Origin of the sequence: Ligilactobacillus sp. RTP31139st1_D10_RTP31139_211217, assembly GCF_040226755.1 — a bacterium.
Taxonomy (GTDB): domain Bacteria; phylum Bacillota; class Bacilli; order Lactobacillales; family Lactobacillaceae; genus Ligilactobacillus; species Ligilactobacillus animalis.
Genome location: NZ_JBCOAR010000004.1, coordinates 17,427 through 132,769 on the forward strand (window position 1 = coordinate 17,427; position 115,343 = coordinate 132,769).

The window sequence follows — 115,343 nt, forward strand, 5'->3', positions numbered from 1 at the left end:
ATCGTGTATGAAGTGACACGTGATGCTGAAGGAAAAGAACTAAGCCGCGTAGAAAAAAGCAATACCATAACGAAAGCCCCAGTGACTGAAGCGGTTGTACGTGGGACTAAACCCAAAACAACGGTGACAGAAGAAGTCGTGTTGGAAGAGATCCCATATACGAGTGAGCTTCAAAATGATCCCGAACTTTTTATTGGAACCACCGTCGTCAAAACGGCAGGTCAAGCAGGCGAGCGCACGATCATATATGAAGTGACACGCGATGCCGAAGGAAAAGAACTCGCCCGTGTAGAAAAGAGTAGTAAAATCACCAAAGCCCCAGTAAATGAGGTCGTTGCTCAAGGAACTAAGTTATATGCTAAACCGTTAGTCGAGCTCACTAGCGCAGACGAAGCTGTTGATAATAAAACAGCTACCGTTAGCTACACTGTAACTGATCCTGATAAGAAATTGCGGGCTATAAAAGTAAGTTTGTACAAGGATAACGAAAAAGTAACTGAAAAATTAGTTGATCTGGCTACTTTAACGACGACTTTTGCTGATCTGGCTTACAATACGAATTATCGACTCGAAACAGAATACACTTATGATATTGGCCAAGGTGATCAGACAGAGAATTTAAAACCGATCACGGTGGAATTGACCCCTAAAAAAGTTGAGCTAAAAAATTTCAATAATATCGGCTTATATCAATTAGGCGCAAATGGTGGTCTAGAGTTAGTCTCTAGTTTAGCTGAATTACCAACTGATCCTAATAAATATGTTGCTAAGATCGTTTCGGCTCAACAAAAAGATTGGTATTTGCCGATCGCTTCATTTGAGGAGGTCGAGCTCGGGGGCAAAACTAAGTATCAAGCTACGATCGCAACGCCAGAATTGGTGACATATCAAGCTGATAAACGTGATTTTTCTGCGGGACATACTTTTTTGATCGATAAGACAGAAGTTTCAAATGAATATACCAATTTTGCCGAGTTGCTCAAGGCAATAAAAGCTGATCCAACGGGTGACTTCATACTTGCAGCTGATCTGGATGCGCTTGGTCTTGCCGATACAGATGCTAGTTATATCACTGAAACATTTAGCGGGACTTTGCGCAGTAAGGCTGATAATGCCTATACGATCTACAATTTGAATAAACCGCTGTTTAATGTGGTCAAGGGTGCCACGATAGATAATATCACATTTTAAAATGTTGAGATCACTGATAATGTTGCTGATACTGGTAGTTTAGCTCGTGTCTTAGATGGAGCTTTGATCAGTGGTGTCAATATAAAAGGTGATATTCGTTCGACGCAAACGACAGGTGGGCTAGCAGCGCGGATCAAAAATAACACGCAGATCTCACGGTCATCATTTACTGGTACGATCACCCTGACAGGCAATGCTTATGATCAAGGTGGAGGCTTAGTCGGCTATGCTGAAAATTCTAAGATCGCACGTAGCTTTGCCGATGTCTATCTGACAGCTAAGGTCCATGATACCAATGATAATGTTGGGGGCTTAGTCGGACGTTTGGCAAGTGGCTCGGTCGAAAAGAGTTATGCTACTGGGACGATAAAAAATGATGGCTTGGCAAAACGTGCTGGTGGTTTGGTCGGTAGTGCTTGGACAAACGGGCGGGTCGTTGAAGCGATAAGTGCAGTCAAGTTGGAAAATGGTTATATTTTCCACGGTGATGTTGATTTCAAAAGGCCACCGCATCAAAAGGCTTACTATGTTTCTGAGGTCGCAAGCGGTCTAGCTAATGATTATCCGACTGCGATCACTGAAGCAGTTGCCAAAGAAATGATTCAAAAATGGCAAGTCACGGCTCCAATATGGAAAGGTGCTGCCGGAACTCAAACGATCGATTATTCACAATTACCAAATTATCAAGCCGAGCGTGAATTAGCTTATAGAAATATGGAAAAGTTACTTCCATTCTATGATCGGTATACTATTTTGAAATACGGAAATAAAGTCTTGCCAAGCGATAAACTTTATACGACAGCATTGACGGCAGTTGTACCAATGAAAGCGGGCAAAGTCGTGGGCGATTCGGTCGGAGAGCCGGGGCAGTTGACGAGCTTGTTGCTCCATTTTGCTGATGAAACGGTGACCCAAGTAGCGCTTGAGTCCTTAGGTGAGTATAAACAAACCAATATCAGTGAGTATCAGTTCGCTAATGGACTGCTCTATACGCCATATCAATTGGGGGGAGCATGGGAGGAATTACTCACAGAAGTCGTTGCTGCTTACCGCTCATTGAACTACTATTCTTCAGAAACAACAGCAAGTTTAGCGTTACAGCCATCAGAAGATAGTTTGAAAAAGGCTAAAAATACGGCACTTGAAAATTATCGAAAAGTACATCCAGATGAAGTGTTGACGGCTGAAAAAACAGCTGCGATCGAAGCCGAGGCGGTAGAACAAGTACGGATCGGACAGCTAAATGAGTTGTATCTCCAAGGGGCATTTGCCAAAGTCAAAAAAGATATCAAAGCACAATTGAGTTCTTTGACGACCTCAATGGCTGTCGTTGATCCAACTTCTGCAGTGATCCGGGCCGATCTCAAGCAGAAGTTAGAAGCTAAAAAATTAGAATTGACACTAGCCTTGGCTTATCTAGAGCGACTATATCATATCAATTACGGTGAGCTAGATCTGCATGCGATCGCAGCTTACTACCCAGATTTTTACGGTAAGAAAGTAGATATTTTGTCATGGCTGAGTGACTTTTCTAAGCTAGGGGGAACCAAATTAGCGGTCAAAAATAACTATGCGACATATACAGCACTCTTTAGCCCACTGACAGGTGATCAAGATGTCGTTGCATATTTAGACCGTAATCGTCGTTTGTTTGCTCCACAGTTAGATGACAATACGTGGTTCAAAACAGCGACTAAAGCGTATGTCTATGAGGCAGCTTCAAAGGAAGTACCGGATGCTGAAGTTCGGGTCTATGAACGGATGAAAGGCAAAAATCGCGCTGAATATCGTAACTATTTACTTCCAGTGCTCAATTTAAGTGAGCGAAATATGTTTATCTTTACGACGATGTCAACGATCTCTTTTGGGATCTATGAACGTTATATCGATGAAGCATTGAAGAAAGAACCAGATAAATATCGCGCAATGCAAGATCAAGTCGACCAGAAAGTCGCTAAGTATGCCCAGATCATGGCAAATTACTATGATACTTGGTATCGGATCGTATCCGAAAATGTAAAAGGCCAATTATTGACGCGCGACATTCCGATGTGGGATGGTTATTGGATCATTGATACTAAACAGCCTGGAAATTATCAGAATCGCTGGGTCAATAAATTGGATAAATCGGTCACAGGGGTCTATGAATTCTTTGCCCCGATCGGTAAGCTGTACGGAGCAAATGGTACTGGAGCCTATGCAACTGGGAGTTTAGTGCATTTTGTTGTAGATGGACAGCTCAGTGACTATGGAGTCGCAGTCGCAACGCATGAGATGACCCATAATTTTGATGGTGCGATCTACTTTAATGGTCATGGACGGCGTGGAGATATCGGAGCAGAAACATTTGCTCAGGGATTATTAGAAGGTCCTTGGTCTCCAACGCAAGCTAACTATGCCTTGAATCTAGCGGTTGATTGGACAGATCGAACGGGACAGACACAGAACAAGAGTTTTACTGACATCCAAACTAGCGCTGATCTAGAGCGATATATGCATGGAGTCTTTGATGTGACATATCTTTTAGATCATGCTGAGGCTCAAGCGATAATTGGGCTAAACAGCGAGCTTAAGCGACAGTATCTAAGAACGATAACTTATAATGCTAAAACTGCACAAGATATTGTGAGTGATACTGCGTTAAGTGAAGAACTAGCCCAAAAATTGACGAGCTGGGAAAGTTTGATCGACAATAATATTGTCGTGGCTCGGAACTATAGTGGTGGTAAGTATGGTAAAAACATTTATGCTACAGTCTCAATGTATGCGCCGATCTATGCGGGCTTGCAAAATGATGCTGGAAGCGTAGGGGGATTGCTATTTAGAAAGACAGCTTTTGAACTTTTAGCGGCTAAAGGTTGGGAAAATGGCTTTATCCCTTATGTCTCTAATCAATATCAAAAACAGGCTAAAGCGGATAACAGAGAGCTTTCGGATGCTTATATCTTTGAAAAGATCTGGGGTGATCAATATGCAAACTATGCTGAATTTAAAAAGGCAATGTTTAATGAACGGATCGCCAAAAAAGATAGCTTAAGACCGATCACGATCACGTATAACCAAAAACAAGTGACGATCACGTCATATGCTGAGCTCCAAACTTTGATGGACCAAGCTACATTAGCAGATGCGAAGTTGCTCCAAGCCAAGAAAAAAGCAGTCAACGTGGATGCGCTCAAGGCTGCAGTCATGGCGCAATATAATACATTGACTGCGAGTTTTAAAGAATCGATCTTTAACTGATAATTAAATAAAGGGCAAGTAATGCAGTCAATAATGAGGGCTCTACCATGATATATGGTGGGGCTCTTGTTATTTGTAGCGGAATTTCGATACTTGTATTTTTTTATGATAATGCTTAAACTAAAAGGGTCTAACGGATAACAGAATAGAGATCTGAGGAAATATATATGAACGGATTTAGCAAATACTATCAAAAAGATCGCCAGACACGGCTGGATATCTTAGTACAACAAAAAAAATTGACGCAAGCTGAAGTGGATTCTTTGATAGCGCCAAAACTTGATCTTACACTGGGTGATACGATGATCGAAAACTTTATCACGCAGTATCAGATCCCGGAAGGCTTGGCGTTAAATTATGTCATTGATGGAAAAGAATATCTGATCCCAATGGTGACGGAAGAGCCCTCGGTGATCGCCGCTGCCAGCCATGGAGCAGCGATCGTCAAGCGGGGTGGAGGGTTCAAAAGTGAGCTAAAAGAACGCTTAATGATCGGGCAGATCGTTATCGAACAGGTCAAAGATGCCACTAAATTAGCTCAACAACTTGAACAAATGCAAGCTAAATTACTTCAATTGGCTAATGAAGCTCATCCGTCGATCGTTCGCCGCGGTGGTGGTGCCCGTGAGATCAGAATACGGATCTTAGCTCCAGATCTGGTCTCTCTTGATCTGATCGTTGATGTTAAAGAAGCGATGGGCGCTAACATGTTGAATACGATGTTAGAGGCTTGTGCGAGTTATTTGCAAACTGAGCTTGATGCAGAGATCTTATTGAGTATTTTATCCAATTATGCAACACGCTGTTTAGTAAAAGTCACGTGTGAGATCCCAGTATCTGCGCTGACTAAAGGCGAGCTAGCGGGAGAAAAGATCGCGCAAAAGATCGCTACTGCTAGCCGCTTAGCCCAACTTGATCCTTATCGAGCAACGACGCATAATAAAGGGATCATGAATGGGATCGATGCAGTCGTGATCGCCAGTGGTAATGACTGGCGGGCAATCGAAGCTGGTGCGCATGCCTACGCTGCCCGCAATGGTAGTTACCAGGGCTTGAGTACTTGGCAAGTCAAGGGCGATATGTTGATCGGTGAATTAGAATTGCCTTTACCACTAGGATCAGTTGGTGGTTCGGTCTCGATCGTGCCGCTAGTCAAACTTAACCATCAACTTTTAGAATTACAAGATGCTAAGGAATTAGAAAAGATCGTGGCGGCTGTTGGCTTAGGCCAAAATTTAGCAGCACTATATGCCTTAGTGACTGATGGGATCCAAAAGGGCCATATGAAATTACAATTGAAAAGCTTAGCCGTCGCAGTGGGAGCTAGCCCAAGTGAAGTTTCAGCTGTCGTAGCGGAGTTATTAGCTAAAAAAGCGCGTGATTCAGCTACAGCTAAGCAGATCTTAGAAGAGATAAGAGGAAATAAACGTGAACAAAAATGATTTGACAACTAAAACCCAAGAATTGATCGCTCAAGTTGAGGAAAAATTTCCTGCTGGAGTCGAGATCGAATTTAAAGAACCTAAAAAAGTGGGCTATTTACGCCATGACCAAGCCCAGCACTATTTACATGGTGGAAAATTAAAGGTCGATGTTTATGATCAAACAGATCCGGATTATACGATCGCGCATGAGCTATTACACTTTTTATTGATGCTAGATAAGACACCACAAGTAGCGTTTAATTTGACGACCGGCGATACGAATAAAGATCATAAATTTATGCTAGCAGGGATCGACCTATATGATACGGTCTTACACACTAAAGTCTATGCTAAACAACGGGAATTGGGTTTTGTAGATGAAAGCGTCGAAGAGTTATATCTAAAAGGTGTTTTAGCGATCTTAAAGCCTGAGCCAAAAGGAAAACGCGATGAATGGATGGTCTTACGGACGGTAACATTATTAGATGCTTTAGTCTTTTTTGCTGATGATCTAGCACAAGTGTTACCAGAATTAGAAAAAAATTATCCAATCTCCTTAGCTGCAGCGCAAAAACTCTATGCGGTCATGACAGAAAAATCACTCCAGACAGCTTTTGAAGTGCGGCGGGGTGTGGTACGTTTATGGAAATCATTTGATAAGCAACTCAGCGAATGGAATTTATTGTCCATGCACTTAAATGATTTTATCACGATAACGCCTGTTTTGAGTGAACGGCAATTACGCTTGGAAACAAGTGCCTTATTTGAATTTTATCATACACCTTGGCAAGAGAATTTAACGTTTAAATCAGCTTATGCGGGGCGTTTCAAGGTCGATGGTCAAAATTCATTTATCTTACCCGATCTAGGTGAAAAACCTGCTGAAAAGTTTAAAGAACTCTATGCTATGCCAGTCAATCAGCTTTTAGCCACGCTAGGTGTAGACTACTTATTACGTTAATAAAAGGAGGTATTTCAATGTATCAAAAAGATTTTAAATATCCCGATACGAAGGCACATGAATTTGTGATCGCACGCTTAGCCAAACGCGGTGTCAGCTTGGATGAATTGGCTAAGTTGGTCTATGAGACCCAAAAGGATTTTGAATTGGGTCTGACCTTAGAAGAATGCAAAAACGATGTCAATGATGTGATGCACAAGCGGGAATTATTGAATAATGCGATGGTTATGTTAGAACTCGATCGGTTGACCGAAGAAGGAAAGGTGGCTTCACCCTTAGCCGAGATCATCGAAAATGATTCGGGAGTCTTTGGTGTCGATGAAACTTTAGCCTTACAGATCGCCAATATCTATGGTACGATCGGAGCTACCAACTTTGGATATTTTGACCGCGTAAAATCTGGGATCATCAAGAAATTCGATACGAGTCCAGAACACGTCAATACCTTTATCGATGATCTTTTAGCTGCGATCGTAGCCGCTACTTGTGGCAAAATTGCACATAAATACGCCTAGTTCCTGTTTTTTTGCTTGAAACAGCTAATAATAGGTACGTGGTTATGTTATACTATTTTTATTGAAAATTTGACGATGATAAACTTGCACTAATAGCAGTTTTAAGCGAAAGGAAATGACTAGTTAATGGCTGATAAACAGACATATTACATTACAACGCCGATCTATTACCCATCAGGAAAGCTACACATCGGTAACTCATACACAACGATCGCTTGCGATGTTTTGGCACGCTACAAGCGTCTGCAAGATTTTGATGTCTTCTTTTTGACAGGGACAGATGAACACGGGCTAAAGATCGAACAAAAAGCACAAGACTTGAACATGACGCCCAAACAATATGTTGATATGATGGCGGACTCGATCCAAAAATTATGGCAAGAACTTGAGATCACAAATGATAAATTTATCCGGACAACGGATGAATATCACGAAGAAGCGATCCAAAAGATCTTCCAAAAACTTTTGGATAAAGGTGATATCTATCTTGGCTCTTACAAAGGTTGGTACTCTGTTTCTGATGAAGAATATTTTACTGAATCACAATTAGCCGAAGTTTATCGTGATGAACAAGGCAATATGATCGGTGGGAAGGCTCCATCTGGTCATGAAGTTCAATTAGTCGAAGAAGAATCCTATTTCTTCAAGATGAGCAAATATGCTGATCGCTTAGTCGAATACTACAATGAACACCCAGATTTCATCATTCCCCAAAGTCGTAAAAATGAAATGTTGAACAACTTCATCAAGCCAGGCTTAGAAGATCTAGCGATCACACGGACTAGTTTTGATTGGGGCGTTAAAGTGCCAAATGATCCAAAACACGTGGTCTATGTTTGGATCGATGCTTTGTGCAACTATATCACAGCTTTAGGCTACGGTAGCAAGGATCAAGAACTTTTCAACAAGTATTGGCCAGCTGATGTTCATATGGTAGGTAAAGAGATCGTTCGTTTCCATACGATCTACTGGCCGATCATTTTGATGGCTTTAGATCTTCCATTGCCAAAACACATCATCGGTCATGGTTGGTTAGTCATGCGTGACGGCAAGATGTCTAAGTCTAAGGGCAATGTGGTCTATCCTGAAATGTTGACTGAACGTTATGGCTTAGATGCATTGCGCTACTACTTGATGCGTGCTGTTCCATTTGGCAATGACGGGATCTTCACGCCAGAAGATTTTGTGCAAAAGATCAACTATGACTTGGCTAATGACTTAGGTAACTTATTGAACCGGACTGTTGCGATGATCAATAAGTATCGTGGAGGTCTGATCCCAACGCTGACTTCAAATGTGACGGCATTTGATCTAGATTTAGAAAAATCAGCTAAAGAAGCGATCGCGGAATACGAAGCTAACATGGATCAAGCGCATTTTGCCTTGGCTTTAGAAGCACTATGGAAGTTTGTTTCACGTTCTAACAAGTATATCGATGAGACTGAACCATGGGTCTTGGCTAAAGATGAAGCTAAAGCTAATGAATTGGACAGTGTCTTAGCCCACTTGGCTGCAAGTTTGCGCTTGATCGCGATCTTGTTGCAACCAGTGATGACACATGCACCAAAAGAGATCTTTACTCAATTAGGTCTGCCATTAGAAGATATGGCTATCAAAGGGGTGGACTATTTTGCCCTCCCAGAAAAGACAACTGTTGTTAAGAAGGGAACACCGATCTTCCCACGTTTGGATATCGAAGCTGAAGTTGAATACATCAAGTCTAAGATGACTAAAAATGAAAAACAAAAAGGGCGCAAAGCAATGCAAGAAGCAGCCGAAGCGCAAGCTGAATTTGACCCTGAAAAGACAGAACTTAAGTCAACGAAAAAAGAGATCAAGTTCGATAAATTTGATAAAGTCGAACAACGGGTGGCTTTGATCAAAGATGTTTCTCGGGTCAAGGGTGCCGATAAGCTCCTCAAATTCCGATTGGATGCGGGCGATGAAGGTGAACGTCAGATCCTCTCGGGTATTGCTCAATGGTATCCTGAACCAGAAAAATTGATCGGTAAAAAAGTGATCGCGGTAACGAACTTACAACCGCGTAAGATGCGAGGCGAGATCAGCCAAGGGATGCTCTTATCAGCTGAATTTGGTGATACAGTACAATTAATAACTGTTCCCGATGAGATCCCAGCCGGATCATTAGTTGGCTGATCAAGTGATAGAAGGCACATGGGCTGACCGTGTGCCTTTTAGCGTAAGAAAGGAAAAAAATGGAGATTTTTGATTCACATACTCATATCAATGCTACAGAATTTAAAAATGACATTCCTGATGTGATCGAGCGGGCCAAAGCTTTAAATGTGACCGAAATGTTAGTCATCAGTTACGATGACCCGAGTACGGAGCGAATGCTTGACTTAGTTGAGAAATATCCAGGGATCTATGGAGCTTTTGGCTGTCATCCCGAAAGTGCTTTAGACTACGATACAAATTTTGAAAATAAATTAAGCGAAGTCTTGGCTCATCCGAAAGTAAAAGCTCTGGGGGAGATCGGGCTCGATTATCACTGTGATGTACCTAAAAAAGTCCAATGGAAAGTTTTTGAACGTCAAATAGAGCTTGCGCATGAACTGCAACTTCCGATAAGTATCCATGATCGGGATGCGATTGCGGATTGCTATGCGATCTTAAAAAAGGCAGACATCGCAAAAATCGGTGGGATCATGCACAGTTTTAATGGGGATGCTGACTGGGCTGAGAAATTTTTGGATCTAGGGATGGAATTGTCGTTTAGTGGGGTCGTGACTTTTGGCAATGCTAAGGAAGTTAAACAGGCTGCTTTGGTGACACCATTGGAACATATGTTAGTTGAAACAGATGCCCCATATTTAACCCCAATGCCATTTCGGGGCAAGATCAATGAACCAGCGATGACCCGCTATACTTTAGAATTTTTAGCTAAAGAAAGACAGATCGCACCTGAAAAACTAGCGCAGATCACAACTGCTAATGCAAAGAAAGTGTTGAAGATAAAATGACAGATAAGATGAAGATCAAAGAAGTTATCGTTGTTGAAGGTAAAGATGATACCAAGCGGATCAACTTAGCCGTCAATGCAGATACCCTTGAGACTAGGGGATCAGCGATCAGTGATGAAACACTCGCACAGATCGAAGAATTACATGACAAGCGCGGAGTCATCGTCTTTACAGACCCCGATTTTTCAGGGGAAAAGATCCGTAAGATAATCCAAGAAGCTGTTCCGGGGGTCAAGCATGCTTTTCTGACAAAAAAAGCTGCTGCCCCAGATCACAAAGGCAGTCTTGGCGTTGAACATGCTGATCCAGAGGCAATCCGGGAAGCTTTACGTAATCTATATACCGAAGAGCCCGATGCGACTCCGATGATCAGTCGGGAAGATCTAGCAGTAGCGGGCTTGATATCAGGACCCAAGGCCAAGATCAGACGCCGGATCTTGGGCGAATATTTGCGGATCGGCTATGTCAATGGAAAACAGCTCTATAAGCGGTTGAATCTCTTCCAGATCACACCGGAAGAATTTGCTGCGGCACTGAGATATTTAGACCAAGTAGAGGAAGGAAAAATCGATGAATAATCAATTACCAGAGATCGCTTCACCGACTAGGACGCGGGCAATCATGGAAAGTTATGGGCTAACGTTTAAAAAAAGTTTAGGCCAAAACTTTTTGACTGATATCAATATTTTAAATAAGATCGTAGCAGCTGCTGAAGTAACGCCAGAAGATGACGTGATCGAGATCGGACCCGGGATCGGCGCTTTGACCGAACAGTTGGCTAAGAATGCCCATCAAGTCATGGCACTAGAGATCGATGACCGTTTGATCCCGGTGTTAGCCGATACTTTGGCACCTTATGATAACGTGACAGTCGTTCATCAAGATGTGCTCAAAGCTGACCTAGTGGAATTGATCGCTAAAAATTTCGATGGCAAGCACAAGATCAAGTTAGTGGCTAATTTACCATATTACATTACAACACCGATCATTTTACATTTGTTGGAAGCACCGGTTGATTTTGACCGGATCGTTGTGATGATGCAAAAAGAGGTCGCTGATCGTTTAGCAGCTGTTCCTGGGACTAAAGATTACGGTTCTTTGAGTGTAGCGGTGCAATACGAGATGGATGCTAAAGTGGCGTTTATCGTGCCTAAAACAGTTTTTATTCCCCAACCTAAAGTTGATTCTGCGATCATTGTCTTAGAGAAAAAAGCCGTTCAAACTTATCGACCAGTTGATGAAAAGTTCTTTAAGCAAATGGTCAAAGGGATCTTTTTACATCGACGCAAGAGCCTTTGGAACAACTTGCAAGGAATGTATGGTAAGACCCCTGAGATCAAAGAAAAAATGCAGGCAGCTTTGGCTAAAGTTGCGATCGAGCCAGGGATCCGCGCTGAAAAGTTAACGATCGCACAAATGGTCGCCTTAGCTGATGCTTTAGTCGCTGAAAAAATCGTCAAAAAATAACTTTTAAATATTGAAGTGTTTGTTCGGGTGTGGTATAATTGCGTTTTTTGTAAAATTATGTTACAATATTTTACACAGAGAGGTGAAGCGCATTGCCAACTACATTAGTAAAAATCAAGAGCAAGCTCGACAATTGCATTGGCGCTGGTTTAACGGTAACGTCCCACGTTGGACGCAAAAAAGTTACTAAACGTCATGGGATTCTGCGGGAAACTTTCCCCGCTGTATTTATCGTAGAATTAAGTCACGAAGAAAATGCCGTTGAACGCGTATCATATAGTTACACCGACGTTTTGACCAATAATATTATTCTAGATTTTGATTAAGTGATAAGTCGATTATCGCCGATCCTTATTAGGATTTTAGGTACCGAGATTTAATTTTTTGAAACAGCAAATAAGCTAGGAGCACCCACTTGCATGGGTACCTCCTAGCTTATTTTTTTACTTCTTTTAAGCGTAACGCCAAGACTAACGCTACGGCCTCGATGAATAAAAAGCAGATAAAGACGCGGGAATAGCTTGATTTTTGGGTAATACTTTGACCGGCACTGCTTAACAATAGGGTCGCGAGCATGACACCTAGACTACCAAGGAGCTGGCGGATCGTAGTTGTTAGCGCAGTTGCATGTGCGATCAAGTTTTTAGGCACTGAATTAGCCCCCAGTGTTGTCGCCGGCATCATGACAAAGGCATTGCCTCCTTCGATCACCATGGAAAAGGCGATCAAGAGTGGGAGTCCAAGGTGATCTTGCCATAAGAGCAGTCCAGCCCAGCCACCGAGCAACATGCTGACCCCAACTAAAAGAACCGGTTTGAAGCCCCATTTGTCGGCCAGTTTACCGGTCACAGGATTCAACACACTCAGTAAAACAACAGGTAAGACCAAGGAAAGCCCCGAAGCTAACGGACTTAAGCCGAGGATCTTTTGATAATAGAGCGGAAAAACGATCGTGACAACGATCAAGGACACGTAAGAAAGCCCGGTCAATAATAAGCCAATGTCAAAATCAAGGTACTTAACGATCCGCAATTCTAAAAGTGGCGTGGTCAGCTTTAGTTGACGGCGACAAAAGGCGATCAATAAACAAAGACCTAAGACCAAAAGTAAGATATTTAGCAACGGCTGGCGTGGATCTTTAAGGGCGGTAAGAGCGTATAATAAGGTACCTAGGCCAAAACCTTCATAGAATAGAGAGCAAACATCTAACTGGGATGGCTTGCGTTCCATGACATCACTGATCGTCACACAAGCGACCAAAAAGATCACGAGCATTAAAAAGCAAAATAACCAAAAGAGGTCTTGCCAACGCAAAAAGTTTAAGACGATCCCAGAGATGATCGGTCCAACTGCTAAGGCTGAACCCATGACTAATCCGGCGGCTCCCATGGTTTGTCCCCGCTTGTCTTTAGGCGTGATCGTCATCAAGACCGTTTGAAATGATGGAAATAAGATACCGACAGCAGTCGCCTCTAACAAGCGGCCTAAAAGTGCGAGCCAGAAAGTTGGGGCAAAAATTATCATTAAAGTGCCGACCCCAAAGAGGGCTAAGACACTAAGATAGAGATGTTTAAAAGAAATATTATTGAGCAGCCATGGACTGACAGGCATCATGACACACATCATGAGCATAAAGCCAGTCGTCAACCACTGGATCGTTGCCGCATCGACCGCAAAGAAATGCATCAAGGCAGGATAAGCGGTTGAAAGGGCTGATTGGCTGATCGACATGGTAAAAGTACCTGCCAATAGAGTAAAAATAAATAATTTTCGCTTAGTTTCGGTGAGTTCCATTTGATCATCTACTTTCTAAATATGTAAAAAAAGTCCGAAATCAGAATTCGGACTTTATTAGAAGACTAAAGCTCACTTTTCGCGGTGTTCCTTAGCTTCTTTCTCTTTTTCTTCATTTTCCCGACGTCTAGCATCGTTCAAACGGTTTTCTTCAAGCCGGTGTTCGAGCTTGGAATCATTACGGCGTGTCATATCTAAAACTTCCCTTCCATAGTCTACAGAAGTATTATAGTTCTAATGTCTATAAGTTACAAATAAAACGATCCGGCGGAAAAGGCTGATAATATCTTGATTTAATTTAAAAAATTAAAACATTATTTTAAACTAGGAGCTTGTGATAAAAGTAACATTGTCCACAAGCTAGAAAAAAATTATCCGCAAAATATTGCGCAAAATCAAGATTTTTTCGGTGGTAGGAAACAAATTAAAGAGTGCACAAAATTAACTTTTAGTGAACGATACGTTATAATTATCGATGTAAGCGCTGTACGAAGATTGAAAATAAGATTTGATTCCTTATGTTTGAAGAAAGGAAGTTTTAAAATGGCACAAAAAATTGATTTTGAAGCATTCAAGACGATCTCTCCAAGTGAGATCAAACCGCTTCGTGTATTAGATGAACATGGTAAAGTGATCGATCCAGACTTTTTCCCAGATCTAAGTGATGAACAGATCGTGGAATTATTCAAGCAAATGTTGTGGTCGCGTGTGTTAGATGAACGTTCCACTAAGCTAAATCGTCAAGGGCGCTTAGGTTTCTTTGCGCCAACAGCAGGGGAAGAAGCTTCTCAGATCGCATCTGAATTTGCGATGGAAAAGACAGACTTCTTATTACCAGCTTATCGTGATGTTCCACAATTAGTCTTACATGGGCTACCTTTAGAAAAGGCTTTCTTGTGGTCGCGGGGGCATGTCTTAGGAAATGAATATCCCGAAGATCTAGCTGCTTTACCACCACAGATCATCATCGGAGCCCAATATGTTCAAGCCGCTGGTGTAGCTCTAGGTCTCAAGAAAAAGGGCGCTAAGAATGTAGCATATACGTATACTGGTGATGGCGGTACTTCCCAAGGTGATTTCTACGAAGGGATCAACTTTGCAGGTGCATATCAAGCGCCGGCGATCTTTGTTGTGCAAAATAACGGCTATGCGATCTCAGTCCCAAGAGCGGTCCAAACTGCGGCTCCGACCTTAGCTCAAAAAGGTCTAGCTGCTGGGATCCCAGGTATTCAAGTTGATGGGATGGATGCTTTGGCAGTCTATTTAGTCATGAGCGAAGCACGTAAATACAGTGTCGAAGGTAATGGCCCAGTCTTGATCGAGACTTTGACGTATCGTTTTGGTCCACATACGCTTTCTGGTGATGATCCGCATCGTTATCGGACCGCTGATGAAGAAGCTGAATGGGAAAAGAAAGATCCATTGGTAAGATTACGCACTTATTTAGATGAAAAAGGTCTTTGGTCAGAAGCTCAAGAAGAAGCTTACATTGAAGAAGTAAATGAGCAGATCAATGAAGCGATGAAAAAGACTGAACAAGCGCCAAAACAAAAGGTGAGTGAATATCTTCAAAATGTCTTTGTAGAAACACCACCGACTTTAGAGGAACAAATTGCAAAATTTGCGGCTAAGGAGGAAGCATAATGGCTAAAACAACGATGATCAAAGCAATTACACAAGCTTTGGAAGATGAATTAAAACGCGATAAAAATGTTTTGGTATTTGGTGAAGATGTTGGTCGAAATGGTGGTGTTTTCCGTGCGACTGATGGCTTACAAGAAAAAGTCGGTGAAGATCAAGTCTTTGATACGCCCTTAGCTGAATCAGGGATCGGTGGTCTCGCAGTTGGCTTAGCTTTGACCGGTTTTCGTCCTGTTCCTGAGATCCAATTCTTTGGCTTTGTCTTTGAAGTCATGGATGAGATCGCAGCTCAGATCGCGCGGACACGTTTCCGTTTAGGTGGCACCCGTAAAATGCCCGTGACGATCAGAGCGCCATTTGGTGGTGGGGTCCATACGCCAGAATTGCACTCCGATAGTTTGGAAGGACTGATGGCACAAACACCGGGGTTAAAAGTTGTTATCCCAAGTGATCCATATGATGCCAAAGGTCTATTGACGGCAGCAATCCGCTCTGATGATCCGGTCGTATTCTTAGAGCATATGAAATTATACCGCTCTTTCAAACAAGAAGTTCCAGATGACGCATACACCGTAGCCTTGGATAAAGCAGCGGTCAAGCGTGAAGGTAAAGATGTAACGATCATCTCTTACGGCTATATGGTCCATGAAAGTTTACGGGCTGCTGACGAATTGGCTAAAGAAGGGATCGAAGCAGAAGTCGTTGATCTGCGTACAGTTTCACCATTGGATGAAGAAACGATCTTAGAGTCAGTCAAACGTACTGGCCGAGTTGTTTTGGTCCAAGAAGCACAACGCCAAGCTGGGATCAATTCTCAAGTAGCCGCTTTGATCGCCGAAAAGGGGATTTTATCGTTAGAAGCACCGATCGCACGGGTCGATGCCCCAGACACACCATATCCATTTAGCGATGCTGAAACGATCTGGTTACCAAACAAGCAAGATATCATTGAAAAAGTAAAAGAAACGGTCAATTTCTAGGAAAGGTGAAGATTTATGAGTAAATATCAATTTAAACTCCCAGATATTGGGGAAGGGATCGCTGAAGGTGTGATCGGTGAATGGCACGTTAAAGTCGGCGATACGATCAAAGAAGATGATGATCTAGTTCAAATCGAAAATGATAAATCCGTCGAAGAAATTCCTAGTCCTGTAGCCGGAAAAGTAACTGCGATCGTGGTCCCGGAAGGTGAAACAGCTGAAGTGGGCGATGTTTTAGTCGAGCTAGAAGTGGCTGAAGGTTTGGGCAATGTTGATGCAAGTGCGACAGAAACACCAGCTAAAGTCGAAGAACCAGCTCAACCCGTGGCTCAACCGGTTGCTGAGCCAACAAGCGTAGCAACACCGGTCGCAGCATCTGTTCAAGATCATTCCTTACCAGTTTTAGCGATGCCATCCGTGCGCAAGTTTGCCCGTGAAAATGGAGTTGATCTGACTAAGATCAAGGGAACTGGCCGTCACGGACAAGTAACTAAAGCTGATATCGAACAAGCTTTGAGTTTACCACAAGATGCACCGGTCGCAGCACCTGAGGCTAAAACAGAAGAATCAGTCGTTGCATTGCCAGCTAGTGCAAGTGCTCAATGGCCTGAAACAGTTGAAAAGATGTCACCGATCAGAAAAGCAACGGCTAATGCAATGGTGCGTTCAGTTTCACAGATCCCACATGTACATGTCTTTGATGAAGTTGTCGTGGATAAACTTTGGGATCACCGTAAGAAGTATAAGGAATTGGCGGCAACGCGTGGTGTCAAATTGACCTTTATGGCTTATATGGTCAAGGCTTTAGCCGTGATCATGAAGGAATTCCCGATCTTCAACAGCTCGGTCGATATGCAAAATCAAACGATCGCTTATAAAGACTACATCAACGTAGGTATCGCCACAGACACCGAACATGGTCTATTCGTACCAAATGTTAAACATGCAGATGCGTTGAGCTTATTTGGGATCGCTGAACAGATCTCGGAAAACACAGCCAAAGCTAAAGAAAATAAATTATCACGTGATGATATGAATTACACGGGCATGTCGATCACCAATATTGGTTCGGTCGGCGGTGGTTTCTTTACGCCGATCATCAATTGGCCTGAAGTTGCGATCTTAGGTATGGGTAAGATCACTAAAGAAGCTGTCGTAGTGGATGATGAAGTTCAGATCGCACGTGTTTTGAAGTTGTCCTTGGCCTTTGATCATCGTGTGATCGATGGTGCAACAGCTCAAAAAGCAGTCAACAGACTCAAAGAATTATTGGCAGACCCAGAATTGTTATTAATGGAAGGATGAGCTAGATGGTAGTTGGAGATTTTTCAATTGAATTAGATACAGTCGTGATCGGTGCGGGCCCTGGTGGATATGTAGCAGCGATCCACGCAGCCGAATTAGGTCAAAAGGTGACTGTGATCGAACGTGAATTTATCGGTGGTGTCTGCTTGAATGTAGGTTGTATCCCCTCAAAGGCCTTGATCGAAGCGGCGCATCACTACCAATACGCAATGCACTCCCAAGATATGGGGCTCCAAGTAACAGCAGCTAAACTTGATTTCAATAAAACAATCGAGTGGAAAAATAGCGTTGTTTCTAAGCTCACTGGTGGGGTCGCATCACTATTTAAAAAGCATCAGATCGATGTTGTTTGGGGCGATGCCTTCTTGAAAGATGATCACAATTTACGTGTGATCGATAAGGAAGGTCATGCTCAAACATATAGTTTCAATAATTTGATCGTAGCTACCGGGAGTCATCCGATCGAGATCCCTAACTTTAAGTTCAAGGGTCGTGTCTTAGACTCAACGGGTGCGCTCAATTTACGTGAAGTTCCAAAAGAATTAGTTGTCGTTGGTGGCGGTTATATCGGGTGTGAGTTAGCTTCGGCATATGCCAACTTAGGTTCCCATGTGACGATCCTTGAAGGTGGTCCGATGATCTTAGCTAACTATGAAAAAGATCTAGTCAAAGTGGTCGAACATCACTTTAGCAAACAAGGGGTAGATGTCTACACCAATGCTTTGGCTAAGAATGCTGAACAAACAGATGATAACGTCAAAGTCACCTTTGAGATAGACGGTAAAGCTCAAGAGATCACAGCTGATTACGTGATCGTTTCGGTCGGGCGCCGTCCAAATACCGCTGATATGGGCTTAGAACAAGCCGGCGTCAAGATCGATGACCGCGGTTTGATCCCAGTTGATGCTCAAAGCCGTACAAATATCCCACATATCTATGCGATCGGTGATATCGTGGCTGGTTTTGCCTTGGCTCACAAAGCTAGTTATGAAGGTAAAGTAGCTGCTGAAGCGATCTCTGGTATGAAGACAACGGTCGATTATCGTGCGATGCCAGCCGTTTGTTATACGGATACTTCGATCGCAACGACAGGATTGACGCTAGCCGAAGCTAAAGAAAAGGGCTTTAAGGCTAAAAAGGCTCAATTCCCATTTGCTGCTAATGGGCGTGCGATCTCAATGGGGAAGACGGATGGTTTTATTCGTCTAGTTTTCGAAGAAGAAACGGATATCTTGTTAGGGGCTCAGATCGTTGGGGCCCATGCGAGTGATCTGATCAACGAATTGACTTTGGCGATCGAAATGGGAGCAACGACTGAAGATATCGGCTTAACTGTCCACCCACACCCATCATTAGGTGAAGCTGTGATGGATGCTGCTGATGTGGCACTTGGTTTTCCAACTAATATTTAATTTTTAGGCAAATGAGGGATGAAGAATGCAGTATCTAGTAATGCAAACTGATGATATCAGAACTAACTTAGCAACGGAACAGTATTTGATGAACAGTGGTAAATTGGAAGCACCGTTTATGCTGTTTTATATCGAAAAGCCATGTATCATCGTAGGTCGAAACCAAAATACAATGGAAGAGATCAATCAGAAATATTGTGAAGATAACAAGATCACGATCACTCGTCGCCTTTCCGGTGGTGGTGCGATGTATCAAGACCTAGGCAATATGTGCTTTAGCTTTGTCGTACCAGCTAAAGATCAAAAATTCGGTGATTTTAAGACATTGGTCCAACCGATCGTCAAAGCGCTACATGAGATGGGGGCTACCAAAGCTGAAGTGACCGGGCGCAATGATATCGTGATCGAAGGCAAGAAATTTTCTGGTAATGCAATGTATACGAAGGGCGACAAAACTTTCTCACATGGGACTTTGATGTTTGATGTGGATACGAGTGCGGTTGAAAATGCGTTGCGTGTACCTAAAGATAAGATCGAATCAAAAGGTGTTAAGTCAGTTCGTTCGCACGTAACAAATATCAAGCCATATTTGGACAAACAGTATCAAGCACTAGATACCTTCGCCTTCCGAGATGAATTGATCAAAAAGATCTGGCAAGTAGATTCATTAGAGCAAGCCCAAAAATTTGAATATCATTTAGATGAGACGGATAAAGCTGAAATTGCTAAGATCGAACAAGAGCTGTATAAAAATTGGGATTGGGTCTATGGACGTTCCCCAGAGTTTACAGTTCAAAGACGCCATCGTTTCACTGGTGGAACGATCGATGCGCGTTTCTTGATCGATAGTGGTGTGATCACTTCAGTTAAGATCTATGGCGATTTCTTTGGTAAAAAGGATGTCAGTGACGTAGAAGCGCTCTTAGCGGGTGTAAAATACGCTCCAGCAGAAATTCGGCAAGCTATGGCCAAGATAGACCTTACCCGATATTTTGCTGGTATTCCAACTGAAGAAATAATCGAATTGCTAGCAGTGCAAAAATAAGATTTAAATAGAGCTCCTTCTATGGTGTCGATCATAGAAGGGGCTTTATTTTTTATTTGATCCTATCTTGATAGCGATGAAGATAAAAATAGTAGAAAAGAGCGTAGTATAAATACCGTTTGTAAAGACTGTTGGAAATAGTAAACACAGCGTGCCAAAGATGATGATAATGCATGCTTGAAGGATCAGTACTGAAATATATGGGTGCTTAACTGTAAAGTCCTTAATATTTTTCAATTTTTTTCTCCAATTATTTGTTTATATCTTGATTATAATTAGCAGTATTATTTTTGTGAACCGGTCTGATCATCGAATTTATTAAATAAAAAAGTTAAGTCAAAACGGATGCATAAATCAACCAAAAGGACTATAATTTATGCACTAGGAGAAAGAAGGAGAGTACAGTCTTGAAAAAATGGTGGGCAATTCTAGGAAGTGTTTTAGTCGGGTTGATCTGCCTGCAATTATGGCTCTTACGTGGAACACCGGGTGAAGCATTACGCACGGAGCAATTGCGTTCTGATATTTCATATAGTAACGTTCCAACGCTTTTAATTCCTGGTTGGGGTGGCAATGGTTGGACCTACAGCAAATTGATCAAATACTACCAAAAAGAAAATATCGCACAAAAGACGATGACGATCCATGTGACGCCAACGGGTAAGGTCAAGGTCCAAGGTAGTGTGGTTAACAAGAAAAATGCTTTGATCCAATTGATCTTTGATTGGAATTATACAAAAGATTACCAAGCGCAGACAAAGTGGTTGCAGCAGGTACTTACGGTCTTGCACCGCGATTATCACGTCGATAAACTCAATGTGATCGCACATTCATGGGGGGGTAGTGCTTTGATACATGCTTTGGCAGATTCAAGTTCGTTACAAAAAGAGATCGCTTTTCCTAAGGTGATCTTACTGGGAACACCGATCGATGAAAGCGTAGATGAGAATACGAGCTATGCCAAAGCTCAAGCCAAAGTTTCGACCGATAAAAATTACCAGCGTTTATTGAAGAAATTTAAAGAATTTGATCCGCTAGCTAGTATCGATTTTTATAATTTGATGGGGTCAGTTGATGGTGAAAAAACTGACGGTTCAGTACCCAATGTACAGTCAATATTTTTGAAAAATATCATTCATCCTAATTGGTCTAAATATTATCAAGCCGTTTATACCAATACGGATCATACGGATCTGCATCAAAGTGCTAAAGTTTTAGATACGATGGATAAGATCTTGTGGAACAACCGCCCGCTTGCGTGGCATCATTAAAAAAACTAAGACCAGATAGAGTTCTTAAGCAGTTAAGGACTTTATCTGGTCTTAGTTTTTTAAAAACAAGTTTGCTGGTCTAAATTATAAGGACTAACGATGTAAACTTCTTTACAGAAACCACGTAAACTATTGTAGATGTGTTGGGCTCGTGAAGCCTTTTGACAGATCCCAAAAACTGTTGGACCACTACCACTCATTTGAGCTGCATCACAGCCAAATTGGAGCATTTTTTCCTTGATCTTCAAGATCTCAGGGTGGCGTCCAGCAGTGATCGGTTCTAAAGTATTTCCCATCTTAGTGACCATCGCTGCATAATCTTGTGCCTTGATCGCACAAACGACAGCATCGACATCTTGGTGTTTGATCTTATCATAGTTGATCTTGCGTAAGATACTAGGTGTTGAGACACTGTCACGGGGTTTAGCGATAATGATCTTTAATGGGGGTAAAGGACCGATCGGGGTCACGATCTCGCCCTTACCAGTCACAAGGGCTGGTTCGCTGTAGATGCAAAACGGAACATCTGAATCGATCTCTAGCCCAATTTTAGCAAGTTCTTCACGTGAGAGCCCAAGTTGCCATAACTTGTTTAAGCCACGTAGGACAGCGGCAGCATCCGAAGATCCCCCACCCATACCTGCAGCCACGGGGATGTTTTTATCGATCGTGATCGCTACGCCTTCTTTGATCTGGTATTTATCGCGCAACATCTTAGCGGCTTGATAGGCTAAGTTTCGTTGATCGCTTGGTAAAAAACCAGAGTCGGTCGAGACGGTTATCTTATGCGAGTTAGGAAGGGTCTGGATGTGTACGTAATCGGCTAAATCAACTGCGATCATTACCATTTTCCATTCTGGCTCACCGTTTTGATGACGAAATGGGGTATCTAAGCTGAAGTTCAATTTAGCCGGAGCTTTCTCCGATATCTCCATTTGATTCACCTGTCTATCATTGAAATTATTAGTTTAATTATACTGAACTACGCGCTATTTTAAAAGAGTCAAACACTCTAAACAAATTTTTGCAATAAATGCGCTATTTCATTTGCTGTTTGCGTTAAATGCTTTGATCCCGATCTTAAGGCTCGTTCCAAGTTGATGACACCAGGAGTACACGAAAAAACAGCATCAAAACCTAATTGATACAATTCAGCAACTGCCTCGACCTTACCAGCTAAGCCGATCACGGTGCAGTCAGGTGAAACAGATCTAACTGCGCGCAAAACTCCAAGGGGTGTCTTTCCCAATTTTGTTTGGCTATCTAAACTGCCTTCGCCGGTCAACAAAATGTCAGCTGCAGTCGCTTTTTGCTCAAGGTCAGTCAAAGCGATCGCGAGCTCGACCCCTGAAGTCAAGGTAGCGTTAGTGAAAGCAAGCAATGCCCCACCGATCCCACCAGCTGCGCCTGCACCCGGAGTAGTGGCGATATCTTGGCCACAAGTAGCTTTGATAACTTGTGAAAAATTAGTCAAAGCTTGTTCAAGTTGGAGCACAGCGTTAGGGGAAGCACCTTTTTGCGGGCCAAAGACCACGCTAGCCCCGTTAGGTCCAATGAAGGGTGAAGCCACATCACTAGCAAGGGTGATCTTAGTTGTTTGTAAGCGCGGATCTAAGGCGCTGATATCTATTTTCTCGAGTGCTTGTAGATGGATACCGCCTAAAGGTAATTCATAGTGAGAACGATCATAGAATTTGGCGCCTAAGGCTTGAAGTAAGCCCGCACCACCATCATTAGTCGCACTGCCACCAAGACCTAAGATGATATGTTCCACTCCGAGATCTAAAGCGTGTTTGAGTAATTCACCTGTTCCATAGCTAGTAGCCGTCAGCGGATCCTTGATGCCGTTACAAAGTTGTAAGCCGCTAGCTGCTGCCGTTTCAAGGAGTGCAATTTTGCCCGCCTCGATCACGGCTAACTTCGCTGTAACTGATTGCTTTCTTGGCCCCATTACTTGATAGGTATAAATTTTTCCAGGGACGGTATTTAAGATCGTATCGACAAAGCCTTCGCCCCCGTCTGCTAGTGGGATCAATTCATATGTAGCGGTGGGAAAGATCGGTTTAAAGCCGGCATAGATAGCTTGGGCTGCTTCACTAGCAGTCATGCTTTCTTTGAAAGAATCAGGTGCAATGATGATTTTCACGAATAAAAGACCTCATTTCTAGTGCTATTATCTTTGAGTTTAGCGTAAGGGCAAACAAAAAGAAAGGATAAAAATTTCACAAGTTCAATTTCTATCCTCTAGTTAGATCTATTCGAATTTTTGCATAAACTGCTCAGCAAGTTCGATCTGCTGTTCAACTTGGGCAAATCCAGTTCCACCATATGAGTTGCGCCGTTTGATGGCTGTTTTGGGATCAAGGGCAGAATACACGTCGGCTTGGATCTTAGGTGAAAATTTCTGGAAAGTTGCTAAGTCGGTATCTTGAAGCGTTTGGTGCTGTTTGATCCCGTGTAAGACTAACTTGCCGGCGATCGCATGTGCTTGACGGAAAGGCACGCCATTTTTAGCTAAGTAGTCGGCTAGTTCCGTAGCGTTTGAAAAATCAGTCGTGAGCACTTGTTCCATCCGTGCTTTGTTGACACTTAATGTTTCGACCATTTGAGTGCAGATCTTAAGACAGGGGATGATCGTTTTGACAGCATCAAAGACACCTTCTTTATCTTCTTGCATATCTTTGTTATAGGCCAAAGGAAGTCCCTTTAAAACTGTCAGTAGACCGATCAGATCGCCAAAGATCCGGCCAGATTTGCCCCGGATCAACTCAGCCATATCAGGATTTTTCTTTTGGGGCATGATCGAGCTTCCCGTAGCGAATTTATCGGATAGTTCCAGATAGCCAAATTCATAGCTGCACCACAAGATAAGTTCCTCACAAAAGCGGGAAAGGTGGACCATCAAGATCGAGCTGTTACTCAAAAATTCTAAGGCAAAATCACGATCGGATACAGCATCTAGTGAATTAGCATAGATCTCACTAAAGCCCAATTGGTCGGCGCTAAATTTCCGATCGATCGGAAATGTCGTTCCTGCTAAAGCTGCTGCTCCCAAAGGACAGATGTCGGTGTGCTTTTGATTGAAGTCAAAGCGCTCCCAGTCACGTTTGAACATTTGCCAGTAGGCCATCAAATAGTGAGCATACGTGATCGGTTGTGCATGTTGTAAGTGCGTAAAACCAGGCATCAGTGTCGTTTGATGCTTTTTTGCTTGATGCAATAACGCTTTTTGTAGCTCAGCGATCGCGTCCAATACTTGCGGGAGGCGGTTCTTTAGATAAAGATGTAGATCGGTCGCAACTTGATCATTTCGGCTCCGGGCAGTATGCAGTTTCCCCGCAACTGGACCGATCTCTTGGGCTAATAGCGCCTCTAAATTCATATGGATATCTTCGTTGGCGACTGAAAATTCAAGTTCACCAGCAGCTAGTTTGTGCGCTAACGTTTCTAGCCCAGCAATTATCTGATCTGCTTCGCTGGCACTCAAGATCTTAGTGTGTTTGAGCATTTTGACATGAGCCAGTGAACCTTGGATATCTTCGTGGGCTAGTAACTGATCAAAACTGATCGAAGCCCCAAATTCATCAACGAATTGGTCGGGAGACGCTTCGAAACGTCCGCCCCATAACTTATCACTCATGGCTATCTCCTCCATTTTTTTGTTGAACTTGGGCATAGACTTGAGTTGGAAGACCGAATAGTTTGATGAAACCACTGGCAGCTTCTTGATCGAATTGATCAGCCGCGGTGTAGGTCGCTAGTTTTTCATCATATAAGGAATTAGGCGATCTCCGACCTTCACAAATGACGTTACCCTTGAATAATTTGACCCGAACAACACCAGTAACATTAGTCTGAGTCTGCTTTAAGAAAGCTTGGAGGGCGGGCATCAACGGTGAGAACCACAACCCGTTGTAGATCAACTCACTGAGTTTTTGTTCGATCACAGACTTAAAATGAGCAACTTCTTTTTCAAGCGTGATATCTTCGAGGTCCTTATGGGCTGCCATCAAGACGGTAGCTGCTGGACACTCATAGATCTCACGGGATTTGATCCCGACTAACCGATTCTCGACGTGATCGATCCGTCCGATCCCGTGTTGGCCAGCCAATTTATCAAGTTTTAGGATCAGATCAGCTAAGTTAAGTTTTTCTCCATCTAATTTGACGGGGACACCTTGTTCAAATTCAAGCTCGATCACACTGGGAACGTCAGGTGTTTGCTCTAAAGGTAAAGTCCGAGCATAGGCATCAGCTGGAGCACTTTGCCAAGGATCTTCTAAAATACCACATTCATTTGCCCGGCCCCATAGGTTTTCGTCGACCGAATAAGGGCTCTTTTTGTTGATCGGCACGGGGATGTTATTTTGAAGAGCATAGTCGATCTCTTCTTCTCTAGACCAATGGTTATCTCTGATCGGGTCTTCGATCAACATTTCCGGAGCTAGAGCATGGATCCCAACTTCAAACCGGACTTGGTCATTGCCTTTACCGGTACAACCATGCGCGATCGCACAAGCACCGTAGTCTTTAGCGATCTTGACTAGATGTTTAACGATCAAAGGACGTGAGAGCGCTGAAACGAGCGGATATTTTTGTTCATAATATGTGTGAGCTTGCAGCGCTGTTAAACAATATTGACTAGCGAATTCTTCTTTAGCATCGATGACCAAGGATTCAACTGCACCTACCGCTAGTCCTTTTGCTTGGATAGCAGTCAGGTCTTTTCCTTCGCCGACATCAATGCAACAAGCGATCACATCGTAGCCTTTGTTTTTGAGCCAAGCGATCTCAACTGAAGTATCTAAACCACCAGAATATGCGAGCACAACCTTTTTATTTGTCATTTTAAAAACTCCTTTATGCATTTGTTGAGGTTATCATACAATTTTTATGCAAATAATTCAACTAAAAACTAATATTTATTCATATAAAATTTGGTTTATATAATTTTTATACATAAAAAGTTATATATTTATCCTGAAGTAAATTTTTAAAAAAGTGTTGACGCTAGCCGGTGACAGTGATAATCTATAATAGTTTGTTTCAGAACCGAACGTTAATCAGAAGAAGAGAAAATCTCCGATAAAACAATTTTTGATCGGGATTTATTGCCTAAAAAACGAACTTTAAAATTATTTAAAGCTTAAAAACTAGGAAAAATCCGTTTGATAACGTATAATGTAACTAAAATTTCAAAAACATTGGAGGAATAAATTTGAAAACCAGAAGAAGTGATCGATTGATCGATATGACGAGATATCTCCTAGAATCACCGCATACATTGATCTCGCTGACCTTTTTTGCTGAACGCTATGAATCAGCGAAGTCTTCGATCAGCGAAGATCTTGCCATTATTAAGCGGACTTTCAAATTACGTGGGATCGGTATTTTAGAGACGATCCCAGGTGCTGCAGGTGGTGCGCGCTTTATTCCTTCAATGGAAGAATATGAAGCACGTGAATTTATTGAAGAAATGACAACTGAACTTTCAGAACAAGATCGCCTTTTGCCGGGAGGATATGTATACTTGTCTGATCTTTTAGGTCGACCTGATGTATTGCGTAAAGTTGGGCGCGTGATCGCACGCCAATATATCGATAAGCAGATCGATGCGGTGATGACAGTGGCAACTAAAGGGGTCCCGATCGCTCAAAGTGTTTCCAGCTACTTGAATGTACCATTTGTGATCGTACGTCGTGATTCTAAGATCACTGAAGGCTCGACGGTTTCGGTCAACTATGTATCTGGTTCAAGCGAACGGATCGAAAAGATGGAATTGTCCAAGCGTAGTCTTAAGCGCGGTTCGAATGTTTTGGTCGTCGATGATTTCATGAAAGGTGGCGGCACAGTCAACGGGATGAAGTCAATGATCGAAGAATTCGAATCAAACTTAGTCGGGATCACAGTTTTTGCTGAAGGTTCATTTGATGGAAAACGCATGGTCGATGACTACACTTCGCTGCTAAAAGTTGATCAAGTCAATACTTTAGATAAGACGATCTCTGTTAGCCCAGGAAACTATTTAGAAAAAGTATTTGGTAACAAATAAAGCCGTTGCGCGCTAAACATCAAGTCAGGTGTTTAGCGCTTTTTTGGTTGGGTTTGGACGCTTGAAACTAGGGGGGGAGTGGTTTATCATTAAATAGTATTTACTAATTATTCTGAGAAAGGAATGCCTCTTTAGTGAGGCAAAATTCTGAAATGACAGCAAAATATGCAATTGTCTTGGCAGCGGGTCAAGGCACACGAATGAAATCAAAATTATACAAAGTGTTACATCCGGTTTGTGGTAAGGCGATGGTGGACCACGTCTTGACTGAACTCGAAAAAGATCAGATCGATGAGATCGTGACGATCGTCGGCCATGGGGCTGCTAAAGTTGAAGAAACTTTAGGAAAACGCACAAAATATGCTCTACAAGCTGAACAATTGGGAACAGGGCATGCTGTTTTACAAGCCGAAGAACTTTTAGGTGACAAACAAGGAATGACCTTAGTTACATGTGGCGACACCCCATTATTTACAGCGGAAACATTTGCTAAGTTATTTGAACAACACGAACAAAGTGGCGCGGTCGCAACTGTTTTGACAGCTAAAACTGATGAACCATTTGGCTATGGGCGTGTGATCAGAAATCATCGCGATGAAGTTGAAAAGATCGTTGAACAAAAAGATGCAACACCAGAAGAAGCTTTGGTAAATGAGATCAATACAGGTGTTTATTGCTTTGATAACCAAGCCTTATTCGAGACTTTGCATGAAGTGAAAAATGATAATGCTCAAGGCGAATACTACCTACCTGATGTGATCGAGATCTTAAAAGCTCAAGGTTGCCCAGTTGGAGCTTACTGCATGGATGAATTCGAAGAATCAATGGGTGTCAATGACCGGATCGCATTAGCTAAGGCAACCAAAGTCATGCAGCGCCGGATCAACGAGTTGCATATGAAAAATGGGGTCACCTTGATCGACCCAGCGACGACTTATATTGAAGCTGACGTTAAGATCGGAGCTGACACCGTGATCGAATCGGGGGTCAGTTTGAAAGGCAAGACCGTTATCGGGGAAGATTGTGTGATCGGGGCACATTCTGAATTGCGCGATACGATTTTAGAAGATGGGATCGAAGTGAAAGCTTCTTTCCTTGAAGGTGCGATCATGCGTAACGGTTCTAATATCGGGCCATACAGCCATTTGAGACCACAAGCTGATATTGGCGAAGGCGTGCATATCGGTAACTTTGTTGAAGTTAAGAAGGCTACTTTAGGCAAAAATACTAAAGTTGGTCATCTAACTTACGTAGGGGATGCGACCCTTGGCAAGGAGATCAATGTGGGCTGTGGTACGGTATTTGTCAACTACGATGGTCAAAACAAACATCACACCAATGTGGGCGAGTATTCCTTTATCGGAAGTGGTTCGAACATTATTGCACCAGTCGAGATCGCAGACCATGCCTATGTGGCAGCGGGTTCAACGATCACAGACGATGTAGCTTCACGTGATATGGCGATCGCACGTGGACGTCAAGTAAACAAGCCAGGATATTATGATCGTTACCCAGTTGCAAAAGCAGCGGCAGAGAGCAAAAATAAGGCTTAGTTTATTTCAAATACAAAAACCTTTCTAAAAAGCTTGATTTTAGTAGAATAAATGAATAGTATTATAATTAGATAAATTTGTTTTGGAGGATGCTATGTCTGAAAACTATAATAGTTCAAAGATCAAAATTTTTGCTTTGAACTCAAACAAGCCTTTGGCTGAAAAAATTGCTGCTGCTGTTGGCGTACCTTTGGGAAAGACCTCTGTTGACCGTTTTAGTGATGGTGAAATTCGCATCAACATCGAAGAATCAATTCGTGGTGATGAAATTTTTATCATCCAATCGACTTCAGCACCGGTCAATGACAATTTGATGGAACTTTTGATTATGATCGATGCCTTGCGTCGTGCAAGTGCGGCTACGATCAATGTTGTTATTCCGTATTACGGCTATGCTCGTCAAGATCGTAAAGCTCGTTCACGTGAACCGATCACAGCCAAGTTAGTTGCAGATATGGTTGAAAAAGCTGGGGCAGACCGCGCGATCATGTTAGACTTGCACGCTGCTCAAATTCAAGGCTTCTTCGATATTCCAGTTGACCACTTGATGGGTGCTCCATTGTTGGCTGACTACTTCTTGACTCAAGGTTTGGATAAAGATGCTGTTGTTGTTTCACCTGACCATGGTGGGGTGACACGTGCACGTAAGTTAGCTGAATTCTTGAAAGCACCGATCGCAATTATCGATAAACGTCGTCCGCGTGCCAATGTTGCTGAGATCATGAACATCATTGGTTCAGTTGATGGCAAACGTTGTATCTTGATCGATGATATGATCGATACAGCTGGTACGATCACTTTAGCTGCTCAAGCATTGATGGATGCAGGTGCGATCGAAGTTTATGCTTCCGCAACTCACCCAGTCTTGTCAGGTCCAGCGATCGAACGGATCGAAAAATCACCGATCAAGCAATTGGTAGTGACAGACTCTATCCAACTTCCAGAAGAAAAACAGATCGATAAGTTAGTTCAAGTTTCAGTTGGGCCACTTATCGGGGATGCGATCAAGCGGATCCACGAAAACAAACCGGTTAGTCCATTATTTACGACTCGTTTCCGGAGAAAATAGCTCAAACTAATTAGGAGAAAGCAACCTAGCTCGGCTAGATGCTTTCTCCTATTTTTTGTATCAAGAAAACAGTTTTTATTTTAGTCGCTTCACGACAGAAAACTCTTTAGCTTTAGCGTGTTCTTCGGCGATTGCAGTTGCTTCGTCAAAGATAAAATACGGCTTGCCATCTTTTTCTTGGGCGATCAAGACTGGTTTAGCAGCCTTGTGGTGATAGATCTGTGCAGCAACATAGGCATTTTCAAAGTCAAAATCACTAGCGATCGAGTCACCAGGATTAAAGAAGATATTTTCACTCATAAAATTCACGCCTTTCATATGGTTTCAACTACAAATCAATTGTAGCACTAATTTATCTCAGTGCGTAGAAAAACGGTAGCTATACGAGTTGACATAGTTTAAATACTGACCTACTCTGATAGTAACAGGGGGTAGGAAATGCAAGCAACACAGACGCTAAGTAAGACGCAATTATTAGTCTACTTTATTTTTTCGATCTTTTTAAATAGCTTAGGCAATGCTTTGACTGTTGCGATCAATTTAGGGAGTGCCCTATGGACCGCAGCGGCTGTCAATCTTTCTAAAGTCATGCCGATCACGTTGAGTGCGATGTTGATCTTATCAGGGATCATTGTGATCGTGACTAACATCATCATTTTGAGGCGGTTTGATCTCAAACGAGTTTTGGGCAATTTGCTCTTTATGGTGCCATTTTCGTGGTTAGTAGGCGTTTTTGAAGTCCAATTACTGAAATTACACATCACGCAACTCCCACTGTGGATGCAAGTGATACTGGATTGTTTGGGCGTTGTCTTGATCGCAGTCGCAATTTCAATCTATCAGCGAGTCAATTGGATGCTTCATCCAGTCGATGACTTGATGCAGATCGTGCGGTTCAAATATCTACATGGTAATGCGACGGTAGCTCAATTGATCGTTTTTACACCACCGATCGTGGCGATCGTGATCTCGCTAGTAGTGACGCATCAGCTATATGCGATAAATATTGGCACACTTTTTGCTTTGGCTTTTCAAGGCACGATAGTCGGGATAGCCGACAAAGTTGTTTTTCCAAATCTTAAACACCAAAATTTAGCAACGGAGCTTTGAGTTTTTGGTGCAGTAATATGTTACAATAGAAATTATAACTTAAAGAATGCGAGGAAATATCATTGATCACAGTAAGCGATGTAAGTTTGAACTTCTCAGGACGTTTGCTCTATGATGACGTCAATTTAAAATTTACACCAGGTAACTGTTATGGCGTTATCGGGGCCAATGGTGCTGGTAAGTCGACTTTCCTAAAACTATTAGAAGGTAAATTGACACCAACGACAGGGACGATCACGACTGGACCAAATGAACGGATCTCTAGTTTGAACCAAAATCACTTTGGTTTTGAAGAATTTGAAGTGCTTGAGACCGTGATCCAAGGCCATAAGAAACTCTATGATATCATGAAAGAAAAAGATGCTTTGTATGCCAAAGCTGATTTTACTGAAGAAGATGGGTTAAAGGCAGCCGATCTAGAAGCGCAGTTTGCCGAAATGGACGGTTGGAATGCGGAAGCAGATGCCTCTCAATTGTTACAATCAGTTGGGATCCCAGAAAGCATGCACACCCAAAAGATGAGTGAATTATCGGAAAGTGAAAAGGTCAAGGTATTGTTAGCTCAAGCACTTTTCGGTGAACCAGACATCTTATTACTCGACGAACCAACGAACGGTCTAGATGTGCAAACGATCAGCTGGTTGGAGGATTTCTTGGCCGATTATCCTAAGATCGTGATCGTTGTTTCACACGACCGCCACTTCTTGAACCAAGTCTGCACGGAAATGTGTGATGTTGATTTTGGTAAGATCAAGCTTTATGTGGGTAACTACGATTTTTGGTTGGAATCAAGCCAATTAGCTGCTAAATTGCAAGCCAATGCGAATGCCAAAAAAGAAGAAAAGATCAAAGAGTTACAAGAATTTATCGCTCGTTTCTCGGCTAATGCTTCTAAGTCTAAACAAGCTACTTCACGTAAGAAACAGTTAGAAAAGATCACGTTAGATGACATCAAGCCATCTTCACGGAAGTATCCGTTCGTTAAATTTGAGATGCAACGTGAATTGGGCAATGACTTGGTTCGGGTCGAAAATGTTTCCAAGACGATCGATGGAGTCAAGATCTTAGACAACGTCAGCTTTATGATCCGCCCGGGTGAAAAAGCAGCGATCATTTCGAGAAACGATTTGGCAACGACAACTTTGATGCAGATCTTAGCTGGTAAGTTGGAACCAGACACTGGTTCTGTAACTTGGGGGCAAACTGCGATCCCAAGTTATATGCCACGTGACTTGGATGCTAACTTCAACAATGATGAATTGTCGATCTTAGATTGGTTGCGCCAATATGCGGATAAGGAACAAAACGACAATACTTTCTTGCGCGGCTTTTTAGGTAAGATGCTCTTCTCAGGTGATGACATCGATAAGCAGATCAAGGTCTTATCTGGGGGCGAAAAAGTACGTTGTATGTTATCCAAGATGATGCTCGAAAAGGGGAATGTCTTATTATTAGATGACCCAACTAACCACTTGGATCTGGAATCGATCACTTCCTTAAACGATGCGTTGATCGACTTTAAGGGTTCGTTGATCTTCACTTCTCATGACCATCAATTTATCCAAACGATCGCTGACCATATCATCGAAGTATCAGGTAAGGGTGTAGTTGATCGCTTCGATACGACCTACGATGAGTTCTTGAGTCACGAAACAGTGCAAAAGCAAGTCGAAGAATTATATTAAAAAAACAGTTCAAATAACGCGGGACCGCTCAAGTACACAGCTTGGTCGGTCTCGCGTTATTTAGCTGGCTATTTCAATTTCTTTTTTAGATATTCGAGCCAATGAGGTAAAGCCTCACTTAGATCAGCATAGGTCGTTGAAAAATCGCCGGTATACCAGGGATCGGCAACGACATGATCTTCTTTGTCTGGAGTTAGTGAGTAGACTAATTTGACCTTATCAGCGGCTTTTTTATCAGGTGCCATTCGTTTAGCATCCCGCAGGTTATTTTTATCCATGACTAAGATAAGATCAGCACTGTTAAAATCAGTTTCATCTAGTTGGCGGGCGATCATACCAGTGGCTGGTAGCCCGTGTTTGGCCAGTTCTTTGACCGTGCGACTATCAGGAGGCGATCCGAGCTCGTATGTGCTTGTAGCGGCCGAATCAACTTGGATCTAAGAACTCAGTCCAGCTGAAGCGATCATCTCTTTAAACATTGCTTCAGCCATCGGGGAGCGACAGATATTTCCAAGACAAACAAAAATAATCTTCATATTATTACACCTTCCTAACTTTGATAACTTCACCAGAATTCAAGACTTGTCCGTTCTTTAAGACTAAGGCACCGTGGTCATTGATGTCGATCACTTGTGCTTCTAAGGTACCGGTCGGGCGTTGGATAGTGACATGTTTGCCGATCAATTCACAGTGAGCTCGGTATTCATCCATAAAAGAACCAGTCGTATAATTTTGGTAGATTTTGAAGAATTCATTTAGATAAATTGCGATGAAACGATTACGTGAGAGCCGATTTTTTTTGACATAGGGGGCTAAAGTTCCAACGCGCGCTTGAAGCTCAGGGGGAAAAGTTGAGATCTCGGTCAAAAAGTTGATCCCAGTTCCAACGACCACTTGGCTCAAACTTTGGGTCTCTAGATCAGCGACCCCTTCGGTCAGGATACCGCAGATCTTCTTATCATCGACTAAGACATCGTTGACCCATTTGATCGTGGGCTTTAGCGCCAGTGTTTTCTCTAAGGTGCGCGTGACCGCGATGGCAGTGGCCGTCGTAAGTAGTCCAGGGTCAAAATCAGTGCTCTTGTTGGCTAAGAGGATACTGAGATAGATCCCTGTGTTTTTAGGTGAGATGAAATCTCGTTGATAGCGTCCATAGCCAGCTGTTTGGTGGTCGGCGATCACAACTAGTGGCGTTTGTAACGTAGTGTTTAATCCAAGTTCTTTGGCTTTGAGATTAGTCGAAGGAAGAGAGTCAAATACTTGGAGTTCTAGGTCTAAGTCCGAAGAAAGAGCTTGTAAGATCGCCGTTTGATTCAAAGTATCACTATCGGTGTAGCGGTAGCCCACATGTGGTTTGCTGTCGATCTGATAGCCGGCTTCTTTTAGTTGTTTGATCGCTTTCCAGATCGCGGCTCGGGTGAGCTGTAAACGGTCAGCTAATTCTTGCCCAGAAAGATAAGTTTCACTTCTTGTCAATAACTCTAAAACACGTTCAGACGTTTTCATTGGGGCACATCCTTTTCAAAGTTTAGATATATTTTAACATGTTAGAGGCTAAGTTGTGATATGGTTAAATAAACTGATTTTTGGAGGGACTAAAATGAAAGTCAACACCAAAACATGGCTCAAGCTAGCCTTGATCTTGGTCAGTGGCCTATGTTTATATTTGTTTTTGCGCAATGATGCTTTTTTATATCAACAACCGATCGGAAAAGTGGTCGCTGTTAAGCAAGCTGCACCGGAAAAAACGACCGATGTGTATAATAACAGCGATGAGACGACCCAGCAGACCTTGACGTTAGAGATATTGAATGGTAAATACCGCGGGCAAAGTTTTAAAGTCAACAATACTTATTCAAGATCAGGTGGACTTGATCAAAAATATCATCTAGGGCAACAAATATTTGTCAATATCCATGAACATCGTGGACAAAAAGACATCGTGATCTCACACTATAAACGTGATGTCTATTTGATAATGCTGAGTTGGGCAGTCGTAGTCTTACTGTATTTAACGATACAGTTTCAAGGGATACGTTCGTTGTTGAGCGTGATCTTAAATTTCGTCTTGTTTTTATTGATAGTCCAAGTAGATGTCTTCTTGAATCTGACGAACTTCTTTTGGCTTTTTGCAATAGCGGCCTTGCTTTTTACCGCATTATCTCTGGCGTTAGTGATCGGGCTAAACAAGCAATTTAGCGTGACTTTTTTGGCGATCTTTCTCGGGACGACTAGTGCACTAATCATTGGCTGTTTAGTTCTGTATTTTACTAAGAGTAAAGGCGTGCACTATGAAGCTTTAGATTTTGCGACCCAATCACCTAAGCAACTTTTCTTAGCGGCGACAGTGATCGGTTTGTTAGGAGCAGTTATGGATGCGGCGACTGATATCGTTTCAACACTTTTTGAGATGAAACGCAGCCAACCCGAATTGACGAAACAACAATTATTTAAATCGGGTCAAGTGATCGGACGTTCGGTCATGGGACCACTAGTCAATGTTTTGTTGCTGATCTTTTTTGCAGAAACGTTTGCGATGTCGGTCTTATATTTCAAGACGGGTAACAGTATCGCTTATACGTTTGAGTGGACCATGGCTTTAGGGATCGTCCAAGCGTTGATCAGTGGGATCGGGATTGCTTTGACTGTTCCGTTAGCTAGTTTTTTAAGTGCCCAGTTTTTAGGGGGGAAGTAAAATGTCGGCAATTAGTATTTTAACGCTTATTTTAGCAGGTTTGATGTTACTTGTTGGTGGTAAAGCTGGTCTAACTGCATTTTTTAGTGCCGTATTCAACTTTGTCATTTTGTTTATAACAGTCATCTTGATCACGGGTGGTTTGCCTCCAGTCTGGGTCGCCTTTTTTGCGGGAGTTTGTATCCTAGCGATCACGATCTATATGGGAAATAAGGATGAAAAAACGGCCAATATTGCTTTTAAGGCGACGTTGATCGTGTTGATCGTGATGCTGATCTTGATCATTCCGCTGGATCATTTCGCTCAGATCAAGGGTTTTGCTAACGAGCAATCCGAAGAGATCGAGGCGTTTGATCTTTTGGTCGGAGTCAATTTCGAGCAGTTGATCATTGCCACAACAGTCTTGAGTACTTTAGGGGCAATTGCAGAAGCTGCGATCGCGGTCGCAAGTGGGTTAAATGAATTGATCGAACAAAGACCGACGATTACTTTACCCGAGGTCTTCAAAAGTGGTAAAACGATCGGCTTTCAGATCATGGGGATGACGTTTAATACGTTATTTTTTGGAATGTTTGGCAGTGATCTAGCGCTATTTATTTTGTTGTACAAATTAGAGGCAGGCTTTAGTTATTACTTAAATTCCAAGATCTTTGTCAAAGAATGCTTAGCGGTACTTTATTCAGCAATCGCTGTGATCTTGGTGATCTGGATCACAACGTATTTGGTCGGGAAAAAGCTCAATGAAAAACGAGCCCAGATCGATAAATGAGTGCGCAAAATGGTATAATGTAACTGTAAGATCATTATGCTGTTTGTTTAAAGCGGAAAGGAAAAGCTATTTTTTAATAGTCGGCTGATAGTTATGAAAAAACAAAGAATATTAACGTTGGGCTGTTTGCTTTTTAGTGTGCTATTTATCTTGAGTGCCTGTTCGAATCGTCAAACAGAGACTAAGACTAGCGAAAGCACTAGTCAAACAGTTCAAGCCAAAGTCAATGAACGCTATCAAAATGCACTTTCATATTTGGAATCAGGTGAAAATAAGCAAGCTTATGATGAGTTGAATAAGATCAAAAATATCAAGCAGGCCCCAGCACGTGTGCGGGAATTAAAAGCTGATCTTGCTTCGCTCTTGGCAGCTAAAAAGGCTGTGACCGCAGCTAAGTTGACCGAAGCGGAGAAATACTTAGCTCAATTAGAGAAAGTTGAATCACCGACAGCTTTAGTCAAACAAGTCAATGAACTTGAAAAAGAATATCAAGCCGTAAAGTTGGCTAAACATTATGCCGATGAAGTTGAACAATACTATCAAGCTGGTGCTTATCAAGCAGCGGGCGGTAGTTTACAAGCGTTAGATTCGCTTTCTAGTAAGTATCAAGCTGTGGCGATGTTACAAGAAAAAGAAGGTGGCTATAAAGCCAAGATCGCTTCGGCACAAGCGACGACTAGCTCTGAACAAAGTAGTACCGCTACTAGTACAAGTGAGGTAACTACTTCAAATAACGCAACGTCTAAGGCTGGATACACTAACGCCCGGAGCTCGAAGTTACTGAGTTCAGAGTATAAAAAAGAAACTGGTAGCGAGATCGCCAGTGCTCCAAGTGAGGCTGTCTCCTCAATGTCAGCTAAGATGAGCAACCAAGATGTCTTGAGTGCTTTTCGTAAGGCGACTGCGATCCCACAAGAAGCCGGTGACCAATATTATGTTCAAGATCTCGGTAATGGTCACTACCAGATCGAGATCAGACATACCAGTCCAAGCGATCCGCAAGTTTCCAATTTGAAAGGTATGTATCAATTTGACCTGACCAGTGGAGTGGCACAAAAGTTAAATGAAGTCAGTGGACAGTACGAAAAACTTAATTAATAAATAATGGGTGAGAAAAGAGAATGCAATTTGTCAAAGAAAACATTTGGCTCAAAGGTGATCTAGTGATCGCAGGGATCGTGTTGCTTTTAACGATCATTGGGCGTTTGACTAGCAACCATATTTTAGTTTCAGATATTTTATTTATGAGTGGATTAGCGTTATTGTGTTTAATGATGTTTGACATTTTACTACACGCTAACTTGTTGGCTGGTTGGTTCCAACGCCAACGCAAGGGTGAAAGTGATGAAGAATTTGCCAAACGCAAGATCGACATCAAGCGGGTAGCTTCAGAGAAGAAAAATGCACCGATCTATTTTAAAAAGTTTAGCTTCAATTGCTTGCTTTTAGGGAGTTTTATGATAATTTTAGCTGTCATTGTGACACTATAACCAATGAAGGCCCCATCATGATGTTTTGCATCACGATGGGGCCTTCGTTATCCACTGGCCACTGCATTAGATGAGCCGGTCATTTTTAATGTGCTCTGAAAATTCTTGATAGTAAGGTTGGAAGACTTCTTGTTGGTCTTCAGGAGTACCTAACATTTGTTTTGGAAAGAAGAAACGTTCGTCACCCAGTTCTTTATCAGTCACAGCCTTGACTAGAGGTGAGACCTCGGATAGTTCTTCTAGGTCGCCATTTGGCTGGATCAAATTGATCTTAGCTTTAGAATCATAAAGCGCATAGGGTAAGTTGAAACTATCATTAGTTGCAGTGTAGTAATTAGCGTCATAGCCTGAATTGGTCACGAGTGAGGCTAATTTTGGTAATAGATCAGCTTGTTCTTCTGTGACGCGCACTGATTTTAAAGGCTGACGATCTAAGAAACGTTGGGCTAAGTCACTTAGGATCGGATCTTTGGCAGTCCGCCAGTTTTCAAAGCAAGTATTTAAGATCCCATCGTCAAGGCGCAAGTAATCGGCTAGTGTAAAATCTTTTTCGAAGAAAGGCTGTAAAAGCTCGGCGGCAAAATCTTTTGGTAATTTACCAGCTAAATAGAGGTCTTTAGCTCGCTTGAGCAAATGGCCCAGAATAACTTCCATTGAGCGGGAAACGGGATGGAAATAGACTTGTTGATACATTTGAAGGCGACTGATGATGTAATCTTCGACTGCATGCATCCCGCTGTATTCAAAGACGATCCCATTTTTACTTGGGCGCATGACGCGTAAGATCCGCGTCAGATCAAATGTTCCATAGTTAGCCCCAGTGAAATACGAATCGCGTAAAAGATAATCCATCCGGTCAGCGTCGATCTGACTAGAGATCATTTGCACGACTTGGAGATTGGGGTAAGTCTTAGCGATCACGCTGGCAACTTTTTCGGGAAAGTCAGGTGCGACTTGTTTTAAGACCGCATTGATCTGGGTATTTTCTGATGTGATGATCGTGCGGGTCATTTCTTCATGGTCGGTTTCAAAAATATGTTCAAAAGTATGTGAGTAAGCGCCATGTCCTACATCGTGTAGAAGTGCAGCGCATAATGCTACTAAGCGCTCGTTATCATCCCAACCACCATCACCCGATATTTTAGTGGCGTAGTTTCGTGCAAATAGATCACAGATCCGACGGGTGATCTCGTAAACACCGACCGAGTGTGTAAAGCGGGAATGCTCGGCACTATGGAAGGTGTAATTGGTCGTTCCCAGTTGTTTGATCCGACGCAAACGTTGGAACTCGCGGGTGTTGATCAGGTCGAGAATGACTTGGTGTTTGATATAGATATAGTCATGGATCGGGTCGCGCAAGACTTTTTCTAACGGCAACATTTTTGAGGTATAGCGAGTTGTGATTTTAAAGCCCCCTTCGTAATAATTATTGTTATAATAAGTATATACGTTGAGTGATCAATTGTACATGTTTAGAAATGGGGTAGAGCGTTTTGACAATGCAGGTACCAGTGGAAATAAAATTAAAAACGGTCCAAACTCAGGCGGGTGAGATCGAAAAATTTGAATTGCTCGAACAGGGTGAGTTGACGCGTAAGGGAGAAACGGTATATTTGCGGTATACCGAGGCTAAAGCTGGCGCCCAAACGATTTTAAAGATCAAGCCAGCTGAATTATTGCTGACTAGACGCCAAAAGGAGTTAGCTTTGCAATTAAATTTAGCTGAGGGTCAGCAAACCAATGCTAAGTATAAGACAGCTTATGGGATCATTCCGTTGGCGGTCAAGTGTACGACTTACAGATATGAACAGCTTGCTGAAACTAGCGGTGAGTTAAAGGTGGAATATCTCTTATATTCGGGTGAAGAATTATTGGGAGAATACAAATTAGAATTGCAATTCAAGGCTTAATATTGTAAGATGAAGAGTAAACTGTGGAAAGGACGTGTACCAGTTTGGAGCTAGAAAAATTCAAAGATGCTAACCGCAATGAATTATCAATGGTCGAAGTTGCACACGCAATTTTAAGTCAAAAAGGTGATGTGATGGCCTTTGCTGACTTAACAAATGCAATTCAAGAATATCTTGGTAAGAGCGACCAAGAGATCCGTGACCGTTTAGCGCAATTTTATACAGATTTAAATGTTGATGGCAGCTTCATCTCTTTAGGGGATAATCTTTGGGGCTTACGCTCATGGTATCCATTTGAATCGATCGACGAAGCACTCGTTCACTCTGAAGACGAAGAAGAAACTCGTCCACGCAAGAAGCGTAAGAAAGTCAATGCTTTCTTGGCTGATGCGACTGACGATGATGACGTGATCGATTACAATGATGATGATCCAGAAGATGTCGATCTAGATGATGATTATGACGATGATGACGATGATGATGAAGATCGCGAATTAAAAGCTTATAGCAAAGATCTAAGCGATATCGACGATCCAGAAGATGAAGAAGATGATCTTCCAGATGGGATCGAAGGTCAGTTGACTGAATTATCAGATGCTGATTTAGAAGATTAATAATTTTGTGCTTGACGTCAAGCAGTGTTTTATGTAAAATTCAATATGGGCGCTTCACTTATAGGTGAAGTCAGACGTACGGCAAGGCAAGCTCCCTATTCTAAGAGATGAATAGGGAGCTTGTTATTTTTGTTAGTTCTACCCTGATAAATTAAATTAAAGGAGCATTTAATAATGACCAAGTATATTTTTGTTACGGGCGGCGTTGTTTCATCTCTAGGCAAAGGTATTGTTGCCGCTTCACTAGGCCGTTTATTGAAAAACCGCGGATTAAAAGTTACGATCCAAAAATTCGATCCATACATCAACGTTGACCCAGGGACGATGAGCCCCTATCAACACGGTGAAGTTTTCGTGACCGATGATGGCACAGAGACTGATTTGGATCTCGGTCACTATGAACGCTTCATTGATATCAATTTGAACAAATACTCAAACGTTACAACTGGTAAGATCTACTCAGAAGTTTTGAAAAAAGAACGTCGTGGTGATTACTTAGGCGCAACGGTCCAAGTTATCCCACATATCACAAATATGATCAAAGAAAAGATCATGCGTGCTGGTACGATCACCGATGCAGATGTTGTTATCACAGAAGTTGGGGGAACAGTAGGGGATATCGAATCACTTCCGTTCCTTGAAGCGTTGCGTCAAATGAAGTCTGAAGTTGGGAGTGAAAATGTAGTTTACATCCACACGACTTTAGTACCATACTTGAATGCAGCTGGTGAAATGAAGACCAAGCCAACACAACACAGTGTAAAGGAATTACGTGGCTTAGGTATCCAACCAAATATCTTGGTCGTTCGGACAGAAAAACCAATTTCTCAAAGTATGCGTGACAAGATCGCTAACTTCTGTGACGTAGAACCAGAAGCTGTGATCGAATCAATGGACGTAGATACACTTTATCAGATCCCATTGAACCTCCAAGCACAACACATGGATGATATCGTATGTAAGAAGTTGCATCTTGAAACACCAGAAGCTGACATGACTGATTGGAGTAAGTTAGCTGATAAGGTACGTAACTTAAATGGTGAAGTTAAGATCGCTTTAGTTGGTAAGTATGTTCAATTACCAGATGCATATATCTCAGTCAACGAAGCCTTGCGTCATGCAGGTTATGCGATCGATTCTAAGATCAATATCGATTACTTTGATTCAGAAAAATTGACTGCTGAAAATGTAGCCGAACAATTAGGTAGCTATGATGGGATCATCGTGCCAGGTGGCTTTGGTGACCGTGGCCTTGAAGGTATGATCCAATCGATCCGCTATGCTCGTGAAAATGACGTGCCATTCTTAGGTATCTGCTTAGGAATGCAAATGGCATGTATTGAATTTGCCCGCGATGTGTGTGGTCTTGAAGATAGCAACACAGCAGAAGTTGATCCTAATGCTAAGAATAAGATCATCGATCTAATGGCTGATCAAGCTGAAATTCAAGATATGGGTGGTACACAACGGCTAGGTCTTTACCCATGTAAATTAAAACCGGGTACAAAGACAGCCGAAGCTTATGGTAACCAAGACGTGATCCAACAACGTCACCGTCATCGTTATGAATTTAACAACCAATACCGTGAGATCATGGCTGAAAAAGGCTTAGTCTTTGCCGGTACTTCACCAAACAACCATTTAGTCGAAGTTGTGGAAATTCCAGAAAACAAATTCTTTGTGGCTGCGCAATACCACCCAGAATTCTTATCCCGTCCACAACGTCCAGAAGGTTTATTTGCTGCTTTCGTAGCTGCAGCTGCTGGAAAATAGACCATTTAAAAGCACTTCAATTTGAGGTGCTTTTTTTAATAGCTATAATTATTGAGTTGTAGTTAACAGCGATAAGTAGTAGGATCAGCGTAAAATGACTAAGTGAGAAGGTTAGTGATGGCTAAAAAATGGTCAATATTTTTACTTATTGCAACAATGATCAGTGTGCTAAGTGGGTGTGGGAACAGCTCCGCACCTAAAAGAGAGCAGCATACTTCGAGATCTGAAAAAGTATTTAAGAGTAAGCCGGAAGATACTTCAAAAGAAAAAAGGATAATAAAACTATACGCTCAAAGAGGGATAAAAGTCGATATAAGTCCATTTAAAGCGGGCTATCAAGTGATACCGAGGGATGGTTCGCTATTGGGAAATTTACGAAATAATGATAAAGATGGCTATATCCAAAACCAACTCGTTCCAATTTCAAAAATTATCAGCCAAGAAAGTAACGCTAAGATCTACCTTAAAGCAAATGATCCGAATAATGTGCTGTTAGCGGTATGTAATAACGGGGAAATTGAATATACGCTGCTCAGGTGAGCTGATTTTTAGCATTGTGATTTGAAATATATTTCGAATTGCAATGCTGTTTTAGTGTAATTTAAAAATTAGCTAAGATATTTCACTGATAAAGCACTAATTTACATTGAAACCTTAGCTTTTATCCTGTAAAATTCAATATGGCGCATTGTTTACTGTTTAATGATCTGCGCAGACTATTTGATGATGATTCGAAAAGATATATATTTATTTAATTGATTTAGTGAGGAATTTAACAAAATGAAAAAAATGATTGTCAAGGGTTCGCAAAAATTGTCAGGAGAAGTGACGATCGGCGGGGCCAAAAATAGTACTGTAGCTCTTATTCCAGCTTCCATTTTAGCTGATACACCTGTTGAATTTGATTCTGTTCCTGATATTTTAGATGTGCACAACTTAATGTTGATTTTAGAATCAATGAACGTAAAATCATTTTATAACCGAGGAAAACTTACCGTTGATCCAACAACGATCGAATCCACTCCACTTCCCGGTGGAGCTATTCGCAGTTTGCGAGCTTCTTATTATTTTATGGGTGCTTTGCTTGGTAAATTCGGTAAAGCTGTCGTAGGTTTCCCCGGTGGTGATAATATCGGGCCACGTCCGATCGACCAACATATCAAGGGCTTTAAAGCTTTGGGCGCTAAAGTCGTTGAAAAAGATGATACGGTTTATATCACGACTGGTCCAGAAGGCTTACAAGGTGCCCGGATCTTCTTTGATCTAGTTTCGGTCGGTGCGACGATCAATGTTTTATTAGCTGCGGTCAAAGCTAAAGGGACAACGATCATGGAAAATGTTGCACGTGAGCCAGAGATCGTTGATCTAGCAACATTTTTAAATAACATGGGGGCTAAGATCCGTGGGGCTGGAACGGATGTGATCCGCATACAGGGTGTTGACAGCTTAAAAGCGCAAAACATTCACACGATCATTCCCGATCGGATCGAAGCGGGAACATATTTGTCATTTGCAGCTGCAAACGGTGAAGGGGTCTTGGTGAAAAATGTGATCACGGAACATTTGGATCCTTTTATCGCTAAGATGCAAGAAATGGGCGTGACCCTTGAGATCGATGAAGATAAGATCTATGTTCCTGGGGGCGACCTTCTAGCCCCAGTTAGCGTCAAAACCGCACCTTTCCCAGGCTTAGCCACTGATCTACAGCAACCCTTGACTCCACTTTTAATGAAAGCTAAGGGCAGTTCAACGATTATTGATACCCTTTATCCACAAAGAACTAAGCATATTCCTGAAATGCAAAAAATGGGTGCTAAGATCTCCAGTCAAGATGGTGTGATCACGATCGGTCACGCTAAGAAGTTGATCGGTACAACGGTAGAAGCTGGTGAGATCAGAGCCGGCGTATCATTGTTAGGTTTGGCTTTAATGGCAGATGGTACAACAACGATCACCAAGGCGGACAACATTTTACGTGGGTATGATCGGATCGTTGAAAAATTCCGCGGGTTAAATGTTGATCTGAAAGTTATCACTGAGAGTGAAACACTAGATTTTTAAAATAATTACGATAGAGGCGATCGCATGTCAGAAATGCAAACTTTAGAAGACTTACAAAAAAAGACGTTAAAAGAATTATATGAGTACGCACGTAAGTATAAGATCAAATACTACAGCCAGATGAACAAAAAAGAACTTTCCTTGGCTGTTATCCGTGCTCAAGCAGAAGAATCAAGTTTTGTCATGAAGGGCGTCTTAGAGATCTTTTATGATGAAGGTGGCTACGGCTTTTTACGTCCATTGAATTATAATCAATCCAAAGAAGATATTTATGTCTCGGCTTCTCAGATCAAGCGCTTTGGCTTGCGTAACGGCGATGAGGTCGTAGGTAAAGTCCGACCTCCAAGACAAAATGTCGCTAACGACCGCTATGGAATGCTTTATATCGATTCTGTTAACGGAAAAAGTCCAGAAGAAGCCAAAGGTAGACCGCATTTTCCAGCGTTAACGGCAAAATATCCTGATCAACGTTTGATCTTAGAACATGATCCTAAAAAATTATCGACACGAATGATCGACCTATTTGCCCCGATCGGTTTTGGCCAACGGGGGCTGATCGTGGCACCACCTAAAGCGGGTAAGACTACCTTTTTAAAGGATATTGCGGCAGGGATCTCGAAAAATTATCCCGAAGCAAAGCTATTAGTCCTTCTGATCGATGAACGACCTGAAGAAGTGACCGATCTGGAAGAATATTTAGCGAAGATCAATCCAAATGGTGAGGTCGTCTACTCAACGTTTGATCAACGTCCAGAAAACCATGTGCATATTTCTGAGCTGGTCTTAGAAAGAGCGATGCGGTTAGTTGAAGACAAACAAGATGTCATCATCTTATTGGATTCGTTGACACGTTTAGCTCGAGCATATAATCTAGTCGTCCCAGCAAGCGGAAAGACCTTATCTGGTGGTCTTGATCCAACGGCACTGTATCGCCCTAAGAAGTTCTTTGGGGCTGCGCGGAATGTCAAAGAAGGTGGGAGCTTGACGATCTTGGCGACCGCTTTAGTTGATACTGGTAGTCGAATGGATGATATTATTTTTGAAGAGTTCAAGGGGACCGGTAACCAAGAACTGCAATTGAGCCGAACCTTAGCCGAACGTCGCATCTTCCCAGCGGTCGACTTGAAAAAATCAGGAACGCGTAAAGAAGAATTACTCCTTTCAGACGATGAATTGGAAGCAGTTTGGAAACTGCGCCGTGCGATGGGGGATGACACGCTAAAGGACACCGAACAGATCTTAAAGATCTTGCGCCAAACCAAAAATAATCAAGATTTTTGTATGCAGATCGATCAACTAGAACTTTCAAATAGTTCGACACAAAATCGCAAAAGATAATTGCAACGAAGTAAAATTCATGGTATCATGTTGTTTGTTGTATAACACGAAAATAACTCTGACCCAGCAAATGGATCAGGGCAAAGGAGCGAAATTAGAATGAAACAAGGAATCCATCCAGATTATCACAAAGTTGTTTTCATGGACTCAGCTACAGGTTACAAGTTCTTGTCTGGTTCAACAAAGACAACTGAAGAAACAATTGAATGGGAAGACGGTAACACATACCCATTGATTCGTGTGGAAATCTCCAGCGACTCACACCCATTCTACACAGGTAAGCAAAAATTCACACAAGCCGATGGTCGTGTGGATCGCTTCAACAAGAAATACGGTTTTACAAACTAATATATTTCATGAAAGCTACGGTCTTGACCGTGGCTTTTTTATTTTAAAGCAGTAACTGCGCTAAGTGTTGCTGATGCAATTGCATTTGAGAAAACGTATCTAAGAATAATGCCTTACAATGCTCGGGGATCCCCAGCTCATACATCAATTTATCTGGACCAACTTCTAGATCGGTCGTCGCGTAGTAGTGACATAAAAGCAAGATGATCGCAAATCGATCGGCCTCTGCTTCAAAGTGTGAGATAAAACGACTATGGTTCATATATTGGAGCAATAGTGGTCTGATCCCTTTATGGAGCAAAATATGCCCTAGTTCATGTGCGACGACAAAACGTTGCGTAGTAGTGGCAAGGTGTTGGTTGAGATAGATCAATGAGACATCACAGTAAGTGGTTTTAAAGCCTAGAATATCGCCAAGATCAAAGTATAAGATCTCAATATCTAAGGTAGCACAGAGGATATAAGGATCAAAAGTCCGATCGTATCGTTTGAGAGTAATGACTTTTTCAAATAAGCGCTCCATTTTTAAACCTCCTGAACGTATGTTTGGTTTTAGTTTAGCACTTGCCTCAGAAAAGTAAAATAAAAAGTCCTCTAAATTAGAGAACTTTTCTAGTTATTATCATAATGCTCTGCTTGCTTGCGTTGGCTGAGTTCTAAGCCGATCTCAAGCGCGTTGGCAAGTAACTTGCGATTGTCAGATGTTAGAGGTAGGCCGTCAAAGTTTAGATCGGGTTCATTTTCAGTAAGAGCGATCAAGTCTTTGATCTTGCGTGCGAGATCTTTTGCAGTTTGTTCATTATATTTGTGATAAAGCTTTTCTCCCTTAGGAATATCCGCAGACTTTTTACCTAAGATAAAATCAGTTGAGACATCGAAGATCTCGGCTAGTTTTAAGATCTCCTCTGCGCGTAATGGGCGATCACCATGTTCGATCCGCCCCATAACGTTTTTATTTAAGCCCATCAGCTTAGCAAGTTGTGCTTGCGATAGGTCGTGACTTTCTCGAAGTGTGATGATCACTTCGGGGATCGTTGACTTCATATCACACCTCCTTTATCAATTCGACCAAATAAAGCGCCAATGAAAAAAGTGGGTGCAAAATGAAGATAATTTATTGACATACCTATTTTGGAGTGATATATTCATAGTGCAAAGGATTTAGGTATATCTAAAAATTGTCTCTATTTTGTTTGCTTTGTTGAAAGGATCAGTATTACTTTCCCGTATACTGATCCATGTCCATTGACGATATTGAAACTTAATGCCAGCAATTGCGCCAACAATTAGCTGGTCAGCTTTGATCAATTATTCTGACACAATCATAGCATAATTTTTATATCCTGTCATTTTCAAGTTTTAGGCTAAGCGGTGAAGCCCCGCTGTATCAGCCTTAGGGCGTTAAAAGCTTGTCGTCCTGAAATCAGTCAAGACCTGATAAAACATTTTTCTGGCATTATAAGTTATAGTGGCGGAAAGCCGATCTTTTTTGATCGAGCTTGTTCATACTTATCGGCATAAGGGGGGCCTGATGTGGGAACCCCTTTTTGCCTTACTAAAAATTAGGGGGAATCGACATGTTACTTATCAAGAGTAATAACTCAAAACAACAAGTGTTGAATCAAGCACTAAAAAAGTTGACAGAAGATCTACATTTGAAGCTGGTTGCGTTTGCAGCTGATGAATTTGGGGTCAACGAAGCAGAAATGGTCGTTTTTTTACTGGACCAACAATCACGCTTAAAGTTACCACTGCTACAAGAGGGATTATCGGAGTGCAAGATCAAAACTAAGGTGCTTGAAACGGAAAATTATGGACTTTTCCCAACGATTTGATGATAATCGCTTGCGAAAATTGTGTGCTTGTCCTTTAATTAATACATAGCAGTATTTTTTGAAGGGAAGAAAAACATGCAAAAAAGCAGTTTTAGTGAACGTTGTTTGAATATATTTTTACTGTTCGTCGTTATTTCGATGGTGTTATCCTTGGGCTTTACAGTCAAGGATGCTCTATTAGGTCCCACAGCAGAGCAAGGAGCAGCTTGGTTTTTAGCACTTGAGATCGTATTAGGTTTGATCATTGTACTGATCCCCAAGTGGGTCGCTAAGCGCTTGCGGATCTATTTACCACCAACATTGTATTTGTTCTTTGCCCTCTTTATTTATGGGTCAGTCTATTTAGGGACAGTCTATCATTTCTACAGTGTTCCATATTGGGATAAAGGGCTGCATTTGTTAAGTGGTGCATTGTTAGGTGGTTTTGCCTTTTCAGCCTTTGGCGCTTTAGTTCCAGATGATGCTATCGAAAAGATCTCACCCTTTTTTATTGGGATGTATAGCGTAGCCTTTGCGGTCTTTTGTGGTGTGTTATGGGAATTTTATGAGTTTACGTGTGATAGTTTTGGCATGAACCTCCAACGTTACATGCAGGCGGGACGTCCGTTAGTTGGACGCGCTGCGTTGATGGATACGATGGGCGATCTGTTCGCTGATTTTATCGGTGCCTTGCTTTTCGCAGTGATAGCTTATGTACAACTAAAGAAAAATCGTAATTGGTTAAAGAGTTTCTTCTTTAAACGAATTGAATAGTAATAATGATTTAAGGCTTTTGTGGTGCAAATATCACAAAAGCCTCTTTTTTTGAAAAAATAATAAAAAATTAAATATTATTTATTTTATGTTAAGAAGTTTGATTTGCTTATGAAATAGCATGCAAAAAGGTGAGATACCTGTTAAGGTTAAGACAGGGACAAGAAAGGCGTGATGTCATGAAAGCATGGATCAAATGGAGTGTTTGTTTCGGAATGTTTCTCCAAGCTGCTTTAGGAGGCATCGTGATCGCTTGGTGGTTTTTCCCACAGGCAAGTATCTTCCAAAATATTTTTGCCTATCTACTGACTGACTTTGGGCAAAAGGTCATTTTAGGCCTTGGGATATATCTAGTTGTACTTGCAGTTTTGTGGCTTAGTTGGACGATCAGTCGTCCGACGACACAGGGCAGTATGACGATCCACCGCGATCATGCCAGTAAGGTTCAGATCGATCAAAAGGCAGTTGAGAATAATGTTCGTTTGACGCTTGGTAAGTATGATCTGTTTAACATTGAGGTCAAAGTTAAGTTGTTATCTAATCGAAGGCAAGCTGATGTAGTTGTTGTGGCGACGTTATCGCAAACGACCGATCCTACAGTGTTAGAGTCACAAATCACCCAAACTGTGAGGCGTGATTTAAAGGAGATGTTGAATATCGAACTAAGACGTTTAAATTTAAAACTTAAACCATATCATTATGATCAAAAAGTTACTATTGTCTAGGGATACAAAGAAATTGCGAGGTAAGCGATATGGAGAAAGAAAAGTTAGAACAGAAATTGACCTTTGATGATCAGGTGATCGAAAAAATTGCCGGGATCACAGCAAATCAAGTTCCCGGGATCATTTCACTTGATGGCAACATGTTCAGTGAATTTACCGATAAACTGACCCAAGGGACCGATAAGACCAAGGGGATCGAAGCTGAAGTCGGTGAAAAGCAAGTGGCGATCAAAATGGATGCCACGATCGAATATGGTAAAAGTGCCGAGACGATCTTTGAAGAGGTCTCAAGCAGAGTCCAAAAAGCTTTACGCGAGATGACAGGGCTAAATTTAGTGAAATTTGAAATGCATATCAACGACGTAAAAACTAAAGAAGAATTGCAACAAGATAATAAGTAGGAGGACCAAAAATGAGTGAAGAAAAATTAAAAGGCTTAAAAGACGAGGCAGTAGGTAAGGTCAAAGAGACTGAAGGAAAATTGACCGATGACAAGGTGCGCGAAACGCAAGGTAAAGCACAAGGATTGTTGGGTAAAGCGCGTGAAAAAGCAGCTGATCTGAAAGAAGATATCGAACAGGGTGCTGAAAAACTAAAAGAAAAATTTGAAAAAGACGATAAAAATAAATAAGGAAGTGATTTAAATGTTACATTGGCTTTGGGTATTGATCGTTGGTGCGATCATTGGTGCAATTGCAGGTGCCTTGACGAAAAATGGTGGTTCGATGGGCTGGATCAGTAATATTTTAGCTGGTCTGATCGGTTCATCATTAGGTGAAGCTTTACTAGGTGCTTGGGGACCACAGGTTGCGGGGATGGCGATCATTCCTTCGATCATCGGTGCGGTGATCTTGGTACTTATTGTGTCGGCTATCTTTAGTAGAAGAGCACATGCATAGTTAAAACGGCTTAGACTAGGGGCAATTGTCACTAGTCTTTTTTTGTAGACGGTTCAATTATTAAATATTAAAATTATGGTGAGGGGGAAGATACAGAGAGGATGGGCAGGATGGATATCTTAAAATTAAAAAATGTCGTTAAAATTTATAAAATGGCTGGAGGTGGCACCTTTGAGGCGTTGAAAAATATCAATGCGACCTTTTCAGCCGGTGAGTTAGTCTCGATCGTCGGTGAATCGGGGAGTGGAAAATCCACGTTGATGAATTTGATCGGTGGCTTGGATTCTGACTTTGAGGGTGAAATCAGTTATCGCGGTAAAAATTTGCGCGATTACACTGCACAAGAACTAGCTGATTACCATAAGAAAAGCATCGGGTTTATCTTTCAAAACTTTAATTTGATCCCCCATTTGAATTTGATCGATAATGTTGCCTTAGCGATGACGTTATCTAATGTCGATAAGGAGACGCGGGTCAAACGCGCTAAGGAACTGTTAGAAAAGGTTGGTTTAAAAGATCATCTCTATAAAAAGCCAGATCAGATCTCTGGCGGCCAAAAGCAACGCGTTGCGATCGCCCGGGCTTTGATCAATGATCCCGATGTTATCATTGCTGATGAACCTACGGGGGCTTTAGATGCTGAAACGACAGACAATGTTTTGGCTTTGATCAAAGAGATCGCGCAAAGTGGTAAGTTAGTTTTGATGGTGACTCACTCAGATCGTGTAGCTGCCCATTGTACACGGGTCTTGCGGATCGATAATGGAGAACTGGTTTCAGATGAAGTGACGGGTAAGTTAGAGCCCTTAGCGACGAGAACAGAACATGACGCTATCGAAGTCAAAAATATGAGCTTGTTCAATGCGATCAGATTAGCCTTTCTCAATATGAAAGCCAAATTGGGCCGTAATACTTTAGTTGCCTTTGGGACTAGTATCGGGATCATGGCAGTTGTTTTGATGTTATCGATCGGGCGGGGCGTAACTACTTATATTAAAGATACGATGAATAGTTACACCAATCCTAATGTGACAGAAGTCCATCGCCAAAGCATGATGCCTGATCCTGATAAGCAACCGGATATGGACGATCATGCAGAGATCAGTCGGATGCAACAAAACAATATGGCAGCTTTGACGGGCTCGGGAACAGATAATGATTTTACGACAAAAGATATCACAAAACTTAAAACTATCAAACATGTCGATCGTCTGGAAAAGGGCTATTCGACGCTTTCGTTAGGCACAAACAGTGTTAGTTATGGTGATAAAAATGCTACGATCATGACGTTACAAACGATGTCGAGCAATATCACCAAGTCAAGTATCGTTTCAGGTAAAGCCCCTGGAAAAGATGAGGTATTACTTGATAAGGGAACGGCAGATCTCTTGGCCAAGAATATTGTTGGTAAAGAAGTAACGTTCAAGCTAACGATCGATGGTAAGCAAGTCGAGCAAAAATTAAAGGTCAGCGGGACATATGAACAGCAGGGGTCTAACTTCAGCACTGCAATCGTCCGTTATAGCGATCTAAAAGATATTTTTGCTCAAAATGGACAGACGTTGAAGCCTAATGTTGTCTATCTCTATACTAAGGATAAAGACAATACCGAAAAGATCAAAGATGAGGTCAAAAAGCTTGGTTTCAGTGGCTCGATGCAAGAAACGATGACTGAGATGTTTACTAAGATGATGGATGTCATCAGCTATGTCTTAGCCGCGATCGCCGCCGTTTCGTTAGTGGTCTCAGCGATCATGATCTTAGTAGTCTTGAATATCTCGGTGGTTGAACGCACTAAAGAGATCGGAGTCTTGAAAGCCTTAGGTGCTAGAAGAAAAGACATTCGCCGGATCTTTGTTTCAGAAGCTTTCTTGATCGGTCTCAGCTCAGGAATACTGGGAGTCGTGTTGACTTGGATCTTACAAGTTTTAGTCAACCATTTTACGGTAGCGCAGTTTGAGGTGCCAGTAGTGATGATGACGACTAACTATATTTTGACAGGGATCGTGATCAGTGTAGTCATCAGCATGTTAGCGGGACTTTTGCCAGCCGATCGCGCTTCAAAATTAGACCCAGTTGAAGCTTTGCGAAAAGAATAGTATATAAGGCCCTCACCACGTGGCATCGTGGTGAGGGCCTTGTTGTTATGTTAGTTTTGTTTGTTACATATTTTTTAGTAATAAAAGGGTCTTTTGATCATGTTCACCGTGAAAAAATTTATCCAGTACAGCTTGAAAAATGGGGTCGTTACTGGCTTTAAAAAAGAGTGTCATTGACGACTTGAGCTTTAGATCATCGGGAAAACCAAAGATCGTTTTAGCGTTATTGGTCGGAACTTGTAACAGAACTTCACACAATTGACGTAAATTGTTGCCTAAATATGGATCGGCCAAGAAGGCTTGGGCTTCATTGAGATCAGCTATCCCGTATAAGTGAGCGGTCTGACTTTTGCCTAAGCCACGTAATTGGGGAAACATGAACCACATCCAGTGGGAACGTTTCTTTTGTGCTTTGAGTTCGGTCATAGCTAGTTTGAAATATTGTTGTTGCGGAGCGGTAAATCTTGCTAAAGTCATTATTCATTTTCCTTTCCGATAGGGGAGTTATAGACCGTGTCGTGCAAGATATCTAGCAACTGTTTTTTAGCTGGTGTCATTACTTGAGTCGCACGTGTGACGATCGAGAGTAAGAATTTGGGCTGTTGTTCGTCTAGGAGTTCTAGAACGGAAAAGTCATCGTTGGGGCTGATCGCAATGTCTGTCAAACAGGCGATCCCCGTGTTGCTTACGACCATGGATTTTAACACGTGGACGTAATTAGTACGGTAGATGACATCAGGTCGGAAGTGCTCTTTTTGTGCTAAGAGTTTGAGGACCTTATCATGAATGAAGCCTTCATTATGCACGATAAAGCGCTCGTCTTTTAATTCGGAAAAATAGACGGCCTTTTTTGAGGCTAGGGGATGTTGCTTGCTGACGATGATCTTAAATGACGCTTGAGCAAAAGTTTCAGCTTTTAGAGCGGGTTGGGTCAAAGGTTCAAGTGAGCCTAAGAGACAAAAATCAAGCGAGCCATCTAATAAGAGCTTAAGTAGAGTTTGTGAACCAGCTTCCCTAGTCTCGAGTTGTTCGATCAAACCAGTCGCGATCAATTTAGAAACGATATTGGGGAAAAAATAATTGCCGATGATCGGTGGTAGCCCAAAGAGTAATTTTTCTTGTTTAGCACGCAAAGCTTCTTTTTTAGCGATAGCTAACTCGTTTAAGATCACTTTTAAATGGGCATCAAATTGGTAGCCACTAGGGGTGACCAGTAATTCTTTGTGTGAGCGATCCCGGATAAAAAAGGTCGTTTCAAATTCTTCTTCGAGCCGCTTGATCGCTAATGTGACCGTTGGTTGGCTAACAGAGAATATCTGGGCAACTTTGGAAAAATTTTTTTCTTTGACTAATTGGTGGAAATATTCAAAATCTCTAATATTCATCTTCAGATCCTTGATTTGACAGCTTTTTAAAAGCTCATATTAATTTTACTAATAGTGTACCACAAAGTTGACTATAAAAATCGCACCGTTTTAAAATGAGTGACATCAATTGAGATCTAGTAAAAAAGGAGCCGATAAACATGGCAGATACAATGAACATTTTAAATAATCCTTTTTTAAATAAAGGAACAGCTTTTACAGTTAAAGAACGTAAAGAACTTGGTTTGACAGGTGCTTTACCAGCTAAGGTCCAAACTTTACAAGAACAAGCAGACCAAGCTTACGGTCAATTCAAGCGCAAATCAAGCCAATTAGAACAACGCCAATTCTTGATGACGATCTTTAATACGAATCGAACACTATTCTACTATTTGATGGGACAACATATCGTAGAATTTATGCCGATCGTGTATGATCCAGTGATCGCTGAATCGATCGAACAATACAGTGAAATCTTCACGCGTCCCCAAGAAGCAGCTTTTATTTCTGTTGATGACCAAGACAGCATCGAAGAGTCCTTGCGAAATGCGGCTGACGGGCGTGACATTCGTTTGATCGTTGTAACTGATGCTGAGGGTATCCTTGGTATGGGTGATTGGGGCGTTAATGGTGTTGATATCGCAGTCGGCAAATTGATGGTCTACACAGCAGCTGCTGGTATCGATCCAGCTCAAGTTTTACCAGTTTCACTTGATGCCGGAACAAATAATGAAAAACTATTGAATGATCCTCTTTACCTTGGTAACCGCCATGCACGTGTTTATGGTGAAAAATACCATGCAATGGTCGACAAGTTTGTTGCTGCAGCAGAAAAACTCTTCCCTGAAAGCTTACTGCACTTTGAAGACTTTGGACGCTCGAATGCAGCGGTCATCTTGGAAAAATATCAAGATAAGATCTTGACCTTCAATGACGATATCCAAGGAACAGGTATCATTTCGCTTGCTGGTGTCTTGGGTGCGATGAATATTTCTAAAGAAAAGATCACCGATCAGATCTTCTTGACTTTCGGTGCTGGGACAGCTGGTGTCGGGATCGCCAATATGTTATTTGATGAATTGGTTCGCGAAGGCTTGAGCGAAACAGAAGCTAAAAAGCACTTCTACTTAGTCGATAAACAAGGGCTTTTATTCGAAGATACAGAAGATCTAACTCCAGGTCAAAAAGCTTTTGTGCGCAAACGTTCAGAATTTGAGAATGCTGATGAGTTAACGAACTTAGAAGCTGTCGTTAAAGCAGTTCATCCAACTGTTATGATCGGGACCTCGACACAACCAGGTACATTCACGGAAAGTATCGTTAAGGAAATGGCAGCTCACACGAAACGTCCAGTGATCTTCCCATTGTCTAACCCAACACGTTTGGCTGAAGCTAAAGCAGAAGATCTTTTGAAATGGACAGATGGTCGTGCTTTAGTTGCAACAGGTATCCCAGCTGGTGATATCGAATATAACGGTGTAACTTACAATATCGGTCAAGCAAACAATGCTTTGGTCTACCCAGGTGTTGGTTTTGGTGCGATCGCGGCTAAAGCTAAGATCTTAAACGAAAAGATGTTGGCCGATGCAGCCCACGCTTTAGGTGGTATCGTTGATCCAGATCAACCAGGTGCTGCAGTGTTACCACCAGTTTCTAAGTTACAAGAATTCTCACAAACAGTTGCTCAAGTCGTAGCACAATCAGCGATCGATCAAGGCCTTGCTGGCGTGACAGACGCTAAGAAGGCAGTGGCTGATATGAAGTGGGAACCTAAATATTAATAAATTGATAAAAGGCCACTTGTTGGTCTTTTATCTTTGGTAGAAGAAAAAGGAGAATTATTATGGCAGTTTTTTTAACTTCCGTCTCAAGTGTGCTTGTGATCGTATTGATCATGGCACTTGGTTATATTTTACGTAAAACAGGTTGGTTTGCCGATTCATTTGGTGGCAATATCGCATCTTTGATCACTAAGATCGCTTTACCAGCTTCGATCTTTATGGGTGTGATGGATCACTTGACTCGGGAAAGCCTCTTAGGTTTAGGAAAAGGTATTATTTTCCCAGCCTTAGGTGTGATCATTGGTTATGTGATCGCTTGGTCAGCAGTTAAAGTCTTAAAGATCAAGCCGGGTCGTCGGGGGATCTTCATGAATGCGGTCGTTAACGCAAATACGATCTTTATCGGGATGCCTTTGAACAATGCGCTTTTTGGTGAAAAGGCGATGAGTTATTTCTTGATCTATTACATCATCAATACCGTTTCAACTTGGGCTTTTGGGGTCTACTTGATCTCAAATGATGATCCAACGGTCGATAAGAGTCAAAAGAAAGCTCATAAGATCAATTGGAAAAAAGTTCTACCAATGCCACTCGTTGGTTTTATCGTAGCGATCGTGTGGTTGCTATTAGGGATCCCAGTACCAAGTTTTATGGGACAAACCTTGTCTTATGTCGGTGCTTTGGTGACACCATTGTCCTTGATCTATATCGGGATCGTGTTATGTGATGCAGGTTTGAACAATTTCCGGTTCGAACGCGATTCGATTTTGGCATTATTAGGTCGTTTTGTGTTATCACCAGTCGTGTTGATCTTGTTGATCAAAGCAGGTGCAAGTTTTGGGGTCGACTTACCGACATTGATGCGTCAAACATTAGTTGTTCAATCAGCAACTCCAATGTTAGCCGTCTTACCTATTTTGGCAAAGGAAGCTCATGGGGATGTTAAATATGCGACTGATGTGGTCGTGATGAGTACTGTTTTATTTGTAGTCGTAGTACCGATCTTGATGGCGATCTTACAATTTATTTAGTGTAATATAAAGTCAGTTTTAGTGCTGTAAGCATTAGAACTGACTTTTTTAAATTTTTGGAAAATTCCTTGCATCATAGCCAAATTTGACTAAAATAAACTTACAAGTGATCAGCGAACTTTTCTTTTGTAATATTTAACGCAGGATAATATAATCTATAAGAAGATCATAAAAAAGGAAGTTTAATTTGAAACAACGAAAAAAAACGCAACGGATCGCCTTTTTAGCGCTATTTACAGCGATCATTATCATCCAAAATTTTATCCCATTTCTGGGTTATATTCCACTTGGCCCCCTTAATTTAACGATCATCCATATCACTGTGATCGTGGCTGCACTCGTTTTAGGACCTAAAGATGGTGCGATCGTCGGTGGAGTCTGGGGCACGATCACCTTTATTCGCGCCTTTGTTTGGCCGACGAGTCCCTTGGCAACGATCGTCTTTACGAATCCACTGGTCTCTGTTTTACCTCGGATCTTGATCGGGGTCGTGGCAGGCTATACATTTATGTGGTTATCTAAACGCTTATCCTCAAAGATCTTAGCTGCAGGTATCGCAGCCGTTTTAGGGTCATTGACTAATACATTGTTAGTTTTAGGCCAGATCTATCTCTTTTATCAAGGGCAAGCACCAGCCATGTATGCCTTGGATGTAGCAGCCTTGTTACCATATCTATTGGGGGTCGTGGCAACAAATGGGTTACCAGAAGCGGCTTTGGCAGCGATCATTGCCCCCAGTGTTTCGCTTTCTTTACTGAGAAAATTAAAAGCGTAGGTTCTTGATTTTTAAGAAAGGCGGTATTTTGTGGCACGTCGAAAAAAGAAAAATTACTCACAGTTACTTTTTTTAGGTTTTATAGTGCTACTAGCGGTAACATTTCTTACGGGCATGGCAGATAAATATTTTGCTACTAGTGAGACACCGCAAGCGACAACTTCAAATGATGAACAAGCTAAACAAAATTTTATCAAGCAACTTGCTCCGATCGCGCAAGCCGAACAGCGCCAGTATGGTGTTTTAGCAAGTATCACCTTAGCTCAAGCAGCCTTAGAGTCTGATGGGGGCAAAAGTGAACTTTCTGCTAAGTACAATAACTTATTTGGGATCAAAAATCCGAACGGGTCTTTGATGACAACGCAAGAATATGTCGATGGCCAATGGACTACGATCAAGGATACTTTTGCAGTCTATGGCAGTTGGGAAGATTCGGTCAAGGCGCATACACAACTTTTTGTTGATGGAACGGACTGGAATACCGATCATTATGGGCCAGTACTGCAAGCCAAAAATTATGAACAAGCAGCGTGGGCTTTACCAAATCAAGGCTACGCGACTGATCCTAATTATGCCGAAAAGTTGATTGCCTTGATCAAACAGTATAATTTAAATCAATACGATTTATGATACATTTCAGATATTTTGGTGTAAAAGCCGAATATTTGAGCTTGAAAACGAAAAATAGTTATGCTATTCTAGCTACAGGTTACTTATATAATGCCATAATCTGGTTGGCGAGTTTCTACCCAAGACCGTAAATCTTGGACTATGAGTAAAAAAACGTTAGGAGACCAGACTTTTGTTTTTGCCAAAGTCTGGTCTTTATTATTTTTAGGGGGCTATAGCTTGAAAGTATTAGAAGAACGCATCAAACAAGATGGTGTTGTTTTACCGGGAAACGTATTAAAGGTCAATCAATTCTTGAACCATCAGATCGACCCACAGTTGATGTATGAGATCGGCCAAGAATTTGAGCGTTTATTCAAAGATGAGGCTGTGACAAAGATCTTGACGGTCGAAGCTTCAGGGATCGCACCAGCTATCATGGCTGGACTCGTGATGGATGTTCCAGTGGTCTTTGCGCGCAAGAAAAAGCCATCGACCTTGGATAGTGATGTCTATGCGGCTGAGGTCTACTCATATACTAAAAAGGTGACCAATACGATCTCAGTTGACCAAAAATTTTTATCGGAAACTGACCGCGTGTTAGTGATCGATGATTTCTTGGCTAACGGGCAGGCAGTCTTGGGCTTACTTGAGATCTGTCGCCAAGCTAGTGCCCATATCGTTGGAGCAGGGGTAGTTGTTGAAAAATCGTTCCAAGATGGGGCTAAATTGATCAAAGAGCGCGGGGTAAGATTGGAATCACTTGCGCGGATCGCTTCTTTTGAAGACGATAAAGTGCACTTTGTGGGGGAATAACACGATGAAAAAAGCAAATAACAGTCAGGCGGCTTTACTAGGTTTACAGCATTTATTAGCGATGTATTCTGGAGCGGTGGCCGTTCCCTTATTGATCGGGACAGCCTTGAATTTTAACACCGAACAGATGACTTACCTGGTTTCGATCGACATTTTTATGTGTGGGTTAGCTACTTTACTTCAGCTTATGCGCAATCGTTATTTTGGGATCGGCCTGCCCGTTGTTTTAGGGTGTGCGATCCAAGCTGTCGAACCGTTAAAGATGATCGGAAGCCAATTTACGATCCAGACGATGTATGGGGCGATCATTGTGGCGGGGATCTTTGTTTGTCTAGTCTCGGGCCAGTTTTCGAAGGTCAAACGCCTCTTTCCACCTGTGGTCACAGGGACGTTGATCACTGTTATCGGTCTGACATTGATCCCGATCGCGATCCAAAATATCGGTGGTGGTAATGCTAGTGCTAAAGATTTTGGTTCACTTACCAATATCACTTTGGGCTTTTTGACGGTGATCTTGATTTTAGCGATCCAAGTCTTTGCAAAGGGCTTTTTGAGTTCAATCGCAGTCTTACTGGGATTAGTGATCGGGAGTTTAGTAGCTGCAGCGCTGGGGCTAGTTTCCTTGGCGCCATTACATGAAGCACCGTGGTTCCACGTACCACAGCCTTTTTACTTTGGGATGCCTCACTTTGAATGGTCATCTTCAGTTACGATGATCATCATCGCTTTGGTTTCCATGGTCGAATCGACGGGTGTTTATTTTGCTTTGGGGGATATTTTGAATAAAAAGATCACCGAAAAAGACCTCAAACTTGGATATCGCGCTGAAGGGATGGCTGTCATTTTAGGTGGGATCTTCAATACTTTCCCATATACGACATTTTCACAAAATGTTGGCTTGCTTGAGCTTTCAGGGATCAAGACCAAGCGTCCGATCTATTGGTCAGCAGGACTTTTGATGCTGTTAGGGCTGTTGCCTAAGGCGGGGGCGTTAGCGACGATGATCCCGACACCGGTTTTAGGTGGGGCGATGCTAGTGATGTTTGCGATGATCAGTGTGCAAGGAATCAGGATCTTAGCTAATGTTGATTTTACCGACCAACGAAATATCTTAGTTGTGGCGGTTTCGATCGGTTTAGGTCTGGGCGTGTCGATCTATCCAAATATCTTCCAAAATCTACCGCGTGCAGTTCAACTATTCTTAGGTAATGGGATCGTGGTGGCAAGTTTAAGTTCAGTATTATTGAATTTGGCCTTCAAGGGTAGAGCAGGACTAGCTAAAAAAGATATCAAGTAACAAGTGCGTGTTTTAGAAGATGTAGACAAATAATGTGTGAAGCAGGTGATAGCCTACTTTTTTTGTTAGGTGGCACAAAATATATTTTTAAAAATTTACATTGTTAAAATACTGTCTTGCTGAGTAATGTGGTAAAATAGAAAGTAAGTATTAGTGATACGAGAGGTTGTGAGAGAATGGAACAAGAGATCCTTTTTCCAGGCGATACTTTAGGGATCATCGGGGGCAATCCCAACGGCATCATGTTAGCACGGGCGGCTAAGAAAATGGGCTTTACTGTGATCGTTTATTGTTCAGACGAAAGTAATCCCGTGTTAGCCGAAGCTGATGTAAAAATGGTCGGTAAGTTGAACGAAAAAACAAAGCTCCAAGATTTTGCACAGCGGTGTGACTTAGTAACTTATACCTCAGAAAACATTGATGTTGAGGCGGTCAAATTCTTGCAACGCTTCACGCGGGTCCCCCAAGGTAGTGATACGTTGGAGATCACGCAGGACCGCTTATTAGAACGGGCTTTCTTTGAACAGCTCAATATCAACGTTGCACCGTACGCTACGATCGTCAGTTTAGATGATGTTTACCAAGCAGTCAGTTCGATCGGTTATCCATGCATTTTAAAACCGATCCAAAAAGGTTTTGGTAAGTGCCGAAAACAGATCATCAAAAAACAAACCGACATTGCTAAGTGTGCGGACATAATCGATCTAGGGACCTATATTCTCGAGTCATGGATCCCGTATGAAAAGGAATTATCCCTGACTTTAGCCCGAGATAAAGACGGTAACTTGACGTATTTCCCGATCGCAGAAGATTATTATCGCGAACACCGTTTACATGCGACCTTGGCACCAGTAGCTTTAGATGGTGAAGTTGCAGCTGAGGTCAAGCGCTTGACAGCTGAGATCGTCAAAGAACTGAATTATGTTGGGGTCTTACAAGCAGAATTTTTCTTGACTAAGAGTGGTGCTTTGTATATCAAACGGATCATTCCGGCATTATATGCTTCAGGTTATGTATTTGATAAGGCAACCGACGTTTCGATGTTTGAACAACATTTGCGTGCCTTGGCACAGATCCCTTTGTCTAAACCTAACTTGGTAAAACCAACTGAGATGGTGATGATCGCGACCAAGGATACCGATGCTTTGCGGACACAATGGGTCTTAAAGGATAACTGGCATTACAATTATTTCCGTTATCCTAAATCGCTTCATCCCGTTAAAGCTGAAGGCTATGTTCTAGTGACCGCTGATTCGAGCAAACATGCCAAGGAACAAGTCGAAGCAACTGGGATCTGGGATGAGATCACAGCTGATGATGAAATAGTTGAATAGTATTTTTTAAGACGCACGGTATTTATATCGGCGTCTTTTTACATCTTGTTTGCTAAGATTTAAGTAATTTTAAAGAATAGGGCTGTAATATTTGCTATAATAGGCATTGATTGAAAATTTTAGAGGGGATTTGAAAATTTTGACAGCAAGAAACTTATTAGATGGCATGAATGATAAGCAAGCAGAAGCTGTAGCCTGCACTGAAGGTCCACTACTCATCATGGCCGGTGCCGGTAGTGGGAAAACACGGGTCTTGACACACCGTGTAGCCTACTTGATCGAAGAAAAAAATGTAAATCCTTGGAATATTTTAGCGATCACCTTCACCAACAAAGCAGCGCGGGAAATGCGTGAGCGGATCAATAAGTTGATCGCTGAAGGTGCAGAAGATATTTGGGTCTCGACTTTCCACGCTTTATGTGTCCGGATCTTACGCCGTGATGCTGAAAAGATCGGCTATGATCGCAATTTTACGATCGCAAGCACAAGTGAGCAACGGACTTTGATGAAACACATTTTAGCGGATAACTTAAACGTTGACGTTAAAAAATTCGAGCCCCGGGCCGTTCTGAGTGCGATCTCGAACGCCAAAAATGATTTAAAGACACCAGCAGAACTAAGAAAAGATGCAGCTGATCCATTTTCACAGGTGGTAAGTGATGCTTATGAATTATACCAAAAGCAGTTGCAAAATAATCAAGCTTTGGATTTTGATGATCTCATCATGCAAACGATCCGGTTATTTAAAGAATCACCAGAAACATTGGCATTTTATCAACGTAAATTTCACTATATCCATGTGGATGAATACCAAGATACTAACGAAGCTCAATATCAATTGGTCAGCATGTTAGCTCAAACATATCGTAATCTATGTGTTGTGGGGGATGCTGATCAAAGTATTTACGGTTGGCGTGGAGCTAATATGGAAAATATCATGAATTTTGAGGAAGATTATCCTGATGCGACCGTGATCAAGTTGGAACAAAATTATCGTTCAACTAAGACGATCTTGCAAGCGGCTAATGAAGTTATCGAAAATAACATCAATCGTAAAGCTAAAACATTATGGACACAAAATGCAGAAGGCGAAAAGATCCATTATTATCGTGCAGATAATGCCAACGATGAAGCCTTTTATGTCGTTAAGCAGATCCAGCAAAAGATGCGCACTGAAGGTAAGCATTATGGCGATTTTGCTGTCTTATACCGCACAAATGCCCAATCACGTGTGATCGAAGAAACATTTGTCAAAGCTAATATCCCGTATAAATTAGTTGGGGCTCACCGGTTCTACGATCGAAAGGAAATTTTGGATATTTTAGCTTATCTGCGTTTAGCTGCCAATCCGAATGATTCCTTGAGTTTTGCGCGTGTTGCTAATGAACCTAAACGGGGGATCGGGGCAACTAGTTTGGCTAAATTGCAAGCATTTGCTGAGATGAACGGTCTTTCCTTGATCGAAGCAGCAGAAAACGTCATTATGACTGGCGTAAGTGGCAAGGCAGCTACCCAATTAGAAAGTTTCGCTAAGTTGATCCGGCGCTTCAATGAATTGGAGAAAACTAAGAATATCACTGAGTTGACGGAGATCATTTTAGATGAATCGGGCTATAAACAAAGCTTACAAGCTAAAAATACGCTCGAAGATCAAAGTCGCCTAGAAAACTTAGAAGAATTCATGTCTGTAACAAAGCAATTTGATGAAAACTGGGAACCAGAAGAAGAAAATAGCGATCCGTTCGTTGATTTCTTAGCTGACCTAGCTTTGGTTTCTGATCAAGATAGCGTTGATGAAGATCCAGATGAAGTGACCTTGATGACATTGCACGCCGCTAAGGGTCTGGAATTTCCAACAGTCTTTTTGATGGGCTTAGAAGAAGGGATCTTCCCGTTAGGCCGAGCTGTGATGGATGAAAGTGAGCTCGAAGAAGAACGGCGCTTGGCCTATGTTGGGATCACCCGGGCTGAAGAAGAACTCTACTTATCAAATGCCTTCTCGCGGATGCTCTATGGACGGCGCCAGAGCAACCAAGTTTCCCGCTTTATCAGTGAGATCTCCGATGAATTGTTGCAAAGTGATAACGAAACTTTAGCTGATTATCAACCAAAAACCAAAGTCGATGTTCCTTTTGCTAAGAAGCCAGTTTACCGCAAACCAGCTGGAACTGTCGAAAAAAGCCAAGGAACTGGGGCTGAAAAGAAACAATGGAATATCGGTGATAAGGTCTCCCATAAAGCCTGGGGTACAGGGACTGTGGTCAAGGTCAGTGGTAGTGGTGGAGATATCGAACTTGATATCGCCTTTGCTGGCCAAGGGATCAAGCGACTATTAGCGGCCTTTGCACCGATCACTAAGATTTAAAAAGAGGTAAAAGAGATGGAAGCAAAGACTTTAGAAGAGGTCAAAGATCTACGTGCTCAATTGAACAAATGGAGCCATGAATACTATGTGTTAGATCGACCAACAGTGGAAGATCATGTCTATGACGCTACCTATCAACGTTTGGTCGAACTTGAAACTAAGTATCCTGAGCTCGTAACTGATGATTCACCTACTAGACGTGTCGGCGGTCAAGTTTTAAGTGGCTTTGAAAAGGTCGAACATGAGATTCCGATGCTTTCACTAGGCGATGTTTTTTCAAAAGCAGAACTAGCCGAATTCAAAACCAAACTAGAGGAAAATGTAGCCAAGACTTTTGCTTATAGCTGTGAATTAAAGATCGACGGCTTAGCGATCTCATTGGTCTACGAAAAAGGTGTCTTTGTCAAAGGTTCGACCCGTGGCAACGGGATCATCGGTGAAGATATCACGGAAAACTTAAAAACGATCAAGGCGATCCCTTTGCGTTTAAGTGAACCGATCGACGTTGAAGTCCGGGGCGAATGCTATATGCCAAAAGAGTCATTTCTAAAATTGAATAAGGCGCGCGAAGAACAGGGCCAAACAGTCTTTGCTAACCCAAGAAATGCTGCAGCTGGTTCATTGCGGCAATTAGATACCAAAGAAACAGCCAAGCGTAATTTAAGTGTCTTTATGTATTATTTGATGGAGCCCGAAAAATTTGGGGTCGCGACCCAAAGTCAGGCTTTAGCTCAATTAAAAGCATGGGGCTTCAAAGTCAATGAAGAAGCGATCGTAGCGAGTGAAATGGCTGAGATCGATGACTATATTGATAAATATCAGGCTAAACGGGCACAACTAGCTTATGAGATCGATGGGATCGTGATCAAAGCTGATCCGTTTGCGATCCACGCCGAAGTTGGAAATACGGTCAAAGTTCCGCGTTGGGCGATCGCTTATAAATTTCCACCAGACGAACAAGAAACGATCGTCCGTGAGATCGAATGGACGGTGGGACGGACTGGAGTGGTGACACCAACGGCCGTGATGGATCCAGTGACTTTAGCGGGGACCGTGGTTTCAAGAGCTTCTTTACACAATCCTGATTATTTGCAACAAAAAGACATCCGCCTCGGTGATACTGTCAAATTACACAAAGCAGGCGACATTATTCCAGAGATCTCAGAAGTTGTGTTGGCTAAACGTCCAGCTTCAAGTCAACCTTATACGATACCGACAGAATGTCCTGAATGTGGCGCAAAACTGGTTCATTTGGATGACGAAGTTGCGTTGCGGTGTATCAATCCGCAGTGCCCAGCCTTATTAAAAGAAAGTCTGACGCACTTTGCGTCGCGAAATGCGATGAACATAGATGGGTTAGGGCCACGGATCATTGAACAACTCTTCGACAAGAAATTGATCAAAGATGCGGCGGGGCTATATAATTTGACCTTTGATGAATTATTGACGTTAGATAAATTCAAAGAAAAATCAGCCAATAATTTGTTACAAGCGATCGAACAGAGCAAAGCTAACTCATTAGAACGGTTACTTTTTGGCTTGGGGATCCGGCATGTGGGGGCCAAAGCGGCATTTATCTTAGCCCAACACTTTAAGACGATCCAAGCTTTAAAGAAAGCAACGGTAGCAGAGATCGTAGAACTTGACTCGATCGGCGAAACGATCGCGGATGCTGTGGTGACATATTTTGAAAATGAACAAGTTGACCTATTATTGGAAGAATTTACTGCAGCTGGAGTTAATTTGACTTTCCTAGGTCAGAGCGCTGAAGAGCTAGCCGAGCAAACAGCCGATGATCCATTGAATGGTCTGACCGTAGTTTTAACGGGAAAACTCGACAAGATCAAGCGAGCGGAAGCTAAACAGATCTTAGAGGCGCATGGTGCTAAAGTAACAGGGAGCGTTTCGAAAAAGACCGACCTTTTAGTTGCAGGTCATGATGCTGGTAGCAAATTGACTAAGGCCCAAGAATTAGGAATAAAAATTATTGATGAAGATGAATTTTTACGGCAAACAGGAGGCAATTGATGAGAAAGAAGTATTTAGCATTAGTTAGCTTATGTGCAGGTACCATGTTACTTTCAGCCTGTGGTAATTTAGGAAGCAGTGGCTCTGGCAATTCAGTCACGCAATCAACGCAACAATCCAAAAAGGGTTACCAAACTACGGGTCAAGTAGATACCTCCGATTATCAAGGTGTGATCGAAAATGGACGTTATTTAACGAGTAAGGCTCGTGGTGTCGGGATCGTTCAAAATTCAGAAAATATGTTGAATTTAAAGAGTTTTGAAAGTGGCATGACAACTTTATCTAAAGAGGAATTTCCCACCAAAGATTACATTTTCCGCGAAGGCCAATTGTTGACCAAAGGCACGGTTCAAGATTGGCTCGGGCGTAAGTCAAAGGATAACCCGACTGGTCTAAATCCTGAAGATAATGGCGAAAAAGACGCAGACAAGCGCAATCCGATCTATATCCAACAGATCGAAGAACAAGATTACATGAAAGAGACCGATGGCAAACTGGAATTAGCTGGGATCACGATCGGTATCGGAATGAATCGTAAGGATTATTACCAAAAAGAACAGTATGGTGCGATGTACACCACTAATATCTCCAAGGAAAAAATGGAAGAAGAGGGTAAAAAAGCCGCAGCTGAAGTCTTGAAGCGGGTCAGAAAACTCGATGGTGCATCAGATGTACCGATCTTGATCTGTATGTATGAACAAGCGCCTAATGATAGTTTGGTCGGGGGAACTTTCTATGCTTATAGTGTGAGTGATGGTGATACTTTGGGGAGTTGGAAGGAAACTAATCTCCAAACCTCAGTCTTGCCATCAACAGCAGAAAATGGTGCGGTCAACGATAATGATGAAAGTTCCTTCAATGCTTTCAAAAATAAGACGCAAAGCTTTTTCCCTAACTTAGCTGGGGTAACGGCTCAAGCCAAGTATAAGAATAAGTCACTCCAAGAACTGCACGTTAAGATCACGACCCAATTTTACAGTGAAACTGAGATCAGAAGCTTTACGCAGTTTGTTTCTCAGATGGCAAAGACCTACTTGCCGGGTGATATTCCGATCGATATCACGATCAAAGGCTCAGATGGTGAAGTTCAAGCCTTTCTAGCTCGCGAAAAAGATAGTGGTAACTTCTATGCCCACGTCTTTGATGATTAGAATAAAATCGACTATAAAAAAGTCAGCAGATCTATGCTAAAATATTAAGCAGATATGCAAGAAAGAAGGATGAAGATGGCGATCAGCGCAAATGAAGTAAAGCACGTTGCAAGTTTGGCAAAGCTTGAATTTAGCGATGCAGAATTACAAAAATTCACCGGTCAAATGGACCAAATCATCAATATGGTACAACAATTGAGTGAAGTCGATACGACAGATGTACCGGTAACGACAACTGTGACGGATGCCTTTAATGTGATGCGAGAAGATATCGCAGTTAAGGGGACCGACCGTGAATTGTTGATGGAAAATGTACCTGAAAGAAAAGATGGCTTTATCAAAGTGCCAGCAATTATTGATGAAAGCGAGGAAGGCTAGCCCATGGATTATTTTACAACTGATCTGACCAGTTTACATGAAAAATTGGTCAACAAAGATTTGAGCGTGGAGGAGTTAACGAAAGATACTTTCAAGACGATCAAAGACCGTGATCAACAGATCGCTGCTTTCCTAGCTTTAAACGAAGAAGCTGCTTTGAAGCAAGCTAAAGAACTTGACCAAAATGGGATCGATCCAGCTAATGTTTTAGCTGGGATCCCGATCGCGATCAAAGATAATATCGTGACAAAAGGCTTGCGGACAACGGCTGCCAGCAAGATGTTAGAAAACTTTGACCCGATCTATGATGCAACAGTTATGGAAAAATTAGCTGCTGCTCAAATGATCAATGTGGGTAAAGTCAACATGGATGAATTTGCTATGGGTGGTTCGACTGAAAGTTCAGCCTTTAAGGTAACTAAGAATGCTTGGGATCAAACTAAAGTCCCTGGTGGCTCTTCTGGTGGTTCAGCAGCCGCTGTTGCTTCGGGCCAAGTTTTAGCTGCCCTAGGTTCAGATACCGGTGGTTCGATCCGTCAACCAGCAGCATATAATGGTATCGTTGGGGTCAAACCTACTTATGGTCGTGTATCTCGTTACGGCTTGATCGCTTTTGCTTCTAGCTTAGATCAGATCGGACCATTGACACGCACAGTCAAAGACAATGCCTATGTCCTAAATGCGATCAGCGGTCATGATAGCCGTGATTTTACCAGCTCTAACCGTGAAGTTCCTGACTTTACCCAAGGCTTAGATGGTGATATCAAGGGTATGAAGATCGCCGTGCCAAAAGAATACTTTGGTGAAGGTGTTGCTGAAGATGTTAAAGAAGCGATCAAAGAAGCGATCAAGACATTTGAAAGCTTGGGTGCGACCGTTGATGAAGTTTCCTTGCCACACAGCAAGTATGGGGTACAAGTATACTACATCATTGCCTCTTCTGAAGCTTCATCTAACTTACAACGTTTTGATGGGATCCGCTACGGCTTTAGAGCCCAAGATGTTAAGAACTTAGAAGACGTTTATGTTCGTTCACGCTCGGAAGGCTTTGGCGATGAAGTTAAACGCCGGATCATGTTAGGGACATTCTCACTTTCCGCTGGGACTTATGATGCCTTCTTCAAGAAAGCTGCTCAAGTTAGAACCTTGATCTGCCAAGATTTTGCGAAAGTCTTTAACGACTATGACTTGATCTTAGGACCAACTGCACCAACAACAGCTTATGGGATCGGTGATGAGATCAATGATCCGATCACGATGTACATGAATGATATCTTGACGATCCCGGTAAACTTAGCTGGTCTACCAGGGATGTCACTTCCAGCTGGTTTCTCTAACGGTTTGCCGATCGGGATGCAATTGATCGCACCACAATTTAGAGAAGATACGATGTATAAAGCGGGCTATGCTTTTGAACAAGCAACCGACTTCCATAAACAAGTTCCAACGATCGGGGGTCAAAACTAATGAACTTTGAAACAACAATCGGGCTTGAAGTCCACATTGAAATGAAGACAAACTCCAAGGCTTATTCTCCCGCACCAGTAGTTTACGGGGCAGAACCAAATACGAATACTAATGTTATCGATTGGGGCTATCCTGGGGTCTTGCCACAATTGAACAAGGGCGCTTTGGAATACGGGATGCGTGCTGCTTTAGCACTTAACTGTGAGATCACACGGGATATCCACTTTGACCGTAAGAACTACTTCTATCCAGATAATCCAAAAGCATACCAGATCACCCAAGCTCAAACACCGATCGGACACGATGGTTGGCTTGAGATCGAACTTGAAGATGGAACTAAAAAGAAGATCGGGATCGAAGAAATGCACGTCGAAGAAGATGCGGGTAAAAACACGCATAATCCGGACGGCTACTCTTATGTTGACTTGAACCGTCAAGGCACACCATTGATCGAGATCGTCTCTAAACCAGATATCGCTTCTCCAGAAGAAGCTTACGCATACTTGACACGTTTACGTCAGATCATTCAATTTACCGGCGTATCCGATGTGAAGATGGAAGAAGGTTCAATGCGGGCTGACGTTAACATCTCAGTTCGTCCGATCGGTTCAACTAAGTTTGGGACTAAGACGGAAATGAAGAACTTAAACTCCTTTGAACACGTGAAAAAAGGTTTGGAATATGAAGCTAAGCGTCAAGAACGTGTCTTGATGGCTGGTGGTGAGATCCAACAAGAAACACGGCGTTTTGATGAACCAAGTGGTGAAACGATCTTGATGCGTGTCAAAGAAGGTAAGAGCGATTACCGTTACTTCCCAGAACCTGATCTACCACCGATCCATATTTCTGATGAATGGGTCGCTGAAGTCAAAGGTTCGATCCCAGAAATGCCTGACGTTCGTCGTAAACGCTATGTCAACGACTGGGGCATTACTGAATATGATGCGGGCGTCTTGACGCAAACAAAAGAAATGTCTGATTTCTATGAAGCAACTGTAGCTGCTGGAGCGGATGCTAAATTAGCTGCTAACTGGTTGATGGGTGAAGTTAGTGCTTATTTGAATGCTCAAAAAGTTGAGTTAGGTCAAACGGCATTGACCCCAGAACATTTGGCAACCATGATCAAGTTGATTCAAGATGAAACGATCTCATCTAAGATCGCTAAGAAGGTCTTTAAAGAGATCATCAAAAATGATACCGAACCAAAAGCATGGGTCGAAGAAAAAGGCATGGTACAATTATCTGACCCAGCTAAATTGCAACCGATCATCGATGAAGTATTGGACAACAACGAACAATCGATCGAAGACTTTAAGAATGGTAAAGATCGTGCGGTTGGCTTCTTAGTGGGTAACATCATGAAACAGACCCATGGTAAAGCTAACCCTAAAGTTGTTAATAAATTGTTGATGGCAAGTTTAAAGGAAAGATAGACGCAAACTGCGCCATGAGGGAATAATTATGCAAAAGCGTTGCCGAATTATTTATAATCCGACATCTGGACGTGAAGCTTTAAAAAATGATCTAGTTGAGATCTTAAATATTTTAGAACGTGCTGGTTATGAAACGAGTGCCTTTGCAACGACGCCTGAACCTAATTCTGCTCAAAATGAAGCTAAACGAGCAGCTCAAGCAGGCTTTAACTTGATCATTGCTGCTGGTGGTGATGGCACGATCAATGAAGTCGTTAATGGGATCGCCCCTCTAAAGCATCGGCCAAAGTTGGGGATCATTCCCGCCGGTACAACTAATGACTATGCGCGTGCTTTAAAGATACCACGGGAAAGTCCGATCGAAGCAGCTAAAGTTATCGCCAATGGTAAAACGGTCAAGATGGATATCGGGCGGGCTAATGACAAATATTTTGTCAACATTGCAGCTGGTGGTCTCTTGAGTGAATTGACATATGCGGTGCCATCTGAATTCAAGACGCTCTTTGGCTATTTGGCTTACCTAGTTAAGGGGGCTGAATTGTTGCCACGGATCAAACCGATCAACATGCACCTTGAATATGATGATGGGGTTTATGACGGAAAAGCATCGATGTTTTTCTTAGCTTTGACTAATTCAGTTGGTGGCTTTGAGCAGATCGTGCCCGACGCCAGTTTAGACGACGGAAAATTTACCTTGATCGTGGTCAAGACGAGCAATCTGTTAGAAATGATGCGTTTGATCACAATGGTCTTAAACGGTGGTAAACACATCAACGACGCTAATATCCTCTATGTTAAAACATCTAAGTTGGTCGCTAAACCAGTCGACGAAAAAATGATGATCAACATCGATGGTGAATACGGTGGGGATGCACCGATGAAATTCAAGAACTTGAAACGTCACATTGAGATCTTTGCTAATACCCAAGAGATCCCAGAACGGGCGATCACGGAAGTCAAAGAAGATGAAGATATGGACGAAGCCAAGAAAAACTTTGTTGATGGTGTCCAAGAACTCGATGAATCTGACAATATCAAATTAGATAAGTAGTTAAGAACTCGTTGTTCCAAGATGGAGCAGCGAGTTTTTTTATCTAAATTTCTACTTGCCTTATAGTTCACTTCAGGGTTTATAGTTATTCTTGTAAATAAGTGGAAGCATAATATGCTCAAAAGTAAAATGAGAGAAGTTTTTGGATGACAAAAAAGATATTTTAACATGGGCAAAAGAGGTAATAGAAAAATGAAAAAAGTATTGATCATGGCAGCTAATGGACAAATTTCGCGTTTAGTTGAGGAACGTGTCTTAACTGAACCAGAATTTTCTGATGTTGAGTTGACGTTATTTTTACGCGATAAAAAACGTTTGGCAGCTTTAGAAGATAATGACCGTGTGACGTTGATCGAAGGCAGTTTGAATAATTATGCTGATGTCAAACAAGCTATTTTGGGTCAAAATCTAGTCTTTGTAGGCGTGGTCGATCATACTAGTGATAACCATCAAACTAAATATGTGATCGAGGCGATGAAAGAAACAGGTGTTAAGCGGGGCGTCTTTACCAACATTTTAGGGATCTATGATGAAGTTTTAGGTGAATTTGGGCGTTAGAACAAAGAGATGGTTGCACCTGGCTTGGAATCAGCTGAAATTTCTGATAAGCTGTTGGCAAGATCAGGTCTAGACTATACGACTTTACGGCTCCCATGGTTAAATGATCGTGAAGTGGCTTATGAGATCACTCATAAAGATGAAACTTATCTCGGTGTTTCAGGTTCGCGTAAGAGTATTGCGGATGTGGTCTTAAGGATCATTGCTGATCCAAAATTTTTAGTCAATGATAGTGTGGGCATCGCTGACCCTAAGACTGAGGGCAGTGAGCGTCTAGTGTATTAATGAGAGGGGTAGATAGGATGAAAGCGGCAATCTTTGTAGAACTAGGCAAAATGGAAGTTACGGAAGTCGAAAAACCAACACTTCAAAAATCAACTGATGCGATCATCAAGATCGTGCGTGCTTGTGTCTGTGGTTCAGATCTTTGGTGGTATCGCGGGATCTCTAAACGTCAAGCTAACAGTTTAGTTGGTCATGAGGCGATCGGGCTCGTTGCTGAAGTTGGAGTAGATGTAAAAAATGTCAAAGTTGGTGATTTCGTGATCGTCCCCTTTACCCATGGTTGTGGGTACTGTGCGGCATGTCAAGCAGGCTTTGATGGTAACTGTTTAAATCAAGAAGCCGGCGGTAATGGGGGCTATCAAGGTCAATATTTGCGGTATTATAACGCTGATTGGGGCCTAGTCAAGATCCCTGGTCAACCAGCTGATTATACTGATGACCAGTTGAATTCTCTTTTAACTTTATCTGATGTCATGGCAACTGGCTATCACGCTGCTTTTACGGCTGAAGTCAAAGCCGGTGATACTGTTGTTGTGATCGGTGATGGAGCTGTTGGACTTTGTGGCGTTATCGGTGCCAAATTACGTGGGGCTAAGCGGATCATCAGTTTGAGCCACCATGAAGATCGAGCTAAATTAGTCCGTGAATTTGGAGCGACTGATATCGTTTCTGAGCGTGGCGATATGGCAGTTCAAAAAGTACTAGAATTGACAGATAGTGCGGGTGCAGATGCTGTTTTAGAATGTGTAGGGGCAACTTCAGCGATCGAACAAGCCGGGCAAGTAGCTCGTCCAGGTGCAGTGATCGGTCGTGTAGGCGTTCCGCAAACTGAACCAAGCTCTAATCAACTATTTTGGAAAAATATCGGTTTACGCGGTGGGCTCGCTTCGGTCACGACTCATGATCGAGCCGTACTATTAGCGGCAGTCTTAGAGGGCAAGATCGAACCGGGTAAGGTCTTTACCAAACGTTTCACATTGGATGATGTCCAAGCCGCTTATGAAGCTATGGATAAACGTGAAGCGATCAAATCATTATTGATCATAAGTCAATAGGTCAAGGTACTTTGGGCTTCAGACCTATGAAAAAATCAATTAGGCAGCTAGGTAACTGGCTGCTTTTTTGTTAGAACAAGTATTTTGATTTTATTTTTACAAACTAATGTTCGGTGTGATAGAATGGAAACGATAGATAAACGGAGGTGAGAGCATGCAACAAGGATCGATCTTTGAGGACCAAGCTAATGAACCGCTAGCTAGTCGTTTACGACCAGAGAATTTAGATCAAGTTTTCGGACAGACGCATTTATTGGGACCAGGTAAGATCTTACGAGAATTGATCACGCAAGATCGAGTGACTTCGATGATCTTATGGGGCCCTCCCGGTGTGGGGAAGACGACGTTGGCTCAAGTTATCGCTAAGCAGACTAAAGCCGGTTTTATCTCATTTAGTGCGGTCACAAGTGGGATCAAAGAGATCAAAAAGATCATGCAAGAAGCCGAAGCTAATACTGCTTATGGCCAAAAGACGATCGTTTTCGTAGACGAGATCCATCGTTTCAATAAGGCGCAACAGGATGCTTTCCTCCCATTTGTGGAAAATGGAAGTATCGTTTTGATCGGGGCAACGACAGAGAATCCATCTTTTGAGATCAATTCAGCGCTCTTATCCAGATTGAAAGTCTTTGTCTTAAAGCAACTGACGAAAGAACAATTAGTTGAATTATTGGATCGTGCTTGTCGAGAAGGATTTGAAAAAGAGCTCACCGCCTCAAAGACATTATTAGAACAGATCGCGATCTTTAGTGATGGGGATGCGCGAAATGCTTTGAATACCTTGGAGATGTTAGTTGATAATGGAAATGTCAGCCAAGATGGAACTTTAGAACTGAGCGATGATCTGTTAAGTCAAGTTTTAGGGGAAAAGACGCTCAAATATGATAAGAACGGTGAAGATCATTATGACTTGATCTCAGCGCTGCATAAATCCATGCGTAATAGCGATGTTGATGCAGCGATCTATTGGTTGAATCGGATGTTAGCTGGTGGTGAAGATCCTTTGTATATTGCCCGACGCTTGTTGCGGTTTGCCAGTGAAGATATCGGCTTAGCTGACAACAATGCTTTGAATCTAGTGGTCAATGTTTTTCAAACGTGTCAATTTATCGGAATGCCCGAATGCAATGTGCATTTGACCCAAGCGGTGATCTATCTATCTTTGGCACCTAAATCTAATGCCGTCTATAAAGCAACTACAAGAGTCGCTAAAGATGTCAAACAGACTTTAAATGAACCTGTACCCCTGCAGATCAGAAATGGGACGACCAAGCTGATGAAAGAATTAGGCTATGGTAAAGGTTATGAGTTAGCTCATTTTGCTAAAGACAAACTGACTACAATGCAAACGATGCCGGATAATTTAGTGGGACATACTTATTATTTACCAACTGAGCAGGGAAACGAGATCCGTTTCAAACAACGCTTAGAACAGATCAAGGCGTGGCATCAACAACATGATAAAGCTTAAGAGTGGTGCGCCACTCTTTTTTACTTGACAAGATCATAGTTTATATATAAACTTACTAATTGAATTGTAAGGAAGTGGTAAGATGAATCGAGAAAGTTTGATCTTTATGCGTATTAGTCAGTTACAACGGCAACTTTTGGCAAACAGTGCAGAAGTCTTACAGCAAGCCGGGATAACCAACGCACAATATGATATTTTGAATCATTTATATAATCATGCTGGTTGTACACAAAAAGAATTGGCGACAACTTTGATCGTGACTAAGGGAAATATCACTCAAATCATCACAAAGATGGAGAAATTAGAGCTGATAACGCGAAAACAAGTTGGAAAGACAAAGCAACTATTTGTAGCTGAACGTGGAAGTAAGCTATATTCGATGGTAACACCTAAATTAGAGGCTGCCCATGCTGAGGCATTAGCTGGATTAAATTCAAACGACCAAAAGCAACTTTTAAAACTGTTAAAATTAGCTATGAAGGGATGAAAAAGATGCAGATCTTTCGTAAAGAACAAGCGGTCAATAATGGACGTAAAAGCTTTTGACATCAAGAATCCACGCCAGATGAGGATGTAGAGATGTTACAGATTTTTATTCGTCCACGTGAACAATATCTGAGTCCCAACGTGCAATTTTTTGACCGCAAGATCACGCGTGATGGTGCTTGGAATTTGTTAGCAGGTCCAAAAAATACGGCTAGTCCTTTGACGATCAGAGAAGCAACTTATCTCTATAATGCTCATTTTGATAAGCAAACTAAAACAACTTTACCAAATCTAATGGGATATAGACCCTGGCTATATGTAATGGAAGGTAAGCTCAAAGTGAACGGACAAAAGCTGACAAAGGGAGAAGCAGTAACCGGTGACCCAGTCGAATTAGAGCGGGTCAAGGCGTATCCGGGAACAACTTTAGTCTTATTGTTAACAGATCTACAAGCAAAAATGACTTATGCGGGGAACTTTAGTGGGATCAAGCGTTTTGAGTATGTAGCTGAATAATAAAAAATGGTGGCGCTTTGCCACTTTTTTTGTGTTCCCGGACTTGGTAGAATAGATAATAATGATAAAGAAAGAAGTTTGATGATGAAATTTTATTTGATTTTACTGCTTGCAGTTGGGTATATGTGCTCTAAAGCGTTCAAGTTTGAGAAGGTAAGTCGGTTAGAGGCTGTAACGTTACCGTTCTATGCTTTCTGGATGTTTTTAGCTAACTTTACTTGGAATTGGAAAAATGTAGGGATAATGTGTGCTTTATGCATAGTTGCAGTGTGCTTAGGTTGGTATCAGACAAGGGATGCAGAGCTCAAAGAAACTACTAGATTTGATAAACATGGACGTCCGATCAAGTTGCTCAAAAAAGGAAAAGCATATAATATTGGCTGGTTTTTGGTCTTTTTAGTGGGGATCATGTTAGAAGCTGTAGCTGAGCATGGGATCGGCTTTCAAATGATTTTAGAAAAATTGCAAGAAGAAGTTGAACGTGACCTCTTTATCTTTAAGTATTTTAGCACGGGCAGTACTTGGTATTTATGGGAACTTTCGGCTGTGTCGAACTTAGCTTGTACATATTTTTTAGAAAAGAAATTTCCTAATTTAAGGACAGCTTTTAAAAGAACAAGTAAAACTAAAACAAGTGAGGATAAGTAATGAAACGGAAATTACCTGTAGTTAAAAATCAAAAAGTAGAAGCGAAGATCGTGGATCTGACTTATCAAGGAATGGGTGTCGCTAAAGTTGACGGATATTCACTTTTTTGTGATGATGCTTTACCTGGTGAAAAAGTTAAACTCCATGTGTTAAAGGTCGGTAAAAATTTTGGTTATGCTAAAGTTATCGAACGCTTAACGACCAGTCCTGATCGGGTGACGGGGAAAGGCAAAGCTTATTCACAAACAGGGATCGCACCATTACAACACCTGGCTTATCCAGCTCAGTTGAAATTCAAACAAAAATTAGTTAGTGATTTATTGCAAAAGGCGCATCTAGCCGATCTAGCAGTTGAACAAACTTTGGGGATGGCAGAACCATATGCCTATCGTAACAAGGCCCAAGTCCCAGTCCGTGAGCTTGATGGGAAATTGACAGCTGGCTTTTTCAAGCGCGGTAGCCATAATTTCTTGCCACTAACAGGCTTCTTGATCCAAGATAAGCGGATCGATGAAGTGATCCAAAAAGTGTTGGCGATCTTACAAAAATATCAAGTGACAGCTTATGATGAAGTTATACATAGCGGGATCTTACGGCATATCATGGTACGGCGAGGACACTATTCTAAAGAAGTGATGGTCGTTTTGGTGACGCGGACCAATAAGCTACCAAATAAAGAAGCGATCGTGACCGAGATCATGGCTGCTTGTCCTGATGTGGTGAGTTTGCAACAAAACATCAATTCTAAACAGACCAATGTGATCTTGGGTGACAAGACCCGGGTATTAGCGGGCCAAGAATATATCACAGATCAGTTGAATGGACTTAAATTTGAGATCTCAGCAAAATCATTTTACCAAGTCAACCCAACGCAAACCGAAAAACTTTATCAAGAGGCGATCAAGCGTGCCGGCTTGACCGGAAATGAGACCGTTATTGATGCTTACTGTGGTATTGGGACGATCTCATTATCTATGGCAAAGCATGCTAAAAAAGTGTATGGGGTCGAGATCGTTGAAGCTGCGATCGCGGATGCCAAGAAAAATGCGGCGTTAAACAACTTGGATAATTTGGAATTTGAAGTGGGCAATGCCGAAGACTGGATGGCAACTTGGCAAGAACAGGGGATCAAGCCAGATGTGATCATGGTCGATCCACCACGCAAAGGTTTGACGCAAAGTTTGATCGAAAGTGCCACTAAGATGCAACCACAAAAGATCGTTTATGTCAGCTGTAATCCAGCAACTTTAGTCCGTGATCTGCAAAGTTTCATGGAACTTGGATATGATGTGACCCAACCGATCTTGCCAGTCGATCAGTTCCCACAAACAGCACACGTTGAGACGGTAACGGTATTGGAACGGAAAAAATAGTTCAGCAGAATTGGTCGGAAGGAGTGACATTGTTGGAACAGGAGATCAGCTTGTTTGATGCAAAAAAATATGATTTGAATCGTGAAGAAAATTTTGAGTTGGTAACAACTGAAGATGGAAAATTGATCAAGACTAAAGAGCGAGTTCAGCATCATGGTGAAGTATTTACCCCTAAATGGATGGTTTTAAAGATGCTAGCAGAGCCGGCGATTCAAAAAAAATCAACGATCTACATGCAACTTTTCTAGAACCAAGTGCTGGCGAAGGAGCTTTTTTAAAGGAAATACTTCATCAGAAGTTAAATTATGTAGATGAGATTTCTAATAAGACTAATTGGAAAGAAAATGCTTTGTGGGCACTAATGAGTATCTATGGAATAGAGTTATTGGTGGATAATCTAATGAAAGCCAGAGCAGCAATGATAGAGATATTTGTTAATCATCATCAAGCTAAAATGCAACAACACTTAAGCATGAATAGCGATTTATACAAAGCGGCCAAATATATAATTGAAGTAAATATTGTTCAAGGAAATACATTAGAATACGTGAATAATCAAGGGCAACTAATAGAGTTTAGTCATTGGATACCGGTAGAAGAAAAGGTGCGGCGAGAAGTTTTCACCTATAAATCACTTTTTAATAATGGTGATGTTGAAGACATCAATGCAGAATCCGGCCAATTAAGCCTATTTGATGTTGAAGATAATAATCTAGAAAACAAGTATAAGGTGTGCCCGGTAACCAAGGTATATAAGGAGGAAAAGGTAAATGACTGAAAAAGATCAATTTAAATTCGACGTTGTGATTGGTAATCCACCTTACCAAGAGGAGCAAAAGTCAACGGACATTGAATCGTCTAAAAAGAATTATGCTTCTCCTATTTATAATTTGTTTATCGATGAAGCGTATGAGGTGGGGAAAAAAAGTTGAACTTATCCATCCGGCTCGTTTTCTGTTTAATGCAGGGTCAACACCAAAAAAGTGGAATAAAAAAATGCTTAATGACCCATATCTTAAGGTTATTTATTATGAATCTGAAAGTAAAAAAGTGTTTGAAAATGTTGATATAAAAGGTGGTATTGCAGTTACTTACCACGATAATTCTAAAGACTTTGGGGCAATCAAAGTGTTTACTCAGTATTCAGAATTAAACGAAATAATGAAAAAGGTTGTCGAGCAACCTAAATTCATCAGTTTGATTGAAATTGTATATTCACGTACAGCATACAGATTGACGGATTTAATTCATAAGGATTACCCCAACGCAATTGATAATTTAAGTAAGGGTCATGCTTACGATATGGCATCAAATATTTTTGAAAGATTGCCTTTCATTTTTTATGATGAAAAGCCTTCTGATGAAAATGACTATGTTAAGATTATTGGGCGAGAAAATAATAAACGTTGTTGGAAATATATAAGACGTGATTATATAAATAGCCCTGAAAATATCGAATCTTTTAAAGTGTTGATTCCACAGGCAACTGGGAGAGGTGCCTTTGGTGAAGCTCTACCTGAACTGATAATCGGGGAACCACATATGGCTAATACGGAAACTTTTATCAGTATTGGAAACTTTAGCACTTCTGTTGAGGCAGAGAATCTTAAAAAATATGTTAAAACAAAATTCTTAAGAGCAATGCTTGGAATGTTGAAACTAACTCAAATTGGAAATAGACCAGTTTGGGGAATGATTCCTCTTCAGGATTTCTCCGCAGCTTCCGATATTGATTGGACCAAGTCAATCCCGGAAATTGATCAACAATTATACAAAAAATACGGACTTTCTGAAGAAGAAATGAACTTCATTGAAACTCATGTAAAGGAGATGGATTAGATGGCTACGCCTAAGATTAAACCATTTAAACGCATCATCCCAATGATTTACGCCTACACAACACCTAACGATATTTCACATGATGGCTGGACTAAAATTGGTTACACTGAGAAACAATCTGTTGAAGAGCGGATCAAACAACAAAGCCATACAGTTGATGCGAAAATCAATTTGTTGTGGAAAGGCAATGCGCGTTATCAGGATGGTTCTGATGAAACCTTTACTGATCATGAATTTCATAGATACTTAACCCAAAAGCGAAAAATTGAACGCAAACCTGAAACGGAGTGGTTCCACATTGATGGTGATACAGCCCATCAATATTTCTACAAATTTGCTGAACGTGATTTTAGCGATATTCAAGGTAGTGTTGAAGGAACGCAGTATGAATTACGTAAGGAACAACAAAAAGCAGTCGATCAAACCATCGCATACTTTCTCAGGCATGGTGAAGGAAGCGAATTTTTATGGAATGCTAAGCCAAGATTCGGCAAGACGCTAACAACTTATGATTTGGTTAGAAAGATGCAGATGCAAAATGTGTTGGTTGTTACTAACCGGCCTAGCATCGCTAATTCTTGGTTTGATGACTTTGATAAATTTATTGCTTGGCAAACTAATCTTAAATTTGTTAGTGAAACAGATGCATTAAAGAACCGGCCGGTACTTTCGCAAAAAGAATTACGTGATCTTATAAGACAGGATATTGGTGATATTGGTCAAGTAGCTTTTGAAAGCCTTCAAGGCCTAAAAGGCTCGCTGTATTTTGGTGGGAGTCATAAAAAATTAGAGTGGATTCGAAAATTAGAATGGGACTTACTAATTATCGATGAAGCTCATGAAGGTGTTGATACTTATAAGACTGATAAGGCCTTTGACAAGATTAAGCGTAAGTACACTTTGCACCTAACAGGTACACCTTTTAAGGCTTTAGCCCTGGGTAAATTTGCGGCCGATCAGATTTATAATTGGTCATATGCCGATGAACAACAAGCTAAACTTGATTGGAATGAAGATGTAGCAGGTAGTAGTAACCCATATGGAACCATGCCACGCTTAAACATGTATACCTACCAATTATCTGAAATGATGAAAGACACGTTAAAGCAAGGAAGTATTTTGGATGATGGTGATAAAGCTGATCCAGCCTTTGATTTGAATGAGTTCTTTAAAGTGCAAAATGGCAGGTTTGTTTATGATGAAGCGGTTGATAAATTCTTAGATTCACTAACAACTGGCGAAAAGTATCCATTTTCAACACCAGAATTACGTGAAGAGTTAGCACATACTTTCTGGCTATTAAATCGGGTAGACAGTGCTAAAGCATTGGCTAAGAAATTAAAGAAGTACCCTGTTTTTAGTGAATATGAAATAGTTTTAGCAGCCGGTGATGGTAAGCTAGATGATGATCAGTTGAGTGAAGCTGATCTTGATCAGGCTAATATCAAATCCTTTGATAAGGTGCAAGCAGCAATTGCTAAGTATGATAAGACAATTACTTTGAGTGTGGGGCAATTAACAACTGGTGTGACGGTAAAACCTTGGTCAGCAGTTTTAATGCTTTCAAGTATGAAGAGTCCATCTGAATATATGCAAGCAGCTTTCCGGGCACAAAATCCATATCAATTTGAACGAAACGGTGAATTAGTTCAAAAAGAAAATGCCTATGTCTTTGACTTTGATCCTACCTGGACGTTAATAATTTTTGATGAGTTCGCTAATGATTTAATGGCAGAAACCTCTAATGGTAAAGGAACTGCTGCTGAACATGAAGCCAATATCAAACAGCTTTTAAACTTCTTCCCGGTAATTGGTGAAGATGATGAAGGTAAGATGGTAGAACTCGATACGGCGCAAGTAATGTCGATTCCACGTCAACTTAAGTCGCAAGAAGTGGTTAAGCGTGGCTTTATGAGCAATTTCTTGTTCACTAATATTTCTAGGATATTTGCTGCTCCTGCTGAAGTTCGTGAAATCTTAAATGGACTTGTAACTGCCAAAGAAGGTAAAGCACAAAAAACGGATAAAACAGCCATTGAGGGAGCTGAGGATGTTTTAGTCAATGATGATGGTGAAGTAGAAATTCCAAAAGAGCGTGTAATAGGCAAAGCCAAGGAGTTATTTGGTGATAAATTATATGCTGATGTTAGTGATCAGTTAGTAGACTCTGTTTCAGAGGCTGATGCTACTGATTTCAAAACCGTTGCTAAGGACATTGCAAAGCAAATCAACGCTTCAGCAAATAAAGAGGTTATTGATCGAATTACCGATGATTACGGTTTGACCAAAGGTGAAGCTAAGAAACATCAACAACGAATCGAAAAAGAAACCAACCAAGCATTACTCAAGCTGGCTGATGAATTTAACGATCAGAAAAAAATCGTTGATGCTACCTTTAAAGAAGAGCAAAAAGAAGCTAAAAACCAAGCTGAATTGGATGAATCTGAGGCAAAATACAAGGCTAAAATGAATGAAATTGTGGATAACTTTAGTAAGGACGTGAAGAAACAAGTAGAAAAAAATGTTGCGGATGTCTCTGCGACAGTTATCGAACGCGTGGAAAAAGATAAAGAGGAAAGAAAACTCAAAAATGTTGAAGAGGATGCTCGGGCTCACCTGCGTGGCTTTTCCCGTACGATTCCAAGTTTCATTATGGCATATGGCGATGAAAAACTAACGTTACAAAATTTTGATGATTATACAGAAGATGATGTCTTTAAAGAGGTAACTGGAATTACCGAAGCACAGTTTAGGTTTTTACGTGATGGTGGCGACTACATTGATGCCCAAACTAATGAAATGAAACATTTTGACGGTCACTTATTTGATGAAGTAGTGTTTAACGATTCTATCCAACAATTCTTGGAAAAGAGAAAGCAGTTAAGTAACTATTTTGAAGATGATATGACAGAAGATATTTTCGACTACATTCCACCACAAAAGACTAACCAAATTTATACACCTAAAGCTGTGGTTAAACATATGGTTGATGATTTAGAAGCTAATAATCCGGGAATTTTTGATGATCCAAATAAAACCTTTGCCGATCTGTACATGAAGTCTGGTTTATATATCACTGAGATCATTAAGCGTTTATTCCGTAGCGAAAAGATGAAGCAACTCTTCCCAGATGAACAGGAAAGAATTAAGCACATTATGGAACATCAGGTATACGGTTTTGCGCCCACTAAAATTATCTATCTGATTGCGACTAACTATATTTCCGGCTTCGATGAAGGCTTAAAGGGTACCTTAATGGAGAAGCATTTTAAACAAATTGATGCTGCTGAATATGCCAAAGAAGGTACTTTACAAGAAATTGTTCAGCGCGAGTTTGGAAAGGAAGAATAGGATGAAGGCGGATAGTGTACGACTATTTGAATTTTTAGGAAGTTCGAAAACAATTTTTGAGATTCCGGTTTTTCAGAGAAATTATGAATGGGGAAAAGAGCAATGTGAGCAACTCTTTAATGATTTAATCAATGTAGCACAAAATAATATCGACCATTTTATTGGGGCGATTGTGTATGTTACAGAAACTGGGAATCAGATGAGTAGAATATACCGTATTATTGATGGCCAACAGCGACTTACGAGCTTGACATTACTACTTAAAGCCTTGGCTGATACGGATAAACAAAATAAGGCCGAAATTGAAGAGCAATACTTAACTAATAAATACTTGAATGATAATAACCATTTAAAACTAAAACCGGTAGAGCATGATTATGAGGCATTTAACTCAGTTATGAATGGAACTGTGGCTTTTAAAAAGCCATCCAAAGTTATTGAAAATTATATGTTATTTAAAAGGTTAGTTAAGAACTCAAACATTGAAAGTGCTAAATTATATGAAGCAATGAATCATTTCAATATGGTTTACATCGAGCTAAGTAGTAATAGTGAGGAGAATCCACAAGTTATTTTTGAAAGCTTGAATTCTACAGGGGTATCGCTTTTACCGTCTGATTTAGTACGAAATTTTCTTTTGATGAAGCTTGATTCACAAAAGCAGTCCGAACTTTATAAGAAGTACTGGATAAAGATTGAGCAAATGTTTGTTACATCGGTTTTTGCTGAATTTATACGTCATTACCTGGTCGTAAAGACCCATACGTCAGTTAAGAAAAATGAGGTTTATGAAAGCTATAAAGAATATTTTAATACTAGTAGATTAGATTCAGAGGATGCTTTGGCAGATTTGTTTAAGTTTGCTGGGTACTATAACCAACTACTACATTGCCAATCTGATGATGACCAATTCAATAAAACAATGGAGCACATTAATATGATGGATAGTAGAGTTTTATTCCCATATTTAATGTTATTGATGGAATTGGTAAGTTTAGATGTAATTAAACAAGAAAAAGCCAATAAGTTGGCACATATTTTAGAAGGATATTTATTCCGATTAAAGGTTTGTCAAATGCCAACAAATGGGTTAAATAAAATGGTGGTTTCGCTGTGTGATTTATCTAAATCGGATGGAAAATTGGAGAACAGACTACTACGTTTGTTGAAAGCTAAATTTCCTGATGATCGAAAAGTAGCTGATAGTCTAATGAAGGTCGACATTTACCATCAACGAAATCATCTTGCTAAGCTAGTATTGACTGTTTTAGAAGAAAATCGAACTAAAGAAACGATTAACTTTGATGATGCACAAGTTGAACATATTATGCCACAGAGATTGAATGCTGAATGGCGGTTGCAGGTTCCAAATGCTGAAAGAGTTAAGGAACAGTATGGTGGGACAATTGGTAATTTAACACTTACGAAATATAATCAAGAGATGAGTAATAAATCATACTCTGAAAAGATTGAATTCTATAATAATTCAAATATATCACTTACTCGTGAAGTAGCAACCATGTATGAACAATGGGGCAAAGATGCTATTATCGAACGGACTGGAAAACTTACTGAAGAATTACTAAAAATTTTCCCAATGCCAATGATGAAAGAAACTAGTGAAGAAGAAGTCACCGGTGAATATGCAATTGACCAAACCATTGATGTGACTGGTAAGAAACCTGTTGCAATTACCATTAGTGGCAAAGAATATCAGATTAATTCATGGCGTCAAATGTTGATTACTTTTTTAAATGATATTTGGAATAAAGATAGCTTGAATTTTGAACATGTTAAGAATAATGACCAAGTTGGGCGAATGTTATTTAATAGTGCTAGAAATCCAGAAAAATTAGATAATGGGATGATTATAGAGACTAATTTCTCTTCTATGGTTATAGTCGCTATAATTGCAAGGGTTTCTGAAATTTGTAATATAGCTGATCAGGTATCTTATACAATAAAGTAAAGATGTACTAAAGGACATTAAAGCATGATTTAGGTTACCGCATGGCTTATTATCAAAATACGCTAGGTGTTAACTCACTAAAGAGTGGAACTCCCTTTGCTAAAAAAATCATACTTACGTTATTTTTATCTGTGATTATGATCCATTCGGCTTAGATTTACCTAGATATGATATTGAATAAAACAAGACTTATCAATTACGGTAGAAACTGGTGAGCATAATATAGCCTTTAACGCTAGAGCTAAAAAATGGACTGGCATTTCTAAAGGTTTAAGGGCATTCTTAACTTACATTCATAACAACCGAGTAACCGATGAGTTTACGCAAGAATTGGACAATAGTGTTAAAGAACTGAAGAAAAATACAGAAAGGAAGGGAACCTATATGACTCTTGAAAGAGAACTAATCGAAAGATCCTACTATGCAAGACAAGAAGGTTTACAAGAAGGCGAGCTACAAAACGCAATAAAGAATGCTAAGCGAATAATAGAATTGTCTTTGCAACAAGGACTTGATGAAGATTATATTATCAACTTTGCCCATGAAGTAACTGATTTAAGTGTTGAAGAGCTTAAGAAAATCTACGATGAAACAGTTAGCGTAACATCCTGATAATTAGTTCTGTATTTATAAAAAGTGATGTAATTTTTATTGCATTGCTTTTTATTTATTATGGGATTTTTATCTAATTCGTTAAGAGTGAATAATTTAATTCTCCCCACACCCCAACCTTAAACATCAGCAAGTAAATCAATCTAAGAGTGAAAAAGCCAGTCATACCAAGGGGTTAAGAGATGTCTAATTGATAGTATCAGCTCGTGGCACGTTGAGACGGTTGTATTGATGTCAAGGGCTGATAAGTAAGACTGTAAAAAGGTAAGTAAATAAAGGCTTTCCGTGATTTGAGGTCTGGTTATAAACCGGAAGGATAATCACGGATTTTTGCTTTATGGGAAGATATCTAAGAGTGGTGAGTTAGAAAAGTTATCAGCCGATATATTTATTGAGTTGGTGAGTTGATAAGCTGCTTGGCAAAATAAAGGTGAGTTGACAATACGCATAATGAAAAGTAATTGGCTTCAGACTATTTTTAGCCTATAATCAGACTGGAAGATTGGAGGGGCTAATATGGGTAACGAATTAGTTTACTTAGACACATATATTTTGCAACAAGATATGAGAATACGTTTGCCAAAAACAATTCTACAAAATATGAGTGTAGAAAAAGGGGGAGACACATTTCGATATATATCTGAATAGGGAAGATCAATCACTTATTCTGAAACCAACTAAAAAGAGATCGATGAATGATACGGCTATTTAATGACACTAATTTTGAATATGTCGAATCTGAGGATTCTTTAACCATATTCAATGACTGTATATCGACATTAAAATCAATTAAGGATAAATCAGTAGATTTGATTTTTGCTGATCCACCTTATAATTTAGGGAAAGATTTTGGTAATGAAAGCGATTCATGGGGGTGAAAACGAATACCTAAATTGGTGTTACAGATGGATCGACGAATGCTTTAGAGTTTTAAAGGATAACGGTATTCTATTTAATGAATTCGACCCAGAACATGTCTTATATATCCATTATAATTAATGATATTGTATGGGTATATGATAGTTCTGGAGTTCAATCTAAGAAGAAATACGGTTCCCTATATGAGCCAATATTGATGGTCGCAAAAAGCGATAAAACAAAGCATACTTTTAATCATGAAGATATTTTAGTTGAAGCAAAAACCGGAGCTAAAAGGGGGGTTAATTGATTATAGGAAAAATCCACCCCAACCTTATAACACACAAAGAGTACCAGGAAATGTTTGGGAATTTCCTCGTGTTCGATATAAACATGAATATTTGGAAGAGATAAACAAGTCCACAAGAAGTTATGAAAGGAGTGGTTAAATGTCGAAAAAGGATTCCAAACAAGATATAAGAAAAAATGGGTGTAATACTTCCTCTCACACTCATCATCACAGAGATAAATCAGATTCACAAGCTTCATGTATCAGTGTCGTTCCGATCTTTAATCATTTAGAAGAAGAGCAGATGGATGAAATTATGAAAGTGATGAAGTCAATTTCATATAAAAAGGGTCAAATGGTTTATCGGGAGGGAGATACATCCAATGCCTTATATGTTGTAAGTAAGGGTAAAATTAGAATCTACCGTTTATCTGAGTCTGGAAAAGAACAATTATTGAGAATTTTAAATCCTGGAGATTTTACTGGAGAACTAGCTTTGTTTCGTGAATCGATCCATGAAGCGTATGCAGAAGCAATGAGCAATACCGATGTGTGTATGATTAGTAAAAATGATTTACAAGAATTTTTATTAAAGTACCCTACGATATCTTTGAAGTTCTTATCAGAACTTTCTAACCGATTGGAAACATTAGAAAAACAAACAACCAGATTCACTACAGAAAAAGTGGATGCTAGATTAGCGCTGTTTCTTGCAGAATGTATGGATGATGGTGAGGGTTCAATGGAAATTGAATTGCCAATGAATAGAAAGGATTTAGCTTCTTACTTAGGAACTACACCTGAAACGGTAAGTAGAAAGTTGGCTGATTTTGAGAATGAAGGTTATATAAAACAAAAAACAAGTAGAAAGATTGAGATTTTGAATTTAGATGGTTTGTTGTTAGTATAAATGATAGTCATAAAATGAAACATAAAACAGTTGGAGTCACTTCAAAACTTCAACTGTTTTATATTTTTAGGCAAAAAACGCAAATATTTACGCAAAAATGCATAAACTTGATTTAGGTCAATTTAATTTCTTTTAATCGCTTGTATGATGTAATCAAGTCAAAGATAAAAGAAAGAAGGAAAAACATGTCAAAACAAGTAAAATTTAATCAAGAAAAGGAAACTCATTTAAAACTATTGGCACAATATGTACCAGTTGTAGCACGAGTTCATGGCGGTAATCACCCGGAATCTCACCAAGTGCGTAAAGTATTTGATAGGCTTGTAAAAAAAGTAGAAGATGCAGGAGCGGGAAAACCTGACTTAGTAGATGAATTTGTAAAGTTGCGTGAAATTACAGATAATTATACAGTTCCAGATGATGTTTGTGAAAGCTATGAAGCAGTATATAACATGTTGGCAGAAATAGATAGAGCCTATGGATCATAAAATAAATCAATACTAGATTACTAAAAATTATAAGATGAAGGAGCATGAATATGCAAAAATTCATTTTAGAAAAGAAGAATCATATTACCATAGTAAGTGCAATTTTAATAATAATTGCATATGTTAGTAAATTAGGATTTAAAAACGAACCTATAGCCATATGGTCACTAATAATCGCCTCCGTTTTAGGAGTTATACCGATTGCTATCCAAGCGTATCAAGCATTGAAGGTCAAAGTTGTCAGTATCGATGTTTTAGTTACTATTGCAGTTATCGGAGCTTTTATAATCAAGAACTATGAAGAATCGGCAATCGTTACGTTCTTATTTCTATTTGGAGCTTATTTAGAACAAAGGACACTTAATAAAACACGTTCTGCAATAAAAGAATTAACTGAAATGGCGCCAGAAGTTGCTCTAAAGCAACTGAAAAATGGTGAGTTTGAAGAAGTCGAAATAGAAGAGGTTGATGTCGGTGATATTTTACTTGTTAAAACAGGTGCAAAAATTCCAGTTGATGGTACAGTGTTGACAGGAGAAGGGCACATTAATGAAGCAAGTATTACAGGTGAAGCAGTTCCAGTAAGCAAAAAGAAAGATTCAGGAGTATATGCTGGAACAATTTTAGAAAATGGCACACTGCAAATCACAGCTGACCGTGTAGGTGAAGACACTACTTTTGGTAAAATCATTGAGTTAGTGGAAGAAGCACAGGATTCAAAATCAGAGGCAGAACGCTTTATTGATAGATTCTCTAAATATTATACCCCTGCTGTTTTAGGTCTCTCTTTTATTGTAGGGCTCATTTCAAGGGATATTGAACTTGCAATCACGATATTAGTTTTAGGATGCCCAGGAGCATTGGTAATCGGTGTCCCTGTTTCAAATGTTGCAGGTATTGGTAATGGAGCACGTCATAGTGTTCTTCTAAAAGGCAGCGAGGTAATTAGTGATTTTAGCAGACTAGACACCATGGTATTTGACAAAACTGGAACATTAACAATAGGAAATCCTAAAGTAGCGGATAAAGAAATTTATGTAGATAATGTAGACGAAGTATTAGCTTATCTGTCAAGTGTTGAAAAGGAATCCGACCATCCATTAGCAAAAGCGGTTGTGGAATATATTGGAGATACAAAATCATATACCGTTGAAAAAACGGTGGTTGTCAAAGGCGGAGGAATTGTAGCTCATGTAGAAGGTCATAGAGTTGCGGTCGGGAATGTCGCATTGATGGAACAAGAAAATGTTCTTTTAAGTGAAAAAGTTCGAGGAGATATTGCCAGATTCGAGGAGAATGGAAATTCACTGGTTCTAACATCCGTTGATGGTGAATTAAAGGTATTGATAGGAATTCGTGATCAAATTCGTCCTGGTGTCAAAGAAGATCTTCAACAGCTGAAAAAACTTGGTGTTAAAAATCTAGTCGTTCTTTCAGGTGATAATCAAGGAACCGTGGATTTGGTGGCGCGTGAACTTGGACTCACCGAAGCCCACGGACACATGTTGCCGGAAGATAAATCAGCATATATTAAAGCACTGCAAGAAAGAGGTCAAATTGTTGCATTTGTTGGGGACGGAGTAAATGATAGTCCTTCACTAGCTCTAGCACAAATAGGAATTGCTATGGGAAGTGGAACAGATGTAGCCATTGAAACTTCAGATGTTGTTTTAATGAACTCTGATTTCAGCCGCTTGCCATATGCACTAGGTTTAACAAAAGCAACAGCTAATAATATGCTTCAAAATATAATTATTGCAGTAGGAGTTGTATTAGTCCTGCTTGCCAGCGTATTCTTTAGTGAATGGATGAATATGTCAATCGGTATGTTAGTACACGAAGCGAGTATATTAGTAGTGATTCTAAATGCTATGAGACTTCTTCGCTATAAATTATGAAAATAAAATTTTTAATCTAAATCAATTTAAAATAGATAAATATATCAAAGGAGAAATGAAATATGCAAAAAGCAACGATTCAATTAGAAACATTAACTTGTCCATCTTGTATGCAAAAAATAGAAAACGGTGTGAAATCCTTAGAAGGGGTAAATAAAGAGAGCGTAAAGGTACTATTTAATTCAAGCAAGGTAAGAGCAGAATTTGACGATGAAAAAGTATCGATAAAAGATATCGAAAATTCTATTGATAAATTAGGATATGAAGTACTAAAATCCCAAGTAAAAAAAATTTAAAGTGGCGAATCAGTTAAGTCTGTATAATAGTAGAAGTCGTTGAAGGATCATCTTTATAATTTTGTTGATAATGTACTTTAATACTTAGTTCCATTACCCTCTTGTTAGGATATGGGAATACTAATGTTGACGGTAGTAAATAAAATTAAGAAAGGAAAAACTATATAATTCTTTCTCAAATATATTCAAATGTAACAAGTTGAATATGTTTGATTACATTTTATATAGCAGGTCTCGAAACACTATGAATAATGTTGTCAGCAATGGAGCGCTGGTTGCTTTTCATCCGGGATATTATGTAAAACAATATTTAAGTTCTCAAGGAATAAAGCAAAGTGAGCTTGCTGATCGTTTAGGGACGAGTGAGAAGACGATCAGTAACTTGGTCAATGGCAAAATCGAGAAACTAAGTCCTGAACTGATTCGAGGATTGGCATTATCTTTTGGGACATCAGAGATCTTGTGGAAAAATTTAAATGAGCGATATTTAGCCGAACTAGATTTGATAAGGAAAGCCTAGCAACTTGAGGAGGATAAAAAAGTTTTCAAACAGATGAATTATTCCTTTTGGGTCAGGCATGGTTGGGTCAAGCAAACATCGAAAATAGAAGAAAGAATTGAAGAATTAAGACGCTATTTGAAAGTATCATCTTTGACGGTTTTGCAGAATAGTAATTTTTTGGTGCAATATAAGACGGCAGTGACAGAAGTACAAGAGAAAAATGTGATAAACGCAAATGCATGAATCCAAACAGCGATAAATATGGCTAATAGTACGGTAACTAAGCCTGTAAACTTAAAATATTTAAGTTCTAAGCTTGATTGTATCTGTAAAATGACATTAGAAGCTCCTGAAGATTTTTTACCAAAGTTACGTAATGTTTTTGAAGAATCAGGAATAGCCTTTGTTATGGTACCAAATTTGAAAAATTGTGGTATCAATGGTGCAGTAAAATGGCTGAGGGAATATAAAGTTTTATTAGCGTTGAGCGATAGGCGTAAGTATTCAGATGTATTTTGGTTTGCGTTATTCCACGAGATCAGGCATGTTTTTCAAAAGAAAAAAGCTCATATTATCGTTTCTGTTGATAAAGATATTGAGGTCAATAGCAAAATAAACATTGAGAATTTAGAGGCCGATGCTGATAAATTCGCACAGAATTTTTTGATCAAGCCTAAGGATTATGCAGAATTTATTAAAAGTAAGGATTTCTCACGTGCTGCGGTGGAAAAATTTGCTGAGGATATTAAAATTCAACCTGGAATTGTTGTTGGTAGACTACAAAGAGATGGATATATTGATTTTTCACATTTAAATTCTTTAAAGCAACGATATGAGATCGTTATAAATTAGGAAAATTAAAAGGTCAAGACATTATCTTGGTAAACGATCAGGAAATGGTATGGATAGCCTAGAAGTATATGATTTCTGATAGTATTTTGAGGGCCCCCGTAGTGAGGAGGGGCCCTATTTTTGTACAGTTTATAAAAACGCTTACTTTTATTTAGCGAATCATCTAAAATTTATGATATACTCTATTTGTTACGATAGAATCAGCGAAAGGAGTGGTTAACTATTACCAAAAACATAGAATAATGTAGAAAAATTTGTTATAACAAACCATGGAAAGAAGTAAAAATGTGGGTGGTTATTATGACAATGTTAAAACCGAAAGAAATGGCTGAACGTTTAGGTGTTACAGTCAGAACTTTGCAAATTTGGGATAGTAAAGGTGTGTTAAGACGATAGCCAAGTTGCAACGTGATTATCGCAAAGTAGCTAATATTCAACATGATATTATGCAGAAGTTTACAACTCAATTAGTTGAAGAATACGACAAGATCGTAATTGAAGACTTGGCGGTTAAAGAAATGCAGATGACTCATGTCGCTTCCAAAGGGCTACAACGTTCAATGTTTGGTTATTTCAGACAGATATTGAGCTATAAGTGCGATTGGAACGGTAAGAAACTTATCTTAGCTGATAAATATTATCCAAGTACGCAACGTTGTTCTAAATGCGGTCATATTAAGACTGGTGAAGAAAAAGTTGGGCTTAATGGCAACCTAAAATATGGAACTAAGCATAACGAATATATCTGTTATGAATGTGGAAATATTATGGATAGAGATGAAAATGCGGTTTACAATCTTTTGGCTTTAATTAATTAAAAAATACAGGGGTGGGCTACACCCTTAAACTGTAAGAGTTAGTCACTGTCATCACCCTCTCGTTAGGATATGGGAATACTAATGTTGACGGCAGTAAATAAAATTAGGAAAGGAAAAACTATATAATTCTTTCTAACAATGTAGAAGAATGTACTTAAACTTCTATATTGTTCTACATTTTATATAGCAGAAAGATCATCGAACTTAGTGCCAAGAATATTCAAGTAGCATACCAACAAAAAAATGTTATCTCGGATCTATCGATAGCATTTGAGCCAAACAAGATCACCACGATCATAGGAGCTAACGGGTGTGGGAAATCGACTTTGCTAAAGGCTTTGACGCGTTTATGGCCGGTCACAGAAGGTGAAGTTACTCTTGATGGCAGACCACTTTTGAGTTGGGATACAAAAGAGATCGCTAGAAGAATTGCTTTTTTACCGCAGTCACCTAAATTAACGACAGCAACAAAAGTCTACGATCTGGTGTCTTATGGTCGCTATCCCTATCAAAAAGGCTTTGGACGTTTGACTGCAGGCGATAAACAAAAGGTCGACTGGGCGTTAGAGCTTACCGCAACTGAGCATTTAAAAGATAATTTGGTCGAAGAATTGTCTGGTGGGCAGCGACAACGAGTTTTTATCGCAATGACACTGGTCCAAGACACCGACATTATCGTGCTTGATGAACCAACGACGTACCTCGATATGAATCATCAACTTGAGATCATGGAAATCTTACAAAAGTTAAGGCAAGAAGAAAATAAGACGATCATCATGGTCTTGCATGACCTCAACTTAGCAGCTCGTTTTTCGGATGAATTAGTCGCAATGAGTGCGGGAAAGATCGTCAAGCAAGGTGGGGTATCTGAGGTAATGACGCCAGAAGTCTTGCGTGAAGTCTTTAGAATAAATGCCCAGTTGATCTCAGATCCAACCAGTGGCCGACCACTCTTATTGAATTATCAGTTATGTAAATAAAAGGAGATTTCTATGAAAAAAGCACTTGTCTTATTTAGTTTATGTTTGACCTGTCTACTGTTAGTTGCTTGTGGTAAGGCTAACACGACCCAAAATGAAAAATTATCCAGCAAACCTAAGATCGAAGGCTTTCATTATTATGGTGCGATCCCAGAACGACCTAAGCGGATCGCAAGCCTTTCGTCGACGTACACAGGTTATTTGCTTAAATTAGGCTATGAACCAGTAGCTGTGACACCTTATGATGCTAAAAATCCAGTGTTAAAAGATAAGGTCAGCCAAGCCAAGGTCTTATCCAGTGAGGATCAAGAAGCCTTAGTGAATTTAAAACCTGATCTGATCGTGATCGACTCAAGTGATAAAAATGTCGATAAACTAGCTAAGATCGCTCCAACGATCGCGATCGATTATGGTAAGCAAGATTATCTAAATATTTTGACGAGTTTTGGCAAAGTATTCGATCAAGAAAAGCAAGCTAAAGATTGGATCAAGAACTGGAATGAGAAGACGGCTAAAGCAGGAAAAGAGCTCAAAGCTAAATTGGGTGAAGATGCGACATTTACAGTGATCGGTCTCTATGAAAAAGATATTGATCTTTTTGGCAATAATTGGGGCCGTGGTGGTGAAGTTATCTATCAAGCACTTGGCTTTAAAGCACCGCAAAAAGTTGTTGATGATGTATTTAAAGCTGGATATTTAGAAGTATCCCAGGAAGTTTTACCTAAATACATTGGTGATTATGCGATCGTTGCTGCTGAAGACGAAAAGACCGGCGCTTCACTCTATGAAAGTGATGTTTGGCGTTCGATCCCGGCAGTCCAGCGGGGCCATATCTTAAAAGTCAATGCGAATGCCTTTTATTTCAACGATCCACTGAGTTTGGAGTATGAATTAAAGACGATCGAAAATGGATTAAAAGCAATGGAATAGGGGAATAAGATGTCTTTTAGCAACAAAAAGTTTGCGGTTTATCTCATTATTATTTCACTGCTTTTCTTACTGGGACTTTACTGTGGTCTACGCTTCGGCGCTATTTCGTACAGTCAACAAGAACTGCTGACGACATTGTTACATCCGTTTAAAGAAACGGCCACGCAAGATATTTTGATCGATCTGCGTTTGCCCCGCGTTTTAGCAGCTGGGTTAGTTGGAGCTGCCATGGCCACGGCGGGGGCGATCATGCAAGGTTTGATGCGAAATGCGATCGCTGATCCAGGGCTTTTAGGGATCAATGCTGGAGCGGGATTAGCCTTAGCATTGGGCTATCTATTTTTTAAGAGTTTACATTACAGTATGATCTTGTTACTTTGTCTACTCGGGGCAACCGTTGCTGCGTTTTTAGTGTTAGTCTTATCGTATCAAGCCCGGATCGGATTTTCAGCGCTGTATCTTTTGTTAGCTGGTGCGATGGTCTCGGCCTTGTTCACCGCTTTAGGGCAGGGACTAGTCACGTATTTTAAACTTTCCCCGACGATCATCGGTTGGCAAGCAGGGGGCTTAGTGGGCGTCAATTGGGCGATGTTAAAGGTTATCGCACCGTTTATTTTGGTGGGATTGCTGTTAGCCTTTATCGGGGCTAAACAGCTAACGATCCTTAGCCTAGGACAGACTTTTTCGGTCGCCTTAGGTCAAAAAACAACGCGCTTTATGGTATTTTTCCTAGGTCTAGTCTTGATCTTATCTGGCGCCGCTGTTGCCTTAGTTGGAAGTTTATTTTTAGTGGGATTGATCATTCCGCATGTTGTCAAACAGTGGACGGGTCCAGTCTATCAAAAGATCTTACCGCTAACGGCTTTATTAGGAACAACTTTTATGATCTGGGCGGATCTACTCAGTCGCTTCATCGCGCCACCATATGAGACGCCATTGATCTCAGTTGTCAGTGTGACTTGTTTACCGTATTTTCTATGGATGATCCACAAGGGGGAATTTTATGACTAAAAAGAGATTTTTCCTCATTACTGGGAGTCTATTCATAGTTAGTGTCGTGTTGGCGTTGGCACTGGGGAATGCTAAGCTTGATCTCGTTGAACTCTGGGATGTTATGACAGGACAAGCGACTCCAGCGCAAGATTTCGTCCTCTTTGAACTGCGAATGCCACGTATTTTAGCGTGTCTGCTAGCGGGTGCTTCACTTGGCTTGAGCGGTTTATTACTCCAGACACTAACGCAAAATCCGCTGGCTGATTCAGGAACATTAGGGATCAACGCGGGTGCAGGTCTGCTGATCGCTTTTGCTTTGCGGTATTTACCCCAAGGATCCTATATGTCGCAGGTCTTACCGCTATTTGCAGTCATTGGTGGCTTACTTGTTAGCTGGTCGATCTATCAATTAGCCAAGAAGCAGCAAAGTACACTTGACCCGATCAAATTTATCATTACAGGCGTGACGCTTTCTGCGATCTTATCGACTAGTATCTTGCCCGTGGTCGGTCACGTTGAACAAGCTAAGTTGACCTATATGCTCGATTGGTTATCGGGTAAGATCATGGGCGATAATTGGACAAGTTTGAGCTTAGTGGCCCCCTTGTTATTGATCTTGTGGGGACTTATTTATTATCGCAGTCGGATCTTTGATTTGTTGACCTTGGCTGAAGAGTCAAGTTTGGCTTTAGGCTTAGATTTACGTAAAGCCAGGCGGGATCTTTTGATTTTAACTAGTTTATTGGTATCATTAACTGTGATCATAGCAGGAAATATTGTGTTTATTGGACTTTTAGCAGGCCATATGAGTCAGCTATTCGTTCCGGCTGGGCATCGGGTTCGGATCCCGGCAACTATGCTGTTAGGGGCACTGATACTTTTAGTGGCTGATACGCTGACACGAACATTTTTGATCGGAAATACTTTGCCGACAGGGATCGTGGTCTCAGTTATCGGTGCTCCGTATTTTCTTTTCTTGATGAAAAAAGCCCAACGTTAGAGAGGTGGTTTCTTATGGATAAAGCTGAACTTCGCCAAAAAATTGGGGACCTTGCTTATGAAGTGACCCAAAATGCTGCGACTGAACGAGCATTTACTGGCAAATATGATGATTTTTTTGAAAAAGGGATCTATGTTGACGTCGTGAGCGGACAACCCTTGTTTTCTTCCAGAGATAAATACGATTCTGGATGTGGTTGGCCTGCTTTTACACGTCCGATCGAACAAAAAAATTTGACGACTAAAGCTGACTATTCGCACTTTATGCACCGGACCGAAGTCAAGAGCAGCCAAGCTGATTCTCACTTAGGTCATGTTTTTAATGATGGACCAAAAGCTCAAGGTGGTTTGCGTTATTGTATCAATTCAGCCGCTTTGCGTTTTATCCCGTATACTGAAATGGAAAAAGAAGGCTATGGGCAATATTTAGATCAATTATAACGATGAAGGGGATGCAACTGGGCATCCTTTTTATTTTACATTCGTATTCAGGTCACCATGAAATATTGATTAGAGTAAGTCTGCCTTTACATTGAATGCGGTTAAATGGGATGATATAATTACGTTTGAAATATTGATCAAGAAATTTCACCTTTACGGGTGATTTATTTTAGAGTAGTAGGCTAGTTACCCATAAAATCGGAAAGGACTTTCTGTGGGATCCAGGAAGATTTTTAAAAATAATATTTTGGAGGTGCTAGAAATGTTATATCCATACGCTGAGTTTCCAGGTACGTTGATCGTAACTCATTCACAGGAAATGGAAGATGGCACAATACTTGTACACTTTGAGCAACCTTGTGACTGGGGATTTAAGGAAGCAAGATATGTTTTGCCAAGTAAAAACAACCTTTACAGTGAGGGGTTCACAGAAGCTGAGAAAAAGAATAACGAAAGAATACTTAACAATAATGCAAACTTAATTACTAAGTATGCTAAAATTGGTGGTGTTCCACTTGCCTAATGTATTGATATTCGGTAGTTATATATTATTCTTTTGGTCTAATGAGGGTAGTGAACCAGTGCATATTCATGTAGCTGTTAAGAGACCTAGTAGGGTTTCAGCTAAGTTTTGGATATTAGAAGATGGTAGTTGTAAGTTAGCCAATAATCATGCTGATATTCCAAAGAAGGATCTAAAAAGAATTTCTGAATTTATTCAGGGAAATATTGAAGATATTTTGAAAGCATGGAAAGATTTTTTTGTGGAAGAAGAAATAAGATACTATAAATAATATTTTTTGAGGATGCGACGGGGCATCCTTTTTATTTTGCATTGATATCTATAATTAATAGATAGTAGTTAATGAAAAATCATTGATGCAGCGCGAGTTATAGCTGATTTAAGCTAAAAAGCTCGTGCTTTTATTTTGAAAAAGAGTGTGTTATTGTTGAAAAAATTTCTCAGATATGCAAAGGGGGAAAAAGGATGCAAAAATTGGGGGAAGTTTTTCAAAGGTTTCGTAAAGCACGGGGCTTAAAGCTAAAAGATCTGGCCACAGCGGGCGTTTCGATCTCACAATTATCACGGTTTGAACATGGGGAGTCAATACTATGAATCCGCGTTATGAACCAACTAGTTGGCAAGTCTGGTACATTTCTTGATCGCATCTCATGGTATTCACAGGTACGATCTATTTGGGCTTTCTCAAGATGTACCTGTGTTTAGATGGTGTAGGCGTTGTCGGCGATGGCGCGCATACAGATAAGGAATTTGCTAAAGTCAGTTCAATGATCGAACGGGCTAGTTTGCTGGCTGAATTTATCAGAGCACAAGAGTAGGTGAAGTGATCTGTTGTGCAAAAGGCAAAAAAGTTGTGTTTGCCTAACACATCCTGTATATTTTTAAGTAAAGAAGGAAAAGGAGGTGCTGGGATGGACATGTTATTTATCGTTTTACACGTGCTCTTTGGCTTGGGTTCATTTGCAGGCTCATTGATGTTAGCAGTTGGCTTCAAAGATAAATTCAATGAACTCAACACATTGCAAAAATCTGGTATCTTATTGACGATCATCAGTTTGTTTGCAACGATCGCAGTTACGATGGTCTCTAAGGGCAATATGATCGCTGCAATTATTTTTATCGCATTAGGTGCCGTAGCTTGCGGTTACTTGGCATTTGCTAAGACAAAAGAGGCGTAATCATAATTGAATAACTAACTTTCCCTCTTGGCTCATTTGATCAGCAAGAGGGTTTTTGTTGGTCAAAAAGCTTGTCAAAAGGGATAAAGAGTGTATAATAGCGACACTAAAGTTCTTTGAAAACAAGATCATATCGAACTTAGTGCAGAGAAGTTGAACGCTTTGCTAAGATATCTCGGAGGTTAAGTCCTCGTAGTTTGCTAGTTGGGATACTGGCTAGTGGCTATCAAAGTGGTGGTGACATCATGGCGTTTTGTAAAAGCAAAAGAGGCTAAGAGGTATGCAAATGTAGCCCAGAATTAACGTACCGAACTTTTCCACACGATAATAGACGCTCAGTGAGAAGAAGCTAATATTGCTACTATTCAGGGATGAATATAGTTTACATTGGTAATATCCAACCAAGTGTGTTGCTGTGAATGTTAGAAATAACAGTATAAGAAAAGAAGCAGGTACATCGCTCAAGACGGCAGTTATCATACAAATATATGAAAATGCTGAATGTTCGGGTCGATGTTGGAAGTTGAAACACTTGCCACGGTCGAGTAATGCATAAGAAAGTAGTGAGTCGCTCTCACTGCTCAGCTCTTATGAAATGTTGACGGAACGAATTCGCAAGCTACAGGCGTAGAGAGAAATACTCCGATATGATCTTGTTTTGAGAGAACTTTAGTTAAAAGAGTGGGCGACCAGTGCTGTATGAACAACAAGGGACCTAGCATGATGTATGTGTGTGCATCGAGCTAGGTCCCTTGTTTGATAGTAGTATTAATGAGATTTACGGTATTTTTTTATTCGCCAACTTTACGTTTATCCTAAAAACTAGTAACGTTTTGTTTGTCTGCTAGCGTATAATTGATGAGCGCACGCAGTAAGTCGTATGGGATATCTTGGCCAAATTGGAGCTGGAAAGTCTTTTTACCATGTTTGAGCTTCAGGTCTTTGATCTGTGATAAAAAGTGCTCAAAAGTACGCATTTCAGGTGCCACAGTAAAATGCTTCGTGGCAACACTAAAGCCGATGATAAAAGTTCCATGATGGGTGAACATTGGCTGATTCCATTTGTATTCTGGCTTTAATTCAGGAAAGTCAGTCATTAACCAGTTGATAAAGTCGCCAAAGATCAAACGGTTATCTGGATCATCGATACGTTGTATATACTCAAGGATCTGTTCCATTGTTAAGTCCTCGCTTTTTTGTTGTGTGCAATTATTGTATCATGGTATGGAAGGGAATGGTTAGTTTATGATCAGAAAATTTAAAACCGATGATTTAGAACAAGTCATGGAGCTTTGGTTGGCGACAAATATTTCAGCCCATGATTTTATTCCGGCTAAATATTGGCAGGACAACTATGCATTAGTTAAAGAAATGCTGCCTCAAGCTGAGATCTGGGTCTATGAAGCGGGAAATGAGCTTCTAGGCTTTATCGGACTGCAAGCTGATCACATTGCTGGGATCTTTGTGGCTAGCAAGGCACAAGGCAAGGGGATCGGAAGCAAGTTGTTAGCTAAAGCCAAACAAGAAAGAGAGCAGTTGAGTTTAGCCGTCTATGCTAAAAATGAACGTGCGTTAAAATTCTATCGGCGCGCAGATTTTGCCGTGGTGAACGAACAGCTGGATGAGGCGACCAGTCAAGTAGAGTATCAGATGGAATGGAAAGCGAGATAATACGAACATAAAAAGTGATCAGGCCGTCTCTCGTAATGAGGTGGCCTGGTCACTTTTAATCTTTAAAGGTAGCGACTTGTTCTAAGGTCAGTTTATTAGGACTAAAGCTATTTAAGGGGTCAGTTGAAGCGTAGCCTAAAGCCACCCCAACGGCTAAAGTCTCACTGTCAGGGATCTCCATGATCTCTTTGACAAGAGTAGGGAATTTGACTAATTCGTAAGCCGTGATCGATGCAAGTCCTTGAGCGGTAGCACTTAGGACTAATTTTTGGGTAAAAGCCCCGATATCATGGACTGACCAAGGGGATAAATCTTTTGGAAGCGTGATATAGATGAGTGCTTGAGCATTGAAGAGCTCAGCTTGACTTTTACGAAAATCGACTTCACCAGGCTTGAAGCGTTGCTTGAATTCAGTCGTCCAAGCAGCCATATTTGCCTGTGAACGTTGATCCCACTTATCACGACTCAAGACCGGATATTCTGGTTGTCCAAGGTCGCCTTGTTTAACTGCTTCACGGTGCTTTTCTTTGATCAAAGCTAGAGTTTTTCCCGTAGCAACATAGACGCGCCAAGGTTGGGAATTGACCCAAGATGGTGTTGTTAGAGCATCTTGAATGATCTGCTCAAGCTGTGATCTAGGGATAAATTGGTCGGTAAAATCACGTGTCGAATGTCTTTTCTGAACGAGTGTGGTAAAATCCATCACGATCATCCTTTCATTTATAAACTACGGTAAGTATAACATTTTGGTGAAAACGCCACCATCAAAAACGTTTGGAAGGCCAAAAGTAGTTAAATTAAAAAATAAGGTACGAAATTCAAAAAATAAAGATTGCAATCTAATCATTTTAAGGTAAAATTAAACTAACTAATTGAGAAAGGATGACATTTATGGATCTTATTATTCCAAAAGATTATGATCCCAAGCTTGATGTCAAAAAGACACAAGAAGCGATTCGATATATTCGTGAGACCTTCCAAGATGAATTTGGCAAAGAGCTTGGCTTATCACGTGTTTCAGCACCAATGTATGTAGAAAAGAGTTCGGGGTTGAATGATAATTTGAATGGTTATGAAACACCTGTATCTTTTACGATGGAGAGTATCCCAAATGATACCATCGAAGTCGTCCATTCTTTAGCTAAATGGAAACGGATGGCCCTAAAGCAATACGGCTTCAAGCTACATGAAGGGCTATATACTAACATGAACGCGATCAGAAAAGATGAAGAGTTGGATAACTATCACTCAAGTTATGTCGATCAATGGGACTGGGAAAAGATCATTGCTAAAGATGAACGCAATGTTAAGACCCTTGAAGATACGGTCAGACGGATCTTCAAAGTGATCAAGCACATGGAAAATGAAGTCTGGTATAAATACCCTGAAGCAGTCAATAAATTACCTGACGACATCTTCTTTATCACAACTCAAGAATTAGAAGATATGTACCCAGAGCTCACGTCTGAAGAACGTGAAGACAAGATCTGCCAAGAACACGGCGCAGTCTTTTTAATGCAGATCGGTGGCACGTTAAAGAGTGGTCAAAAACATGATGGCCGTGCTCCTGACTATGATGATTGGAGCTTGAATGGTGATATCTTATTCTGGTATGAGCCACTCAACTGTCGGTTAGAGCTTTCAAGCATGGGGATCCGCGTTGACGAAGACTCGATGCTAGCCCAATTAGAGGCAGCAGATGCCCTTGATCGTAAGCAATTACCATACCATCAAATGGTTTTGAATAAGGAATTGCCATATACGATCGGTGGCGGGATCGGACAATCTCGTTTATGTATGTTGTTACTAGGTAAAGCGCATGTTGGTGAAGTTCAAGCAAGTATTTGGCCAAAGGAAATGATCGAAACTTGTCGCGCACATAATATCAACATTTTATAATAATCGAACAAACAGAGACCAATGGATGATTCTGTTGGTCTTTTTTTACGGAGGACATTATGAAGTTCAAAAAAATACTGACCGGATTTGCGGCAGCTTTGATGCTCAGTGGTGCGATCGGGGCACCGGTAACGGCCAAAGCAACTACTCACTATGGTGGCTGGCGTACACATCAAAAAAATAGCTCGAGTGGCTCGGGTGAACTAAAAAAGAGCACCCCATCACAACAATTAGCCCAAACAGTTTTGACACCTGATGTTGTTAAACAATTGGGCGGTGAGCAAAATCTCAAATGGAACAACAGTGGGGCTTTTATCGTTAATAACAACAAGGCAGATCTAAAAGCTAAGGTTTCTAGTGCACCTTATGCAACAAATGAAGTCGATAGCTTGAAACGTCCGACGGTGGCAAACGCCCTTTTGAATAGGACAACGCGTCAATACAAGAATCGCCACCAAACTAATAATGGTTCGACTAAATGGAAACCACAGGGCTTTAAGCAACTCACTAACTTAAGTGGCGCCTACAACCATGCTTATGATCGCGGTCACTTACTAGGGTATGCTTTAGTTGGAAATATTCGTGGTTTTGATGCGAGTGAGAGCAATCCTAAAAATATTGCGACTCAAACTGCTTGGGCTAATGAAGCTAATGCAAAGTATTCAACAGGCCAAAATTATTACGAAAGTCTTGTTCGAAAAGCCTTGGATCGTAATAAGACTGTCCGTTATCGTGTGACAAATATCTATAGTGGTAATAATTTAGTCCCAGCAGGAGCTCACTTGGAAGCCAAATCAAGTGATGGTTCGTTGGAATATAATGTTTTTATCCCTAATGTTCAAAAGGGCTTAAAGATCGACTATGCTACTGGTCATGCGACAAAAGTGAACAACTGATGGATAGATGTTCAGACTTGTGATACAAGGGCCGTACCATGATGTAAAACATCATGGTACGGCTTTTTATTATTCATACGGTGCTGACAGTATTATTTTATGCCCATTTTACTAGCTTTTACTTATTTTTTATGTTTTAATTTTTATGTAAAAAAGGATGTGAGTAGATGGATAAATTAAAACGGATCGGTAGGATTTTTTTATGGACACTTCTATTGATGATCCTATCATCGATTCCAATGGGGCTGATCATGCTTTTTACGGGCTTATTGATGGCTGCTTTTTCGGGTGATCTAGGAGATATTTTTTCACCACTAGCACTAGGCTTGGGCTTGATCGGTGAGATAATCGTTGTTTTCATCTTGAAACAAGAGTATAAAGGTGATCCAAAACAGTTACATCAGATCATGCCATTTGATAAAAAAGGCTCGTTTTTACGCTATGCTACGGGCTATGTCCTCGGAATAGCATTTTTTGCTTTGATCTGGGGGATCACGGTCTTAGGTAAGGCATTTAGTGTGAGTGTCATCTGGCAAAATTCCAATTGGGCAGTATTATTAGCCTTTTTGCTAGGCTTTGGGATGCAAGGGATGACCGAAGAAGTGATCTTTCGTGGCTATTTACAAGGAAGATTGGAAAAAGAAGTTTCACAACGTTGGGCGATCCTCATCTCGGCGTTGGCATTTGCCGTTGCTCACTTAGGTAATAGTGGGATCGGGATCAATGCGCTCGTTGGCTTGACACTCTTTGGAATCTTGATGAGCTTGTTTCGGACCTATACCGGCGATCTTTGGTTGGCCGGTGCGTTTCACAGTGCTTGGAACTTTGCCGAAGGACCGTTATTTGGTACCCCAGTTTCGGGGATCAATGGTACAAGTGTGGTCCTAGAGTCGCATCCGGTCTCAGGGTACGCGATGTTAAATGGTGGTACATTTGGGATCGAGTCCAGTTATTTGGTCTTTGTAGGCCTCTTTGTTTTAGTGATCCTGACCTATTATTTAGGCCAAAATTATGCTAAACCAAGCAATCGAATCAATAGTTAAACTAACAGTCGTCTAAGGGGCGACTGTTTTTTTGTGACAATTGTCATGAAATGTCATGACAGGTGGTTCTAGGGACAAGAGTAGTTTTCATTTAAAATGAAACTATCTTGAGTATGGAAGTGAGAGCAATGAAAAAAGTTATCGAAGTGGCTGGGCTAACTAAAACTTATACCAGAGAACCAGTCCTAAAGCAATTGAGTTTTTCAGTTGAGCGTGGAGAGATCGTAGCTCTTTTAGGAAAAAATGGTGCTGGCAAATCTACCTTGTTAAATATTTTACTACAGATGACCCCAAAGGATGACGGGAAAGTCGAGATCTTAGGGAGTAAGCAATTAAAAACCGAGAAGATCGGTGTCATGTTACAAAATGACTTTTCATTAGAAGGAGTAACGGTCAAAGAGATTATCGAACTTTGGCAAAGTTATTACCCTAATAGCAAAAATTATACCGAATTGTTACAGATCGCTGATCTAGCAGATAAACAACATACCTTTTTGGCCAAACTTTCTGGTGGTCAAAGAAGGCGGTTAAATTTTGCCTTATGCTTAGCCGGTGATCCTGAGTTGATCTTTTTAGATGAGCCAACAGTTGGGATGGATGTGGTAAGTCGGCAAAAATTTTGGCAACAGATCAAAAACCTGCAAGTATTAGGTAAGACCTTTTTGATCACAAGCCATTATTTAGAGGAATTACAGGAGATCGCGCAACGTTTTTTGATCTTAAAAGACGGAAAGCTGGCTTTTGCTGGAACTTTACAACAGTTGCAACAAGGTCATCAGATGGTTGGATCTAAAAAGCGGTGAGGCATAGTTAGCCTCACCGCCTTTTGTTTGCTTAAAATAAAAAGACTTCCTACGTCGAGAAAGTCCAACTATAAATGCTATAAACAAGGTGTGTCATGATCAAGCTCATCAACTAACTCATAGACACGGTTATCAGCTTCGTCATAGACGCTGATGGGTTTACTGTCAACGGCATCGATCCGCAAATGGTAGCCGTAACCATCCAAAAAAATCAGTTCTTTAGCGGTAAGGGTCTGGACCTGGCCCGCAAGTTCGCGGTGGTCGATCAAAATACGCAAGTCAGTTGTGATCTCAAGACAATGAGTTCGATTACTTAATTCATCGGTAAATTGCCAACTACCGGCATAGATCAGCGGTAGGGACACCTGTGGTTGCTTGCTTTTCTTGTTAAAATTGATCACGTTACTGAATAAAGTATGGCCTAAACTGATCAAGCCCTTGCGTTTCATTGCTTCAACCCCTCCAATTTTCTTATTGAGTATAATATACCACGATTTATACCGTAAAAATAGTAAAACACCAGCAATATTTGAAAATGAAACATAATAGAAATTTTGTCATACTTTTGGAATATTTTAACTTAAAAAATTGGGATAAATCAGCTCTTAGTACGCTAATGTTTCGAAGTCTGTTATAATAAATGCGAATGAAGAATTGAAAGGGGTTACTTATCATGAAACTCGGGATTATTGGTACTAATTGGATCACCAAACAATTTGTTGAGGCTGCAGAAATGACAGGTGAGTTTACTTTGACCAGCGTATATTCAAGGAAATTAGCCACAGCACAAAAATTTGGTGCAGATTTCAAAAATGTAACAGAATATTTTGATAATTTAAGTGAATTTTTTGAACAAGGCACTTTTGAGGTGGTCTACATTGCATCTCCCAATAATTTGCATTTTGAACAGACCCTTCAAGCCTTAAAAGCCAAGAAACATGTGATCGTTGAAAAGCCGATGTTCTCTAACCCAGCAGAACTCAAAGTCTTGCAGAAATACTTACATCATCATCCAGAACTTTATTGCTTTGAGGCAGCTAGACATTTTCACGAGCCAAATTTTCAAAGTGTCAAGCAAGCAGTCAAAGAGTTACCTGTGATCCAGGGGGCTGATCTGACCTATAAAAAATACTCCTCACGTTATGATCAATTTTTAGCGGGCGAAGAACCAAATGTCTTTTCACCTAAGTTTTCCGGTGGAGCTTTGCAAGATCTAGGTGTATACCTTGTCTATGATGCGATCAGTTGGTTTGGGATCCCAGAAGATGCCCACTATTATCCAGTAAAATTACGTAACGGGATCGATGGCTCTGGGACGGCTATTTTGAACTATCCGGGCTATGATGTGGTCTTAAATGTTGGTAAGACAGCTAATTCATATCTACCGGGTGAAATTTACGGTCTAAAAGAGACGATCGTGATGGATAATGCGGCTGAATTACAAAAAGTGGAATTGGTCGATGCCACAGGAAATGGTACAATGTTATCAGTGGATCCGGCTAAAAATCCAATGTTAGCTGAAGCAAAGGCTTTTGGAGAGGTTTTACGGGATACGGATTCACTGCAAAATAAGCAGTTACAGCAGGAGTGGTTAGCCGTAGCCGTTGAAGTAAATCATGTCTTGTATAAATTACGTCAAAGTGCAGGACTTGCTTTTCCGGCTGATGAGCATGAGGTTAACTACTGAGAAAGGTAAGTATGAATCCAAAATTTGAGAATTATTTTAAAGAACAAGGCTTTAAAGACCTAACACCGATCCAAGCGGGAGTCGCACCATTACTAGCGCGCGGTGAGAGTGTCTTAGGTTTAGCGCCAACCGGTTCGGGTAAGACTTTAGCCTACGCATTACCATTGTTAGAACAACTTTTGCCTAAGGATGGGACACAATTATTGATCTTAGCGCCATCGCAAGAATTGGCAGCACAGTTGACTAATGTGATCCGACCATGGGCTAAGTTACTTGAGCTTAATGTCTTATCTTTGATCGGGGGCGCAAACGTCAAACGCCAGATCGAAAAATTAAAAAAGCGACCTGAAGTTGTGATCGGTACTCCAGGGCGGTTATTGAACTTGATCAATGATAAAAAATTAAAATTGCATAAACTAGAAGCGATCGTGATCGATGAGGCCGATGAGTTGTTGGGTGAAGCTGAAACGTTAGCTGATTGTCGTGAGATCATTGCGCATGCGCCCGGTGAGGTGGCTGTTTCGTTCTTTTCAGCTACTAAAGCTCCGATCTTGGCAGAATTACATCGCTGGTTTGGGATCGAACCAACTGTGATCGATGTGTGCCAAGTCGATCATACCCAAGGTCAAGTGGACCACTATGTGTTAGAAGTTCCACAAAGAAAGCGCGTGGATGCTTTGCGCAGATTAGCGCAGTTAGATGAGTTTTGCGCCCTAGTCTTTTTCAAACAAACAGCAGAATTAAATTATGCATACGAAAAGTTAAAACATGCACATGTTAACGTTGCGCGTTTGAATAGTGAACAGCGTCAAGTTGAACGTGAACAAGCTTTACGCCAATTGCGCAAACGAGAAGTGGCTTTGTTATTGACCACCGATGTAGCGGCTAGAGGATTAGATATTCCAGGATTACCGGCTGTCGTGAACTATGATCTGCCTAAAAATGTCAATACGTATATTCACCGTGTTGGGCGGACAGGTCGTATGGGGGCTGATGGGACCGTCATTAATATCGGTAATGAACGCGATCTACGGATGTTTAAACAATTGGTCAAAGAAAAAGGCTATGAACTAGCTCCAGTTTACCTCTATCAACGGCAACTAGTTACTGATCAAACTGAGTTAGCTGAGTTGAAGAAACAAGCGCCTAGTCGTCCAGTTCGTAAAAAGGCGAATAAGCCAGTGGCACAAGCTGACTCCGCTAAGAAAAAGCGGAAAAAGAACCGCAAACGTGACCAAAAAAATAAAGGAAAACGTAAGAAAAGTTAGATAACTGGTGCAAAGCAGATAAAGTGATATACTGAGAGTAAAGCTAGCAGAAAGAGGAAGAGCAGATGGAAATTTCAATGAATTTGAATGTTTCAGCCGAATATTTATTTCAGCGTTTGTTGGATACGCTCCTGTATGATATCAAGCAAGAAACAGGACGTGACTTGACTGTGGCTGAGTTATCTGATCTAAGCTATGCAACTAAGTTAGATCATCAGACCAAAGCTCAACTCAAGGTCATCAAGTTGATCCCGGATCGCAGTTATCATTTACAGATCGAAACAGATCATTATGTGAAAAAAGAAGCTTATGAATTGACACCTTTAGCTAAAAATCAGGTCAAAGTCGATTATTATGAAGAGAGTTTGGCCAAAAAGCAGACTTCTAAATTACAAACTAAGATCGTTGTACCTTTAGCTAAGTGGATCAGACGGCATAATTTCATGAAATTACTAAAAGAGATCGAGGTCGGTTACTAGGATCATTGACTTTATAAGTGATTCTTCCTATAATAGAGTAGTCGTTTTTAACGACTATTCTATTTTTTGCGCTTGTAGCTCAGCAGGATAGAGCAACCGCCTCCTAAGCGGTAGGTCATCGGTTCAATTCCGATCAAGCGCATGATGTATCCTTATACTTTAGCCTTCTGAATGTACAAACACTTCAGAAGGCTTTTTAGTAGCTGATTTATCCAGGTTCCTTTAAAATCAAGATGTAAATGATTTTGTGAAAGGGTGAGTCAAATGTTTAAAAATTTAGTCCAAGGTGCCTTGGGAAACTACTCTGAAGTCAGTGTGCGTGAATTGACCCAAGAATATGGCGACTTCTTACTGACAGACGAAACGATCAGCAGTGGCTATAAACTGGTTCGCGATGCCTTGATCTTTACAAATTATCGGATGATTTTTGTTGATAAGCAGGGGGCGACGGGTAAAAAGACCGCTTACCACACGATCTATTTAGATGGGGTCGTTGATGTAACGATCGAGACAGCTGGGTTTGGGATCGATGATAGTGAGATCAAAGTGACTGTTTTGGAAAATGTTTATCAAAAGCCACATAAGGAAAATCTGACAACGATGAAATTTGAATTTCCTAAGCGAATCGATATTTTACCACTCTACCGTTACTTGTCCGAATTAGCCTTGGAAAATCGCCAACGGATAAATAAGTAAGGCTAAAGGCTGTAGGTAAAACTACAGCTTTTTTTGGTGCCTAAAAGAATAAGTGTAAACGTTTGTATCGATTAGCTAAAAGTGCTACGCTCAAAGTGAGTTAATGATAAAGAAGGTAAGCAAGATGTATCAAACAGATTATCCACATGCATTTCCCAAAGATTTTCTATGGGGTGGTGCTACAGCAGCAAATCAGATCGAAGGGGCTTTCGCTACTGATGGCAAAGGTCTGACGACTGCCGAAATCGTAAAAAAGGCTGCTGATAGGCAACAGATCTCAATGGGGAATGTGACTAAAGATTCCCTTAGAGAAGCATTAGCGGAGCAAACAGTAGGTGATTATCCTAAACGGCGGGGGATCGACTTTTATCATCAATATCCAGCCGATATCAAATTATTTGCGCAAATGGGCTTTAAGGCGCTACGGATCTCGATTGCTTGGGCCCGGATCTTTCCTAATGGCGATGAAAAGCGACCGAATAAGGCAGGGCTGAAATTTTATGATAATTTGATCGCTGAAATGAAAAAATATAACATTGAGCCAGTCGTGACATTATCGCACTATGAGATGCCTTTAGGGCTGACCTTAAAATACAATGGCTGGGCTAGTCGAGAAGTCGTCAGTGATTTTACGCGCTTTACGCAAACTGTTTTTGAACGCTATAAAGATAAGGTCAAGTATTGGATCACTTTCAATGAGATCAATACTGGGGCTTGGGGCTTTCATGAAACTGGGGCGCTCGAAGACGGCTTGACCGAGCAAGAAAAATTACAACAACGCTATCAAGCTTTACACCATCAATTTATCGCCAGTGCCTTAGCGACCACACAATTGCATGAGATGGAGCCAGAAGACAAGATGGGATGTATGCTGGCACGTATGCAGACTTATCCAGCAACGACTGATCCAGCTGATGTTTTAGCTACTCAGCAAGCAAATGACCGAAACCTATTTTGTACCGATGTCCAAGTCAGAGGAGAGTATCCTAACTACATGAACCGTTTCTTTGCTGAACATAAGATCAAGATCAAAATGGAACCTGGTGATCAAGCAGTTCTAAGAGAAGGTAAAGTTGATTATTTGAGCTTTAGCTATTACATGTCGACTGTGACAGCTGCAGGAGAAAATGAGGATCTAGGTAACTTTTCACATGGTCTCAAGAATAAATATCTTGAAGAAACACCTTGGGGCTGGCAGATCGATCCAGTGGGACTGCGGATATCTTTAAACGAGCTGTGGGATCGTTACCAAGTGCCGTTATTTATCGTTGAAAATGGGATCGGGATGCTCGAAGCACCAGATAGTGATGGTAAGATACATGATGATTACCGGATCGATTACTTGCGGGAACATATCGAACAGATGCAAGAAGCGATCGCTGATGGAGTGAAATTACTCGGTTACTTGATGTGGGGACCGATCGATCTGATCTCGTTTTCTACGTCTGAGATGTCAAAACGCTATGGCTTTATCTATGTTGATCAAGATGATGAGGGTAAGGGGAGTTTGAAGCGGACTCCGAAAGATTCTTTTTATTGGTATCAAAAAGTGATCGCAACTAATGGTAAAGACCTTGCTTGAGTAAGCTAAGGATAGGGTAAGCCCTGTCCTTAGTTTTTTGTTATTGTCTTGTAAGCAAAGCCTAAAGCTAGATATGATATAATTAGGAAAGTGAAGATAACTTGAAAAGGAAATTTGGTGACTGAATGGAAAACTACTATTATTCAAAGAATCCAAATGTCGAACATGATGAAAAATATTGGAATTTTGAACTATTAGGACACGAGTTTACTTTTGTAACAGATAACGGGGTCTTTTCCAAAAATACAGTTGATTATGGCTCGCGCGTCTTGTTAAATGCTCTAGCAACGACCGATCTTTCCGGTGCGATCTTGGATGTTGGCTGTGGTTATGGCCCGATCGGCTTAGCTTTGGCAAAAAAAGCTCCGGCTGTGACCGTTGATATGGTCGATGTCAATGAATTAGCGCTAGAATTAGCTCAAAAAAATGCAGCCCAAAACGATATCGAAAATGTCAATATCTTTGCTTCGAGCATCTATGAAAATGTAACGAAGACAGATTATCAGTTGATCGTGACCAATCCGCCGATCAGAGCAGGCAAAGCGGTCGTACATGAGATCTTGGAAGCTGCCAAAGAGCATCTAGCTGTCGGGGGCAAGTTAGTTGCTGTTTTACAAAAAAAGCAGGGAGCACCGTCTGCCAAGAAGAAAATGGAAGCAGTCTTTGGTAACTGTGAAGTTATCCTAAAAGATAAGGGTTATTTCATTTTACAAAGTGTGAAAGAAAGCTAAAATGAAACGAGAAGAGTTTATGCAAGCTGCCCTAGCTGAAGCTAAAAAGGCCCAGGCTCTAGGTGAAGTCCCGATCGGTTGTGTCATCGTACATCAAGGTCAGATCATCGGGCGGGGCCATAATTTGCGCGAAACGACACAACAAGCCGAAAAGCATGCTGAGATGATCGCGATTGCTCAGGCCAATCAAGTGCTGGATAGCTGGCGCTTACCGGAAGCTGAGTTATATGTGACGCTAGAACCTTGTCCAATGTGTAGTGGAGCGATCATCAACTCGCGGATCGCTAAAGTCTATTATGGTGCAGCCGATGAAAAAGCTGGTACAGCTGGAACATTGATGAATTTATTGACGGATCCACGTTTCAATCATCAAGTCAAGGTGCAAAAGGGACTGCTACAAGCTGAATGTGCGCAGATCCTCAGTGACTTTTTTGCGAATTTGCGTAAAAAATAAAAATAATTGATTTAAAGACTGGAAATTTTACCTAATTTCATGTAATATAGAATATGCCGCAAGGCCTTAGGGCAATGTTGTCCTTACGAAGCGTGTCAGGTCCGGAAGGAAGCAGCACTAAGTTTGGTTCAGCATGTGCCCTAAGTTAATATGAAATTAGGCTCTCGGTCATTTAACTTTGATCGAGATTTTTTTTTAAACTGAAAAAGAAAGGAAGCAATGGTTGATGAGCTATCAGGCTTTATATCGTGTCTGGCGTCCGCAAGTTTTTAGTGATCTGGTGGGGCAAGAATTTATCACGAAGACGCTAAAAAATGCGTTGCTGACAAAACAGACGACACATGCCTATCTATTCACCGGCCCGCGGGGAACTGGGAAAACTTCGGCGGCTAAGATCTTTGCCAAAGCGATCAACTGCCGGAACCAAAAAGACGGTGAACCTTGCAATCAATGTGAGACTTGTAAGGCGATCACGGCGGGACGGTTAAATGATGTGATCGAGATCGATGCGGCCTCAAATAATGGGGTCGAAGAGATCCGAGATATTCGTGATAAGGCTAAATACGCTCCAACACAAGCGGATTACAAAGTCTATATCATCGATGAAGTTCACATGCTGTCGACCGGAGCTTTTAATGCATTACTAAAAACTTTAGAAGAACCACCCGCTAATGTCGTCTTTATCCTAGCGACGACTGAGCCGCATAAGATCCCGACGACGATCATTTCGCGGACACAGCGGTTTGATTTTCGCCGGATCACTCCACGAGCGATCTTAAAGCGGATGGAGTATATCTTACAGCAAAAAGGCTTTACTTATGATGAAGCAGCACTCAAAGTGATCGCTAAGGCGGCTGAAGGTGGGATGCGGGATGCGTTGAGTATTTTAGATCAGGTGTTGTCTTTTGGGGATAACCAAGTGACATTGGATAATGCGTTACTTGTCACCGGAAGTGTTACACGTGATAACTTGACTAAGTATCTGCATCAAGTCGTGGCTAAAGATACGAGCAGTGCTTTAGCTACGATCCATGAGATCTTGGAAGATGGCAAGGATGCCAAGCGTTTGATCGAGGATCTGATCAATTACTGTCGTGACCTTTTATTATATCAACAAGCACCAAAGCTCGTCGAAGAAAGCGAGTTAGGGATGCTTGATGAGGATTTTAAAAAATTTGCTGGTGAGGTCGATCCCGAACAGCTCTACCAAATGATCGATGTTTTAAATGAGCAACAAGAAAATATGCGGTTTACTGTCCATGAAGCGATCTATTTAGAAGTACTAACGGTCAAATTGTCCCGGTTACAGGTCACAAAGGCACCGGTCACAACGCAGGTCACTTCCGATCCAGCAACTGATGCTAAAATGTCACAGTTGCAAAAGCAGCTCAACGCATTGGAGCAAAGTTTCAAACAGCTCCAAACCTCGGGTGTACCTGCTAAAACGCCGACGCCACCAAGATCAAACCGTAAAGCCACTAAGCAAAATGGTGAGTTGAAGCTGAATTTGAGCAAGATCTATGAAGTCTTAGACCAAGCTTCGAAGCAAGATCTGATGCAAGTTCGCCAAGTTTGGGGCGATATGATGAATATGTTGAATGTGACTCAGCGCGCGATGATGCAAGTCGCTAAACCGGTCGCAGCTAGCTCAGATGGTGTCGTGATCGGTTTTGAATACGACATCTTATGCCAACGTGCCCTTGAAAATCAAGAACTCCAAGATGTTTTAGGCAATGGACTGAGTCGTTTGCTCGGTGCAGCTCCACATTTGATCTTTATCCCGGGTAATCGTTGGCCTGAGATCAGAAGTCGCTATTTGAGTGAACATGGTGATGTCAGGCAAAAAGCACCTGAAAGTGATGAACAAGTGAGCCAAGCACCGTCACAGCCAGTTGTGCCTGAAGTCGTTGCTAAAGCCCAAGAACTCTTTGGGGAACAATTAGTTGAAGTCAAAAATGATTAGAATTTGAAAGGATGATTTATTATGATGCGTGGAATGAACATGCAAGGTATGATGAAACAAATGCAAAAATTGCAAAAGCAAATGCAAAAGGATCAAGAAGAATTACATGCAACGATCTTTGAAGGTCATGCTTCTGATGATGCGGTAGTGGTTAAGTTCACTGGTGATCACAAGATGACTGATATTGCGATCAAAGAAGAAGCTGTCGATCCAGATGATGTTGATATGTTACAAGATCTAGTTATCATGGCTGTTAACGATGCGATGGCTAAGATCGATGACCAAACACAAAAGACAATGGGTAAATATTCCCGCAACATGCCTGGCTTTTAAGCGTGAAAGAAGGTTAGACGATGCAATATCCTGAACCGATCGCTAAGTTGATCGATAGTTATCTAAAGTTGCCAGGGATCGGTGAAAAGACCGCAACTCGCTTGGCATTTTTTACGATCGACATGGAGGAAAGCGATGTTGTTACTTTTTCTAAAGCACTGGTCGCCGCCAAAAAAGATCTCAGTTACTGCAGTATCTGTGGCAACATCACGGAAAATGATCCGTGTGTGATCTGTGCGGATAAGACCCGCGATCAAAGTCAAGTTATCGTAGTCGAGCAGGTCAAAGATGTGATGGCTTTGGAGAAAATGCAGGAATATCGTGGCTTATACCATGTTTTACATGGTGTTTTGTCGCCGATCGAAGGTAAAGGCCCTGAAGACATCAATATTACCAGCTTACTGCGACGTCTCCAGCAAAATAGCCAGATCAAAGAGGTCATTTTAGCGACTAATGCAACGCCTGAGGGTGAAGCAACGGCGATGTATATTTCGAAGTTGATCAAACCAGCTAATATCATGACGACCCGTTTAGCACACGGCTTAGCGGTCGGAAGTGATATTGAGTATGCTGATGAGATGACACTGTATAATGCGGTGAAAAACCGCCAAGAGATCTAGTTGGGGTGAAGTTGATGTTTAGAAGAAATAAGCAAAAACTTAGACGCTCTTTTAATGAATTATTATTAGAAGATATTGATCAAGCTAAGTTGGATTGGGATCAAGCCCGCCAAACTGCAGCTGCAGTCTATGATGTTGATGATGAATTGTTAGCTGAAGTGAGTCTAGCTCGTGCGAAGTATGAGTTTCTCTACCGTGAAGCTAAATATCGTCAGGTCAAGGGCCATATTCAAGCGTCAGTGATCAATTATTAAAAACTAGCCTGTCAAGCAGTCCGACTGAAGTGGCAGGCTTTTTCTTTTTGAAAAGATGGGGTCGTGGACAGCTGACAAATGTTACAGTACAATAAAATCAATAAATGAAAATGGGGTTTTACAAGTGAGCGGATTTTTTATTACCTTTGAAGGTACTGATGGATCAGGGAAAACTAGTGTCCTAAACGCGATCGAAGCTAAGTTAAAAGCTGCCAAGATCGATTATTTACGGACACGTGAACCGGGCGGTAATCGTATTTCAGAACAGATCCGAAATGTTATTTTAGATGAAAAATTCACTGAAATGGATGCGCGGACTGAAGCTTTATTATATGCGGCTGCACGGCGTCAGCATTTAGTTGAAACAGTGCTTCCGGCTTTAGAAGCGGGCAAGGTAGTCCTGTGTGATCGCTTTGTCGATAGTTCTTTGGTTTATCAAGGGGCTGGGCGCGGCATCGGAGTAGCTGAAGTCAAGCAGATGAACCAGTTTGCAACAGCTGGTCTAGAACCAGATCTGACCATTTATTTAGCGATCGAACCGAGTCTAGGACTTGAGCGGATCAAAAAGAATCGGCAAGATGAAGTTAACCGCTTGGATAAAGAAGCACTATCGTTTTACGAGACTGTCTATCAAGCATATCAAAAACTCGCCGCTGAAAATGAGCGGATCGTGACGATCGATGCCAGCCAAAAACTGGCTGATGTGATAGCTGATGTTGAGCTAGTCTTAAGTAGTAAAATTCCCGTTAGAAACTAGGTGTTTTAAAATGAAAATGATCATTGCGATCGTCCAAGATAAGGATAGCAATAATTTGAACAATGCTTTTGTTGAAGCTGATGTTAGAGCGACTAAGTTAGCAACGACCGGGGGCTTTCTACGGTCGGGCAATACGACTTTCATGATCGGGATCGAAGACGAACGGGTAGCTGAAGTTTTAGCGTTGATCAAGCATGC

115 protein-coding genes, 1 tRNA gene, 1 other RNA gene, 5 pseudogenes and 1 riboswitch (1 of these 123 only partly in view) are annotated in these 115,343 nt (G+C 41.0%); of the genes and pseudogenes, 106 read left to right on the forward strand and 16 right to left on the reverse strand.

Features of this window, described 5'->3' with window-relative positions; all coding sequences use genetic code 11:
• The 10 genes from ABT996_RS03295 to ABT996_RS03340 form a co-directional block, all read left to right on the forward strand.
• Window positions 1-1,191: ZmpA/ZmpB/ZmpC family metallo-endopeptidase-related protein (locus tag ABT996_RS03295; protein ID WP_349924614.1), on the forward strand; the 1,191-nt coding region annotated here is incomplete at its 5' end.
• 63 nt (window positions 1,192-1,254) lie between these two features.
• Window positions 1,255-4,434: a ZmpA/ZmpB/ZmpC family metallo-endopeptidase gene (locus ABT996_RS03300; RefSeq protein WP_052006335.1), complete on the forward strand. Its 3,180-nt coding sequence runs from the start codon at window positions 1,255-1,257 to the stop codon at window positions 4,432-4,434.
• Window positions 4,435-4,601: 167 nt separating this feature from the next.
• Window positions 4,602-5,876: a hydroxymethylglutaryl-CoA reductase, degradative gene (locus ABT996_RS03305; RefSeq protein ID WP_035447577.1), complete on the forward strand. Its 1,275-nt coding sequence runs from the start codon at window positions 4,602-4,604 to the stop codon at window positions 5,874-5,876.
• On the forward strand, window positions 5,863-6,819 hold the full coding sequence (locus ABT996_RS03310) for a hypothetical protein (protein WP_035447574.1): 957 nt from the start codon (window positions 5,863-5,865) through the stop codon (window positions 6,817-6,819). The genes ABT996_RS03305 and ABT996_RS03310 overlap by 14 nt, the downstream gene beginning before the upstream one ends.
• Before the next feature lie 17 nt (window positions 6,820-6,836).
• Window positions 6,837-7,334, forward strand: a complete 498-nt coding sequence (locus ABT996_RS03315; protein ID WP_035447571.1) for a phosphatidylglycerophosphatase A family protein — start codon at window positions 6,837-6,839, stop codon at window positions 7,332-7,334.
• 126 nt (window positions 7,335-7,460) lie between these two features.
• The gene (metG, locus tag ABT996_RS03320) at window positions 7,461-9,491 is read left to right on the forward strand and encodes a methionine--tRNA ligase (protein WP_035447568.1); all 2,031 of its coding nucleotides are present in this window, start codon (window positions 7,461-7,463) and stop codon (window positions 9,489-9,491) included.
• Window positions 9,492-9,550: 59 nt separating this feature from the next.
• Window positions 9,551-10,318, forward strand: coding sequence for a TatD family hydrolase (locus ABT996_RS03325; RefSeq protein ID WP_035447565.1), 768 nt, complete (start codon window positions 9,551-9,553; stop codon window positions 10,316-10,318).
• An 8-nt stretch (window positions 10,319-10,326) separates the two neighbouring features.
• Window positions 10,327-10,896, forward strand: a complete 570-nt coding sequence (rnmV, locus tag ABT996_RS03330; protein WP_029507347.1) for a ribonuclease M5 — start codon at window positions 10,327-10,329, stop codon at window positions 10,894-10,896.
• The gene (gene rsmA / locus ABT996_RS03335; protein WP_010689711.1) at window positions 10,889-11,785 is read left to right on the forward strand and encodes a 16S rRNA (adenine(1518)-N(6)/adenine(1519)-N(6))-dimethyltransferase RsmA; all 897 of its coding nucleotides are present in this window, start codon (window positions 10,889-10,891) and stop codon (window positions 11,783-11,785) included. Before rnmV ends, rsmA begins: the two co-directional genes overlap by 8 nt.
• 92 nt (window positions 11,786-11,877) lie before the next feature.
• Window positions 11,878-12,111 (forward strand): Veg family protein, encoded by a 234-nt coding sequence (locus ABT996_RS03340; RefSeq protein WP_010689710.1) that lies wholly within the window; start codon window positions 11,878-11,880, stop codon window positions 12,109-12,111.
• A gap of 109 nt (window positions 12,112-12,220) precedes the next feature.
• Here the strand turns inward: ABT996_RS03340 and ABT996_RS03345 are convergent, their stop codons facing one another.
• Complete coding sequence (locus ABT996_RS03345; RefSeq protein ID WP_035447562.1) at window positions 12,221-13,579, reverse strand: MFS transporter; 1,359 nt, start codon at window positions 13,577-13,579, stop codon at window positions 12,221-12,223.
• A gap of 543 nt (window positions 13,580-14,122) precedes the next feature.
• On the opposite strand from ABT996_RS03345, the gene pdhA reads away from it, so the two are divergent.
• The 6 genes from pdhA (at window position 14,123) to ABT996_RS03375 (ending at window position 21,233) form a co-directional block, all read left to right on the forward strand.
• Complete coding sequence (pdhA, locus tag ABT996_RS03350; protein ID WP_010689707.1) at window positions 14,123-15,223, forward strand: pyruvate dehydrogenase (acetyl-transferring) E1 component subunit alpha; 1,101 nt, start codon at window positions 14,123-14,125, stop codon at window positions 15,221-15,223.
• Window positions 15,223-16,200: an alpha-ketoacid dehydrogenase subunit beta gene (locus ABT996_RS03355; protein ID WP_010689706.1), complete on the forward strand. Its 978-nt coding sequence runs from the start codon at window positions 15,223-15,225 to the stop codon at window positions 16,198-16,200. Before pdhA ends, ABT996_RS03355 begins: the two co-directional genes overlap by 1 nt.
• A gap of 15 nt (window positions 16,201-16,215) precedes the next feature.
• Complete coding sequence (locus ABT996_RS03360; protein WP_010689705.1) at window positions 16,216-17,505, forward strand: dihydrolipoamide acetyltransferase family protein; 1,290 nt, start codon at window positions 16,216-16,218, stop codon at window positions 17,503-17,505.
• Between the two features lie 5 nt (window positions 17,506-17,510).
• Entirely contained in the window at window positions 17,511-18,917 is a 1,407-nt protein-coding gene (gene lpdA / locus ABT996_RS03365) for a dihydrolipoyl dehydrogenase (protein ID WP_035447559.1), read from the forward strand.
• A gap of 25 nt (window positions 18,918-18,942) precedes the next feature.
• A complete protein-coding gene (gene lplA, locus ABT996_RS03370) occupies window positions 18,943-19,962 on the forward strand; it encodes a lipoate--protein ligase (protein WP_010689703.1) in 1,020 nt (339 codons plus the stop codon).
• A 407-nt stretch (window positions 19,963-20,369) separates the two neighbouring features.
• Complete coding sequence (locus tag ABT996_RS03375) at window positions 20,370-21,233, forward strand: alpha/beta hydrolase (protein ID WP_035447556.1); 864 nt, start codon at window positions 20,370-20,372, stop codon at window positions 21,231-21,233.
• 59 nt (window positions 21,234-21,292) lie between these two features.
• On the opposite strand, the gene ispE is transcribed toward ABT996_RS03375, so the two are convergent.
• From ispE to ABT996_RS03395, 4 genes are all read right to left on the reverse strand, one after another.
• A complete protein-coding gene (ispE, locus tag ABT996_RS03380; RefSeq protein ID WP_010689700.1) occupies window positions 21,293-22,168 on the reverse strand; it encodes a 4-(cytidine 5'-diphospho)-2-C-methyl-D-erythritol kinase in 876 nt (291 codons plus the stop codon).
• A 77-nt stretch (window positions 22,169-22,245) separates the two neighbouring features.
• Window positions 22,246-23,379, reverse strand: coding sequence for a glycerate kinase (locus tag ABT996_RS03385; protein WP_035447553.1), 1,134 nt, complete (start codon window positions 23,377-23,379; stop codon window positions 22,246-22,248).
• Window positions 23,380-23,487: 108 nt separating this feature from the next.
• The gene (gene argH, locus ABT996_RS03390) at window positions 23,488-24,873 is read right to left on the reverse strand and encodes an argininosuccinate lyase (RefSeq protein WP_010689698.1); all 1,386 of its coding nucleotides are present in this window, start codon (window positions 24,871-24,873) and stop codon (window positions 23,488-23,490) included.
• Window positions 24,866-26,080 (reverse strand): argininosuccinate synthase, encoded by a 1,215-nt coding sequence (locus ABT996_RS03395; protein ID WP_035447550.1) that lies wholly within the window; start codon window positions 26,078-26,080, stop codon window positions 24,866-24,868. The genes argH and ABT996_RS03395 overlap by 8 nt, the downstream gene beginning before the upstream one ends.
• A gap of 371 nt (window positions 26,081-26,451) precedes the next feature.
• Between ABT996_RS03395 and purR the strand changes: the two genes are divergently transcribed.
• The 3 genes from purR (at window position 26,452) to ABT996_RS03410 (ending at window position 29,907) form a co-directional block, all read left to right on the forward strand.
• Window positions 26,452-27,285 carry a pur operon repressor gene (gene purR / locus ABT996_RS03400; protein ID WP_010689695.1) on the forward strand — a complete coding sequence of 278 codons (834 nt, stop codon included), beginning with the start codon at window positions 26,452-26,454 and terminating at the stop codon, window positions 27,283-27,285.
• A 152-nt stretch (window positions 27,286-27,437) separates the two neighbouring features.
• The gene (gene glmU, locus ABT996_RS03405) at window positions 27,438-28,838 is read left to right on the forward strand and encodes a bifunctional UDP-N-acetylglucosamine diphosphorylase/glucosamine-1-phosphate N-acetyltransferase GlmU (RefSeq protein ID WP_035447548.1); all 1,401 of its coding nucleotides are present in this window, start codon (window positions 27,438-27,440) and stop codon (window positions 28,836-28,838) included.
• Window positions 28,839-28,932: 94 nt separating this feature from the next.
• The gene (locus tag ABT996_RS03410; protein WP_010689673.1) at window positions 28,933-29,907 is read left to right on the forward strand and encodes a ribose-phosphate diphosphokinase; all 975 of its coding nucleotides are present in this window, start codon (window positions 28,933-28,935) and stop codon (window positions 29,905-29,907) included.
• 75 nt (window positions 29,908-29,982) lie between these two features.
• Here ABT996_RS03410 and ABT996_RS03415 read toward each other — a convergent pair whose 3' ends face one another.
• Window positions 29,983-30,207 carry a hypothetical protein gene (locus ABT996_RS03415; RefSeq protein ID WP_035447545.1) on the reverse strand — a complete coding sequence of 75 codons (225 nt, stop codon included), beginning with the start codon at window positions 30,205-30,207 and terminating at the stop codon, window positions 29,983-29,985.
• Between the two features lie 138 nt (window positions 30,208-30,345).
• Between ABT996_RS03415 and ABT996_RS03420 the strand changes: the two genes are divergently transcribed.
• Window positions 30,346-31,017, forward strand: a complete 672-nt coding sequence (locus ABT996_RS03420; RefSeq protein WP_035447542.1) for a DUF6198 family protein — start codon at window positions 30,346-30,348, stop codon at window positions 31,015-31,017.
• Window positions 31,018-31,079: 62 nt separating this feature from the next.
• On the forward strand, window positions 31,080-32,702 hold the full coding sequence (locus tag ABT996_RS03425) for an ABC-F family ATP-binding cassette domain-containing protein (RefSeq protein WP_010689671.1): 1,623 nt from the start codon (window positions 31,080-31,082) through the stop codon (window positions 32,700-32,702).
• 68 nt (window positions 32,703-32,770) lie between these two features.
• Here ABT996_RS03425 and ABT996_RS03430 read toward each other — a convergent pair.
• Window positions 32,771-33,238 (reverse strand): annotated as a pseudogene (locus ABT996_RS03430) (low molecular weight protein-tyrosine-phosphatase).
• Between the two features lie 4 nt (window positions 33,239-33,242).
• On the reverse strand, window positions 33,243-34,208 hold the full coding sequence (locus ABT996_RS03435; protein WP_035447539.1) for a biotin--[acetyl-CoA-carboxylase] ligase: 966 nt from the start codon (window positions 34,206-34,208) through the stop codon (window positions 33,243-33,245).
• 94 nt (window positions 34,209-34,302) lie between these two features.
• On the opposite strand from ABT996_RS03435, the gene ABT996_RS03440 reads away from it, so the two are divergent.
• The 4 genes from ABT996_RS03440 to ABT996_RS03455 all read left to right on the forward strand — a co-directional run bounded on the left by ABT996_RS03440 (window position 34,303) and on the right by ABT996_RS03455 (window position 37,656).
• Window positions 34,303-35,397: a YibE/F family protein gene (locus ABT996_RS03440; protein ID WP_035447536.1), complete on the forward strand. Its 1,095-nt coding sequence runs from the start codon at window positions 34,303-34,305 to the stop codon at window positions 35,395-35,397.
• A gap of 1 nt (window position 35,398) precedes the next feature.
• Window positions 35,399-36,166 (forward strand): YibE/F family protein, encoded by a 768-nt coding sequence (locus ABT996_RS03445; RefSeq protein WP_035447533.1) that lies wholly within the window; start codon window positions 35,399-35,401, stop codon window positions 36,164-36,166.
• A gap of 93 nt (window positions 36,167-36,259) precedes the next feature.
• Window positions 36,260-37,264: a hypothetical protein gene (locus ABT996_RS03450; protein ID WP_052006334.1), complete on the forward strand. Its 1,005-nt coding sequence runs from the start codon at window positions 36,260-36,262 to the stop codon at window positions 37,262-37,264.
• 23 nt (window positions 37,265-37,287) lie between these two features.
• Window positions 37,288-37,656, forward strand: coding sequence for a DUF3899 domain-containing protein (locus ABT996_RS03455; protein ID WP_180978427.1), 369 nt, complete (start codon window positions 37,288-37,290; stop codon window positions 37,654-37,656).
• Between the two features lie 66 nt (window positions 37,657-37,722).
• Here the strand turns inward: ABT996_RS03455 and ABT996_RS03460 are convergent, their stop codons facing one another.
• The gene (locus ABT996_RS03460; protein ID WP_035447527.1) at window positions 37,723-39,036 is read right to left on the reverse strand and encodes an HD domain-containing protein; all 1,314 of its coding nucleotides are present in this window, start codon (window positions 39,034-39,036) and stop codon (window positions 37,723-37,725) included.
• A 119-nt stretch (window positions 39,037-39,155) separates the two neighbouring features.
• Between ABT996_RS03460 and ABT996_RS03465 the strand changes: the two genes are divergently transcribed.
• From ABT996_RS03465 to ABT996_RS03495, 7 genes are all read left to right on the forward strand, one after another.
• Window positions 39,156-39,566: a YwiB family protein gene (locus ABT996_RS03465; RefSeq protein ID WP_035447523.1), complete on the forward strand. Its 411-nt coding sequence runs from the start codon at window positions 39,156-39,158 to the stop codon at window positions 39,564-39,566.
• Window positions 39,567-39,610: 44 nt separating this feature from the next.
• Window positions 39,611-40,180 carry a DNA-directed RNA polymerase subunit delta gene (gene rpoE / locus ABT996_RS03470; RefSeq protein WP_010689655.1) on the forward strand — a complete coding sequence of 190 codons (570 nt, stop codon included), beginning with the start codon at window positions 39,611-39,613 and terminating at the stop codon, window positions 40,178-40,180.
• A gap of 174 nt (window positions 40,181-40,354) precedes the next feature.
• Window positions 40,355-41,953 (forward strand): CTP synthase, encoded by a 1,599-nt coding sequence (gene pyrG / locus ABT996_RS03475; RefSeq protein ID WP_035447521.1) that lies wholly within the window; start codon window positions 40,355-40,357, stop codon window positions 41,951-41,953.
• 117 nt (window positions 41,954-42,070) lie between these two features.
• The gene (locus ABT996_RS03480; protein WP_035447520.1) at window positions 42,071-42,493 is read left to right on the forward strand and encodes a hypothetical protein; all 423 of its coding nucleotides are present in this window, start codon (window positions 42,071-42,073) and stop codon (window positions 42,491-42,493) included.
• A gap of 240 nt (window positions 42,494-42,733) precedes the next feature.
• A complete protein-coding gene (murA, locus tag ABT996_RS03485; RefSeq protein WP_035447519.1) occupies window positions 42,734-44,014 on the forward strand; it encodes a UDP-N-acetylglucosamine 1-carboxyvinyltransferase in 1,281 nt (426 codons plus the stop codon).
• A 24-nt stretch (window positions 44,015-44,038) separates the two neighbouring features.
• Window positions 44,039-45,352, forward strand: a complete 1,314-nt coding sequence (gene rho / locus ABT996_RS03490; protein ID WP_035447516.1) for a transcription termination factor Rho — start codon at window positions 44,039-44,041, stop codon at window positions 45,350-45,352.
• Between the two features lie 99 nt (window positions 45,353-45,451).
• Entirely contained in the window at window positions 45,452-45,700 is a 249-nt protein-coding gene (locus ABT996_RS03495) for a type B 50S ribosomal protein L31 (protein ID WP_004049440.1), read from the forward strand.
• Between the two features lie 43 nt (window positions 45,701-45,743).
• Here the strand turns inward: ABT996_RS03495 and ABT996_RS03500 are convergent, their stop codons facing one another.
• Together ABT996_RS03500 and ABT996_RS03505 are read right to left on the reverse strand one after the other, a co-directional pair.
• Window positions 45,744-46,223: an ImmA/IrrE family metallo-endopeptidase gene (locus ABT996_RS03500; protein ID WP_035447513.1), complete on the reverse strand. Its 480-nt coding sequence runs from the start codon at window positions 46,221-46,223 to the stop codon at window positions 45,744-45,746.
• An 89-nt stretch (window positions 46,224-46,312) separates the two neighbouring features.
• Entirely contained in the window at window positions 46,313-46,744 is a 432-nt protein-coding gene (locus ABT996_RS03505) for a helix-turn-helix domain-containing protein (RefSeq protein ID WP_035447511.1), read from the reverse strand.
• 533 nt (window positions 46,745-47,277) lie between these two features.
• On the opposite strand from ABT996_RS03505, the gene ABT996_RS03510 reads away from it, so the two are divergent.
• The 7 genes from ABT996_RS03510 (at window position 47,278) to ABT996_RS03540 (ending at window position 52,011) form a co-directional block, all read left to right on the forward strand.
• A complete protein-coding gene (locus tag ABT996_RS03510; protein ID WP_035447509.1) occupies window positions 47,278-47,535 on the forward strand; it encodes a hypothetical protein in 258 nt (85 codons plus the stop codon).
• 75 nt (window positions 47,536-47,610) lie between these two features.
• Entirely contained in the window at window positions 47,611-48,288 is a 678-nt protein-coding gene (locus ABT996_RS03515; RefSeq protein WP_010689641.1) for a DUF2238 domain-containing protein, read from the forward strand.
• Between the two features lie 179 nt (window positions 48,289-48,467).
• A complete protein-coding gene (gene amaP / locus ABT996_RS03520) occupies window positions 48,468-49,013 on the forward strand; it encodes an alkaline shock response membrane anchor protein AmaP (RefSeq protein ID WP_035447507.1) in 546 nt (181 codons plus the stop codon).
• Between the two features lie 29 nt (window positions 49,014-49,042).
• Entirely contained in the window at window positions 49,043-49,414 is a 372-nt protein-coding gene (locus ABT996_RS03525) for an Asp23/Gls24 family envelope stress response protein (RefSeq protein WP_010689639.1), read from the forward strand.
• An 11-nt stretch (window positions 49,415-49,425) separates the two neighbouring features.
• Complete coding sequence (locus ABT996_RS03530) at window positions 49,426-49,644, forward strand: CsbD family protein (RefSeq protein ID WP_035447505.1); 219 nt, start codon at window positions 49,426-49,428, stop codon at window positions 49,642-49,644.
• A 13-nt stretch (window positions 49,645-49,657) separates the two neighbouring features.
• Window positions 49,658-49,912, forward strand: coding sequence for a GlsB/YeaQ/YmgE family stress response membrane protein (locus ABT996_RS03535; protein WP_029507343.1), 255 nt, complete (start codon window positions 49,658-49,660; stop codon window positions 49,910-49,912).
• 110 nt (window positions 49,913-50,022) lie between these two features.
• The gene (locus ABT996_RS03540; protein WP_035447503.1) at window positions 50,023-52,011 is read left to right on the forward strand and encodes an ABC transporter ATP-binding protein/permease; all 1,989 of its coding nucleotides are present in this window, start codon (window positions 50,023-50,025) and stop codon (window positions 52,009-52,011) included.
• A gap of 63 nt (window positions 52,012-52,074) precedes the next feature.
• Here the strand turns inward: ABT996_RS03540 and ABT996_RS03545 are convergent, their stop codons facing one another.
• Together ABT996_RS03545 and ABT996_RS03550 are read right to left on the reverse strand one after the other, a co-directional pair.
• Window positions 52,075-52,488 carry a DUF1810 domain-containing protein gene (locus ABT996_RS03545; protein ID WP_010689554.1) on the reverse strand — a complete coding sequence of 138 codons (414 nt, stop codon included), beginning with the start codon at window positions 52,486-52,488 and terminating at the stop codon, window positions 52,075-52,077.
• On the reverse strand, window positions 52,488-53,396 hold the full coding sequence (locus ABT996_RS03550) for a LysR family transcriptional regulator (protein ID WP_035447499.1): 909 nt from the start codon (window positions 53,394-53,396) through the stop codon (window positions 52,488-52,490). The genes ABT996_RS03545 and ABT996_RS03550 overlap by 1 nt, the downstream gene beginning before the upstream one ends.
• A 140-nt stretch (window positions 53,397-53,536) precedes the next feature.
• On the opposite strand from ABT996_RS03550, the gene ABT996_RS03555 reads away from it, so the two are divergent.
• From ABT996_RS03555 to ABT996_RS03780, 47 genes and pseudogenes are all read left to right on the forward strand, one after another.
• A complete protein-coding gene (locus ABT996_RS03555; RefSeq protein WP_035447498.1) occupies window positions 53,537-55,156 on the forward strand; it encodes a malolactic enzyme in 1,620 nt (539 codons plus the stop codon).
• A gap of 62 nt (window positions 55,157-55,218) precedes the next feature.
• Window positions 55,219-56,187: an AEC family transporter gene (locus ABT996_RS03560; protein ID WP_010689546.1), complete on the forward strand. Its 969-nt coding sequence runs from the start codon at window positions 55,219-55,221 to the stop codon at window positions 56,185-56,187.
• Window positions 56,188-56,374: 187 nt separating this feature from the next.
• The gene (locus ABT996_RS03565; protein WP_010689545.1) at window positions 56,375-56,962 is read left to right on the forward strand and encodes an ECF transporter S component; all 588 of its coding nucleotides are present in this window, start codon (window positions 56,375-56,377) and stop codon (window positions 56,960-56,962) included.
• Window positions 56,963-56,992: 30 nt separating this feature from the next.
• Entirely contained in the window at window positions 56,993-57,592 is a 600-nt protein-coding gene (locus ABT996_RS03570; protein ID WP_035447496.1) for a glycoside hydrolase family 73 protein, read from the forward strand.
• A 63-nt stretch (window positions 57,593-57,655) separates the two neighbouring features.
• Window positions 57,656-57,754, forward strand: a riboswitch (purine riboswitch).
• A 57-nt stretch (window positions 57,755-57,811) separates the two neighbouring features.
• Window positions 57,812-58,387, forward strand: coding sequence for a xanthine phosphoribosyltransferase (locus ABT996_RS03575; RefSeq protein ID WP_035447628.1), 576 nt, complete (start codon window positions 57,812-57,814; stop codon window positions 58,385-58,387).
• A 4-nt stretch (window positions 58,388-58,391) separates the two neighbouring features.
• A complete protein-coding gene (locus ABT996_RS03580; protein WP_035447493.1) occupies window positions 58,392-59,684 on the forward strand; it encodes a nucleobase:cation symporter-2 family protein in 1,293 nt (430 codons plus the stop codon).
• A 176-nt stretch (window positions 59,685-59,860) separates the two neighbouring features.
• Complete coding sequence (locus ABT996_RS03585) at window positions 59,861-61,018, forward strand: ATP-grasp domain-containing protein (RefSeq protein WP_035447490.1); 1,158 nt, start codon at window positions 59,861-59,863, stop codon at window positions 61,016-61,018.
• Between the two features lie 166 nt (window positions 61,019-61,184).
• Window positions 61,185-63,383 carry a DNA helicase PcrA gene (gene pcrA / locus ABT996_RS03590; RefSeq protein ID WP_103050403.1) on the forward strand — a complete coding sequence of 733 codons (2,199 nt, stop codon included), beginning with the start codon at window positions 61,185-61,187 and terminating at the stop codon, window positions 63,381-63,383.
• 15 nt (window positions 63,384-63,398) lie between these two features.
• Entirely contained in the window at window positions 63,399-65,411 is a 2,013-nt protein-coding gene (ligA, locus tag ABT996_RS03595; protein ID WP_035447485.1) for an NAD-dependent DNA ligase LigA, read from the forward strand.
• Window positions 65,411-66,562, forward strand: coding sequence for a CamS family sex pheromone protein (locus ABT996_RS03600; RefSeq protein ID WP_035447482.1), 1,152 nt, complete (start codon window positions 65,411-65,413; stop codon window positions 66,560-66,562). The genes ligA and ABT996_RS03600 overlap by 1 nt, the downstream gene beginning before the upstream one ends.
• A gap of 75 nt (window positions 66,563-66,637) precedes the next feature.
• The gene (gene gatC, locus ABT996_RS03605) at window positions 66,638-66,940 is read left to right on the forward strand and encodes an Asp-tRNA(Asn)/Glu-tRNA(Gln) amidotransferase subunit GatC (protein WP_005917887.1); all 303 of its coding nucleotides are present in this window, start codon (window positions 66,638-66,640) and stop codon (window positions 66,938-66,940) included.
• Between the two features lie 3 nt (window positions 66,941-66,943).
• Window positions 66,944-68,407 carry an Asp-tRNA(Asn)/Glu-tRNA(Gln) amidotransferase subunit GatA gene (gene gatA, locus ABT996_RS03610; RefSeq protein ID WP_010689535.1) on the forward strand — a complete coding sequence of 488 codons (1,464 nt, stop codon included), beginning with the start codon at window positions 66,944-66,946 and terminating at the stop codon, window positions 68,405-68,407.
• Complete coding sequence (gene gatB / locus ABT996_RS03615; RefSeq protein WP_035447479.1) at window positions 68,407-69,840, forward strand: Asp-tRNA(Asn)/Glu-tRNA(Gln) amidotransferase subunit GatB; 1,434 nt, start codon at window positions 68,407-68,409, stop codon at window positions 69,838-69,840. The genes gatA and gatB overlap by 1 nt, the downstream gene beginning before the upstream one ends.
• 28 nt (window positions 69,841-69,868) lie before the next feature.
• On the forward strand, window positions 69,869-70,891 hold the full coding sequence (locus ABT996_RS03620; protein ID WP_035447474.1) for a diacylglycerol kinase: 1,023 nt from the start codon (window positions 69,869-69,871) through the stop codon (window positions 70,889-70,891).
• A 192-nt stretch (window positions 70,892-71,083) separates the two neighbouring features.
• Window positions 71,084-71,734 (forward strand): annotated as a pseudogene (locus tag ABT996_RS03625) (NAD(P)H-binding protein).
• A 17-nt stretch (window positions 71,735-71,751) separates the two neighbouring features.
• A complete protein-coding gene (locus ABT996_RS03630; protein WP_035447469.1) occupies window positions 71,752-72,789 on the forward strand; it encodes a zinc-binding dehydrogenase in 1,038 nt (345 codons plus the stop codon).
• Window positions 72,790-72,943: 154 nt separating this feature from the next.
• Window positions 72,944-74,260 carry a replication-associated recombination protein A gene (locus tag ABT996_RS03635; protein ID WP_005920426.1) on the forward strand — a complete coding sequence of 439 codons (1,317 nt, stop codon included), beginning with the start codon at window positions 72,944-72,946 and terminating at the stop codon, window positions 74,258-74,260.
• Window positions 74,261-74,342: 82 nt separating this feature from the next.
• Window positions 74,343-74,747, forward strand: coding sequence for a MarR family winged helix-turn-helix transcriptional regulator (locus ABT996_RS03640; RefSeq protein WP_035447464.1), 405 nt, complete (start codon window positions 74,343-74,345; stop codon window positions 74,745-74,747).
• A gap of 92 nt (window positions 74,748-74,839) precedes the next feature.
• On the forward strand, window positions 74,840-75,262 hold the full coding sequence (locus ABT996_RS03645) for a pirin family protein (protein WP_052006333.1): 423 nt from the start codon (window positions 74,840-74,842) through the stop codon (window positions 75,260-75,262).
• A gap of 84 nt (window positions 75,263-75,346) precedes the next feature.
• Window positions 75,347-75,910, forward strand: coding sequence for a hypothetical protein (locus tag ABT996_RS03650; protein WP_035447462.1), 564 nt, complete (start codon window positions 75,347-75,349; stop codon window positions 75,908-75,910).
• Window positions 75,910-77,283: a 23S rRNA (uracil(1939)-C(5))-methyltransferase RlmD gene (gene rlmD / locus ABT996_RS03655; RefSeq protein ID WP_035447459.1), complete on the forward strand. Its 1,374-nt coding sequence runs from the start codon at window positions 75,910-75,912 to the stop codon at window positions 77,281-77,283. Before ABT996_RS03650 ends, rlmD begins: the two co-directional genes overlap by 1 nt.
• Before the next feature lie 32 nt (window positions 77,284-77,315).
• On the forward strand, window positions 77,316-77,531 hold the full coding sequence (locus ABT996_RS03660; protein WP_225361403.1) for a hypothetical protein: 216 nt from the start codon (window positions 77,316-77,318) through the stop codon (window positions 77,529-77,531).
• Entirely contained in the window at window positions 77,459-78,061 is a 603-nt protein-coding gene (locus ABT996_RS03665) for a methylase (protein WP_225361402.1), read from the forward strand. Before ABT996_RS03660 ends, ABT996_RS03665 begins: the two co-directional genes overlap by 73 nt.
• On the forward strand, window positions 78,054-78,215 hold the full coding sequence (locus ABT996_RS09500; protein WP_081797069.1) for an Eco57I restriction-modification methylase domain-containing protein: 162 nt from the start codon (window positions 78,054-78,056) through the stop codon (window positions 78,213-78,215). Before ABT996_RS03665 ends, ABT996_RS09500 begins: the two co-directional genes overlap by 8 nt.
• Window positions 78,184-79,122 carry a class I SAM-dependent methyltransferase gene (locus ABT996_RS03670; protein WP_237745246.1) on the forward strand — a complete coding sequence of 313 codons (939 nt, stop codon included), beginning with the start codon at window positions 78,184-78,186 and terminating at the stop codon, window positions 79,120-79,122. The genes ABT996_RS09500 and ABT996_RS03670 overlap by 32 nt, the downstream gene beginning before the upstream one ends.
• Window positions 79,123-82,473, forward strand: a complete 3,351-nt coding sequence (locus ABT996_RS03675; protein WP_035447451.1) for a DEAD/DEAH box helicase family protein — start codon at window positions 79,123-79,125, stop codon at window positions 82,471-82,473.
• Between the two features lies 1 nt (window position 82,474).
• Entirely contained in the window at window positions 82,475-84,442 is a 1,968-nt protein-coding gene (locus ABT996_RS03680) for a DUF262 domain-containing protein (RefSeq protein WP_035447448.1), read from the forward strand.
• Between the two features lie 384 nt (window positions 84,443-84,826).
• On the forward strand, window positions 84,827-85,054 hold the full coding sequence (locus ABT996_RS03685) for a hypothetical protein (protein ID WP_035447445.1): 228 nt from the start codon (window positions 84,827-84,829) through the stop codon (window positions 85,052-85,054).
• Between the two features lie 855 nt (window positions 85,055-85,909).
• Window positions 85,910-86,053 (forward strand): DNA methyltransferase, encoded by a 144-nt coding sequence (locus ABT996_RS03690; RefSeq protein WP_316134472.1) that lies wholly within the window; start codon window positions 85,910-85,912, stop codon window positions 86,051-86,053.
• Window positions 86,054-86,361: 308 nt separating this feature from the next.
• A complete protein-coding gene (locus ABT996_RS03695) occupies window positions 86,362-87,111 on the forward strand; it encodes a Crp/Fnr family transcriptional regulator (protein WP_035447442.1) in 750 nt (249 codons plus the stop codon).
• A 185-nt stretch (window positions 87,112-87,296) separates the two neighbouring features.
• Window positions 87,297-87,599, forward strand: coding sequence for a hypothetical protein (locus ABT996_RS03700; RefSeq protein WP_005917836.1), 303 nt, complete (start codon window positions 87,297-87,299; stop codon window positions 87,597-87,599).
• A 50-nt stretch (window positions 87,600-87,649) separates the two neighbouring features.
• Window positions 87,650-89,497, forward strand: a complete 1,848-nt coding sequence (locus tag ABT996_RS03705; RefSeq protein ID WP_035447440.1) for a heavy metal translocating P-type ATPase — start codon at window positions 87,650-87,652, stop codon at window positions 89,495-89,497.
• A 62-nt stretch (window positions 89,498-89,559) separates the two neighbouring features.
• Window positions 89,560-89,793 carry a heavy-metal-associated domain-containing protein gene (locus ABT996_RS03710; protein ID WP_016174972.1) on the forward strand — a complete coding sequence of 78 codons (234 nt, stop codon included), beginning with the start codon at window positions 89,560-89,562 and terminating at the stop codon, window positions 89,791-89,793.
• 244 nt (window positions 89,794-90,037) lie between these two features.
• Complete coding sequence (locus ABT996_RS03715) at window positions 90,038-90,313, forward strand: helix-turn-helix transcriptional regulator (protein ID WP_052006330.1); 276 nt, start codon at window positions 90,038-90,040, stop codon at window positions 90,311-90,313.
• Window positions 90,314-90,556: 243 nt separating this feature from the next.
• Window positions 90,557-91,147 carry an ImmA/IrrE family metallo-endopeptidase gene (locus ABT996_RS03720; protein ID WP_052006328.1) on the forward strand — a complete coding sequence of 197 codons (591 nt, stop codon included), beginning with the start codon at window positions 90,557-90,559 and terminating at the stop codon, window positions 91,145-91,147.
• Between the two features lie 300 nt (window positions 91,148-91,447).
• Window positions 91,448-91,537, forward strand: a pseudogene (locus tag ABT996_RS03725) (MerR family DNA-binding transcriptional regulator); the annotation flags it as partial.
• Window positions 91,531-91,965, forward strand: a pseudogene (locus tag ABT996_RS03730) (RNA-guided endonuclease InsQ/TnpB family protein); the annotation flags it as partial. The pseudogenes ABT996_RS03725 and ABT996_RS03730, both read left to right, overlap by 7 nt.
• Before the next feature lie 194 nt (window positions 91,966-92,159).
• On the forward strand, window positions 92,160-92,945 hold the full coding sequence (locus ABT996_RS03735) for an ABC transporter ATP-binding protein (RefSeq protein ID WP_035447624.1): 786 nt from the start codon (window positions 92,160-92,162) through the stop codon (window positions 92,943-92,945).
• A 12-nt stretch (window positions 92,946-92,957) separates the two neighbouring features.
• Window positions 92,958-93,875, forward strand: coding sequence for an iron-hydroxamate ABC transporter substrate-binding protein (locus ABT996_RS03740; protein WP_035447438.1), 918 nt, complete (start codon window positions 92,958-92,960; stop codon window positions 93,873-93,875).
• A 9-nt stretch (window positions 93,876-93,884) separates the two neighbouring features.
• Window positions 93,885-94,886, forward strand: coding sequence for a FecCD family ABC transporter permease (locus ABT996_RS03745; RefSeq protein WP_035447437.1), 1,002 nt, complete (start codon window positions 93,885-93,887; stop codon window positions 94,884-94,886).
• Window positions 94,879-95,868 carry a FecCD family ABC transporter permease gene (locus ABT996_RS03750; RefSeq protein WP_035447435.1) on the forward strand — a complete coding sequence of 330 codons (990 nt, stop codon included), beginning with the start codon at window positions 94,879-94,881 and terminating at the stop codon, window positions 95,866-95,868. The genes ABT996_RS03745 and ABT996_RS03750 overlap by 8 nt, the downstream gene beginning before the upstream one ends.
• Window positions 95,869-95,882: 14 nt before the next feature.
• Window positions 95,883-96,308 (forward strand): peptide-methionine (R)-S-oxide reductase MsrB, encoded by a 426-nt coding sequence (msrB, locus tag ABT996_RS03755; RefSeq protein ID WP_010689504.1) that lies wholly within the window; start codon window positions 95,883-95,885, stop codon window positions 96,306-96,308.
• A gap of 262 nt (window positions 96,309-96,570) precedes the next feature.
• On the forward strand, window positions 96,571-96,831 hold the full coding sequence (locus tag ABT996_RS03760; protein ID WP_010689503.1) for a hypothetical protein: 261 nt from the start codon (window positions 96,571-96,573) through the stop codon (window positions 96,829-96,831).
• The gene (locus ABT996_RS03765) at window positions 96,815-97,102 is read left to right on the forward strand and encodes a DUF4160 domain-containing protein (RefSeq protein ID WP_373878869.1); all 288 of its coding nucleotides are present in this window, start codon (window positions 96,815-96,817) and stop codon (window positions 97,100-97,102) included. The genes ABT996_RS03760 and ABT996_RS03765 overlap by 17 nt, the downstream gene beginning before the upstream one ends.
• Window positions 97,103-97,296: 194 nt before the next feature.
• Window positions 97,297-97,422, forward strand: a pseudogene (locus ABT996_RS03770) (helix-turn-helix domain-containing protein); the annotation flags it as partial.
• Between the two features lie 59 nt (window positions 97,423-97,481).
• Window positions 97,482-97,649, forward strand: a complete 168-nt coding sequence (locus tag ABT996_RS03775; protein ID WP_143452063.1) for a M20 family metallopeptidase — start codon at window positions 97,482-97,484, stop codon at window positions 97,647-97,649.
• Between the two features lie 93 nt (window positions 97,650-97,742).
• Entirely contained in the window at window positions 97,743-98,009 is a 267-nt protein-coding gene (locus tag ABT996_RS03780; RefSeq protein ID WP_005922582.1) for a hypothetical protein, read from the forward strand.
• Between the two features lie 815 nt (window positions 98,010-98,824).
• Here the strand turns inward: ABT996_RS03780 and ABT996_RS03785 are convergent.
• The gene (locus ABT996_RS03785) at window positions 98,825-99,187 is read right to left on the reverse strand and encodes an iron chaperone (protein ID WP_035447434.1); all 363 of its coding nucleotides are present in this window, start codon (window positions 99,185-99,187) and stop codon (window positions 98,825-98,827) included.
• Between the two features lie 67 nt (window positions 99,188-99,254).
• Here ABT996_RS03785 and ABT996_RS03790 point away from each other — a divergent pair, with 67 nt between their 5' ends.
• Window positions 99,255-99,680, forward strand: coding sequence for an N-acetyltransferase (locus ABT996_RS03790; RefSeq protein WP_035447429.1), 426 nt, complete (start codon window positions 99,255-99,257; stop codon window positions 99,678-99,680).
• 55 nt (window positions 99,681-99,735) lie between these two features.
• Here the strand turns inward: ABT996_RS03790 and ABT996_RS03795 are convergent, their stop codons facing one another.
• Window positions 99,736-100,383 (reverse strand): nitroreductase, encoded by a 648-nt coding sequence (locus tag ABT996_RS03795; protein WP_035447426.1) that lies wholly within the window; start codon window positions 100,381-100,383, stop codon window positions 99,736-99,738.
• A 188-nt stretch (window positions 100,384-100,571) separates the two neighbouring features.
• On the opposite strand from ABT996_RS03795, the gene asnA reads away from it, so the two are divergent.
• The 4 genes from asnA to ABT996_RS03815 all read left to right on the forward strand — a co-directional run bounded on the left by asnA (window position 100,572) and on the right by ABT996_RS03815 (window position 104,321).
• Window positions 100,572-101,579 (forward strand): aspartate--ammonia ligase, encoded by a 1,008-nt coding sequence (gene asnA, locus ABT996_RS03800; RefSeq protein ID WP_035447424.1) that lies wholly within the window; start codon window positions 100,572-100,574, stop codon window positions 101,577-101,579.
• A 59-nt stretch (window positions 101,580-101,638) separates the two neighbouring features.
• Window positions 101,639-102,475: a DNA/RNA non-specific endonuclease gene (locus tag ABT996_RS03805; protein WP_035447421.1), complete on the forward strand. Its 837-nt coding sequence runs from the start codon at window positions 101,639-101,641 to the stop codon at window positions 102,473-102,475.
• A 167-nt stretch (window positions 102,476-102,642) separates the two neighbouring features.
• Window positions 102,643-103,518: a CPBP family intramembrane glutamic endopeptidase gene (locus tag ABT996_RS03810; RefSeq protein ID WP_035447418.1), complete on the forward strand. Its 876-nt coding sequence runs from the start codon at window positions 102,643-102,645 to the stop codon at window positions 103,516-103,518.
• Between the two features lie 128 nt (window positions 103,519-103,646).
• Window positions 103,647-104,321: an ABC transporter ATP-binding protein gene (locus ABT996_RS03815; protein WP_103050400.1), complete on the forward strand. Its 675-nt coding sequence runs from the start codon at window positions 103,647-103,649 to the stop codon at window positions 104,319-104,321.
• A 77-nt stretch (window positions 104,322-104,398) separates the two neighbouring features.
• On the opposite strand, the gene ABT996_RS03820 is transcribed toward ABT996_RS03815, so the two are convergent.
• On the reverse strand, window positions 104,399-104,770 hold the full coding sequence (locus ABT996_RS03820) for a DUF4828 domain-containing protein (RefSeq protein WP_035447416.1): 372 nt from the start codon (window positions 104,768-104,770) through the stop codon (window positions 104,399-104,401).
• Window positions 104,771-104,991: 221 nt separating this feature from the next.
• On the opposite strand from ABT996_RS03820, the gene ABT996_RS03825 reads away from it, so the two are divergent.
• The 15 genes from ABT996_RS03825 to darA all read left to right on the forward strand — a co-directional run.
• Entirely contained in the window at window positions 104,992-106,008 is a 1,017-nt protein-coding gene (locus ABT996_RS03825; RefSeq protein WP_035447414.1) for a Gfo/Idh/MocA family protein, read from the forward strand.
• Between the two features lie 11 nt (window positions 106,009-106,019).
• Window positions 106,020-107,276 (forward strand): DEAD/DEAH box helicase, encoded by a 1,257-nt coding sequence (locus ABT996_RS03830; RefSeq protein WP_035447412.1) that lies wholly within the window; start codon window positions 106,020-106,022, stop codon window positions 107,274-107,276.
• 65 nt (window positions 107,277-107,341) lie between these two features.
• Complete coding sequence (locus ABT996_RS03835; RefSeq protein ID WP_035447410.1) at window positions 107,342-107,755, forward strand: DUF3284 domain-containing protein; 414 nt, start codon at window positions 107,342-107,344, stop codon at window positions 107,753-107,755.
• Window positions 107,756-107,823: 68 nt separating this feature from the next.
• A tRNA-Arg gene (locus ABT996_RS03840) sits at window positions 107,824-107,897 on the forward strand.
• Window positions 107,898-108,019: 122 nt separating this feature from the next.
• Complete coding sequence (locus ABT996_RS03845; RefSeq protein WP_035447407.1) at window positions 108,020-108,451, forward strand: PH domain-containing protein; 432 nt, start codon at window positions 108,020-108,022, stop codon at window positions 108,449-108,451.
• 124 nt (window positions 108,452-108,575) lie between these two features.
• Window positions 108,576-110,033, forward strand: coding sequence for a glycoside hydrolase family 1 protein (locus ABT996_RS03850; protein ID WP_035447404.1), 1,458 nt, complete (start codon window positions 108,576-108,578; stop codon window positions 110,031-110,033).
• A 125-nt stretch (window positions 110,034-110,158) separates the two neighbouring features.
• The gene (locus tag ABT996_RS03855; RefSeq protein ID WP_035447401.1) at window positions 110,159-110,764 is read left to right on the forward strand and encodes a class I SAM-dependent methyltransferase; all 606 of its coding nucleotides are present in this window, start codon (window positions 110,159-110,161) and stop codon (window positions 110,762-110,764) included.
• Window position 110,765: 1 nt separating this feature from the next.
• Window positions 110,766-111,218 (forward strand): tRNA adenosine(34) deaminase TadA, encoded by a 453-nt coding sequence (gene tadA / locus ABT996_RS03860; RefSeq protein ID WP_010689444.1) that lies wholly within the window; start codon window positions 110,766-110,768, stop codon window positions 111,216-111,218.
• Between the two features lie 63 nt (window positions 111,219-111,281).
• An RNA gene (gene ffs / locus ABT996_RS03865) (signal recognition particle sRNA small type) lies at window positions 111,282-111,368 on the forward strand.
• Window positions 111,369-111,444: 76 nt separating this feature from the next.
• Window positions 111,445-113,181: a DNA polymerase III subunit gamma/tau gene (dnaX, locus tag ABT996_RS03870; protein WP_035447398.1), complete on the forward strand. Its 1,737-nt coding sequence runs from the start codon at window positions 111,445-111,447 to the stop codon at window positions 113,179-113,181.
• 18 nt (window positions 113,182-113,199) lie between these two features.
• Window positions 113,200-113,514: a YbaB/EbfC family nucleoid-associated protein gene (locus ABT996_RS03875; protein WP_103050398.1), complete on the forward strand. Its 315-nt coding sequence runs from the start codon at window positions 113,200-113,202 to the stop codon at window positions 113,512-113,514.
• Between the two features lie 20 nt (window positions 113,515-113,534).
• Window positions 113,535-114,134 (forward strand): recombination mediator RecR, encoded by a 600-nt coding sequence (gene recR, locus ABT996_RS03880; protein ID WP_035447392.1) that lies wholly within the window; start codon window positions 113,535-113,537, stop codon window positions 114,132-114,134.
• Window positions 114,135-114,148: 14 nt separating this feature from the next.
• Window positions 114,149-114,388, forward strand: coding sequence for a YaaL family protein (locus ABT996_RS03885; protein WP_010689438.1), 240 nt, complete (start codon window positions 114,149-114,151; stop codon window positions 114,386-114,388).
• Between the two features lie 124 nt (window positions 114,389-114,512).
• Complete coding sequence (gene tmk / locus ABT996_RS03890) at window positions 114,513-115,145, forward strand: dTMP kinase (RefSeq protein WP_010689437.1); 633 nt, start codon at window positions 114,513-114,515, stop codon at window positions 115,143-115,145.
• A gap of 10 nt (window positions 115,146-115,155) precedes the next feature.
• Window positions 115,156-115,343, forward strand: partial view of a cyclic di-AMP receptor DarA gene (gene darA / locus ABT996_RS03895; protein WP_035447389.1) — the 5' portion only. 136 nt of this gene lie beyond the right edge of the window; the window shows 188 of its 324 coding nt (coding positions 1-188); it begins with the start codon at window positions 115,156-115,158; its stop codon lies off the right edge, out of view.

What these genes read in the sequence shown, in the direction of transcription:
- ABT996_RS03495 (WP_004049440.1), top strand. Translation starts at nt 45,452, where the DNA reads ATGAAACAAGGAATCCATCCAGATTATCACAAAGTTGTTTTCATGGAC.
- ABT996_RS03690 (WP_316134472.1), top strand. Translation starts at nt 85,910, where the DNA reads ATGAAAGCGATTCATGGGGGTGAAAACGAATACCTAAATTGGTGTTAC.
- ABT996_RS03650 (WP_035447462.1), top strand. Translation starts at nt 75,347, where the DNA reads ATGAAATTTTATTTGATTTTACTGCTTGCAGTTGGGTATATGTGCTCT.
- ABT996_RS03435 (WP_035447539.1), bottom strand. Translation starts at nt 34,208, where the DNA reads ATGAAAACGTCTGAACGTGTTTTAGAGTTATTGACAAGAAGTGAAACT.
- dnaX (WP_035447398.1), top strand. Translation starts at nt 111,445, where the DNA reads ATGAGCTATCAGGCTTTATATCGTGTCTGGCGTCCGCAAGTTTTTAGT.
- murA (WP_035447519.1), top strand. Translation starts at nt 42,734, where the DNA reads ATGAAAAAAATGATTGTCAAGGGTTCGCAAAAATTGTCAGGAGAAGTG.
- ABT996_RS03790 (WP_035447429.1), top strand. Translation starts at nt 99,255, where the DNA reads ATGATCAGAAAATTTAAAACCGATGATTTAGAACAAGTCATGGAGCTT.
- ABT996_RS03505 (WP_035447511.1), bottom strand. Translation starts at nt 46,744, where the DNA reads ATGAAGTCAACGATCCCCGAAGTGATCATCACACTTCGAGAAAGTCAC.
- ABT996_RS03555 (WP_035447498.1), top strand. Translation starts at nt 53,537, where the DNA reads ATGGCAGATACAATGAACATTTTAAATAATCCTTTTTTAAATAAAGGA.
- ABT996_RS03670 (WP_237745246.1), top strand. Translation starts at nt 78,184, where the DNA reads ATGAAGCGTATGAGGTGGGGAAAAAAAGTTGAACTTATCCATCCGGCT.
- asnA (WP_035447424.1), top strand. Translation starts at nt 100,572, where the DNA reads ATGGATCTTATTATTCCAAAAGATTATGATCCCAAGCTTGATGTCAAA.
- ABT996_RS03830 (WP_035447412.1), top strand. Translation starts at nt 106,020, where the DNA reads ATGAATCCAAAATTTGAGAATTATTTTAAAGAACAAGGCTTTAAAGAC.
- rho (WP_035447516.1), top strand. Translation starts at nt 44,039, where the DNA reads ATGTCAGAAATGCAAACTTTAGAAGACTTACAAAAAAAGACGTTAAAA.
- amaP (WP_035447507.1), top strand. Translation starts at nt 48,468, where the DNA reads ATGAAAGCATGGATCAAATGGAGTGTTTGTTTCGGAATGTTTCTCCAA.
- ABT996_RS03805 (WP_035447421.1), top strand. Translation starts at nt 101,639, where the DNA reads ATGAAGTTCAAAAAAATACTGACCGGATTTGCGGCAGCTTTGATGCTC.
- ABT996_RS03445 (WP_035447533.1), top strand. Translation starts at nt 35,399, where the DNA reads ATGTCGGCAATTAGTATTTTAACGCTTATTTTAGCAGGTTTGATGTTA.
- ABT996_RS03635 (WP_005920426.1), top strand. Translation starts at nt 72,944, where the DNA reads ATGCAACAAGGATCGATCTTTGAGGACCAAGCTAATGAACCGCTAGCT.
- argH (WP_010689698.1), bottom strand. Translation starts at nt 24,873, where the DNA reads ATGAGTGATAAGTTATGGGGCGGACGTTTCGAAGCGTCTCCCGACCAA.
- ABT996_RS03695 (WP_035447442.1), top strand. Translation starts at nt 86,362, where the DNA reads ATGTCGAAAAAGGATTCCAAACAAGATATAAGAAAAAATGGGTGTAAT.
- msrB (WP_010689504.1), top strand. Translation starts at nt 95,883, where the DNA reads ATGGATAAAGCTGAACTTCGCCAAAAAATTGGGGACCTTGCTTATGAA.
- ABT996_RS03465 (WP_035447523.1), top strand. Translation starts at nt 39,156, where the DNA reads ATGCAGGTACCAGTGGAAATAAAATTAAAAACGGTCCAAACTCAGGCG.
- ABT996_RS03835 (WP_035447410.1), top strand. Translation starts at nt 107,342, where the DNA reads ATGGAAATTTCAATGAATTTGAATGTTTCAGCCGAATATTTATTTCAG.
- recR (WP_035447392.1), top strand. Translation starts at nt 113,535, where the DNA reads ATGCAATATCCTGAACCGATCGCTAAGTTGATCGATAGTTATCTAAAG.
- ispE (WP_010689700.1), bottom strand. Translation starts at nt 22,168, where the DNA reads ATGGAGATATCGGAGAAAGCTCCGGCTAAATTGAACTTCAGCTTAGAT.
- ABT996_RS09500 (WP_081797069.1), top strand. Translation starts at nt 78,054, where the DNA reads ATGACTGAAAAAGATCAATTTAAATTCGACGTTGTGATTGGTAATCCA.
- ABT996_RS03535 (WP_029507343.1), top strand. Translation starts at nt 49,658, where the DNA reads ATGTTACATTGGCTTTGGGTATTGATCGTTGGTGCGATCATTGGTGCA.
- ABT996_RS03845 (WP_035447407.1), top strand. Translation starts at nt 108,020, where the DNA reads ATGTTTAAAAATTTAGTCCAAGGTGCCTTGGGAAACTACTCTGAAGTC.
- pyrG (WP_035447521.1), top strand. Translation starts at nt 40,355, where the DNA reads ATGACCAAGTATATTTTTGTTACGGGCGGCGTTGTTTCATCTCTAGGC.
- ABT996_RS03440 (WP_035447536.1), top strand. Translation starts at nt 34,303, where the DNA reads ATGAAAGTCAACACCAAAACATGGCTCAAGCTAGCCTTGATCTTGGTC.
- ABT996_RS03455 (WP_180978427.1), top strand. Translation starts at nt 37,288, where the DNA reads ATGCAATTTGTCAAAGAAAACATTTGGCTCAAAGGTGATCTAGTGATC.
- ABT996_RS03410 (WP_010689673.1), top strand. Translation starts at nt 28,933, where the DNA reads ATGTCTGAAAACTATAATAGTTCAAAGATCAAAATTTTTGCTTTGAAC.
- tadA (WP_010689444.1), top strand. Translation starts at nt 110,766, where the DNA reads ATGAAACGAGAAGAGTTTATGCAAGCTGCCCTAGCTGAAGCTAAAAAG.
- ABT996_RS03815 (WP_103050400.1), top strand. Translation starts at nt 103,647, where the DNA reads ATGAAAAAAGTTATCGAAGTGGCTGGGCTAACTAAAACTTATACCAGA.
- ABT996_RS03760 (WP_010689503.1), top strand. Translation starts at nt 96,571, where the DNA reads ATGTTATATCCATACGCTGAGTTTCCAGGTACGTTGATCGTAACTCAT.
- ABT996_RS03450 (WP_052006334.1), top strand. Translation starts at nt 36,260, where the DNA reads ATGAAAAAACAAAGAATATTAACGTTGGGCTGTTTGCTTTTTAGTGTG.
- ABT996_RS03545 (WP_010689554.1), bottom strand. Translation starts at nt 52,488, where the DNA reads ATGACTTTAGCAAGATTTACCGCTCCGCAACAACAATATTTCAAACTA.
- ABT996_RS03460 (WP_035447527.1), bottom strand. Translation starts at nt 39,036, where the DNA reads ATGTTGCCGTTAGAAAAAGTCTTGCGCGACCCGATCCATGACTATATC.
- pdhA (WP_010689707.1), top strand. Translation starts at nt 14,123, where the DNA reads ATGGCACAAAAAATTGATTTTGAAGCATTCAAGACGATCTCTCCAAGT.
- ABT996_RS03480 (WP_035447520.1), top strand. Translation starts at nt 42,071, where the DNA reads ATGGCTAAAAAATGGTCAATATTTTTACTTATTGCAACAATGATCAGT.
- ABT996_RS03855 (WP_035447401.1), top strand. Translation starts at nt 110,159, where the DNA reads ATGGAAAACTACTATTATTCAAAGAATCCAAATGTCGAACATGATGAA.
- ABT996_RS03775 (WP_143452063.1), top strand. Translation starts at nt 97,482, where the DNA reads ATGGTATTCACAGGTACGATCTATTTGGGCTTTCTCAAGATGTACCTG.
- rlmD (WP_035447459.1), top strand. Translation starts at nt 75,910, where the DNA reads ATGAAACGGAAATTACCTGTAGTTAAAAATCAAAAAGTAGAAGCGAAG.
- ABT996_RS03700 (WP_005917836.1), top strand. Translation starts at nt 87,297, where the DNA reads ATGTCAAAACAAGTAAAATTTAATCAAGAAAAGGAAACTCATTTAAAA.
- ABT996_RS03740 (WP_035447438.1), top strand. Translation starts at nt 92,958, where the DNA reads ATGAAAAAAGCACTTGTCTTATTTAGTTTATGTTTGACCTGTCTACTG.
- ABT996_RS03680 (WP_035447448.1), top strand. Translation starts at nt 82,475, where the DNA reads ATGAAGGCGGATAGTGTACGACTATTTGAATTTTTAGGAAGTTCGAAA.
- ABT996_RS03720 (WP_052006328.1), top strand. Translation starts at nt 90,557, where the DNA reads ATGGCTAATAGTACGGTAACTAAGCCTGTAAACTTAAAATATTTAAGT.
- ABT996_RS03640 (WP_035447464.1), top strand. Translation starts at nt 74,343, where the DNA reads ATGAATCGAGAAAGTTTGATCTTTATGCGTATTAGTCAGTTACAACGG.
- metG (WP_035447568.1), top strand. Translation starts at nt 7,461, where the DNA reads ATGGCTGATAAACAGACATATTACATTACAACGCCGATCTATTACCCA.
- rsmA (WP_010689711.1), top strand. Translation starts at nt 10,889, where the DNA reads ATGAATAATCAATTACCAGAGATCGCTTCACCGACTAGGACGCGGGCA.
- ABT996_RS03500 (WP_035447513.1), bottom strand. Translation starts at nt 46,223, where the DNA reads ATGGAGCGCTTATTTGAAAAAGTCATTACTCTCAAACGATACGATCGG.
- ABT996_RS03515 (WP_010689641.1), top strand. Translation starts at nt 47,611, where the DNA reads ATGCAAAAAAGCAGTTTTAGTGAACGTTGTTTGAATATATTTTTACTG.
- ABT996_RS03630 (WP_035447469.1), top strand. Translation starts at nt 71,752, where the DNA reads ATGAAAGCGGCAATCTTTGTAGAACTAGGCAAAATGGAAGTTACGGAA.
- ABT996_RS03420 (WP_035447542.1), top strand. Translation starts at nt 30,346, where the DNA reads ATGCAAGCAACACAGACGCTAAGTAAGACGCAATTATTAGTCTACTTT.
- ABT996_RS03560 (WP_010689546.1), top strand. Translation starts at nt 55,219, where the DNA reads ATGGCAGTTTTTTTAACTTCCGTCTCAAGTGTGCTTGTGATCGTATTG.
- ABT996_RS03810 (WP_035447418.1), top strand. Translation starts at nt 102,643, where the DNA reads ATGGATAAATTAAAACGGATCGGTAGGATTTTTTTATGGACACTTCTA.
- ligA (WP_035447485.1), top strand. Translation starts at nt 63,399, where the DNA reads ATGGAAGCAAAGACTTTAGAAGAGGTCAAAGATCTACGTGCTCAATTG.
- ABT996_RS03620 (WP_035447474.1), top strand. Translation starts at nt 69,869, where the DNA reads ATGCAAAAGCGTTGCCGAATTATTTATAATCCGACATCTGGACGTGAA.
- ABT996_RS03345 (WP_035447562.1), bottom strand. Translation starts at nt 13,579, where the DNA reads ATGGAACTCACCGAAACTAAGCGAAAATTATTTATTTTTACTCTATTG.
- ABT996_RS03785 (WP_035447434.1), bottom strand. Translation starts at nt 99,187, where the DNA reads ATGGAACAGATCCTTGAGTATATACAACGTATCGATGATCCAGATAAC.
- ABT996_RS03415 (WP_035447545.1), bottom strand. Translation starts at nt 30,207, where the DNA reads ATGAGTGAAAATATCTTCTTTAATCCTGGTGACTCGATCGCTAGTGAT.
- ABT996_RS03395 (WP_035447550.1), bottom strand. Translation starts at nt 26,080, where the DNA reads ATGACAAATAAAAAGGTTGTGCTCGCATATTCTGGTGGTTTAGATACT.
- ABT996_RS03305 (WP_035447577.1), top strand. Translation starts at nt 4,602, where the DNA reads ATGAACGGATTTAGCAAATACTATCAAAAAGATCGCCAGACACGGCTG.
- lpdA (WP_035447559.1), top strand. Translation starts at nt 17,511, where the DNA reads ATGGTAGTTGGAGATTTTTCAATTGAATTAGATACAGTCGTGATCGGT.
- ABT996_RS03540 (WP_035447503.1), top strand. Translation starts at nt 50,023, where the DNA reads ATGGATATCTTAAAATTAAAAAATGTCGTTAAAATTTATAAAATGGCT.
- ABT996_RS03705 (WP_035447440.1), top strand. Translation starts at nt 87,650, where the DNA reads ATGCAAAAATTCATTTTAGAAAAGAAGAATCATATTACCATAGTAAGT.
- pcrA (WP_103050403.1), top strand. Translation starts at nt 61,185, where the DNA reads ATGAATGATAAGCAAGCAGAAGCTGTAGCCTGCACTGAAGGTCCACTA.
- gatC (WP_005917887.1), top strand. Translation starts at nt 66,638, where the DNA reads ATGGCGATCAGCGCAAATGAAGTAAAGCACGTTGCAAGTTTGGCAAAG.
- ABT996_RS03645 (WP_052006333.1), top strand. Translation starts at nt 74,840, where the DNA reads ATGTTACAGATTTTTATTCGTCCACGTGAACAATATCTGAGTCCCAAC.
- ABT996_RS03550 (WP_035447499.1), bottom strand. Translation starts at nt 53,396, where the DNA reads ATGAATATTAGAGATTTTGAATATTTCCACCAATTAGTCAAAGAAAAA.
- ABT996_RS03580 (WP_035447493.1), top strand. Translation starts at nt 58,392, where the DNA reads ATGAAAAAAGCAAATAACAGTCAGGCGGCTTTACTAGGTTTACAGCAT.
- glmU (WP_035447548.1), top strand. Translation starts at nt 27,438, where the DNA reads ATGACAGCAAAATATGCAATTGTCTTGGCAGCGGGTCAAGGCACACGA.
- ABT996_RS03525 (WP_010689639.1), top strand. Translation starts at nt 49,043, where the DNA reads ATGGAGAAAGAAAAGTTAGAACAGAAATTGACCTTTGATGATCAGGTG.
- ABT996_RS03780 (WP_005922582.1), top strand. Translation starts at nt 97,743, where the DNA reads ATGGACATGTTATTTATCGTTTTACACGTGCTCTTTGGCTTGGGTTCA.
- ABT996_RS03685 (WP_035447445.1), top strand. Translation starts at nt 84,827, where the DNA reads ATGACTCTTGAAAGAGAACTAATCGAAAGATCCTACTATGCAAGACAA.
- ABT996_RS03665 (WP_225361402.1), top strand. Translation starts at nt 77,459, where the DNA reads ATGGATGGTTTTAAAGATGCTAGCAGAGCCGGCGATTCAAAAAAAATC.
- ABT996_RS03530 (WP_035447505.1), top strand. Translation starts at nt 49,426, where the DNA reads ATGAGTGAAGAAAAATTAAAAGGCTTAAAAGACGAGGCAGTAGGTAAG.
- ABT996_RS03675 (WP_035447451.1), top strand. Translation starts at nt 79,123, where the DNA reads ATGGCTACGCCTAAGATTAAACCATTTAAACGCATCATCCCAATGATT.
- ABT996_RS03750 (WP_035447435.1), top strand. Translation starts at nt 94,879, where the DNA reads ATGACTAAAAAGAGATTTTTCCTCATTACTGGGAGTCTATTCATAGTT.
- lplA (WP_010689703.1), top strand. Translation starts at nt 18,943, where the DNA reads ATGCAGTATCTAGTAATGCAAACTGATGATATCAGAACTAACTTAGCA.
- ABT996_RS03795 (WP_035447426.1), bottom strand. Translation starts at nt 100,383, where the DNA reads ATGGATTTTACCACACTCGTTCAGAAAAGACATTCGACACGTGATTTT.
- ABT996_RS03600 (WP_035447482.1), top strand. Translation starts at nt 65,411, where the DNA reads ATGAGAAAGAAGTATTTAGCATTAGTTAGCTTATGTGCAGGTACCATG.
- ABT996_RS03820 (WP_035447416.1), bottom strand. Translation starts at nt 104,770, where the DNA reads ATGAAACGCAAGGGCTTGATCAGTTTAGGCCATACTTTATTCAGTAAC.
- ABT996_RS03360 (WP_010689705.1), top strand. Translation starts at nt 16,216, where the DNA reads ATGAGTAAATATCAATTTAAACTCCCAGATATTGGGGAAGGGATCGCT.
- ABT996_RS03315 (WP_035447571.1), top strand. Translation starts at nt 6,837, where the DNA reads ATGTATCAAAAAGATTTTAAATATCCCGATACGAAGGCACATGAATTT.
- ABT996_RS03585 (WP_035447490.1), top strand. Translation starts at nt 59,861, where the DNA reads ATGGAACAAGAGATCCTTTTTCCAGGCGATACTTTAGGGATCATCGGG.
- ABT996_RS03710 (WP_016174972.1), top strand. Translation starts at nt 89,560, where the DNA reads ATGCAAAAAGCAACGATTCAATTAGAAACATTAACTTGTCCATCTTGT.
- ABT996_RS03745 (WP_035447437.1), top strand. Translation starts at nt 93,885, where the DNA reads ATGTCTTTTAGCAACAAAAAGTTTGCGGTTTATCTCATTATTATTTCA.
- ABT996_RS03850 (WP_035447404.1), top strand. Translation starts at nt 108,576, where the DNA reads ATGTATCAAACAGATTATCCACATGCATTTCCCAAAGATTTTCTATGG.
- ABT996_RS03510 (WP_035447509.1), top strand. Translation starts at nt 47,278, where the DNA reads ATGTTACTTATCAAGAGTAATAACTCAAAACAACAAGTGTTGAATCAA.
- ABT996_RS03885 (WP_010689438.1), top strand. Translation starts at nt 114,149, where the DNA reads ATGTTTAGAAGAAATAAGCAAAAACTTAGACGCTCTTTTAATGAATTA.
- gatA (WP_010689535.1), top strand. Translation starts at nt 66,944, where the DNA reads ATGGATTATTTTACAACTGATCTGACCAGTTTACATGAAAAATTGGTC.
- ABT996_RS03715 (WP_052006330.1), top strand. Translation starts at nt 90,038, where the DNA reads ATGAATAATGTTGTCAGCAATGGAGCGCTGGTTGCTTTTCATCCGGGA.
- rnmV (WP_029507347.1), top strand. Translation starts at nt 10,327, where the DNA reads ATGAAGATCAAAGAAGTTATCGTTGTTGAAGGTAAAGATGATACCAAG.
- gatB (WP_035447479.1), top strand. Translation starts at nt 68,407, where the DNA reads ATGAACTTTGAAACAACAATCGGGCTTGAAGTCCACATTGAAATGAAG.
- ABT996_RS03355 (WP_010689706.1), top strand. Translation starts at nt 15,223, where the DNA reads ATGGCTAAAACAACGATGATCAAAGCAATTACACAAGCTTTGGAAGAT.
- ABT996_RS03325 (WP_035447565.1), top strand. Translation starts at nt 9,551, where the DNA reads ATGGAGATTTTTGATTCACATACTCATATCAATGCTACAGAATTTAAA.